We start from the raw sequence: 115,343 nt of genomic DNA, 5'->3' as shown, positions 1-115,343 counted from the left end.
CCAGGACGTGAGCACCGCCACCGATGCCACCGGACAGGGCTCGTCCGGTGCCTCGGCGTCCTCGTCACTTTCGCAGCTCTGCCGGCACAGGTCCTCGTTCCAGGCCGGCCGGGGGTCGGGGCAGCCGGGGAAGGGCCAGGTGAAGGGGGTCGCTTTCTCGTGCCGCACTGCATCTCCAGGAGTTCGGGAAGCCGGGGCGCAGCGAGTCAGTGCCGCGCCAGCCGACGGAAGCCGTCGGTCGAGGACTGCAAGTGAAAGGCCAACGAGCGACACGGGTAACCCTCTTGAGGATGAGGCGGTGAAAACCACCCGCTGGAGATACCGCGGCAGGGACCCGAATCCGACACCGAAATTTTTGGGGTCTACGGCCTGCTCAGGCCGTTCTTGTGCGGTGTAGAGAGCGGGGAGTGGCTAACGTCTTGTCATCCGGTGCCTGCATTGACACCCCTTCCCGGCCCGCCGTCCTCACCGCGTGGGCCGGTGTCGTGCGTCCACCCGTCCTCACGGAAGCAGTTTCCTTTCATGCACACTCTTACCGCCGCGCTGAGCCTCGCTCTCCCTGGACTTTCCGCATGCCGACCGGGTGAGGAGGAGGCCTCCTCCGCCCGGGAACTGCCCACGGCGCTCACCGAGCCGAAGCCCCTGGGTTTGGCGGACGCCTCCCTGCCGAGCGGTCTGGTGTCCGCAGTGAGGACGCGGTGCCCATGACTCACCACCCGCACCTCCCGGCGGCCCATGTCGTCGTGGTCGGAGGCAGCGTCGCCGGCCTGTTGACGGCACACGTACTGACCGGGTGGGCAGACCGTGTCACCGTCGTGGAACGCGACCTGCTGCCCGTGCGGCCGACGTCCCGTCCGGGTGTGCCCCAGGACCGCCATCCGCACGTCCTGCTTGAGGGCGGCCGACAGGCGCTGGAACGCCTCCTGCCGGGTATGGAAGCCCTTTTGTGGGCTGCGGACTCCCCCCGTGTGGGGGTCCCCTCGGATGTGCTCCAGTGGCAGGAGGGGTCTTGGTCACGCCGCTTCCCCTCCACCACCTACCTGTACACGGGACCACGGCCCGTCCTTGAGGCAATCATTCGCGAACGGGTCCTCAAAAACCCGAAGATCGCAGTTGTCCGAGCGAAAGCCACGGGCTTGCTGGGTGACCACCAGCGGCTCCGCGGCATCAGCGTCCACCGGACGGACGGGAGCGACACACCCACCGTCCTCAACGCCGACATCATCGTCGACGCCTCCGGCAGGCACTCCAAGTTCCCCGTGTGGCTGGAGGCCCTGGGCGCCGAACCGCCGCACGAGGAATGGATTGACACCGGCCTCGGCTACGCCTCCCAGCTGTATCGCGGCGACATGACGGGCCTCGGCGACGCCAGGGGCTGTTACATCATGCCCGACGCATCCCAGCCCCGGGGAGCCGTCATCCTGCCGCAGGGGCGCGGCACCCACCTGGTGTGTCTACTCGGACTACGGGGCAGCGAACCTCCGGTGGACCAGGTGGAGTTTCAGGAGTTCCTACGTCTGCTACCACATCCCTTCCTGCACGACTGGCTCGCGACGGCCGAAACGGCATCACCGGTGTTCGGGTTTCGGCACACAGCGAATGTCCGCCGCCGCTACGAGTGGGCCAGTGTCCCCGCCGGACTCCTCACTGTGGGAGACGCGCTGTGCTCCTTCAACCCCGTGTACGGACAGGGGATCTCGGCCGCGGCCCTGAGCGCGCTCGCCTTACGAGCTGTGCTGGAAGACGGACCGACCTGCTCGACTCACCGCCTCCAGCAGACCGTGGCCACCGCCTACGAGCAACCATGGCGGCTCTCGTCGGCAGGGGACGCCGGGTTGCCAGGTGCCACCGGCGACATCCCGGCTCCAGGCCTCCTGGACAGGTGTCTCGGCAGGTACATGCGCCGGATACGGCGCCTCGCCCCGCACGACCCTCACGTGGGCAGCGCGTTCCGTGCCGTGCTCACTCTGAGCAAACCGCTCACCTCACTGCTCAGCCCCCGGGTCGCCTTGAGGACCTTTCTGAGGTCCGTTCCTCCTGCGCTCGTCGAGCCGCCGACGGCGAAGTCCCCGATGGCAACGTTGCCGAGGAAGCCGAAACGAATGAGAGAGGAACGCCCAGTGAAATCCACCGCGTCCCGTGGCGACCGCATCACCGCTCACTGCGGACTTGTCTGCGTGCTGATCGTCAGCACGATGTTCGCCGTGATCGCGGGACCCCCGTTCGGGACCGTCATCGCCGGGTTGTTCGCCGTACTCTACCTGTGTGCCCTGACCTTCTACTCCCTGCGGCACAGGAGCATCGCCGACGGGGCGCACCGGGCGTACCTGTTCACCTTCACGTGGACCAATTGGTTCTGAATTGCTCCCGGCAAGCGCCGGACGTCGTCGACGCATCTGCGATGGCGCAGTTCGTCGGTGTCACGCCACGGTCCCGTACCTCCACAGGCCCGCACGCCCACGTTCAGGTTCCGGCTCCGCGGCGGGAGCAATGACTTGTACCGGCTGCCGGATGACCTCGGTGTGCGACGACGATCCGGCGGCTGAGTCAACTGGCCACTGAGTCAACCACTTTAGTCAACCCTTGACGTTCCTGTCAGCTCGCCCATAGATTCTCAATCACTGCTTCCCACGAGGGACCGACGGTGAGCGTGAGTGGGGGCTGAGTACCGCTCAGGTCGATGCCTGGGTGCTTGACGTCATTTCAAAGGCCGGCCATCTCGATGTCGGACAGGTCGTTTCGGGCCCACAGAACCCACCTCCCCGGCTGTGAGCCACCCATGCCCGCGGCTTCAGGACCCTTTTCCAGAGGTCAACATCGGGGTGCTGCTCAATGCGGCCGGCTGTCGGCCGGTACGCCCCCGTGCAGTCGGCAGTGACACAGACAGAAAGGACAACCGTGGTCAAGGAACCCTCGGCGACGAGTGGTGCTACGAACGGGGTGGGGCACCGACGCCCGAAGGCTTCCACCTTGTCCGTGCAGCCGAGTAGACGCCTGCCCTGTTACCGCTGGCTCAAGCCGCTGACGGACGCCCTGACCGGGCGGACGGCCGCGGACGACCGCATGCTGCAGGAGTTGGCTCAGCGGGCCACCTGGCCATTGCCGGAACGCTTGCGGGCCGTCGCTGTCGTCCAGAAGCCGGCGCACGCCGTCCCTTCGGCCGGGCCGGGTTGGCTGGCCGACTGGAGCGGTGAGCATCCCTATGTACTGATCGCGCATCCGGGCCCGGATCCAGCGACGCTGCTCAACCGGCTGGTAGGTGACCTGCCCGTCGTGGTGGGCCCGGACCTGCCGGTGCACGGTGCTTCGCTCTCACTGCGCTGGGCGCGCTCACTGCTGCCGATCGCAGCCCGTGAGAGCGCTGGCCGACGCGTCGTGTTCCAAGTCGAGGACCATCTGCCCGCGCTGCTGCTGCTCCAGGACGAGGCGTTGACCCAGTTGCTCATCAAGCGGCGGCTGGCGCCCCTGGCGTCACTGACCCGGCTGCAACGCGAACGGCTCACCGAGACACTGACGGTCTGGCTGGAGGCACCCAGCGCCACGGAGGCCGCCCGTCGGTTGCACGTCCATCCACAGACCGTCCGGTACCGCATGCGCCAGGCCCATCGGCTGTTCGGGCCCGAACTGAACGATCCCGCCACCCGGCTGGAGCTGGTGCTGGCGCTGCATGGCCTACGGCTGACTGAAGCACCCCGCTGGGGGGTCCTTGGCAGCCCTCCAGCATCTCAGCGGTGCTCCTGACAGTGTCATCGCTGGGCGGTCAGCGCCCACATTCAGGCGGGTACGACTGCAGATGGTGTGGCACGACGTGGTTGAGCGCGAGGCCCCGGCCACGGTGGCCGTCTGCGTCCAGCCCCGCCTCCTGCCGGCACCCACGCCGTACGCATCCTGCGGCGCGCCTGCTTCGAACGGTAAGTGCAGCGCTTGGAGCCGGGGCAGCAGGGTGTGGGTATGAGTGCCCCAGTGCCCATTAATGGCGCGTACGCAGTCATGCGATCGGGCGCACACAGCCGTCTTCGCCCCGGGTCGCCGACCCTGAGATGCAGCGTGGTCAAGGTATGGGCGGCCAGTTCCTCGGCGGACCAGTTCGCACAGGTGCGAGGTAGGACCACGCCGCCCGATGCCCGCTTGCAACGTGCGAGAGGCCTTCAGGTGCCCCGCCAACCTCGCGTTGCAGCGCCCGTCGGGCAGTTCCGACAGGTGGGTCCGGTGAGTTCGAGAGCATGACACCGTCCCGCTCGGTTCCGGCCTACGGGGCGACCTCCCGCCCGCTGTGTCATCATCAGCGGCTCAACGTGTAACCCGCAGGCGATTCGGCGTAATACGACGAAAGATGCCGTAACCCGGACCGAGCATCCGGTGGTGAACCCAGGCGTTGCGCCGACAAGGGGCCCGGGGCTTGGCAATCGCCAGGGTGGTGTGGAAAGTTGAGCCACGTCAGCAGCAGGCAGCGACAACGCCGGGCACGGATCGCCCTCGATCTCACATCGTGCCGGCGTGCGAGCGCGGGCGAGGCGCTCACCAATCGCGTGCGGCTGATCGGTCCGGCCGGTCGGAGGCGGATGCTTCCGTCCGCGTGCCTGCTTCGTCCAACCCAGTGCTGCGGCTCTGATGTGACGCCCGCGACCGACGGTGTCGCCACTGCTGACCGCAGGGTAGGTGATCGGTTCCTCATCGACGGGTCACCGCTGGAGAACGTTGGCTCTCGCTGAAGGGTTCGGCCATGAAACACGGGGCACACCTCACCCTCCTGCGCACCTTCCTGTGGGTGTACAGGTGCCGGGGCGTCGCGAGAGCCGCAGGCCTGCTCGGGCTGTCTCAGCCGGCCGTCTCGCGTCATCTGCAGAGTCTGGAGAGCCTCATGGGGCGAACGCTCTTCGAACGCATGGGGCGGGGAGTGGCTCCCACCCAGACCGCGCACCTGCTGGCGGCACGGATTGCGACGCATCTCGACGCCCTGGAGAAGGCGGCCGAGGCATTGACTCCGGCTGCCACGGACGCTCCCGTGCTTCTGGGGGCGCCGAGTGACCTGCTGTCCATCCATCTGGTGCCCCGGTTGTCCCCACTGCTGGACAGCGGGATGGAGGTGCACTGCAGGATCGGTCAGGCCTCAGAGCTCACCCGGGCATTACTCCATGGCGATCTGGACCTCGTCGTCATGACGGAGGTCGAGCAGGACCTTCTCGGGCAGCTAGCCCTGCGGCGCCTGTGCGAGGAGGAGTTCGTCCTGGTGGGTCGTGTCGGTGAGGCCCCTTATCAGGTCGGTGACGACCCACGGCGCTTTGTCGGTTACTCTCCTGCCATGCCCATGGCGCGCCACTACTTCCGGACGTGCTGGCGTGCTCAACCGCCCGTGCCCGCTCTGACCGTCGCCGACCTGCGCGCCGTGGTGTCGGCCGTCGAAGCCGGGTGCGGGCTCGGCGTCGTGCCCCGGTACGTTGCGCAGGAGGCGCTCGACGCCGGCCGGTTGAGTGTGCTGCACACGCCGTCCGCCCCCGTACTCAACTCTGTTTTCGTAGCCGCGCGTCTGGGTCGGGAGGACATTGCCCGTCTCCGAGCCGTCCTCGACCTGCTCTGCCCGGCTGATTGAGCATAGGCAGCCTCACCGCACGCGCGCCGCCTGTGCTCGGTCTGGTGCGCCGCCTGTCCGTGCGGCACACCGCACACGCGCAACGGACTCGTCGGCGGCGGCCCCGCGGTGCACTGACGGACGCGTCGCCGAAGACATCGCACGTCTTCAGCACAAGCGTTCCCACCCCGACTCCCCCTGGCCCCTTGGACGCGCCAGAGGCGCCGGTGGCATGCCTGGCTGCAAGCCCTTACTGGAGCCGGGCAGGGGGTGTGAGGTATTCATAATCATTGCGAGAACCATCCAGTAACGTAAGCCACACCATCGAGGAAGGGTCACTGTGGCCGAGATGCACGACGACACCACTGATCTCAAGCCGTTGTACGCCGCCCGGCTGGCGGAAGACCTGGAACGCAACGTTCAAGAGCAGGAGCGCGTCGCACGCGAGGTAGCGCAGATGCACGAGAGGCTGGAGGCGTTGCGGCACAATCATGCGCTTCTGGTCAGCATGCAGCAGGCTCTCGGTGACATGGAGATGACGGCGACAGGTTCTTCGCCCGGCGCTCAGGCGCCGGTCCCGCACCAGGCTTCGGGGCAGCCTGCGGCGCCGGCCGGCAAGTCACCCACCGCGACCCGGACGTCGTCGGCGACCGGCTCCGGCAAGTCAGTCGGCGGGGCGGTTCCTACTCTCCGCGACCTCGTGGTCCGTCATCTCCAGGAGGCGGGCGAACCCCGCTCGGCCTTGGACGTCACCGCCGCCCTGACTCAGCAGCACCCCGACCGCCACCTGAAGATCACTGTGGTGCGGAGCACCCTAGAGGCCATGGTGGCCAAGGGGCACGTACGCCGGAACAAGCAGGGCAAGTCCGTCTTCTACTCGGCGGACGTCCACGCGAACACCCGTAACCGGACGGCCCCGGTCTGACGAGTGAATTGGACGTCTCAACGGCGGTGTTCCTGGTCGTCAGGCAGGAGCCGCTCGCGTAGTGCTGTCAACTGGTGCGAGGTCTCCACGGCACGGGTCTCGTCGATCGTGGCGAGCGCGAGCAGCAGTGCGTCCGCAACGACGAGACCGGTCAGCCCCTCGTTGGTGATACCCGTGGCGGTGTGCGGTGCGATGAGGACGCCCTCCACACGGTCCTGGAAGGCATCCCCCAGTTCGTCAGTCACGAACACCACCTTGGCACCGACGGAGCGAGCGCTTTCGACGATGACATCCAGTTCGCGCAGCAGTCTCCCGGGTTGGAAGACGACGACAGCGTCCCCGTGGCGCAGGGCGAGCAAGGGGTCGGCGAGGGCGAACCCGGTCTCTCCGCTGAACCTGGCCGGCCGCCCCATCCGGTTGAGTGCCCGCGCGAGATGGCGTGCGGCGATCTCGCACGCGGCCGCGCCGTAGCAGAGCACCTCGCCCGCGGAGGCGAGCACGGTCACCACGGCTTGCAGATTCTCAACGGAGTTGAGTTCCCGGCACCGGTCGATGCGTTCGCGCGTCTCCTCGAAGACGTCGTTCCAGATGCCGTTGAGGTCCTTGCCGACGTGGGCGATGCGCTGTTGGAGGCGCACCTCGGGGGCGACAGACGAAGTGAAGTCGGCGGCGAGTTCGTGCTTGAGCGCTGGGAGGCCGGCGTACCCGAGCCGTTGCAGCGTGCGTACGACAGTGGCATTACTGGTGCCGCTGACCCCCGCAAGCTGTTGTGCACTGGCGAAGACGAGTTGCTCCGGCGGCGCGGTGGCAAGGTGACGGGCCACGGTGCGTTCGGCGGAGGACAACTGTTCCCAGTGACCGCGCACAGCCGCGCGCAGCCGCGTGAGCCCTCCGGGGGCCCCGCCGCTGACCGGGTTCCTGACGGCGTCTTTCGACGCATCCGAGTCCATCACCACCACCTTCGGAATGCCATTTCCAGCGCCTCGCCTGATTGAAACGCATGGTACAGCATGCGGACAGCAGTGAAACCCGACTCCAGGCTGCCACTTGGGAACGACCAGGACATACATGCCGATGTCTCCCGTAGTAGCAGGGTCAGCCGGATCCTCGCCGGGCCCGCCGCGGTGCGCATTGCCTCATTTCGGAGTCTGAGCAGATTCGGTCATCCTTGATCGGACTCATGCCGACCTCCTTGCTGCACCACCAGGGGCGAGCAGGCCGGCTGCGGGCACGGCTCGTGCGGCGAACCGCAGCCGCGTCCCCCCGGATGCGGAGCCATGAACATCTTCAGCACCGCCCAACGCCCCTTCTGCAACACCGGCATGGGTACGCAGGGAAGGGGTGCTGCGGGACCCGCATGGCCATCGACCCACCCGTATCTGCAACCGGGAGGCCACCGGCTCAATCAAATGCCCTTAGGCTGATCCATTGGTATAAATGCAGCGGCCGGGAGAGGCCGCGACAGGGCCGACGGACGAGGAGAACGCGCCATGCCCGTGGACGAGCTCGACACCCGCATCCTGCGACTGCTGCTGGAGCAGCCGCGCACGAGCGTGCGCGAGTACGCCCGGATCCTGGGCGTCGCCCGCGGCACGCTCCAGGCCCGGCTCGACCGGCTGGAGCGCGACGGCGTGATCACCGGTACGGCACCGGCCCTCTCCCCCGCCGCGCTCGGGCACCCGGTGCTGGCGTTCGTGCACATCGAGGTCACCCAGGGCCATCTCGACGACGTGGGTGACGCACTGGCGGCGGTGCCGGAGATCGTGGAGGCGTTCTCGATCACGGGCGGCGGGGATCTGCTGGCCCGGGTGGTGGCGCGGGACAACGCACATCTGGAGGACGTCGTCCAGAAGCTCATCAGCATGCCCGGCGTTGTACGCACCCGTACCGAGGTCGCCCTGCGCGAGCGCGTCTCCCACCGGCTGCTGCCGCTGGTGGAGTCGATCGGGCGCTCGGCCCGCGGATGATCTTTGAGATCATGGCCGCATGAGCGAGCTCCGCGGCATGTCGGTCATCTTCGACCTCGACGGAACACTCGTGGACAGCGAGCCGAACTACTACGAGGCGGGCCGCCGGACGCTCGCCCAGTACGGAGTCGCGGACTTCACCTGGGCGGATCACGAGCGGTACGTCGGCATCAGCACCCAGGAGACGGTCGCGGAGTGGAGGGACCGCTACGGTCTGCGCGCCCCGGTCGAGGAGCTGCTCGCCGTGAAGAACCGCCACTACCTGGGGCTGGTCCGCAGCGCCACTCGCGCCTACCCGCAGATGCGCACGTTCGTCGAATTGCTGGCGACCGAGGGCGTATCCATGGCCGTGGCCTCGGGCTCGTCGCCGGAAGCCATCACGGCTGTGCTGAGCGGCACCGGGCTGGACGCGCACCTGCACACCGTGGTCTCCGCCGACGAGGTCGCACACGGCAAGCCGGCTCCGGACGTCTTCCTGGAGGCGGCCCGCAGGCTCGGCGCCGCCCCGTCCGACTGCGTCGTACTGGAGGACGCGGCTCCGGGTGCCGCCGCCGCCCACGCCGCCGGGATGCGCTGCATCGCGATCCCGTACGTCCCGGACCAGGCGGGGGCGCCGGAGTTCGCGACTGCGGGGCTGCTCCTGCCGGGCGGTCAGGCGCAGTTCACGGCACGGTCCGCGTACGAGTGGCTGGTGAATTCGGCCGATCCGTCCTGATCTTGTCGGGCACGGCACGTCCGTGGACTCCTTCGGACGGGGTGTGCGAACTTTTTTGCGGCAGGGATGATTGTTTCGCCTCCGGCGTCCGTACCTCTGGGTGTTGGGCCGTTCATATCCCAGGAGGCACGATGCGCATCTCGCGCAGCACGGCAGGAACCGCGTTCGTGGGCGGTGCGTTGATCCTTACGCTCACCGCGCTCGCCTACCCCAGCATGCTGGGCGTGCAGAACTCGGCTTCCGGCCAGGACCGCATCATCGCCAACACGCAGTGGGGTCCGCTGACCGAGGCGGACCGCGACTTCGTGGTGCGCGTGCGCGCGGCCGGACTGTGGGAGTACCCGCTGGGTCAGCTGATCAAGGAGCGGAGCACCTCGCCGGAGATGAAGGAAGTCTCCAAGCACCTGCTCGTGGGGCACGGCCGGCTCGACGCGGGCTGCCGCAAGATCTCCACCGACCTGGGCATCACCCTGCCGAACGAGCCGTCGCCGCAGCAGCAGCAGTTCGTGGCGACGGCCGAGGGCAGCACCGGCAGGGAGTTCGAGTCCACGGCCGTCACCATCATGCGCGTCGCGCACGGGGGCATCTTCCCGACGATCGCCAAGATCCGGGCGACCACCCGGAACAGCCTCGTGCGGGAGCTCGCCGACACCACCAACGACACCGTGCTCGACCACATCACGGTCCTGGAGAAGACCGGCCTGATCAACCAGGAGCAGGTCAGCTTCCAGATCACCGCCCCGCCCAAGCTGCCCCAGGACCAGACGACCCCGCCGCCTCCGCAGCAGGGCGCGCCGGTCCGGGTCCTGCCGATCCCCGAGGACCTGAAGGACTTCCAGACGGTCGCCCCGAATCCGTCCTACGGAGCGCCGGCACCGTCTCCGTCGGCCGGCGGCTGAGCGGGTACGGGTCCGCATCAGGGTCTTGGGTACGGGTACGGGTCTGCGGTCCGTCCGCCGACCCGTACCCCTCACGCACCTTGGCCGCCCTGACCAGGCCGCCACGCACGACAGCCGGCGCAGGCGTCCGGAACAGCGGCCGTCGCGGATACGACGCACACCGCCCGGCCCCCGGCGCTACGAGCGGCGGCCGGGCCTGCCGCGCCGTTCGCCCTTGGGGCCGCCGCGGCCGCTCTTGCCGGTGCGCTTCCCCCCGGCCGACTTCCCGGACGCCGACTTCCCGGCCGCCGACTTGCCGGGCACCTGCTTGCGCCGGGTGCCGCCCCGGCCCGCGTCCGTGGACCTGCCCTCGGCCGGGGGCTGCTGACGGCCCCGGGTGCTGTTGACCGTACGGCCGCGGACGATGCCGATGAAGTCCTCCACCTGATCCGTCTTCGCGTCCTCGGGCCAGGCGAGGGCGACGCTCGACTCGGGGGCGTCCGTGAGGGGCCGGTGGGTGAGGTCCTTGCGGTGGTACAGGCGGGCCAGTGACAGCGGGACGGCGAGGACGCCGATGCCCGCCGCGACCAGTTCCACGGCGTCGGCGGTGGTGGCCGGCCGTTCGAGGGCGGGGCGGCCGGGGAGGCTCTCCCAGTCGACGACGTCGTCGAGGGGGTGCAGCACGATGTCGTCGGCCAGGTCGTCCGGCGTCACCTCGTCGACGGCCGTGACCAGGTGGTCCTTCGGCACCACGACGACCGTCTGCTCGGTGTAGAGGGGGATCGCGCTGAAGACCTCGCGGTCCACGGGCGTACGGACGAGACCCGCGTCGGCCTCGCCGTCCAGCAGCCGCCCGGCCGCCGCCCCGGCGGGAACCTGCGTGAGGATCAGCGGGACGTCGGGCTGCCGCTCGTTCCAGATGCGTACCCACTTGTCGGGCATCACCCCGGGGACGTAGGCGAGCCGGAACGAGGGGGTTTCATCCGAGCCTGTCACCTCGCCAGGTTACCGGGCGTGGTCAGGGGTCGTGCACACGCTCGATACCCTGGGAGTCATGACGTCGCACCAGAGCACCCAGACGATGAAGCCCGCGACCGCGGCGAAGAAACTGGGTGTGTACCTCGAGGCCACACCCGCCGAGTTCCGGGAGGGTGTCGTCTCGCGTGCCGAGCTGAACGAACTCCAGACGAACCCGCCGCAGTGGCTGCGGGAGTTGCGGCAGAACGGCCCGCACCCCCGCCCGGTGGTCGCCGCGAAGCTCGGCGTCTCCATCGCCGGTCTCGCCCGCGCCGGTGTCACCGAGCCCCTCACCACCGAGCAGATCGAGGCACTGAAGCAGGAGGGCCCCGACTGGCTTGAGCGGGAACGCGCCACTCAGGCGGAGGTCCGCAAGGAAACGGCCCGGATCAAGAAGAAGAACGCCGAACGTCAGGCCTGACCGCCGCACCCCCTCGTTTTCGGACGGCCCTCACCGGATGAACCGGTGGGGGCCGTCGCTGTTTCCTCGGTGTTCCCGGGCGTCGTGTGGCATCGGTGAAATCCTTCGGCCATGTCTTGACATGGCGAGGAGGCGATCCTCAGCTTGGCCGATCATTTGGATTCGTGAAGCACGTTCATGAATATGAACGAAACCACCCTCGGGGCTCCTGTTCGGAACGGCCGCCTGCGGCTCCGGTTCCGGCAGCGCCCGGGCCGGTGACCCGAACAGCCTGGAGGTGTGGACCCGAAGCGATCCGGAGTCCGCCAAGACCTACGACCGCGTGTTCGCGGCCTTCACCAAGAAGACCGGCACCAAGATCGACTTCCAGCCGGTCATGAACTTCGACCAGCAGCTCCAGAGCCGCGCCTCCGTCAAGGACCTGCCGGACGTCATGATCAACGACACGGCCCTGATGGGCAGTTACCAGGCCCAGGGGCTGCTCGAGCCCGTCACCCCGGCCTCGATATCCGGTCATGACGAGATCACCGCCAAGTCCTGGTCGTCCACGGTCGACCTCGACGTACGTCGACTCGGGGATGCGTGCCCGGGACGACACCGGCTACATGCGGCGGGTCCAGCCGGAGTACGAGCTGAAGCTCCCCCGCTGGTGACAGTCGTACGGGACGTATACGAAGTCGATCGCGATTGTCCGGGACGTGCCACCGGTTGCCTTCTTTTCGACCGGGACCGGGACGCCCCAAACGCCACACCGCGCCACCCCTTCCGGCCCGTAGAAATATCTACCAGCATGGCTACGGCCGGGCGGCACGCGGACCCCGCGGGCCACCGGCCGTGTCCAGCGCGCGCCCGACCGCGGCGCCACCGACTGTGCCTGGGGTGGCCATGCAGAGCGTCATGTGGAAGCAAGCCGTCGAGTGGCTGGCAGCGGCCGCCACGGACCCCCAGGAGTGCAAGCGGGAGTGGGACTACGGCGCGGGGACGATGCTCGTGGAGGCCGGGCGCTACTGGGACGTGCTCAGCGTCCCCGACCGGCTCGGCCTGCTCGCGCTGGACATACTGTGGCGTGATCCGCTGAAGGTGCCCGGCCCCACCCTGGTGGACTGTGCCGCCCGCAGAGTGGGGTTCTTCCTGCCGCCCGATCCGGTCAGCGAGTGGGTCGGTTTCGGTGTACGGCACGTGGGCCGGGGCTCCTGGATCGCCGTGCCGCCGCCGTACCGGCCCGCCGGACGGCTGGAGTGGCTCGTCCCGCCGGACGGTACCGGTGCCCTGCACACTGCCGTCACGCTCGAGTCGGCCCTGAGAGAGGCCAGCGGAACCCTCGCGGTGCTCGCGCCGGTCAGCGCGGAGCCGGTGGTGACGGACGGCTGGTGAGACGGGGGCCGGACGGCGACCCCGCCACCCCGGAGAGCCGGCCGGACGCGGGTCGGGCGCCGGACGAGGGCGCTGCCGTCCCCGGGTGGCGGCCGGAGCCCGGGCGGGCGCCGGCCGCAGCGGCCGGACCCGGATGCCGGCCGGCGGGCGGGCGCATGTGACGGCCGGCGGTCCACGTGGTGGCCGCGGCCCAGGTCTCGCTCTCGGCCGGCGCGGCGAAGGACACCCACTGGCCGTCGCGGTGATCCGGGACCGTGTGGCCCTGTGCCTCCCACTCCGCGACCAGAGCCGCATAGATCGGCGGATGTCCCGCGTATCCGCTGGTGAGTTCGGCGTACGAGCGGGGTGCGGCGTCGTTCCCCGGAAGGCGCCGCGCCGTCTCCGTGCTGTCCATGCCAGGGGAACGCGGAGCCACGCGGCGCCGGTACGCGGGCCGAGCCCCGTCCGTCGGGTCGAGTGAACCCGTCACCCGGACGGCGGAACCCGGGCACCGGACAAACATCCAATCGGGATTCGCCCGTTCAGACAGTCTCACCCGGGTCCGACGGAATTCTCGACCGGGACCGGCACCTCCGGTAACACTGACCTGACGCCGAGAATCCGGTACGACGGCAGGGAGAGGCCATGTCACAGCGCCCTGAGCTCACGCGGCGCAGGGCCGTGCTGGAGCACGAGTGGTCCCGCTGGGTACCGCGGCTGAGCGTGCCGGGCACGCGGCCCGGCGGCACCGCGACGCTGCGCCACGAGGTGACCGAGTCCTGGGCCCGTTCACTGGGCAGCGTGGACCCCGCCCGGGACAGCGCCCCCGTCACCGACGGCGGCCGGGTGCATCAGCGCTGGACGTCCTCACCGCTGTACAAGCCGGTCTCCGCGCTCGCCGGGGAGCTGCACAGCATCGCCGAGGACGCCGGGTTCGTCACGGCGGTCACCGACGAGTCGGGCACCATCCTGTGGACCTGCGGCGGCGCGACCATGCGCCGCAGGGCCGAGCGGGTCAACTTCGCCCCGGGCGGCCGCTGGGACGAGCAGGCCATGGGCACCAACGCCCTGTCCCTCGCCCTGCGGACCGGCCGCCCCAGCTCCGTCTTCTCGGCCGAGCACCTGGTGTCGGCCCTGCACGGCTGGGTCTGCTACTGCGCACCCGTGCGCGGCGGCGACGGACGGGTCCTCGGCGTGCTGGACCTGTCGACGACCTGGGACCGCTCGCACCCCCTGGCCATGGCCACCGTCCGCACCCTCGTGTCGACGATCGAGGCCCGTCTGACCGCCGAGGTGTCCCCTCCGGCCCGGCTGCGGATCACGTGCCTGGGCTCCGAGCAGGTCCTGCACGAGACACGGCCACTCCCCCTGCGCCCCCGGCAGTTGGAGATCCTCACCCTCCTCGCCCTCGAACCCGGGGGCTTCTCACCGCAACGGCTGCGCGCGGCACTGTACGGCGACCGGCCGGTGACCGCGTCCACCTTCAAGGCGGAGATCTCCCACCTGCGCCGGGCTCTGGGCGGGGCGATATCGGCCCGCCACTACGCCCTCACCACACCCGTGTCCTGCGACGCCGCCGACGTCCTGCGCGCGCTGGAGCGGGGCGACACGGACACCGCTCTGGGCCACTACGGCGGCCCGCTCCTGCCGCGCTCCGAGGCCCCCGGCATCGAGGAGTGGCGCACCCGTCTCGACGTGGCGGTACGCGAGGCCGTGCTGGCGAGCACCCGCCCGGACCACGCCCTGCGCTACGGCGAACGGGCCCCGTACGACGCGGAGGTCCACGAGCACGCACTGCGGCTGCTCGGCCCGGACGACATGCGCCGCGCGATCGCGAGAGGCCGGCTGACGGCGTCCCTGCGCGACTGACGTCCGCGTCCGGCGGCGCCAACCTTGCGCCAACCTCCCGGGAGCACAGTGAGGGACGTCGCAACCCGCCCCGTCCTTCACCGAGGAGAGCCGCCATGGTGTACGCGCAGCCAGGAACCGAGGGAAGCATCGTCTCCTTCGCCCGTCGCTACGACAACTTCATCGACGGCGGCTGGACGGCGCCGGTCGAGGGCCGCTACTTCGAGAACCCGACGCCGGTGACCGGCAAGGCCTTCTGCGAGGTCGCCCGTTCGACCGCGGCCGATGTCGAGCTCGCCCTGGACGCCGCGCACCGGGCCGCCGACCGGTGGGGCCGCACGTCCACGGCGGAACGCGCGAACGTCCTGAACCGGATCGCGGACCGCATCGAGGAGAACCTGGAGAAGATCGCGGTCGCCGAGACCTGGGAGAACGGCAAGCCGGTCCGCGAGACCCTGGCCGCCGACATCCCGCTGGCCGTGGACCACTTCCGGTACTTCGCCGGAGTCGTCCGCGCCCAGGAGGGCAGCATCGCGGAGATCGACGCCGACACCGTCGCGTACCACTTCCACGAGCCGCTGGGTGTGGTCGGGCAGATCATCCCGTGGAACTTCCCCGTCCTCATGGCCACGTGGAAGCTCGCACCCGCGCTGGCCGCGGGCAACTGTGTCGTCATCAAACCGGCCGAGCAGACTCCGGTCAGCCTGCTCTACGTCATCGACCTGATCGCCGACCTGCTCCCGCCGGGCGTGGTCAACGTCGTCAACGGCTTCGGGGTGGAGGCCGGCAAGCCGCTGGCGTCCAGCCCGCGGGTGGCGAAGGTGGCTTTCACCGGGGAGACGTCCACGGGCCGGCTGATCATGCAGTACGCGAGCGAGAACATCATCCCGGTCACCCTGGAGCTGGGCGGCAAGAGCCCGAACATCTTCCTGCCCGACGTCATGGCCGCGGACGACGACTTCCTGGACAAGGCGATCGAAGGCTTCGTGATGTTCGCCCTCAACCAGGGCGAGGTCTGCACCTGTCCCTCCCGCGCGCTGATCCCCTCCTCCATCTATGACGAATTCATGGCCCGTTGCGTCGAACGCACCCGGGCGATCGTCGGCGGCGACCCTCTGGACCCGGCGACCATGATCGGCGCGCAGGCGAGCAACGACCAGTACGAGAAGATCCTCTCCTACCTCGACATCGGCAGGAAGGAGGGCGCCGAGGTCGTCACGGGCGGCAGCCCGCGCGCGGTGCCGGGCCTGGAGGGCGGCTACTACATCGAGCCGACCATCTTCCGCGGCACCAACGACATGCGGATCTTCCAGGAGGAGATCTTCGGTCCGGTCGTCTCGGTCACGACGTACGACTCGGTCGACGAGGCCCTGAAGATCGCCAACGACACGCTGTACGGCCTCGGAGCCGGCGTCTGGACCCGCGACGGCAACGCGGCCTACCGCCTGGGCCGCGAGATCAAGGCGGGCCGCGTCTGGACCAACTGCTACCACGCGTACCCGGCCCACGCGGCGTTCGGCGGCTACAAGAAGTCGGGGATTGGGCGCGAGACGCACAAGATGATGCTCGACCACTATCAGCAGACGAAGAACCTTCTGGTGTCGTACTCGGCGAAGCGATTGGGCTTCTTCTAGGCGCGCAGCAAGGGAGTCTGACGGGACAGACACCCGCGGGCGCCCTTCTCGTGCACACCGTGCGCGGTCGCGGCCCGCGTCGCGGCGACCGTCACGGGGCCTCGAACAACACGGCCTGGTTCTTGCCCGCGGTCTTGGCCCGGTACAGGGCGATGTCGGCGTCCCGCAGCGCTTCGGCCGGGGTGGTCGGCCTGGTGATGCTCCGCGCTCCGATGCTCGTCGTCACGCGGACCGAGTGGCCGCGGTCGAGGATGAAGGAGTCCATGAAGGAGTCGAGGATCCGCATGGTGTAGTCGTACAGCGTGCCGGCGTCCACGCCTTCGGCGAGGAGGGCGAATTCGTCCCCGCCGATCCTGGCGACCGTGTCCTGCTCACGGACCCTGGTGGTCAGCCGCCGGGCGACGTCGACGAGCAGTTCGTCGCCGGACGGGTGGCCCAGGGTGTCGTTGACCTCCTTGAAGCCGTCGAGGTCGAGCATCAGCAGCGCGGCGGGGCACGATGCGGTGCACCGGCTGAGAGCGGACTCGAGACGCTGGTTCAGCAGCGCCCTGTTGGCCAGCCCCGTCAGCGGGTCGTGGGTCGCCTGGTGGCTCAGCTGCTTCTGGAGCTCTTCCTGTTCCCGCAGTGATGCTGCGAGGTACTCGGCCTGTGTCCGGGCTTCGGTGGCCCTGCTCTGGGCGTACTGGGCCAGGAACGCGATGCGCAGCACCAGCAGCAGTGAAAGGGTCGCCAGCATGCCGACGATCACCGTGATGTTCGCGGGCTGGCCCCGGATGCCCCCGACGTTGGCCAGCACGATCAACGGCCCCACCAGGATGAGCGCGATCAGGATCGACAGTCGCTTCCGGGGCATCCTTTCCTTGCCGTCCGACAGGTTCGCCGGCCAGCCGGCGGACGGGTGCAGCGCCGCAATCCCCAGCAGGAGGGACGACACCATCCAGCCCACTTCGGACACGTCCTCCGCGATCGCGGTCCCGGTCGTGGCCATCGTTCCGTAGTAGAGACCGTCGGCGGCGAGGAGGACCAGCAGCCATCCGCTGCACAGGAGAATCGAGGGGGTGCGTTTGCCGGTGGTGAGCATCAACCGTGCGGCCACGCACAACAGCACCAGGTCGGCGACGGGATAGGCCACCGACACCACGAGCTGCCACGCCGACAGCTCGCTGCGCAGGTAGGGGGCGATGATGAACGCCCACGCCAGGATTGCGAACCCCAGCGTGACGATTCCCGCGTCGAGCCACCCCGCCCAGTGCAGACGGCCGGTGTGCTGCCGGGCCAACGTCACCAGCCCCGCGGCGAACAACAGGTAGCTGCCCAGGTAGAGGAGGTCGGCCACACCCGGGAACGGAACCTCCGCGTCGCGGACCTGGTAGAGGCCCCAGATCGCGTCCGCGGCCGCGAACGGTGCCATGGCCGCGGCGAAGAGGAGCCAGGGAAGGATGGATGGCGGCCTGTTCCTGATCACTCCCCATGCGATCGCGAAGACGACCGAGGCGGCGATCAGTACGGGCAGCATGTAGCGCGCCGTGGAGGAGGTGACCAGATAGACGGTGATCAGCACGGCCCCTGCTGCCGCATACATCCAGGCCGTCGCGTCACGGCGGACGGGCAACAGGACTTGAAGCTTGCCCACAGGCTCTCCTTCCCTCCGGCACGTACGCCCGCCAGGGGGGCGATATCCGAGCGGCTCGTCAGCCGGGTTCGTGGCCTGGAGGGTGGTGGGAGCGCACTGTGTCGAGGGCGCGACAAGTCCGGTCGAGTTCGTCCTGGAGTCGGGGAGCGGTCTCGGCCAGTGAGGCAGGCTCTCCGGACCGCGCGTGCTCTTCCAGCTCCTGGCAGCAGGCGGCGAGGCCCACGGCGCCGATGTTCCCCGCGGCGCCTCTGAGGCTGTGGGCCTGGTCCGCGATCTCCTGCGCGTCGTGGCGGCCGAGCGCGTGGAAGAGCGCGCTGGTCATCTCGGGGGCCCGGACGAGGAAGTGGTCCACCAGCCTGTCGACCAGTTGGTGCTCGGCCGGGGTGCCGGCACCGCGCAGTTCGTCCAGTCGCTGCTCGATGGAGGTCCGCAGGTCGTCGCTGCCCGCCCGTGGGGGGGTGGGGTGGACCCAGCGCGCGAGTGCCTGTTCCAGCTCGTCGGCGTTGACGGGTTTGGAGACGTAGTCGTCCATGCCCGCGGCCAGGCACCGGTCCCGGTCCTCGGCGAGGGCACCGGCGGTCATGGCGATCACCGGCAGGTGCCCGTGGTCCCCTTCCCGGCGGCGCAGTTCACGGGTGGCGGTGTAGCCGTCCATCCGAGGCATCTGACAGTCCATCAGCACGGCCTGATAGCTGTGCTCTTGAGTCATGAGCAGGGCTTGGGCGCCGTCGGCGGCGATGTCCGTGCTGTAACCGAGCCGGGTGAGCAGTCCCTGGGCCACCATCTGGTTGATCTCGTTGTCCTCGACCAGCAGGAGATGGCCCCGGTGAGTGTGCTGGGGCGCGGTGGCGGTGGGAGTCTGCACTGCCGGAGCCGTCGTGGCCACCGGCGATGTCCGGGTGGCGAGTTCGACCAGGGCGTCCAGGAGTTGGGATTGATGGACGGGCTTGGACAGGCTGCGGGCGATGCCGGCCGCATGCAGCTCGGCGGCGGGCGGCTGGGGGCCGGAGGTGAGGAGCAGCAGATGGACGCGGGCGAAGTTCTGGTCGGTGGTGATGCGCCGGGCGAGTTCCAGCCCGTCCATGTCGGGCATATACATGTCGATGATGGCAAGGGTGAAGGGACGGCCCGCGGCCTCCGCCTCGTGCAGGGCCACCAGGGCCTGGGGGCCACCGGCGACCATGGTCGGCCCGATGTGCCATCTGCGCAGCTGCGCGTCGAGGATCAGCCGGTTGGTGTCGTTGTCGTCGACGACGAGGACCCGCATCCCGCGAAGGATGTCGGGGTGCGGCGGGACCGGTGGCGGTTCGGGGGCGTCGGGGGCGCGAACCGGCACGCAGAAGGAGAAGGTGCTGCCGTGGCCGGGCCGGCTGGTGACGCCGATGGATCCCCCCATGGCCTCGGTGATCCTGCGGCAGATGGCCAGCCCCAGACCGGTGCCGCCGTAGCGGCGGGTGGTGGAGGCGTCGGCCTGGGAGAAGGCGTCGAACATCCGCTCCTGATCGGCCGCGGCGATGCCGATGCCGGTGTCGGCCACCTCGAACCGCAGCCATGGCGCCTGCTCTGCGGGTGGCCTGGCCGGTGCCGGGCTGACACGGAGCACGACCTCGCCGGACTCGGTGAACTTCACCGCGTTGGACGCCAGATTGAGCAGGATCTGCCGCAGCCGGCCGGAGTCCGCGAGAACCATCGCGGGCAGGTCGGGGTGGCAGTCGCTGAGCAGTTCCAGACCCTCGGCCTGCGCGGTCTGCGCCACCAGCGAGACGACCTCCTCCACCAGCACCTGCGGGCTGAAGGGGACCTCGTCCAGCTCGAGCTTGCCGGCTTCCAGCTTGGAGAAGTCGAGGATGTCGTTGATCAGTGTCAGCAGCGCCGTGCCGGCGGCATGGATGCCCTCGGTGTAGCGCCGCTGCTCGGCATTCTGTTCGGTGCCCAGCAGCAGCTCGCTCAGCCCGATGACGCCGTTCATGGGGGTGCGGATCTCGTGGCTCATGGAGGCCACGAACTGCGACTTCGCCTGGGACGCGGCGATCGCCTGGTCGCGGGCCTCCGCCAGAGCGGCTTCCGCGTGCTTGCGCTCGCTGATGTCCCGGATGAAGGCGTTGAAGCAGCGCGCCTTCGCCGACTTCAGCCTCCACACGGCCAGTTCGATCGGGATCTCGTGACCGTCGTGGTGACGGGCGGTGAGCTCGACCTGCCCACCCAGCACATGGGACTCTCCGCCGGCCAGCACCCGTTGCAGTCCGGCCCGGTGCGCGGCGTGGTACCGCTCGGGGATGATCGTGTCCGTCAGCGGACGCCCCATCGCCTCGTGGTGGCTGAATCCGAACAGCTTCTCAGCGCTGTGGTTCCAGTCGATGACCAGGCCGTCCTCGTCGATGGAGACGAAGGCGTCCCGGGCGGTCTCGATGACCGAGCGTGCCTGGTCCTGCAACAGCCGCAGCGCTTCCTCCCTGCGCCGCTGCCCTTCCGCCTCACGGATGAACCCGCGCACTTCGAGTGGCTCGCCCGAGGGGTCCCGCACCACCCAGCACGTCGTCTCCGTCCACATCGAGTGCCGGTCGGCATGCCTCAGACGCAGGCACACCGCCACCCGGCCGTCGCGGAGCAGATCGCGCTCGGCCCACTCGAATTCCTCCGCATCGGCCGGGTGGACCCAGGACTTGACCGAGGTCCCCACGATCTCCTCGGCCGGACGGCCCAGCAGTTCCTGCCCCGCGGCGGACACCTCCTGGTAGACGCCATCCAACGTCCGGCGGAAGACCATGTCCGGGGAGTTCTTGAGAAGCAGCCGAAACCGCTCCTCGTCGTCCGCCGCGTACTGTCTCGGCGTGGGTGTCGACTCCGGTTCCATCGTCCGCCTCCACGTGTCAGGCGCGACTACGAAGCGTGGCCGGGACCTTCGAACAGACCGGTCGCGACGGTTTCGGTGCGGCGCGTGCGATGACGGCGATCAAGCGATCCGCTCGTCGGACCTTTCCAGCAAAGAATGAAGCACAGAAGATCGCAAATCGGGCATTCAGAGGTTGAACGGGCTACGATCGGCCTGCTGTACCCAGGGTGAGCGGTCACCGGGGCCCGCCTGTCTTCGCCTCCCGGGACAGTGTTCTGACGCCCCCTCAATCCTCGGGCCGGCCCCGAAGTCCGTTTGGAGCGGCTCACGTTCCCCCATGCATACGCCGCCCGCGGCCGGCAGCGCCGTTCAGGAGGAGCCCGCCGCACCGTCCGTACGACCGGCGAGCGGCAGCCACGTGGTGATCGTGGTACCCCGGCCCTCTTCGGAGCGCACCTGCGTTCGGCCGCCGTGGTTCGCCACGATCGTGTGCACGATGGTCAGGCCCAGACCGGTTCCCGGGATGGCCTGCTCGGTGGCGTTCGAGGCGCGGAAGAACCGCTTGAAGAGCTTCTCCTGCTCGGCCGCGGGGATGCCGATGCCCGTGTCGCTCACGCTCAGGACCGCCTCCCCGTCCTGCGCGTCCGCTCGTACGCTGACCTTCCCGCCGCCCTGGGTGAACTTCACCGCGTTGGACAGCAGGTTCATCAGGACCCGGTCGAGTTGTTCCCCGTCCGCATCGAGCACCAGCGGCTGCTCGGGGCAGCACGTCTCCAGTCTGACCGAGGCGGCCTCGGCGGCCGGTTTGATCGCGTCGGCCGCCGAGACGACCAGCTGCCGCAGGTCGATCGGTGCCTTCCGGGAGGTGAACGCCCCCGACTCGATCCTGGAGAGCGTGAGCAGGTCCTCGATCAGCGCCCGCAGCCGGTTGGCGTTGCGGTCCACGACGTCCAGCATGCGCAACTGGGACGGGGAGAGCGGATCGCCGTCCTCGTCCTTCAGCAGCTCGATGTATCCCACGATGCTGGTCAGCGGGGTGCGCAGCTCATGGGAGACGGTGGACAGGAAGTCACTCTTGGCCTTGTCCAGGGCGCGCAGTTTGTCCACCAGTCCCGACTCCTTCTCGTAAAGAAGGGCGGTGTGCAGCGCCCGGCCGATGCCGCCTGCCATGGACTCGGCGAACTCGACGTCCACCGGACGCCAGGGGCGGTCTGTGCTGGTGCGGGCCACGGACACGGCGCCGATCGGCTCCTCCCCCACCCCGATGGGGATGATCACTGCCGAGTCCAGCCCCAGCGCCGCCGCGGCGGTGCGGTTGCCCGCCGGCATACCGGTCTTCCCGAAGGAGCCGGGGGCACCCGGGATGGGTGTGGTGTCCGACACGTACTGGGACAGGTCGGTGACCAGCCAGGGCGTTCCCCGCCGGTAGTGGTCGCGGACCACGTCGGCCGGGATCGTCGGGATGCCCCCTCGCTCGCCGTCGGACAGCAGGCCCCGCTCCGCGGACCACACCCGGGCCAGGGGAAATCCGGAGCCACCGTCCTCGGCGAGCAGGATGAAGACGTAGTCTGCGGCGAGGACCTCGCCGATGCCGGTGCACGCCTCGTCCAGGACGTAGCCGACGTCGAGGCGGTCCCGGATCCGGATGCCGGTCTCCTTCGCGGCCGTCGACAGTCGCTGCCGTTCCTGTTCGACCGTGCGCAGCCGGTCCCTTTCGTCCGCGAGCAGGTTGACGGACCGCGCCACCGCCCGGATCTCCTCCGGCCCCGTCACCTCGGCGCGTGCCGCGTGGTCGCCGGCGGTGAGCCGGCCGAGCGTCCGCTCGGTTCTCCGCAGCGGCCCGGTCAGGGCCCGCGTGGTACGCACCGACGTGTACACGGCCAGCGCGAGGGCCGCGACCAGGGCGGTGCCGAACGCGGCGATGCCCGCCCTGATCGCGGTGTTGGCGCGGTCCTCCAGACGCTGCTCTTCTTCGCTCATCTGGTCGTCCAGGCGAGCGTTGGTCACCTCGAACGCGTTGAAACGCCGGGAGGCCTCACGGGTGAGCGTGACGGCCCGCGCGCTTCCCGGGGTGCTCTTCGCCTGGTCGTCCGCTATGCGCAGATACGCCTCGATCTGCCGCTGCTGCGTCGTGAGATCGTCGTCGTCCAGGACCTCGTGCGCACGGACGGCGGCGCTGATCGACGCAATGCTCTCCCGGGCCGCACGGAAGTCGGCGAGCTCACTCCGGTCGCCCGTGACCAGGTAGCCCCGCATCGAACGCTGCGCGCTGACACCCGCGTTGAGCAGGCGCACGTTGTCGTCCTGGGCGGGGAGCACCCGGTCGATGATCCGGTCGCGCTGGCGTTCCAGCACCAGTGCGCCGATCAGCGTGCTGGCCCCGCACAGGGTGATCAGCAGGATCAGCAGTCCGAATGCGAGGGCGAGCCGGTGCGCCACCCGGCCGGCGCCCCGTCCGGAGGGACGGCTCATGCGCGATCACCTCCTTTCTCCCTCACCGGGGCGGGAGAGTCGAACCCGGCCCGGGTCATGGCGCCCCACACCTGGGGAGACTTGCGGAACCCGTCCCACATGCCGCGCAGCCGCCACCACGCTGTCATCTGGCGGTATCCGATGTTCTCGGCCACCACCCCGACGATGCCTCCCCAGACGTCCCGCCAGCGCGTGAACCGGTGGAAGGCGTACTCCTCCACCGCGACCGACACCATGCCGACGACGATGGCGTAGACGTAGGCGACGACCAGGAAGCGCCACAGGAAGTCCGCGTTCACCGCGCCCATCAGTACGCCCAGGGGCACGAGGACGAGCCCCGCGAGCTCCACCAGCGGGGCCAGCAGTTCGAAGACCACGTAGAAGGGCAGCGCCAGCAGACCGATCCGGCCGTAGCGGGGGTTACCGATCATGCGGCGGTGCTTGAGAAGAATCTCCGTCAGGCCGCGGTGCCAGCGCCGCCGCTGGTGGGCGAGGACCTTGCGCTGCGAGGGCGCCTCGCTCCAGGAGATCGGCTCGGCGACGAAGACGATGCGGTAGTCACGGCCCTGCTCGCGCATGTGCTTGTGGAGGCGGATGACCAGTTCCGCGTCCTCGCCGATGCAGTCCGGGTCCATTCCGCCGACCGCCACGACCGCGTCCTTGCGGAAGAGACCGAAGGCCCCGGCGATGATCAGCAGGCTGCCGAGCTTGGACCACCCGGTGCGGCCGAGCAGGAACGCGCGAAGGTATTCGACGACCTGAACGCGTCCGAGCAGGTCCGGCGGCACTCGCGCCTCGACCACACGTCCCGCCACGACGGTGCAGCCGTTGGCGAGCCCGACCACGCCGCCGGAGGCGACCACCCGCTGCGGATCGTCGCAGAACGGTTTGGCCACCGCGAGCAGCGCCTGGGAGTCGAGGATCGAGTCGGCGTCCACCATGCACACCAGCGGGTAGCGCGCCAGGTTGATGCCGACGTTGAGCGCGTCGGCCTTGCCGCCGTTTTCCTTGCGGGCCACCACGAGGCGCACCGGGCCGCCCCTGGGCAGATGGACGGAGGTGACCCTGCCGCGTACGGGGATGTCGTCGTGCACCACGTACTCCACCTCGGCGAGGTCGAAGGCTTCCCGCAGGGCCTCCAGCGTGCCGTCGGTGGAGCCGTCGTCGACGACGACCACCTCGAATTCCGGGTAGCGCAGCAACAGCATGGCCCGTACCGCTTCGGCGATGCCGGCCGCTTCGTTGTGCGCGGGCATGATCACGGAAACGGGTGGGGTGAGGGGGCTGGTGGCGGCCTCGTCGTGGCCTGCGAAGGGAGCCCGGCGCAGTGTTCTGACGAACTCCCCGAGGGCGATGAGGATCAGCACCAGATAACTGGTGTTGATGGCCAGGAAGTACACGATCACCACGCTGTCGCACACGGTGATCAGGGTGTGCACCGCGCCCAGCAGCGACGCCCACGGTTCTCCGGCCGCCACGCTCACAGCGCCACCTCCGCGCGGACGTCCTGGCGGGCGGCCCCGACCGCCGATTCGGCGAGCACGGCTCTGGCCTGGGCGGCGGCCGGTTCGCTGGAGCGGTCGTCGGCCGCCGCGTGCAGCTCGGCCCGTCCTTCCGGGCCGAGCTGCAACAGCGCACGAGCCGCGGTGGCGGCCACATGCCGGTCGGGGTCGCCCAGCAGCTCCGCGAGCGGACCCGTCGCGGCGACGGCTCCCAGCGTGCCGAGGGCCCCGGCGCCCACCATGCGCAGGGCGACCGGCTGACCGGGCCGGACGGCCGCCAGCAGCGGCTCCAGGCCCTCGGGCATGCCCAGTCTGCCCAGCGCACGTGCCGCTTTGACGCGGACCTCGATCTGGGGGTCCTCGCGCAGGGCACGGGCGATGTCGGACGTACGGGAGACCACGCCGGTCGCGCCGAGGACCTCGATGGCCACGGCCCTGGCGAGGGGTTGCGGGTGTTCCAGTCCCGCGGCCACACTCCGCTGTGCCTCCGGCCCCAGGGCGACCAGCGCCCTGGTGACCGCGGCGGGCGGCACGGCCCGCGGTCCGTGGAGGGATTCCAGCAGGTACGACACGGCCTCCGGCCCTCCGCACCGGCCCAGCGCCCGGGTGGCGGCCAGGCGTACCTCGGGATCGTGGTCGGCCAGCAGACGGCACAGCGACGGGGCGGCGGGGCGGTGGCCGAGCTGACCGAGCACCTGCGCGGCGCGCCCTCTCCGGACCGCGCTGCGGCTCGACAGCTCGGCGACGGCGTCCACGGCGGCCCCGCGCAGCTCGTACAGGCGGACCAGCGCCGTGCGGGCACCACCGGCGACCTTGCCGAGCAGCGCGGTGAGGGTCGGCTCCAGGGCGGCCCAGGTCCGCCGGTCGGTCTGTGCGAGCCGGTTCAGCAGTTCGGCCTGCTCGTCCTCCTCCGCGCACAGGAGCTGCAGCAGGGAGCCGCGCACCGGTGCCGCGATCCGCTCGCGTCTGCGCTCCCGGTGACGGCGGACGAAACGGTTGCCGATGATCAGCAGGCCCAGCGCCAGGACGACGGCCAGCAGGATCAGCAGCGCGCCGCGGACGATGCCGGCGGAAATCACCGTTCCACCCGATTGAGCACCGCGGTGACCCTGCTGGAGAGCTCTCGCGGGCTGAACGGCTTGATGATGTAGTCGTCCGCTCCCGCCGCGAAGCCGACCTCGACGTCCGCTTCCTGGGACCGGGCGGTGATCATGATGACGGGGAGTGTCGCGGTCTGGGCCGTGGCGCGCAGCTCCCGGCATACGTCCAGCCCCGACATGCCCGGCATCCGGATGTCGAGCAGTGCCAGGTCCACCGTGTTCTCACGCGCTGCCCGGAGCGCCGCCATGCCGTCCTCCACGGCCGTGACCTGGTGACCGCTCTGGGTCAGCTTGAACGCCACCAGATCCCGGATGTCCGCGTCGTCGTCAGCGATCAGGACATGAGCCATTACTCCTCCTGGGACTCCTGGGACTCCTGGGCCACAGAGCTCCGGTAGGAGTCAACGAGCCGCACCACGGCCGACTGCCGGAACGGCTTGGGCAGCACCTCGTCCGCGAGGCCGATCAGATCGTCCGGGTCGAGCACCGAGGTGACGACGAGACGGCATCTCCTCGTCCGGTCGTCCGCCCGCAGTCTGCGGACGACCTCCCGTCCGTCGATGCCGGGCAGGATCACGTCCACGACCGCGATGTCCGGCGGGTCGGCGAAGGCGAGGTCGAGCCCCTCTTCGCCCGAGTGCGCGACGGCCACGGGGCATCCCCGCTCGCGGAAGTGCCGCTCCAGCAGAGCGCTCACATCCTGGTCGTCGTCGATGACGAGTACGCGAGGTGAGAACATCACCGTCCTGTCCACGAAGTGGAACTGTCAGTCACACATTAGAACCCTTAGTTAACCTTCACCACATATGCCTCATTGGCCCCACTCGGGCACGCGGCCCGTCGAAGGCGGGGCAGACCGGTCCGAGGCGTGCGCCGCACCCGAGGACCCGGCGCCCGTCACGCGGAGCCGCCGGCCCCCGGCGCCCCCTCGCTCGGAGCCGCTGGGACGGGGCGTCTGCATCCGGGCGAGGGGGCGGCGCGACGAACGAGGTCAGCGGGCTCCCGCGGTCCTGACGAGGCGGCGGGCGGGCAATGTGGCGGTGGGCATCGGGAGACTTTCGCTCGCGCTGCTGCGAAGGCGTCGCACGTACTGATCTCGCGGCATGAGGACGCCGCCGAGATCATGGACGTGCGGGCTGTCCCGCTGCGCGTCCAGGAGCTCGCCGCCGGCTTGCGCGAAACGCGCGGCGAGGTCGCTCACCGCGACCTTCGACGCACCGGGCCGCTGGAAGAACATCGAGTCCATGCTGAAGACCGGTCCGATCCTGAGGCCGAAGACCCCGCCGACCAGATCGCCGTCCTCCCACACCTCGACGCTGTGGGCATGACCCAGCTCGTGCAGGCGGACCAGACTTGCGATCAGCTCGTCGGTGAGCCACAGCGGGACACGGTCGCCACGGCATGCGCGGACGACCCGCTCGAACCCCTGATCCAGGCTGGTCGACCACGACAGCCCGTTGCGCAGCCGCCGGGCGAGGCTGCGGCTGAGGTGCGCGGCCGAGACGGGCAGCACCGGCCTGGGGTCGGGTGACCACCAGGAAACGGCGAAGGGATCGGCCGGCTCCTCCTCCCCCACCAGCGGGATGCGGCCCTCCTGCACCTGATCGGCGAAGACCACCTCGTTGAGGGCACGGGTGTACTCGTCGGACGCCGGGAACGGATAGACCCCGGCCCGGTACGCCGCCAGGAGGCCGGTGGGGCTGAGGTCGGCGGAGAACGCCACCGGACCGTCGGGCGCCGCTTCCAGCACGTTCAGCGCCTCCCAGCCGGGGCATCGGCTCACCAACGCGCCGCTCCCTGCCCCCGGTGGGCCACCGGCCCCACCTGCTCGGCCTGTTGCAGGAAGTCGATGAAGTGGTCCATCATCTGCGCGTCCACGGGCGGAATGCCGATCCCGGCGTCCGCCAGTGCCCGCTCGGCGTTGTCGCGGGTGAACTCCGGGAAGATCCCCTGGAAGTACATCTCGCTCACCGTGATGTCGGCGCCGTGGCACAGGTCGACGAAGAGCGGGACGAACGGCGTTATCGCGTCGGTGGGGTGCCCGGCCGCATACTTCACCAAAGCGGCGATCCACTCGGCGTACGGGATCTCCCGGACCGGGTATCCCCGTTGCCGCATGCGCTCGGCCAGCGAACCGAGCAGTGCGGGACGGGGGTTGGTGAGGTGATACACCTCGCCGCGCGGCGGACGGCGGGTGGAGATGTGCCCGATCGCGCGGACGAGGCAGTCGGCCGGCAGGAAGTCCAGCGGCAGCGGGACGTCAGGGCACAGACCGGTCCGCGCGATGAAGCCGAAGAGGGCGGCCATCTCGCTGTTGGTGTTCATCACGCCGGTTCCGCTGCTGCCCGCGATGTCCATCAGACGGTAGACGGCGACCGGCAGTCCCGCGTCGGATGCCTTCTTCAGCAGCGCCTCGGCGACCCACTTGCTCTCCACGTATCCCACCGACAGGTGTTCCGGGAAGCCCAGCGGCGTGCTCTCCGTGACCTCGCGCACGCCGGCCGGCCCGAGTCCGGCGAGCACCGCCATGCTGGAGGCGAAGTGGACGGGGACGCCCCGGCCGGCGGCGAGGCGGATGATCTCGTAGGTTCCGTCGACGTTGACCGCGCGCAACTCGTGGTACGGGTAGATGAAGTTGACCTGGGCGCCGAAGTGGTAGACGGCGTCGAGGGTCGATCCCAGCTCCTCGAACCTGCCGGGAGGCAGCCCGAGTCCGGGCTTGCCCAGGTCGCCGACGACCGGCTGGACGCGCGTGCTGGACAGATCCCTGCGGACGTACCGCTGGTGGCTCGCGCGGATCATCTCCATGCCGTGCTGCTCGTCCGAGGCCCTGACCAGGCAGAGGATCCGGCCCGTCGTGCTGCGCAGCAGCTCGTCGATCATGTGGGCGCCGCAGAACCCCGTCGCCCCGGTGAGCAGGACGTCGCCGGAGCGTCGGTGATCCGGAGCCGGCTTGTGGCGGCCCACCTCCGGAATGCGCCGACCGGTCTCCGAGGCGAAGTCGACGCTCAAACCGCCCGGGCGGGTCAGCGTGCCGGCGCGTGCCTGGCGCACGGACTCGGCGAACGCGGCGAGCATCGGCTGCCGCAGCAGTGAACGGGTCAGGTCGCGGATCTGGGTGACGCCGATGCCGAAGATGACGCGGGTCCGGGCGAGCATCTCCATGGCCAGCAGCGAGTTGCCGCCCAGTTCGAAGAAGTCGTCGTGCGGACGGACGTAGTCCACACCGAGGATCTGGCACCACAGCTGTGCCATCCCCTGCACCACCGGACGGTCGTCGGCGTCGGCCGTCGGCGGCACGGCCCCGGATTCCGGTACGGCCTTGCGGTCGAGCTTTCCGCTGGGCGCGACGGGCAGCCGTTCCACCGCGTGGAAGGCGGCCGGGATCATGTAGCCCGGCAGGACCTCGCTGAGTGCCGACCGCAGCCGTCCGGGCTGCGCCGCATCTCCGCCGGCCGGCGGCGGGGCGGGCGTGTAGTAGGCGACCAGGTCCCGGTCGCCGTTGTCCCGCGTCCGGGCCACCACCATCGCCTGGCCGATCTCCGGGCGGGAGACGAGCGCGGCCTCGATCTCCGCCGGGTCGACCCGGAACCCGCGGATCTTCATCTGGTCGTCGACCCGGCCCAGCACCTCCAGGTTGCCGTCCGGGCGCCGACGGCCCAGGTCCCCGGTGCGGTACATGCGGTCTCCGGGCGCGGAGCCGTGCGGATCGGGCAGGAACTGCCGTGCGGTCAGGGCGGGTTGCCGCCAGACGCCGCGCGCCAGCCCCTGCCCACCGATGTAGATCTCGCCCCGCTCGCCCGGCTGCACCGGGCGCAGGTCGGCGTCGAGCACATGGATGTGACTGCCCTCCAGGGGCCGGCCGACCGGGGCGACGGCGGTGTCCGGCGCGGCGAGCACTTCCTGGTTCAGTTCGCAGAGCGTGGAGGTGATGGTGGTCTCGGTGAGCCCGTAGGCGTTGACGAGCCGTACGCCGGGGATCTTGCGCAGAACGGCGCGGCAGTCCTTCGCGGTGACGATCTCGCCGCCGACGATGGTGAGTCTCAGCGACGCGAGCATCTCGCCGCGGTCCGCGACGGAGACCACCCGGTGCCAGTACGCGGGGGGCAGGTCGGCGACGGTGATGCCGAACTCGGGCAGGCGGCGCAGCAGATCGGTGGGCGCCCACGTCGGGGTTCCCGCGAGGATGAGCGTCGCGCCGCTGATCAGCGTGGCGAAGATCTGCTCCAGTGAGGTGTCGAAGCCGAGCGCCGCGGCGTGCAGCACCCGGTCGGAGGGCGTCAGTTCGTAGGCCCGGACCACCGCCGTGAGGGAGTGGGCCAGCGACCGGTGGCTGATCATCACTCCCTTGGGCGGGCCGGTGGAACCGGAGGTGTAGATCACGTAGGCGAGGTCGTCCGGGCGGGGGCCGGGTGCCGGCCGCGGCGCCTCCGGCGGCGCCTGTGCAGCCGGTTCCCCGGCCGCCTCGGCGTGGACGACCCGTGCCTCGCACCCGTCGAAGACCGGGGCGTGCTCGCGACTCGTGACGACGAGGCGTGAACCGGTCTCACCGATCAGTGTGACCATCCGTTGCGGCGGGGTCGCCGGGTCGAGGGGCAGAAACGCGCCTCCGGATCCCAGTACCGCCAGCAGGGTGACGATCAGCTCGGGCACGCGGTCCAGGCACACGGTGACGACGCACTCCGGGCCGACGCCCCACTCCCGCAACCGGTCGGCGAGCCGGTCGGCGCGGTCGCTCAGCTCGGCGTAGCTGAGCCGGCCGTCGTCCGAGAGCACCGCGAGAGCGGACGGCTCACGCCGCGCTCGCTCCCGCACCAGCTCGGGCACGCTGCCCGGCCAGGACTCCGCCGGCCGCTCGGCGCGGGCGCTCGCGGGCCGCATGTCGGTCCACAGGCGCTCGACCAGAGCCCCGCACCCCGTGTCGGACTCCGGTCCGCCGATCCGGTGCCACCCGGCCGGTATCCGGCGGTCTGCGGGCCAGATCGCGTACTGCTCCTCGTCGTTGCGCAGCACGACGCACGGTGCAACCGACTCTGCCGTCCGAGGATCACGTTCCGTCACCTCGAGCCTCCTGCCTCGCGCGGCGTCATACGGAGCACGATCTGCGCTCCTGGCGGGAAAGGACCGCCGCCCTCACTGCTTCCTTTCGGCGGGCCTCACGGGCAATTCGGCCAGGCGGCCGAGCGGCGGTGCGAGGACCAGTTGCCCCGCCTCCTCGGCACTGACCGGTTCCGCGAAGAGATAGCCCTGCGCCAACCGGCAGCCCATGGAGATCAGCAACTCCTGCTGCCTCACGTTCTCCACCCCTTCGGCGATGACCGTGAGGCCGAGCGTGTCCGCGAGGTGTGCGATGCCCTCGACGAGCGCGTACTGCTCCGGCGATCGCCCGAGTTCGTCGACGAACGACTTGTCGATCTTGAGTATGGAGATGGGGAACTCACGCAGATAGCTCAACGACGAGTAGCCCGTTCCGAAATCGTCGATCGCAATACGAATGCCGAGCTCGGTGAGGGCATTCATCTCGCCCAGAATACGCTCGTCGTTGTACATCAGCACACTCTCGGTCAGTTCCAGTACGAGAGACGACGGTTCGATGCCCGAGAGATCCAGGGCACGCCGGACCACGTTGTAGAAGTCGTCGTCCCGGAACTGCCGCGGCGACACATTCACGCTGATGTACGGCGGTTTGCGGCCGGTCGTCCCGTCGCGTCGGACGGAGCCCTCCCAGCGGACCGCCTCGGCCGCGGCCTGGTCGAGCACCCAGGCGCCGAGGGGGACGATCTGCCCGCTCTCCTCGGCCAGCGTGATGAACTGCTCCGGCAGCACCATGCCACGCGTGGAGTGGGGCCAGCGAACGAGCGCCTCGAAGCCGGCGATCTGACCAGTGGTCAGCTCCACGATGGGCTGGTAGAGCACCAGGAACGACGTCTCGATCGACGAATTGTCCAGGGCCTCCTGCAAATTGGCGCGCTCGGCCATGCCGCTCTGCAGCTCCGGGTGGTAGCGGCGCCACTGACGCTTGCCCGCCGTCTTCGCCGAGTACAGCGCGAGATCGGCGTGTGCCAGCAGTTCGACCGAGTCGATGCTGTCCTCCGTCGTCGCCACGCCGATGCTGGCGTATGTGCTCATCGGCCCCACACTGAGCCGGAAGGGTTCGTCGAACACGGTCATCACGTGTTCGGTGAAACGCTCCACGCCCTCTATCCCGACGGAGCCTTCCACGAGCAGGGCGAATTCGTCGCCGCCGATGCGCGCGGCGGTGTCTGACGCACGCACGGTGGTCTGCAACCGGAGTGACAGCGCGACCAGGAGTTCGTCGCCCACCCCGTGACCGTGGATGTCGTTGACGACCTTGAACTCGTCCACGTCGATGAAGAGCACGCCGACCACCGTGCCGTCGCGCTGAGCCTGCGCCAGGGCGTGGTTGACCCGGTCCTGGAAGAGCACGCGGTTGGCCAGATTGGTCAGGGAGTCGTGGAACGCCTGGTGGGTGAGTTCGCGTTCGAGTTTGCGCTGTTCGGTCACATCCCGCAACGTGAGCACCACTCCACCGACGGTCGCCTCCTCCCGCAGGTCGCTCCACTTCAGCTCGACCTCGATGGACGAGCGGTCGGCGCGGACCACGCGCCAGTGCTCGCGCCCGGTCTGCGGCTCGCCCCTGCGTATCCGGCCGAGCGTCTCGACCACCGCGCGGCTGTCCTGCGGTGGCACCAGGTCGACGAGGAGGGTGCCCTCCAGGTCCGGCAGTCCGAGCACCTGGTCGGCGGACGGGCTGGCGTAGCGGACCCGGTCGTCCTCGTCGAGGATCAGGATGACGTCGGAGGCGTTCTGCACCAGCGTGCGGAAGTACATCTCGCTGTTGCGCCGGTTGACCTCATGGGCCAGGGTGACCCGTTCCGCGGCGAGCGCGGCCTGCGCGGCGAGCGTCACCAGCGTGTCCCGGAGCACCAGCAGGTCGTGCTCTTCCCCGGCCACGACCAGCACGCCGATCAGCGGATCGTCCGAGGGATGGCCCTGCGCGGCGAGACGGCAGACCAGCGCGTGGTCCTTGCGGGCAGCCTCCACCGCGAGGTGGTCGACGAGGACGGGTCCCACACCGTCGAGGGCCACCAGGCGGTTCTCGCCGGACGCGATCAGCTCCCGTACGGCTGTGGTCGCCCGCGTGGCCAGGGGCCCGCGCAGGACGCTGTGGGCCCCGTTCACCCAGAGTGTGGTGTCCGGCAGGGTGAGCAGCGCGGAGCGGGGCGAGCCGACCGGCATCAGCTGCGTCACCGCGGAGTGGACTGCTGCGGCCACGTCCCGCAGCTCGCCGGCCCCGCCCAGCGACGACACCGCGTCGCGCAGGGCCTTCTCCCGGCCGACCGCCCGCCGGTGGGTCGCCACCACCCCCGCCAGGCGGTAGAGCACGAGGAGGAAGAGCACCGCGGAGAAGACGCCGATGACCCCGACGTTGGACCTCACGCCGCGCACCGCCTCCGTCAGGAGGATGGCGGGCGCGATGAGCGACGCCAGGGTGAGCAGGGCCAGCCGGCCCGTGCCGGTCTCGGCCCGCCATGGCAGCGGCTGCGTCAGCAGGCGCATGGACGGGTGGAGCGCAGCAAGGGCCCAGGCGCCGTACAGGACGGCCCAGCCGAGTTCGACCGCGCTCCCGGTGCGCCACGTCCCGTTCAGCTGGATCAGGCCGTACAGCACGTCGGCTGTGAGCAGGCCGACGGTGCCCAGGGTGAGCAGCATGAGCGAGCGGCTCTTGCCGCCACGGCCGACGAGCAGCCGCAGCAGCATCGCCAGGACGAGGATGTCGCCGAGCGGATAGGCGATGGCGAACGCCTTCTGCACCCAGGTGAGACCCTCCGCGCGGGCGTACGGATCGATGAGAAAGAGCCACGACAGCAACGCCAGGCCGACGGTCAGTGTCAGCGCGTCGACGAGGTTCGCCCGGTCGCGCCAACTCGTGCGCCAGTGCGCGAAGCCCAGCAGTCCCGCCGCATAGAGCGGATATGCCGCGAGATAGAAGCCGTCGGCGATGGACGGGAAGGGGATGTCTTCATTGAGTATCTCGATGAGAATGATCTGGGTCGCCTGGCCCGCGGCGAAGGCGAAGTTTCCTGCGGCAAGCAACAGCCAGGGGAGTCGATGCGCCGGATGGTTGAGAAAGACACCAAGGAGGATACCGATGACGCCGGTCACTCCTATGGCGACGAAGAGCAGCCGCTTTTCCGGGAATGCGTAGTACAACGCCGTCAGCACGACGATACATGCGCTGACGGCGACCATCGCAGCCTGGCTTCGCAGTCGTCCGTTCATCCCGACTAACCTCCTGAGAGGACCACTTGGCGGGCGGGTCGAGCTGGGCGAACGACACCGGACGGCGACGGAGAGGCCTCTCGGCCGAGCTCATGAAGGAGAATTCTCCGGGCCCCGGGCCGAAACTCGACCCTGATCGCCTGTGAACGCGATTTCCGGTGGACATGGTCTCCGGTATACACGGTCACCGTTATGCGGGCTCCTTCTGTTCCGAGACATCGCCGTGCCCTCATCCAGCTTACCTGGATTGCTCTTTCTCGCACGCGAGCAGCGAGATGACCGCTTCACCTCGCGTACTACCACGACTTGCGTGAAAATGCAGGTCGCGGAGACCGGGTCCGCTCTCCGCGACTATCGGCTCTTCAGGGAAGCGTGAAGGCCTGTGCTCTGCCTTTGTCGCAGGTCCTGCTCTCCTTCTGGTAGTTGGCCTTCCCCGCCGCTCGACGCACGTTCTTATCGGCGGTGTCCGATGGTGACGGCGCCCTTCGTCCCGGCGCCGGTCCTGTTGTCGTAGAGGACATCGCCGGTGGACTTCTTCCAGATCTTGATGCGGAAGGTGTCCGGGTCGTCGGTGGCCGTGACTCTGAAGGCGTAGCCGCTCTTGCCGCCGACCGTTCCGGAGCCCTGGTGGACGGCCCTGGAGCCGTTCACCACGAGCCAGTCGGAGCCGGTCGAGCGGAAGGTGAGCCCGGCCGGTCCGAAGACGAACGTGGCCTTGCCGGTCGGGACGGTCGCTCCCTTCCGGTACTCGGCGCCCAGGGTGAACGCCGCCTTGCCGGTCAGCCTCGGCGAGGCCGGGTAGGCACCGGCCGGCGAGGTGATCGTGCCGGCGCCGGCCACGGGTCCGGCGGCCCGGTCGTAGACGATCAGTTCCGGGAGGGTGGCGCTGTCCGCGCCGCCGTCGTCGTCGGTGACGGTGACGACCGGGCGGTGGATGCCCGCCTCGTCGTAGACGTGTGCGGCGCGGCAGCGGGAGGCGGTGACCGTGCCGGTCGCGGGCTTGCCGCCGTCCTTCCAGTCGACCTCGCAGGTGTGGCGGTCCGCGGTGCCCACGTCGTCGAAGGAAACCGTGACGACGGCGGTCCTGCCCGCCGCGACGGGCGAGCCGGGGCCTGTCGCGGACGTGATCGACGGGGTGGCGTTGGAGACCTCGACGGTCGCCGTGTCGGTGCCGCGTCCGCCGGTCAGGGTGACCCGGAAGGTGCCGTCGTCCGTGCAGGTGAGGGTCGTCCGGGCCGCCGTCGGCTCCTGGACGGTGCACGGGGCGCCGTCCTGGACGGTCCACTCGGGGGTGCCCGCCCCGGAGACGGTGCCGGCGAGGGTGATCGCCTCGCCCTCTGTGCCGGTGGCGTCCGGCCCGGCGTCGACGACGGTGACCGGGTCGATGCCGCCGAGGGTCGGGACGACCTTCTCGATCAGGCCGTCGGAGCCGAACTCCAGCTTGTCGATGGTGGTTTCGCGATGCGTGCCGTCACCGCCGGGGATGGCGAAGCGGTGGTAGGCGATGTACCAGTCGTCGGTGTGGGGGACGTGGACGACGGAGTGGTGGCCCGGGCCCTTGACGCCCAGGGAGAGGTCCTTCTCCAGGATCACGCCCCGCTCGGTCCACGGGCCGGTGGGCGAGGGGCCGGTCGCGTAGGCGACGCGGTAGTTCTCGTCCCGGGTGTCGTTCTCCGACCACATGAAGTAGTAGGTGCCCTTGCGCTTGATGACGAAGGTGCCCTCGTTGTAGCCGCTCGGGGTGATGTCCTCGACCCGCGCGGTGTCGACGGAGGTCATGTCGTCGCCGAGCGGGGCGACATAGGCGCGGCCGTTGCCCCAGTAGAGGTACTGCTTGCCGTCGTCGTCCGTGAAGACCGCCGGGTCGATCATCTGACCGCGGAAGTCACCGGCCTTCAGCAGGGGCTTGCCCAAGGCGTCCTTGAAGGGGCCGGTCGGCGAGTCGGAGACGGCCACGCCGATGTTGGCGTCGGCGCAGAAGTAGAAGTAGTACGTGCCGTCCTTCTCCGTGATCGCCGGGGCCCAGGCCCTGCTGTCCGCCCAGCTGACGTCCGGCCCCAGGTCGAGGATGACGCCGTGGTCCTTCCAGTGGACCAGGTCCGTGGAGGACCAGGCCTTGAACTGTGTGCCGCTCCAGCCCTCGAAGCCGTCGGTCGTCGGGTAGAGGTAGAAGGTGTCGCCGAAGCGCACGATGTTCGGGTCGGCGTTCAGACCCGGCAGGGCCGGAGTTTTCATGATCAGCGCCGAGACCCTCCAAGTGCGCTTCTTGCCGTCGGATCCGGTGACCTCGTACGTCACCGGTTCGGTGAAGTCGTGCGTGCTGCCGGAGGCGGGGCTGATCGTCGCGCCCTCGGCGAGCGTGAACTGCGGTGCCAGCGCGGTGAGATCGGTGCCCGTCTTCATCGGCAGGGTGATCGAACCGCTCGCGTTGTCGACCAGCGCGTCGACCTTGAGCGCGGGGTGCGTCACCTTGGCGATGCCCGCCGTGTTGCCGCTGAGCTTCATGACCTCGGTGCCGGTGAGGGCCCGGTCGTAGATGCGGAAGTCGTCGACCTCGCCGCCGAAGTAGGGGTCGGCCGCGTACAGGGAGCGTCCGATGTAGCCGCTGTGGTCCTTGGCCGCGCTGTACAGCTCGGACGGCTTGACGGTGGTGGTCGTGCGGGCCGCCTCGACGCCGTCGGCATAGAGGACCATCGTGCCGGTGGCGCCGTCCAGCGTGACCGTGACGTGCCGCCACCGGCCGGGGGTGAGCTGCGAGCCGGCCGTCAGCTTCGACTCCGCCGACCAACTGGCCTTGGTGATGGCCGAGTAGAGACTGGAGCCGCCGTTGGAGGGGGTGGCGAACAGGTACTTGTCGCTGTCGGGGCCGAGCCCGAACAGCCACTGGAAGCTGCTGCCGCCCTGCCACTTGACGTACGTCGACACCGTCACGCTGACGGCGTCCTTCAGGACACCGTTGGGGATCCTCACGTACGGAGAGTTCGACGAGTCGCCGGACATCCTGAACGAGCCGCCGTCGACCCCGGCGCCGAAGTCGGGCGTGCGTACATAGGTGCCGTGGTAGCCGTGGCCGCTGGAGTCGCGGGCGATGCTGCCGCCGGTCTCGTCGAAGGCGTAGTGCAGGAGCAGGCCGGCCGGGACGTCCGGTCCCTCGTCGGACACGGTGACCTCGGCCCGGACCGGGATCGCCGCGCCGTCGGGCAGACTGCCGTTGACGGTGAAGGTGCCGGGACGGTCGTATGCCGACGCCGGGACGTCCTCCCAGTCGACGGAGACGGGCCGCTTGACGCCGTCGGCGTACTCGGCGATCACCGTGGCCGGCAGGACCGGGGCGTCGCCGACCCGGGTCTTCACCGACACGTCCTCGACGCTCTTCACGATCCGGTCGGGCTGGTAGGCGCGCAGCAACCGGTCGTACTCGGCCTGGGTGACCGGCAGCACGGTGCCGTGGCGGGGTTCGGCGGGCAGGTCGTAGCCGGTGGAGGGGGTCCAGGTGCCGGAGTCGAGGTCGGTCGTCTCGAACGGGATGTAGCCGCGGCCGCCGAACTCGTCGAGGAACGCGTACCACTTCTCCTCGGTGTTGGACTTGAACACCAGCGGTCCCTCGGCGGCGTTCATCGCGCCCTTGCCGATGCCCTCGGCGACGGCGGTCCAGGACGGGTTCAGGATCGAGTCGCTCTTCTCCTCGAAGATGAACTTGCTGTTGGGGGTGGAAGAGGTGTTGTTCCGCTCGTCCTTGGACAGCCGGTAGTACGTGCCATCGTGCCGGATCATCGTGGAGTCGATGACCGAGTAGCCCCGGTCGATCCACACCTTGGGCTCGCTGAAGGTGTGGAAGTCGCGGGTGGTGGCGTACATCATGCGGTTGTACGTGTCGCCGGAGTGGTCGGCGTTGTCGTACAGCTTCGACGCCCAGAAGACCACGTACTCGCCGCGCTCGGCGTCGTAGAACGCCTCCGGCGCCCAGGTGTTGCCGGCGCTGTCGGGTGAGACCTCGACCAGGCGCTGGTTCGTCCAGTGCACCAGGTCGGTGGACTCCCAGACCATGATGGACTTGCTGCCGGTGCGCTGGGAGGCGTCCCAGTCGCCGTTGCCGTAGATCCTGAGGTCGGTGGCGATCTGGTAGAACTTGTCGCCCTCCGGGGAGCGGATGATGAACGGGTCGCGCAGGCCCTTCTCACCGAGGGTCGAGGTGAGGACCGGCTTGCCGTCGTTCAGCTCGCGCCAGTGCAGCGGGTCGTTGCCCTTGCTGAGGGCGGCGTAGAGCTGTTCACCGTCCGAGGTGCCCTCGCCGGTGAAGTAGCTGAACATGTAGCCCTTGAGGGCTGCTTCGGCGGGCAGTTCGGGCACCTTGGCCGTCAGGACGCGCGTCGCCTTCGCCCCGCCCTTGGTGACGGTGGCGGTCAGCTCGACGGTGGTGGCGCCGTCGCCGTGCGCGGGACGGTGGACCTCGCCGCCCGCGGTGACGACGTCCGGATTCGCGGAGGACCAGGTGACGGTCGTGGCGTACTTGCCGCTCCCGGGCAGGGTGAGGTTGCCGCGGGCGTCGTCGAGGTTGTGGACGGTGAGCGCCTCGGCGGCCTCGCGGGTGGCGGCGACGTCGTCCAGCGCGGGCCGGACCGTGACGTCGAAGGTCTTGGTGCCGGTCACGGTGCCCTTCCTCAGGGTCGCCGTGAGCGTGGCGCGGCCCTCGGGTGAGCCGGCCGCGGGGCGGGTCACCTTGCCGGTGTCCGAGACGACCGACGGGTTGTCGCTGTCCCAGGTGATGGCGGAACCGCCCGCCGGTCCGGTCTTCGTCAGGTCCAGGTCAGCGGTGACGCCGCTGGTGTCACCGAGGCTGAGGACCTCCTTGTCGTCGGCGACGCCCTGCGTGGCGACGGGGAGGGAGAGCTGCTCGACCTCCGGGCCGTCCAGTGCGCGGTCGTACACGCGGAAGTCGCGGATCCGGCCCTTGAAGAGCTTGTCGCCGTCGTAGACGGACCTGCCGATGTAGTTGGCCTTGGTGGTGCCGGAGCCGACGGCGCCGGGCGTCGTCGTGACCGAGGTGTTGCGGCCGACCTCGACGCCGTCCTCATAGAGCACGCCGGTGGAGCCGCTCTGGGCGTAGGTGATGTGCTTCCACACGCCGCGGGTCAGGTTGTGGGAGTCGGAGGGCTTGGTGGTCTGCTCGGTCGACCAGTTGCCCGTCGCGACGGAGGTGCGGAAGGAGTTGCCCGTGGTGAAGAGGTAGCCGTTGCCGCTGCCCGCGCTGGTGTTGCCAAATCCGTAGAGGAAGTAGGGCGTGCTCTGGGCGGGGTCGATCAGCACGTCCATGGAGACGGTGATCGCGTTCATGCCCTTCATGACGTCGTCCGGCACCTTGATGTAGGTGTCCGAGCCGTTGAAGGCGAGACCCTGGCCGGAGGCCGACCAGTCGGCGGTTCCGCTGACCGTGCCGTCGCGGCCGTTGCCGGAGGCGTCGGTCACGGTGGCGCCGGAGCCGGCGTCGAGCTCGTACCACAGGGCGAGGCCGTCGGTGAGGTCCGCTGCTTCGGCCACCGGTGCCTGCGGGGCCGCCTGCGCGGGGACGGCGGGGCCGGCGAGAGTGAGCAGCACCGACGCGGCGGTCAGTCCGGCGAGAGGGCCCGCCAGGCGTCTCGCGCGGCTGCGAAGTCGTGCGACGTGCGTCATGTCGTGTGAGGTCCTCTGTTGAGGCATGGCTGATGACGGGCAGGGCTGATGACGGACAAGGCGGAGCGGAACGCGGAGACGACGAGGCGACGGCAAGTCCGTGCCGTGGGCCCGCTGTTACACGCAGGTGACGCGTGTTGCGAGAGTTTCAGCCGACGCCCGGGGCAGCGTCAAGAGGTTCCGAACAATGTCCGACTGGTCGAACGCGAGCGAGGATGTCTTTCGTCGGGCGCGGCGGGACGAGGGCGTTGTCAGCGGCGGCCGGCGGCATCGACCCCATGACGGCGTCCCGCGGGGCTGCCCAGCGTGCTCAGACGTCGCCCCTGGTGGCCACAACGGCCCAGGTGCGATGCGGGACTTGGAGCACCTCGCCGGGGAAACGCTCGCGCAGCACGCGGCCGAGGGCGTCGTCGAAGCGTGCCACCTCGTCCGGCGGCAGAGCGGCGCCGACCCCGGCGCTGGCCCGGATCCGGCCCCGCCACGCCTCGAGCGGGTACGGCACGGTCAGGTCGAACGAGAAGGTCTCGATGCCGGTGAAGCCGGCGGTGGCCAGGTCCGTCAGCCAGCGCGGGTACAGCCCCGTACCGCCGCCCAGCGTCCAGGCCGGGTTGACGGAAGCTGCTGGCCATGGCGGGGCTCCTGGAGGCTGTGCGTCGGCAGGCGGCGTCCACCCTGCCACCCGTCACCACTGATCAACAAGGGTGACCGGCCGTCGCGTGACTTCGGCCCCTGAGCTGCCCGGAGCGGGACGTCGTGGCAGGCAGCGAGCGGGTGAAGGGGCCAACGCGGTGTCCCCCCGGCTGTGTCGGGCGGCCGGGGCGCAAGGGTTCGGCCATGCTGGGGCAGGTCACGCCCCTTCCCCCCACGACGAGGAGCCTCGTATGCCCACGGACCCGCTCGGACGATTCCTGGCAGCGCTGGACCCGGAGCACCGTGAAGCGGTCGGTGCCAGGCCCCGCGAGGAGCAGGAACGCCTCGCGGCGGCCTGGGAACGGGAACTGGAGGCGGACGACGAACTCGACACCCTCGACGAGCTGTCCCCGCCCGCGGCCGAGGCCGAGGCCGCACGCCGCGTCCTGGCACGCGGCGACGACTAGAACGAACCGGTCCGGAGCGTCCCCGAAGCGAATGCGGACGATGCGCCCCGTACGCGTCGCCGCCGGAACGTGTCGGTGTCCGTGTCCTCGCCGAAACGGCTTTGTCCGTGATCCGTAACAGACGGATCCAGCGGACGCCTTCCGCCCTCTTGCCGTATGCACGGGCTCCACGGCGACGGCGAAGGAACGGAAGACATGGTGCGAAGCGGCGGACGGGGATGGTACGCCAAAGTGGCGGCGGCGGCGCTCGGGGTGACCGCGGTGGCGGGCCTGACCTCGTTCTGGAACGCGCAACTCGGTTCCACCGAAGGGCGACCCGCCCAGGGCGTCGCCGCACCGCCCGCCGCGTCGCAGGGCCGCAAGGCGACGCCTGTGTCGGCGGACATCGCGCACGCCTCGGACGCGGGTGCCCGCGGCGTCAACATCACCATCGACGACGGGCCGGACCCCGTGTGGACGCCCGAGGTGCTGCGGGTGCTGCGGGACAACGGCGTGAAGGCCACGTTCTGCATGGTGGGCGGGCAGGCCAAGGCCCACCCGGACCTGGTCAAGGCGGTCGTGGCGGCCGGGCACCGGCTTTGCGACCACACCGTCGCGCACGACGTCACCATGGACCGCAAGCCCACGTCGTACCAGTCGCGGCAGATTCTGGACGCCGAGCGCATGATCACCGAGGCGTCCGGAGGTGTCCGCCCGCAGTACTACCGGGCGCCCGGAGGTGCCTTCACGCCCTACAGCCGTCGTCTCGCCGCGTCGCACGGCATGCGCCCCCTCGGCTGGAACATCGACTCCAAGGACTTCGAGCGCCCCGGCGCGAACGCCATCGTCGCCACCGTGAAGGACGAGATCGCCAACGGCCCGACCCTCCTCTTCCACGACGCGGGAGGCGACCGCTCGCAGACCGTGGCCGCCCTGCGCGAGGTTCTGCCGTGGCTGAAGGAACAGGGCTACTCCTTCGGCTTCCCCGAGCGCCAGGCACGGGCGGAGTAGGACGGACCCGGGCACGACGGCCCCGCGGCACCGCGCTCCCGGGGACCGGCCGGGCCGGTACCGGCCTTCGGGGGAATTGCGCGCCTGCTCCGCGCTTCGGCGGCCGGTGGGTGGTACGGGCATGAGATGTCGACGCCCTCCGATCCCTCCGCCTCGGCGCTGCCGCGCCCGGACGACGCCGAGTCCCGCGTACCGGGCGTGCTGCGCACCGCGGCCGCGTACGCGTGGCGGCTCATCGCCGTCGGCATCGTCGTCCGGGTCGCGTTCTCCGTGCTCGGGCAGTTCCACCGGATCGCCGTCGCCGTCTTCCTCGGTCTCGTCATCACGGCGGTGCTCCGGCCCGTGGCGGGGCGGCTGGCCCGGGTCATGCCCCGGCCGCTCGCGGTGGCCACTGCCCTCATCGGCGGCATCGTCCTCGTCCTCGGGGCGCTCGCCCTGGTGGGTGAGACCGTGGCGGACCAGCGGACCGGGCTGGAGAAGGAGTTCGTGGCGGGGATCGACCGGATCGAACGGCGTCTGGAGGAGCCGCCCTTCCATCTTCCCGCAAACGCGTTCGACGACCTCCAGTCCCGCATCGGCAAGCTCCTGTCGGACCACCGTTCCGCCCTGATCAGTACGGCGCTGAGCGGCGCGACCCGGCTGGTGGAGGTGCTGACCGTGCTGGCACTGGCCCTGTTCTGTGCGGTCTTCTTCACGCACTCCGGTGAGAAGCAGTGGCAGTGGGTGTGCGACCAGCTTCCCCTCCGGGCCCGGCAGCGGTTCACGGTCGGAGCGGGGGCCGCCTGGCGGACCTTCACCGGGTACACGCACGGCATTCTGCTGGTGGCTGCGACCAACGCCGTCCTCGTGGGCATCGCGCTGTTCGCCCTCGGTGTGCCACTCGCCGTGCCGTTGGCCCTGCTGGAATTCATGGCCGCCTTCATCCCCCTGATCGGATCGCCCATCGCACTGGCGATCGCGGCGGTCGTCGCCCTGGCGTCGAAGGGGCCGCTCATCGCGCTGGTGGTCGTCGCTCTGATCGTGGTCATCGGCCAGATCGAGGGGCACGTGCTGCACCCCGTGGTGATGAGCTGGGCCGTTCGGCTCCACCCGGTGGTGGTCGCCCTGGCGGTGGTCGGCGGTGCGGTCGCGGCGGGGGTGATCGGTGCGGTCGTGGCCGTACCCCTGGTGGCCGTGGTGTGGTCCGTGTACCAGGCGCTGCGGAGCCCTGCGGGCGAAACCGCCTGAGGGCCCCGGGGGCGCCCGTGCCGGCTCCCCCGTTCGCCCATCTCGCCGCGTTCCTCGGCGAGAACCCGCTGGAGGGCGCCCGGGGCTCAGGCGGCGTCCGACAGCTGCCGCATCAGGCGTTGCTCCTCCTGCGCGAGTTCGTGCACCAGCTTCGACGCGTGCTCGAGGGGAGCCCGGTCCCCGGCGGTTCCCGCCTCGTGGAGGAGCTCCGCCACTCTGGTCCAGTTCCCCGACACCAGGCGGTAGGCGTCCGACAGGTCGCGGAACTCCGCCGCACCCGTGAGTTCGGCGGTCTCGGCGAGGAAGTCCGCCCACATGGTGCGGAAGAGGCCGCCCCCGGTTCCGCCCTCCTCCATGAGGGTGGCCATCTCGACGAGCGCCTCCCGTGGCGATGCGAGGTCGTCGATCCAGCCGGGCATCAGATCGGCGGCCTTGTGCATGCCTTTGAAGCCCAGGTTGGCGATCGGAGGGTTCAGGAAGCTCTCCGCCGTCGTCCTGACGGCTCGGCGGGCGGCCTCGCCCAGGTCGGGCAGCGGGCCGTCCGGAGGGGCGATGGTGAAGGAGAGGTTGCGTGAGCTCATCGGGCCCCGGGCGCTGCGGGCCCGTGCCAGGGACTCACCGGAGGCCCACCGCAGCCCCAGCGGCCTGGTCTCGACGAGGGCGAATCTGTCGCCGTCGTAGCCGACGCACGCGACGTAGTGGGCGGCGAACCGGTAGTCGTCCGTGGAGTAGTCCAGCTCGTAGCGGTCGAGCTTGAGACCGACCACGGTCCCCGAGTCGAGGTCGTGGAGCAGTTGTTCGCGGGCCCGCTTCCCGGAGGAGGTCTCCCTGACCGTCAGGCGCAGGCCGAGCACCTCGGCGACCTGGGCGGTCAGCCGGTCCGGCCTGATACGGCCGCCGAGGAACGGTGCCGGCATCCGCTTGGTGCGCCAGTAGGTGAAGGACAAGCCGCTGCCGAGGCCGAAGACGAGCGGCTCGGACAGGTCGACACCGCGTTGCCCGAGGAGGTTGACCAGGGAGGTCGATTCGCAGTGGTGACCGACATACGGTTGCCCGTCGACGAGTAACACGAGCTGCTTCTCCTTTGGTTGACGGTACATCCGGTGACGGTCCATCACATATCGCTCATCTAAGGCTCTTTGGATGTCATCCGGAGCGCTCCCTGCCCAGCGCCATCAGGGACGTCCGCGTCTGCGGGTCCATCTTCTCGACGGCGTACCGGAAGGTGGTGCGGGCCATTCGGCCGTGCCATGTGCGCAGGAACGCGGCCACTTCGTCCTGATGGGCCTCGGCGGTGACCTTGAGCAGCCACCCGCAGCCCTTCTGCACGTACACGTCCTGATCGTCCATGAGGCGGGTGCAGTTGTCGAAGACGTGGGACAGGGGCAGTTCGAACACCGTGCGCCCCACGGTGCGCCGGACGAACTTCACGACGGCCACGTTCGCCGCGCGTCTCGCCCAGGGCGACCGGGACGCGACCCAGCGCTGCGTCCGCGGGATCCGGTCGAGGTGGCCGAGGAAGAACGGGTACAGCAGCTTCAGGCAGAGGTCGTCGCACTGCGCCCAGTTGGACACATACGTTTCGAGCCAGTGCTCGCAGCGGTCGAGGAGTTCGTCACCCAGTCCGGTCCTCGCGACCTTGTGCAGGAGCGCGAAACCCAGCAGGACCTCTTCGTGGTGCGAGGCACGGGACAGCACCTCTTCCGTCAGGGCCAGGCGGGTCGCCGGGGGGATGTCCGGCCGGGCACGGAAGTAGCCGTTCGCGAGCTCGACGACGGAGGCATTGCTGACACCCAGGGCCCGAATGCCCCGGGGGAAGTACCGCTGCGTCGCGGCGGCGACATCCGCGTCGGCCCGTGCCGCCAGGTACGCCATGAGGTCCCCGGCCGCGGCTGGCACGTCCATGGCCCCGGCCCCTCCCCACCTCGATCCCGGAACGGCGGAGACCGACGTGATCACGATCGGTCTCGGCGCCTCGTCCGACAGCGGTCAGATTCGCCCAGATCCGCCCCGGGTTCAAGTACCGGCCGGTGCCTCGGCACGGCCGCCGGCAGCCGGCGGGCCCTCGGTCCGCGGACCGTGCCGTGCTCGCGCCGGACGCGCGCGTACCCGCGGACGTGCGGGACGAAGCGCGTGCGGGTCTCGCCGCACTGTCCGCGGGCCGGCCGGCACCGCTCACCCGGTTCGTGCAGGACGCCTCAGCCTCGGCGGCCCGTCGCGGAGGCGAAGCCCAGCCAGGTGTGGCGGTTGTTCCACCAGCACCAGCCGACCTTGGGGGCGTTGCGGCGCTCGCGGCCGTCCCTGCCGGTGCCGTTGCTGATCCAGAGGGCCGGGGTGCGGGCGTCCAGGGTGCCGTCGGGCTTGCGCAGCCGGGAGCCGATGGTCATGAAGCAGCGGTTGCGCTCCAGGGCCTCGGGCTGCTGGAGCACCCAGTGGATGCCCTCGGTGAGCACCAGAGGCGTGCGGTCCTCCTTGGTGAGGGCGGGCAGGGCTTCGTCCGGGGACCAGTTGGCCATGTGGTCCCCGCGGTCGATCCCGGTGACGAGATAGAGCGGCGCGTCGGGCAGGTCGACCGCGCTCGGGGCGAACTGGTCGACGTCGGGCATGTCGACGACGACGAAACCCGGCTTGCCGTCCCGGCGGAGCAGCGGCGCGAGGGCGGAGGCGGGGGCACGGCCCGGATGTACGGCCAGCAGGGCACCGTCGCCGACGGCGCCGGCCTCCGCGGCGAACGTGCGGATCTCCTCGGCGGACAGCTCGTCGATCTCATGCACCCCCAGCTCGATCAGCCGCTCGGCCTGCGCGCTCAGGGGCGGGAGTGCGGGGAGTGCGGTGGACGGGTCGGGCATGGTGTCGGGCACGGTACTCCTCGGGTCGCTGGTACGGGCGAACTCGGCCGCGGGCGCGGATGGATGGAGCCGGACTCGGCCGCGGCATGTGCTGCTTCCTCGTTTCCGGGCGGCTGGTGCAAGGGGGACGGCACCACCCTAGGACCGGCGCGAGCGGGTCGATTGCCCTGGAGCGCACGGGTGTTTGCCCGGGGGCGCACGCTCGGGTCGTGCACCGGTCGGGTGCCCGTGCGCACCCGGCGCGACGGCGTCGCCCGCGGAGGGCCTCTCAGCCGGGCAGCGGGCGGTCGTCGACCACGTGCTTCATGACGAGGGTGGAGTTGAGGCGCTGGACGCCGGGGAGCCGGGCGAGCTGCTGGTCGTAGAGCTGCTGGAAGGCGGTCAGGTCGGTGGCGGCGACGCGCAGGAGGTAGTCGGGGTCGCCGAACAGCCGCTGGGCCTGGAGCACGTGCGGGACGGCGGCCACGGCCTCTTCGAACGCGGAGACCGTGTCGGCGTCCTCCAGGCGCATGGTGACGAAGACGAGGGCCTCGAAGTTCAGGCCCACGGCGGCCGGGTCCACCACCGCGCGGTAGCCGCGGATCGCACCTCCGCGTTCGAGGTCGCGCAGCCTGCGGTGACAGGGCGAGACGCTCAGCTTCACGCGCGCGGCCAGCTCGGTGACCGTGAGACGGCCGTCCAGCTGCAGCTCGGTAAGAATTTTGTGGTCCAGGGCATCCATGGAGAAGATTCTGCCTCAGAACGCGCGATCAATGAGTAAAGAAGGGAACACCTTCGACAGGATCCGGCCTAACCTTCCTCTCATACCAAGGCATGTGAGAGGGAACGATCGATGGACACGACCACGCTGGCGGCCTTCCTGGCAGTGGATCTGCTGCTGATATTCACCCCCGGCGCGGACTGGGCCTACGCGATCACGTCCGGCCTGCGGGACCGCTCGGTCGTGCCGGCGGTCGCCGGGCTGGTCGCGGGATACGCGGGCTACACCCTGCTCGCCGTGGCGGGGCTGGTGGTGATCGTGGCGAGTTCGGCGACACTGCTCACCGCGCTGACCGTGGCCGGGGCCGGATACCTGGTGTGGCTCGGCTGGGGTGTGCTCCGGCAGCCGGCCGCCTTGACGGCCGCCGGGGAGGAGGCGGGCTTCGAGGGCGCCTCCCGTCTGCGGGTCATGCTCCGGGGCATCGGGACCAGCGGGCTGAACCCCAAGGCACTGCTCCTCTACTTCTCCCTGTTCCCGCAGTTCATCGACCCCGCCGGCGCCTGGCCGGTCGCCGGCCAGACCGGCCTGCTCGGCTCGCTGCACATGATCGCCTGCGCCGTCGTGTACCTCACCGTCGGAGTCCTGGCCCGCACGATGCTGCGGACCAGGCCCTCCGCGGCCCGGGCGGTGACCCGCGTCTCCGGGGCGATGATGATCGTCATCGGCGGCTTCCTGCTGGTGGAGCGCCTGGCCGGCTGACGGAGCCGGTACCTCACCCGAAGACCCGGGGACGATGAGCCCGGCGCGGGATCAAGTACGTCGGCCCTCGACTACCACCCGGCCCTCGCAGGGCCTGCGCACCGCTCGCGCCGGCCCGCGATCCGCCCGGCCACCGAGCGTTCCCGCTGGTCAGCGCGGCGCCTGTCGGCAGACGAGCCTCGGCGGGCCGGTAGCGGGACAATCGGGTGCAGGGAATGGAGAGCAGACGGGGCGGCACATCCGGAGGCACCGTGCAGGGACGCGTACCGGAGGACTTGGCGGTCGTCGTCGACGCCGGCGGGGCGATCATGGTGTGGAGCGACGGGGCGCGCCGCCTGCTCGGCTACGAACCCGCCGAACTCGCGGGCACGGCCGTCGCCGACCTGCTCGCCGCCCGACTCCCGGAGTCGACACTGCGGAACATGCAGGAGGGCCGGCGGTGGGCCGGTGAGGTCGCGCTGCGGCACCGGGTCGGCAACCGGATCGTGGTCCGGCTGCAGGGAACGCCGCTGCTGGACGCGGAGGGCCGCCGGCTCTGGCTCGTGACCGGCACCGCACCGGCGTACCCGCCCGGGCGGGCCGAGCGCGGGCGCGTGCCCCTGTGGGACCTCACGCTCGGCCAGCTCCCCGTACCGGTCGCGGTCTACGACCGGGACGCCCGGCTGGTGGGCGCCAACGACATCATGAGCGAGTTGATGGGCCGCTCCGAGGAGGAGATGAAGGGCCTGACCCTGTGGGAGATGGAACCGAACCCGCCCTTCGACACCTACGACCACCTCCAGCGTGAAGTGCTGCGAACCGGCGAGATGATCTTCCACGAACAGTACGGCAAGGCCCCGGGCGAGGTCCGGCCGCACGCCTGGTCCATGTTCCTCTCGCCCCTGAAGGACGGGACGGGCACGGTCCAGGGCATGTCGGCGACCGTGTTCGACACGACGGAACAGTCCTGGGCCCGACGCCGGCTGGCGGTGATCAACGAGGCCAGCCTGCGGATCGGGAGCACCCTGGACGTGAACCGGACGGCCGAGGAGATGGCGGAGGTGGCCGTCACCGCGGGGTTCGCGGACTTCGTCACGGTGGATCTGCTGGAATCCGTGGCCCGGGGCGACGAGCCGGGGCCGCTGCCGCCGGACACGCCGGTCACCCTGCGGCGCGCCGCACAACGGTCGGTGCTGGAGGGCAGCCCCGAGTCGGTGGTGGGCGTGGGCGGCACGGTCCACTACCCGGTGGGGACGCTTCCGCTGCGGACCCTGACCGCCGCGCGGGGCGCCCGGCACCGGCCGGGGGACCCCGAACTCATGGAGTGGCTCAAGGCATCCCCGGCCCGCGCCGAGACCGTGACCACGCACATGATCCACTCGGTGATGATGGTGCCGCTGCGCGCCCGGGGCGTCACCCTGGGCCTGGTGCACTTCCTGCGCCACCGCACCCCGGACTCGTTCAGCGAGGACGACCTGCTGCTCGCGGAGGACATCGTCGCCCGGGCCGCGGTGAGCGTGGACAACGCCCGCCGCTTCACCCGGGAACGCCGCACGGCCCTGGCACTGCAACGCAGCCTGCTGCCCGAACGGCTGCCGGAGCTGGCGGCGATGGACATCGCCTACCGCTACCTGCCGACCGGGGCCGGTGCGGACATCGGGGGCGACTGGTTCGACGTGATCCCGCTGTCCGGCACCCGGGTGGCGCTGGTCGTGGGCGACGTGGTGGGCCACGGCATCCACGCGTCGGCGACGATGGGCCGTCTGCGAACCGCCGTACGGACGCTCGCGGACGTCGACCTCGCCCCCGACGAACTGCTCACCCAGCTCGACGACCTCGTCATCCGGCTCGACCGGGAGGAGGGACCGGAGGTGCGCGGGGCGGAGGAGACATCGGGGCAGGTCGGCGCCACCTGCCTGTACGCCGTGTACGACCCGGTGTCCCGGCGCTGCACCATGGCCCGCGCCGGGCATCCGCCGCCCGCGCTGGTCACGCCCGACGGCGGCGTACGGTTCCTGGACCTGCCGGCCGGGCCGCCGCTGGGTCTGGGGGGACTGCCGTTCGAGGCCTCCGAGGTCCGGCTGGAGGAGAACAGCCTGCTCGCCCTCTATACCGACGGTCTGATCGAGGCTCCCGGCCACGACGTCGAAGTCGGGATCACCCTGCTGCGCCAGGCCCTGAGCACCCCCGCGGACGCGCTGGAGGAAACCTGCGAGCAGGTGCTGCGCACGCTGCTGACCGGCCGGCCCGCCGACGACGACGTCGTGCTGATGCTGGCGCGGACGGCCGTGCTCGACGCCGCGAAGGTCCGCACCTGGCAGCTGCCGCCGGACCCCGCGGCCGTGGCCCGGGCCCGCAAGATGGCCGGCGAGCAACTGGCCGAATGGGGGCTGACGGAAGCGGAGTTCGCCACCGAACTGATCGTCAGTGAGCTGGTCACCAACGCGCTGCGGTACGGCGGCGCGCCCATCGAGTTGCGGCTGATCCGCGACGCGACCCTCATCTGCGAGGTGTCCGACGGCAGCAGCACCGCACCGCATCTGCGGCGTGCCCGGGTCTTCGACGAGGGAGGGCGGGGGCTGCTGCTCGTCGCCCAGCTCGCCGAGCGGTGGGGCAGCCGCCAGACGGCCACGGGCAAGACCATCTGGGCGGAACAGCCCCTGCCCGCCGGGGTGTGAGACGGACTACCGCGTGTCGACGATGCCGCCGGTCACCGCGATGACCTCGCCGACGGTGTAGCTGGAGTCGGCGTCGGAGGCGAGGTAGACGTACGTCGGTGCGATCTCCTCGGGCTGGGCCGCGCGACCCAGCGGCGCCTCGCTGCCGATGTGGGCGAGCCCGTCCGGCGGCATGTGCGGGTCGGCCTCGTTGAGGGGCGTCCAGGTCGGGCCGGGCGCGACCACATTGGCGCGCACCCCGCGCTTGGCCAGGTGCGGGGCGACGGACTTGGTCAGCGTGATCAGCGCGGCCTTGGACGCCGCGTAGTCGATCATCGTGGTGCTGCCTTTGAGGGCCTCCTCGGTCGCGGTGGCGATGACCGCGTCCCCGGCCCCCAGATGCGGCAGGGCCGCCATGAGCAGGTGGAAGTACGCGTAGACGTTCGTCTTGAACGTCAGGTCGAAGTCCTCCGCGGTCAACTGCTCCAGTTCCAGCTTGCTGTTGAGGTAGGCGGCGTTGCTCACCAGGATGTTCAGGCCCCCGAGTTCCGTCGCCGTCCGCTCAACCGCGGCGCGGCAGAACTCCGGATCGGTGAGGTCGCCGGGCAGCAGCAGACAGCGCCTGCCCTGTTCCTCCACCTCGCGGCGCACGCGCTCGGCATCCACCTGCTCCTCGGGCAGGTGCACGACGGCGACGTCGGCGCCCTCGCGCGCGTACAGCAGCGCGACGGCCCTGCCGATGCCGGAGTCGCCGCCGGTGATCAGCGCGGTCTTCCCCTCCAGCTTCCCGCCGGCCCGGTATCGGCTCGCCCGGTAGCGCGGCTCGGTGCGCATGTCGGCCTCCAGGCCGGGCCGCCGCTGTTTGTCGGAGTCGTAGGGCGGGTCCGGCTCGGACACGACCTGGGGTGCGGACTGTTCCTGCTCGGGCTGCACATCTTCCCCTTTGCCGGTGTCGTCCACGGCGTCGCCCGGTTGACCGGCCACGCCGTCCTTGCCCGCCCCGCGTTCCCACCTCGGCGGCAGGCATGTCCCTTCTCGCCCGGAACGCGGCGCGGTGCCCGGAGCGGAATGCCGGCGGGCCCGACGGGTACTCCGACGATCTTGCAAGCCGGCCTTCGGGCCGTACACCGTCGGAAGGAGAGCCGTGTCTGACGAGACGGTGAAGAACGTCTTCGTGATCGGGCTCGACGAGGCCAACCTGCCCACGCTCCAGCAGGTCCCGGGAGCCGACCAGCTGCGTTTTCACCAGCTGCTGACGATCGAGGAGCTGCAGGTCGGCGAAGTGGACCTGCCCGCGCTGCTCGACAAGGCCCAGGGCGTGCTCGACACGTTCGACGGCAGCATCGACGCGATCGTCGGCTACTGGGACTTCCCGGTCAGCACTCTCGTCCCGATGCTGAGTGAACGCTACGGCACCCGCAGCACCGGCCTGGAGTCGGTGGTCAAGTGCGAGCACAAGTACTGGAGCCGGCTGGAGCAGCGGAAGGCCACCGACCGGCACCCGCGGTTCGGACAGGTCGACCTGTCGGCCGAGCCGCCGCACCCGCCGGAGGGCGTGAGCTACCCGATGTGGCTCAAACCCGCCCTCTCGTACTCCTCCGAACTCGCCTTCGGAGTCGATGACCAGGAGGAGTTCCGCAAGGCGGTCTCCGAGATCCGCGACGGGATATCCCGCATCGGCCGCCCCTTCGAGCACATCCTCGAACGCATCGACCTGCCACCGGAGATGAACGGCGTGGGCGGCCGGGTCTGCCTCGCGGAGGAGGCGATGTCCGGCGTCCAGGTCGCCGTCGAGGGCTACGTCCATCAGGGCGAGGTGACCGTCTACGGGGTCCTGGACTCCATCCAGTACCCGGACTCCCCCTGCTTCCTGCGCCACCAGTACCCCTCGATGCTGCCTGCCCCGGCCATCGCGCAACTGCACGACGTCAGCGAGCGGGTGATGCGGCAGATCGGGATGGACTCGGCCACCTTCAGCATCGAGTACTTCTACGACCCGCGGACCCGGGAGATCAACCTGCTGGAGATCAACCCCCGGCACTCCCAGTCGCACGCGGAGCTGTTCCAGTACGTCGACGGTGTGCCCAACCATCACTGCATGGTCCGCCTCGCCCTCGGCGAGGACCCGCGCATGCCGCACCGCGAGGGCGAGTACGCGATGGCCGCGAAGTGGTACCACCGCTGGTTCACCGACGGTGTGGTGCGCCGGGTGCCGGGCCCCGATGAGATCGCCCGCATCGAGCGGGAGACCCCGGGTGTGCGCATCGAGGTCGTCCCCGCGGAGGGCGACAGGCTCTCGGACCTCCCCGGGCAGGACAGCTACAGCTACGAGCTGGCGCACATCTACACCGGCGGGGCCGACGAGGCGGAGCTGCGCGAGAAGTTCGACCACTGCGTGGCCGCCCTGGGCCTGGCCTTCGAGGACGCTCCGGCCGAGGCCGACGCCACGCGAAAGTGAGGAGCACGTCACTTCCATGCGTTACGTGACCAACCTGCCGTACGAGACGAAGGAAGAAGAGCACGTCACGATCCCGATGTCCGACGGGGTCCGGCTCTCCGCACACATCTGGCGACCGACCTCCTCCGACCAGGAGCCGGTGCCGGCTGTGCTGGAGTACATCCCGTACCGCAAGCGCGACCTGACGGCGGTACGGGACTCGATCCACCACCCCTATCTGGCCGGGCACGGTTACGCCTGTGTCCGCGTGGACCTGCGCGGCACCGGCGACTCGGAGGGCGTGCTGCGCGACGAGTACCTGGAGCGGGAGCAGGCGGACGCCGAGGAGGTCCTGGCCTGGCTGGCGGAGCAGCCCTGGTGCGACGGCGGCACGGGCATGATGGGCATCTCCTGGGGCGCGTTCGCGGCACTGCAGGTGGCAGCCCGCAGGCCGCCTTCCCTGAAGGCCATCGCCATCGCTTCCTTCACCGACGACCGGCACGCCGACGACATGCACTACATGGGCGGCGCCCTGCTGTCGGACAACCTGGCCGAGGCGGGCACCATGTTCGCCTACGGCACCTGCCCGCCCGACCCGGCCGTGGTGGGCGAGCGCTGGCGCGAGATGTGGCACGAGCGGCTGGAGAACACCGAGCCGTGGGTGCTGGAGTGGCTGCGCCACCAGCGCCGCGACGACTACTGGCGGCACGCCTCGGTGTGCGAGGACTACACGAGCGTGCAGTGTCCGGTCCTGGCCTCCAGCGGCTGGGCCGACGGCTACTCCAACGCCGTGACCCGGCTGCTGGGGAACCTGGACGTGCCCCGCAAGGGACTGATCGGACCCTGGTCGCACAAGTTCCCGCACCTCGGGGAGCCCGGGCCCGCGATCGGCTATCTCCAGGAACTCGTGCGCTGGTGGGACCACTGGCTCAAGGGCGTCGACAACGGCGTGATGGACGGCCCCATGCTGCTGGCGTGGATGCAGGACAGCGTGCCGCCGTCCACCTCCTACGAGGAGCGGCCGGGCCGCTGGGTGGGCGAGCCGGACTGGCCGTCCCCGCACATCCGGCCCGTCACGCACCCGCTCGGCCGGCACACGATCGGACCCGCGCGGGACGACACGGCGACGGTGCCGGAGGCCGGTGCCGCGATGACCGTGCGCTCACCGCTGTCCGTCGGCCAGTTCGCGGGCAAGTGGGCCTCCTACAACGCGCCGCCGGACCTGCCCTACGACCAGCGCGAGGAGGACGGCGGTTCCCTCGTCTTCGACACCGAGCCGCTGACCGAGCAGGTGGAGATTCTCGGCTCGCCGAGCGTGGAGCTCGACCTGTCGGTCAGCGAGCCGGTCGCCCTGGTGGCCGCGCGGCTGTCCGACGTGAGCCCCGACGGCGCGGCGACACGTGTCTCGTACGGCATCCTCAATCTGACCCGCCGTGACAGCACGGAGTCGCCCGAGCCGTTGGAGCCGGGTCGGCGCTACCGGGCGACCATCCCGCTCAACGGGGTGGCGCAGGCGTTCCCGCCCGGTCACCGCATCCGGCTGTCCCTGTCGACTTCCTACTGGCCGCTCGCCTGGCCCGCGCCGAAACCGGCCCTGCTCAGCGTCCACGAACACTCCAGCACGCTCACCCTGCCGGTGCGGCCGGTGGACGAGCCCGACGAGGCGTCGTCCTCGCCCTTCGGTGAGCCCGAGGGCACTGCACCGCTCGCCATGACCCAGGTGACGCCCCCGGAGGAACGCTGGGACGTGAAGCGGGATCTGATCGACTACCACTCCGAGCTGGACATCGTGAAGGACCGGGGCACGGTCCGCTTCGAGGACATCGGCCTGGAGTCCGGCCGGCGCGCCCATGAGCGCTACACGGCGGTCGCCGACGACTTCACGTCGGTCGGCGGCGAGACCACCTGGACCATGCGGTTCCGGCGGGACGACTGGGACGTGCGGGTGGTCACCCATACCCGGCTCACCTGCGACGAGTCGGAATTCTTCGTCGACGCGACCCTCGACGCGTACGAGTCCGACCGCCGGGTCTTCTCCCGCACCTGGAACGAGAAGGTCCCTCGCGACCTGCTGTAGCCCGCGTTCGCCGGCCGGGAGGTGCGGCAGCGCTTCCCGGCCGCGCGCGGCGGCGGCCACCCCTGGAGCCCGGCTCGTGGAGACCGGCGGGACCTCCTGAACCGCATTTCCGACTGAATTCACATATTCCACGCATATCATTCATTCCGCGTATTCCGGTTATTCTGCATACTCCGCGCATTCCGGTATATGCGAAAAAGGCGGCCGAGTCACCGGAGACATGGGAGTGGCGGAAGTGGACGGCTTTTCGCATGGCGCGCTTCGGAAGTGATTCACCCAGCGCTTCCCCGTGCACCCGTGCGCCCCCCTGGAGAAAGGGTTCGCCAAGTCGACGGCCCGTGTGCACTGGGCAGGACATGGGGCAAGCCACGCATCGGTGAAACTCACCGTATTCCCAGGTCGACTGAAGCAGGTGGTATGCGATGAACGGCTGCGTTCCCGAATCGGAACAGGCATGGACGGTCGGTACTGCTCCAGGCATATTCCCATCCCTCGGCCACGGTATCGCCTTGTTCCGTCGGCCGCTGCAGTTTTTGAATTCCCTTCCCGCGCAGGGCGATCTGGTGGAGATACGCCTGGGACCCCAGCGGGCGTGGATGGTGTGCCACCCACAACTCGTCCACCGGATGCTCGTGGACACCCGCACGTTCGACAAGGGCGGCCCCCAGTACGAGAGGCTTCGGGTACTGATGGGCGACGGCGTGGTCACCTGCCCGCACGCGGAGCACCGGCGTCAGCGCCGGTTGCTGCAACCCACGTTCCGCCCCGCCGGCGTCGCCGCGCAGACGGAGCCGATGGCCGAGGAGGCCGCGGCGCTGTGCCGGGACTGGCGCACCGGACAGCGGGTCGATGTCAGTGCCGCCACCCTGAGTCTGACCACCCGGCTGATCAGCAGGTTGCTGCTGTCCGACTCGCTCGGTCCGGACGCGGCCGACGAGGTGCGGCACTGCCTCGCCGCCATCGTCCGCGGCCTGTTCGTCCGCACGGTCGTGCCGGTCGACGTCCTGTTCCGGCTGCCCACACCCGCCAACCGCCGTTACCGGCGCGCGGTGGAGCGGGTGCGTGAACTCATCGACACGGCCGTCGACGAGCGCCGCCGGGGCACGCCCCGCGACGATCTGCTGGGGCTCCTGCTCGCCGCCGCCGAGACCGGCGACGGCGACGCCCCGGTCACCGACGCCGAGGTCCACGACCAGTTGGTCTCCCTGCTGCTCACCGGTTCCGAGAGTCCTTCCATGTGTCTGGCCTCCGCCTTCAGCCTCCTTGCCCAGCACCCGGAGGCGGAACGGCGGCTGCACGCCGAGGTCGACACCGTCCTCGCCGGCCGGTTACCGGACGTCGACGACCTGCCGCGGCTGGTCTACACCCGGTCCGTCCTCACCGAGACGCTGCGCCACTCCCCGCCCGGCTGGCTCTTCACTCGAGTCACCACCCGGGAGACGGAGTTCGCCGGTCACCGGCTGGCGCAGGGCACCACGGTCCTGTACAGCCCCTACCTCCTGCACCACGACCCCGCGTCGTTCCCCGAGCCCGACCGGTTCCGGCCCGAACGCTGGCTGGAGGGCGAGGCCGCCGGTCCGCGCGGGGCCCTGATCCCGTTCGCGGCGGGCAGCCGCAAGTGCATCGGCGACCTGTTCTCCATGGCCGAGATGACGGTGGCGCTGGCGACCGTCGCCGGCCGCTGGCGACTACGGCACCCGGCCGGACGCGTCGCGCCACCGCGCCCCGGGGCGACTCTGGGGCCGAGATCCCTGACCATGATCTGCACGTCACGGGCGGACGCACCGCGCGGCACCGCCCCGCAGGCCGTCGCCCTCGCACCCGGAGCCATGACCGCGGCGTCCAAAGCGGAGAACACCCGGAGGGACGGTGACAACGGTGTCGGCCACGCCTGAGGAAGGGGCGGTGGTCACGCAGGACGCGCTTCCCCCGTCCACCCTGGTGGAGTTGATCGACGCGCACCTCTACATGCCCTATCCGTTCCGGCGCAGTCCGCACGAGCCGGCGGCCGCGGCCGGTGTCGACGAATGGCTGCGCACGACCGGACTGAGCGACGAGCCGGGCGTCGCGGCCATGATCTCCCACACCCGCCCGGCCGAACTCGCCTCCTACAACAGCCCGGATGCCGATCCCGGCATCCTGCAGCTCGTGGCCCGCCAGATCGCCTACCAGTTCGTCTTCGACGACCGGGCCGAGGAGGTCGGGCGGCACCGGCCCGGCCAGTTGCTGCCCATGCTGGGCGAGAGCATCGCCGTCCTGCGGGACGGCTCGCCCCCCGGCACTCCGCTGGGAGCGGCGCTGTGCGACCTCTACCAGCAGGTCCGCGTACGGTGCACCCCCGCACAGGCCGCACGCTGGGCGTGGAAGAGCCGCGAGTACGTGCACGGGCTGCTGTACGAGTCGGTGGCGCAGACCCACCCCTCACCCCTGCGGTCCGGGCTGTGCACCTCGATACGGTCCCTCACCGCGGGCGTCGAGCCGTTCCACCCGCTGTGCGAGGCCGCGCAGCCGTGCGAGCTGGCCCCCGAGGAGCTCCACCACCCACTCATGCGGCAGTTGAGCCGGCTGTCGGCCGACGCCGCGGTGTGGATCCCCGACCTGTTCTCCGCGGTCAAGGAGCAGCGCGCCGGCGAAATGATCAACCTGGCGCTCGCCTACCAGCGGGCCCACCAGTGCCCTCTGCCAGTGGCCGTCACCCTGGCCATCCAGCGGATCAACCGCACGATCCGCGAATTCGAGAGGCTCCGAGCCGAGATCGCACCGGAGTTGAGCCCCTCGGGCATCGGCTACGTGGACGGCATGGCAGGCTGGATCCGCGGCTGCTACTACTGGTCCCGCACCGTCCCGCGCTACGCGGACGCGGCGGCTCCGGTGCTGCGGTGAGGGGCCCGCCGTCCGGGTGCGCGGCACGTGCCCATTCGGCTCCCTCTACCCGCCAGGCCCGCGTCTCACGCGGCTGCGGCAGGTGGTTCACCCTTCTTCGTCGTGCTCGTTCCGGAATGCGGAACGGGGCCCGTCGGGCGACGTACGCTCGCGCTGCCTCCCGATGGCCGACGACAGGAAGCGGTACGGCACATGGCGAACGAGCTGCGGCAACCCACTCCCGAGAGCCGGCCGTTGCTCGAGCGCCGCAAGGAGCTGCGGGCTCTCGACTCGGCGTTGGCGGGCCTGCGGGACACCGTCGACGGTGTGCCGCAGGCACCGCGCGGTGGGCTTCTCGCCTTCACCGGTCCGGCCGGGATGGGCAAGACCTCCCTGCTGAACGAGGCCCGCGCCCGTGCCCGGGAGCAGGGGTTCACCGTGCTGTCGGGCCGGGGCGGCGAGAAGGAACAGGAGCCGGCGTTCCGTCTGGTGCGCCAGGTCGTCCAGCCCGCGCTGGCGTCGATGGACGAGGACGGGCTCCGCGCCTTCCTGAGCGGCTGGTACGACATCGTCGCCGCCGCCCTCGGGCTGGTCGCCACGCCGAGCGGCCATGTCCCGGACCCGACCGGGGTCCGGGACGGTCTCGACTGGGTGATGACGCGTCTCGCGGTGACGCGGACGCCCGTGGTGCTGCTCCTGGACGACCTGCACTGGGCCGACGTCGAGTCACTGACCTGGCTGGCCTCGTTCGCGCCGCGGGCCGTGGATCTGTCGCTGCTGATCGTCGTGGCCTTCCGGCCGGACGAACTACCCCTGGAGGCAGCGGCGTTCGGATCACCCTCCGCCGATCTGGGGAACCGTCCGTTCGCACTGGCGCCGCTCAGCTCCACGGCCGTGGCCCGGATCGTCCGGGACGAGGTCGGCGAAGGAGCCGAGGACGCGTTCTGCGAGGAATGCTGGGAGATCACCGGCGGGAGCCCGTTCGAGGCCGTGGAGCTCGCCATCCGGCTCGGCGAGCGCAAGCTGCGGGGCACCAGCGAGGACCTGCCCGCGATGCGCGACCTGGCTGCCGCCGTGAAGGGGCCCGGGCTGCTCGAGCGGCTCCAGCAACTGGGCACCACCACCGTCCGTTTCGCCTACGCCGCAGCCGTCCTCGGGCAGGCCGTCCGGCCGGAACTGGCCGCCCGCATCGCGGCGATCGGCGGCACCGCGGCGGCAGAGGCCACGGAGAAACTGCGCACCGCCCGCGTCCTGGCCGACGGTGAGGCGGCCGGCGAGACGCTGGAGTTCCTTCACCCGCTGATCGCCACCACGATCTACCGTTCCATCGGGCCGAGCCTGCGGGAGGGCCTGCACAACTCGGCAGCCGAAGCCGTCCGGGCGGCCGGTCTCGGTTGCGCCGCCGCGGCCCGGCACCTGCTGGAAGTCCCCTGCGAAGGCAACGCCGAGGCCGTGGCCTGTCTGCGGGAGGCCGCCCGTGAGGCGCTGCACTCCGGTGCCCCGGAGGCGGCCCGACGGCTGCTGAACCGGGCTCTGCAGGAACCACCGCTGCCGGAGGAACGCGCCGTGCTGCTGCACGAACTGGCCTGCGCGACCTTCCTCATCGAGCCGACGGCGACCGTGACGCATCTGCGGGAGGCGCTCGCGGAACCGGGCATCGACCCCGAGCTTCGGGCCTCGATGGTGTACCGGCTGACCCAGGCGCTGGCCCACACCGACCGGATGGCGGAGGCCGCGACAGTGGCCGCGGACGAGGCGCGTCGGGCCGCCGCCCATCCCCGCATCCGTCTGCGGATGCGGGCCGACCACTTCGTGTGGAGCGCGTTCCGCACCGACGAGATCGACTCGCCGGGCCGTTCGCGCAGGCTGGCCCGGCTCGCCGACCGGCTGACCGGGCGCGGTCCGGAGGAGCGCTACATCCTCGGGTCGCGCGCCTGGGACGCGATGATGTGCGGCGAGCCACGGCAGAAGGTCCTCGCCTACGCCGAGAAGGCCCTGCGCGGCGGACTGAGCTGGACCCATGAGAACCGCGGGTTCGAGGTACCCGTCTCGGTCGCGCTGGTGTTCATGTACTGCGACCAGCCGCGACGGGCCGAGGAACTGTTCGCCAGGGGCATGGCCGAGTGCGAGTCGAAGGGCTGGCGCGGCTCCCACCTGGCCCTCGGCCAGACGCTCTCCGGGTACATCCGCTACCGTCGCGGCTGCCTGGCCGAGGCCGAGAACCTGGTGCGGGAGGGCCTGAGCATCGCCGACCGGGTGGAAGGCGCGGTGCCCGCCCAGTGGTTCGCCATCGGCATCCTGATCCAGACCCTGCTGGCCAGGGGCCGCGTCGTCGCGGCACGGCGGCTGGCCGACAGATACCACTACGGCGACGTCATCCCGAACGCCGTCATCTACCCCGACCCGCGCACGGTCTACGCCGAACTGCTCCTGGCGGAGGGGCGTGCCGAGGAGGCCGCGGACCTCCTGACCGATGTCGGGGAGTGGCTGGAGGGGCGGGAATGGCGCAACCCCGCGTGGTGCCCTTGGCAGCTGGGACTGGCCTCGGCCCTGTCGCGCACCGCTCCCGACCGGGCGGTGCGGCACGCCCAGGACGCGGTGAAGCGGGCCCGGGACTTCGGCGCGGCCTCCGCGATCGGCCAGGCTCTGCACGCGCAGGCGGAGGTGACGGGCGGTGAGGCGGGGCTCGACCTGCACGCGCAGGCCGTCGATCAGCTGCAGCAGTCGCCCGCCGCGTACGAACTGGCCCGTGCCCTGGTCGGCCACGGCGCCGCACTGGCCCGCGACGGCCGACTGCACCAGGCCGCCGACCGCCTGTACCAGGGTCTGGAAGGCGCCGTGCACTGCGGCGCGGAGGGCCTGGCCACCCGGGCCAGAAGGGAACTGTCCGCCGCCGGGCTGCGGCCGCTGCCGCTGCGCTACGCCCAGACCGACACGCTCACGGCACAGGAGCGCAAGGCCGCCGAGATGACGGTGGACGGCCACAGCGCGGCGGTCGTGGCCGAGGAACTGCGCCTCACCGAGAAGGGTGTGCGCCAGCTGCTCTCGTCCGTCTACCGCAAGATCGGCACGGACGCGGCGGGGCTGGTCACGGCACTGGAGACGTTCCCGCGACCGTGACCCGGACGGCCCTCCGCACCCCGGGCCGCCGGACGACTCCCGGCGCGACGTCGGTTCGTACCGCAGACCGAGGCCGCGGTGAAGGCCGCCGTGGCAGGTGGGGACGCCCGGGTGTCCTTCGTCGAAACGACCGGCTGGCTGGGGCCGGGCGACCTGACGGGCTCGGTGCACCCCGACGACCGGGGACACCGGGTCATGGCCGACCGGCTGACGCCGGTCATCGCGGCGCGGATCGGTTCGTAGCGGGGTTTCGAGGCGGCCGGGGCGGGCCTCACATCGGGCCGGGGCCCGCTCCTCCGCCCTTGAGGCGTTCCAGGTCGGAAGGGCGGACCTGGATGACGACCAGGGCGATCAGTGCGGCCACGGCGGTGAAGATCGCGGCCATGATGAAGGCGGCCGAGACACCGGCGGTGAGGATCTCGTCGGACCAGGGTTTGGGCAGCTGCCCGGTGCGTTCGAAGCGGATGCGTTCGGCCGGGGTGGCCTGCCCGAGGAAGTCCGGGACCTGCTTCTCCGCCTCGTTGGTGCTGGCCGTGCCGTACATCGTGACCAGGATCGACAGGCCGAGGGAGCCGCCCACCTGCTGGGTGGCGTTGAGGAGCCCGGAGGCCGCCCCGGTCTCGGGGGTGGGGACGTTGGACAGCGCCATGAGGGTCAGCGACACGAACTCCATGCCCATGCCCAGACTGAAGACGAGCATCGGACCGAGGACGCTGCCCGCGTAGGTGGAGTGAACATCGGTCAGGGTGAGCCAACCCAGGCCTGCCGCCGCCAGGATCGCGCCCACCACCATGAACGGCTTGGGCCCGTAGACGGGCAGGAAGCGCGAGGCCAGTCCGGCTCCGACGGCGATGACCGCGCTGACCGGCAGGAAGGCCAGTCCGGCCGAGAGCGGGCTGAACCCGAGCACGTTCTGCACGAAGAGCGTGAGGAAGAAGAACATGCCGAAGATGGCCGCGGCCAGGCACAGCATGATGCCGTACGTGCCGGCACGGTTGCGGTCGGCGAACATGTGCAGCGGCGTGATGGGCTGTCTCGAACGCCGCTCGATCATGATGAAGGCCGCGAGCACCACGACCGCCCCGGCGAACGAGGCGAGCGTCAGGGCGTCGCGCCAGCCGTCCTGCGCGGCTCTGATGAAGCCGTAGACGAGCAGCACCATGCCCGCGGTGGACGTGAGTGCGCCGGCGATGTCGAAGCGCCCGGGATGCCGCTCGGACTCCCTGATGTAACGCGGTGTGGCGAGCACGATGAGCAGGCCGATGGGCACGTTGACGAACAGCACCCACCGCCAGTTCAGCCACTCCACCAGCATGCCTCCGGCGAGCAGGCCGATCGCACCGCCGCCCGCCGAGACCGCGGCGAACACCCCGAAGGCGCGGTTGCGTTCCGGGCCCTCGCGGAAGGTGGTGCTGATCAGGGCGAGGGAGGTCGGGGAGGCGATGGCGCCGCCGACGCCCTGGAGAGCGCGGGCACCGAGGAGTTGGCCTGCGTTCTGGGCGAATCCGCCGAGCAGGGAGGCGAGCACGAAGAGCAGTACGCCGAAGACGAAGACGCGCCGCCGGCCGAGGATGTCCCCGGCACGGCCGCCGAGCAGCAGCAGACCGCCGAAGGTGAGGGTGTAGGCGTTGACCACCCAGGACAGGCTCGTGGTGGAGAACTCCAGCGAACTCTGGATGTGCGGCAGCGCGATGTTCACGATGGTGATGTCGAGGACCACCATCAACTGGCACGAGGCGATGACGAGCAGGGCCATCGCGTTTCCGCCACCACCGGATTCCCCGGTGGTGGCCGCCTGTGGTGAAGCCGGCTGCGGGCTGCTGCCTGCGGTATCCACCGTTCGACGGTACGCCCCGCCCCCACACCCCACCACTCGATCACCGAACGGTCCCGGGCGGCGGCTCGCGCGGGACCGTTCGGGGCCGAAACGGCCCGAACTGAAATGTCGGCGGGGTGCGGCGATAATCCGATCAAGGCGGCCCGCTGGGCCGCGTACGGCGGAGAGGAGCGACCGTGATCCGCGTTCTTCTCGTCGAGCGGACTCGTCTCCTGCGGGGAGCGTTCGCCGCTCTGCTGTCGCGGGAGGACGACATCGAGGTCGTCGCCGAGGCCGAGGGCAACGGCGACGTGCTGGCGCGTGCCCTGGTGTGCCGGCCGGACGTGGCGGTGATCGGCGTGGACTCCAGGGAGGGTGAGGAGGTCGCCGTCCGCGGCGAGCTGCGGACCCGGCTGCCGGAGTGCCGGATGCTGCTGATGATGGCCTCGACGACCCCTGAGCGGCTGCGCCGCATGCTCGACCTGCGCGCGGCCGGCGTCATCAGCACCAACGCCCCGCCGGACCGGCTGGTCCACGGTGTCCGCAAACTGGTGCGGGGGCAGCGGTTCGTCGACCCGGAGTTCGCGCTGGCCGCGCTGGACGCAGGAGCCAACCCGCTGACCCCGCGCGAGGTGGAGGTGCTGCGGCTGACCGCCGGCGGGACGCCCACTCAGGAGATCGCCGAGCGGCTGTTCCTGTCCGCGGCGACGGTCCGCAACCATCTGTCGGCGATCACGCGGAAGACCGGCGGACGCAATCGGATCGACGCCATCCGGATCGCCACGGAGTCGGGCTGGGTCTGAGCCTCACTCCCCCGGCCAGCCCCCGCCCAGGTCCGCCCGTGACGGAGAAGGAGACGGGGAAAAGGCCCCTGACACGGAAACGGCCGGGCAGGTCATCGAGGTGTACCTGCCCGGCCCCCGTGGGCCCTCGCGCCCTTTCCCGGGTCTGATACGAGCATGGCAGCACGGGAGCGCCGCCGACCAGTACCGTTTGTCACGTGTGCGGTGTGAAGGCGTCACCCGGCACCCGTGAGGAACGCCTACGGGAAAGGCATTCGGCCCGGTCCCCGCATGTCAGCGGGGACCGCGGATGAGGCCCGTCAGATAGCGCCACAGCGAGGAGCGCTGCCGGGCGGAGGGGTCGGGCAGGACCTCTTCGGCCACCCCGGGAGCGGGGTCGTCCGTCCACGGCCGCGGGGGCGGCGCGGAGGCGAGTTCGTAGCGCACGGGCAGGGAGCGCAGGCCGCGCATGAACGGTGAGGAGCGCCAGGGCAGTTGGTCGGCCGGCAGGGCGAGGTCGAGGTGGTCGAACCGCTCGAAGAGGCGTCCCACTCCGGCCGCCGCGACCGTCGAGGCGAGCTCCCGGGCCGGGCACTGGCGCGGTCCCGCTCCCCAGGAGAGGTGGGCACGGGTGCTGATGGTGGTGCCCGAGGCGACGTGGCCGGCGAAGAGCGGGTCGGCGTGGGCGGCGCCCGGGGAGACCCACACCGGGTCCCCGGCCCGGATGGTGTAGTTGCCGAGGGGGGTGTCCCGGGCCGCGAAGCGCGGGACGAAGTTGACCAGCGGCGGCTTGCGCATGACCACCCTGTTCATGCTCTCCCTGACCATCCCGGCGGACAGGCTGGCGCGCACGCTGCCTTCGCCCGAGATGACCTCCACGACGGTGTTGGAGATGAGGATGCCGACGTGGTCGGACGTCATGCCGAGCAGCATGAACAGCTCGCGGGCGAGTTGGTCCAGCGAGAGGTCCGGGTGGGCGGCCAGCAGGTACGAGGGGAAGTCGTCGCCCGGCTTCTCCAGCTTGAGCGCGGCCAGTTCGGCGAGGGTCGCCAGCAGGCGCTCCAGCGCGGCCTCGGCGTCCGGGCCGGCGTCGAGCACACGCCACATGTCCATCAGCGCGTCGTCGCCCTGCGAGCCGGGGAAGCCCAGCAGATGGCTGGCCACCATCAGCGGCAGCGGCCGGGAGAACTGCGCGGACAGATCCGCGACCCCGGTCCTGCCGCCCTGCCCGACGAGGGTGATCAGTTCGTCGGCGTAGGCCGTGACGGCGGACTTCAGGCGCTTGGCCTGGGGGTGGCGGGGGTCTTGGAAGGGTTTGAGGGCGACGTCCCAGGCGGTGCGCAGCGGCCGGTAGCCGGGGCCGCCCTGGATCAGGATGTGGTTGACCTCCAGGGAGGGTCCGAGCGGCCAGTCGGCGGGGACCCTGCCCTCGGTGCGGGCACGCCAGTTCTCCAGGCCCTTGGGCCAGCCGTCGTCGTCCTGGAGCACCTGGAGCGACTCGCGGTAGCCGAGGACCAGCCAGGCCGGCACCCCCAGCAGGTCGACCGGCGCGACGGGTCCGTGCTGCTGCCGGAGCCGCTCGTAGACGAGCGCGGGACGCGTCTCGTAGTCCCTGGTCAGCAGCGGTTCGGGCCGGAGGTCCTCCAGACTCGTGCCGTCCAGGTCCACGGATCCGCCGCCACCCCGCTGGGATTCCATCCTCTTGCCACCCTCCGACACGCCCTGCACCGGCACACCATCAGCCGGTAGCCGAAACGGTGGGGACCCTACCCCAGCGTGAACTCGCCGGTAACGACGGGGGTGGTGGCGGGGGCGGCCGGGCGCCGGTCAGGCGGCGGTGTAACCGAGTTGACGGCGCATATAGGGGGTCAGAAGGCTCTTCGCCTTGGCCAGGGTGGTGGTGCGGCTGCCGAGCACGGCGGACTCGCCACCGGGCACGGGCAGGACGGTCAGTCCGTCGGCGGGTCCGAAGGGCACGATGAGCGGAGTGCGCCGGGTCGGGCGGTAGAGGCGTGGTTCCCTGCGGTGCTTGCCCGAACCGAGCAGATGGGCACGGATGTTGTGGGCGGCCGTGTCGGCCTGGGCGAGAGCGGCCGGGGTGACCTTGAGTTCGCTGACGTCGTTCACGTCCCCTACGGCGAACACGTCCGTTCGGCCTGCCACCCGCAGCGTCCGGTCGACCTTCACGCGGCCGGCTCCGTTGAGCCAGTCGCCGTGTCCGGCCAGGCGCAGCCAGAGGGTGTTCGGGGTGGTGCCCGTGGCCCAGAAGGACAGGTCGGCCTCGACGATCGTGCCGCGGGCGTCGCGGTAGGTGCCGAATTCGGTGCCGGGCGACATGAAGGAGTCGAGGCGCACCTCGACGTCGTGGGACTCCAGCCAGGCCAGCGCCTTGCGTCCCGGGCGGGCCAGGCCCGCGGAGTCGAGCAGCGCGGACCCGGAGTGGGCGAGGGTGACCCGGGCGTCGGGGCGGGCGAGGCGGATCTCGGCGCTGAGTTCGACTCCGCCGGGACCGCCGCCGACAACCAGGACGTGCTCGGCCGTGGCGATGGTGCGCTGGTGCTCGGCGAACGTCTTGGCCGCTTCCTCGGTGGTGGTGCCGGTGAAGCGGGCGGGCTCGGGGTAGTCGGCCCCGGTGGCGATCACGACCACGTCGTACGGCAGGCGTTCACCGGTGGCGAGGACGACCTGCCGCTCCGCGGTGTCGATGCGGACCGCCTTGCCGGTGACCACCCGGCCGTGGCGCAGCAGCCGGTCGTAGGGGATGAAGGGCGTGTGGGTCCACTCGGGGCGCACCCCGGCGCGCAGGGAGGCGACGCGGTGGAAGAAGACCTCCTTGCGGTCGACCAGCGTGACCCGGGCCGTTCCGTCGAGCCGCCTGGCCAGCCGGACACCGGCGTAGCCACCGCCGATCACCACTACGTCGCCGTCGTACACACCGAGTCTCCTGTACCTGGTGGGGGGAGCGAGGGCCGCCGGACGGCCCCGCTCGGTCGGCCCCCGGCGGCCACTCGACTGACGCGACAGTAGCGCTTGAAAGTTAAAGGGATCCCGAGGTTCCGTGCATGTTCCGTGAAGGGATTCCGTGCGGGGACCAGCGCCTGGCCGCCCGTCACTTCCCCCAGATCTTCCGGTAGGCCTCCCGGTAACCCGAGGGATCCCAGGCGGTGGCGCCTTGGCTGTTGCGGGCGGTGGCGATGTGCACGGGAGCCACGTACCCGCTGTCGGGACGGCCCGAGAAAGCGCGGTTGAACTCGTCGACGATCTGCCAGCCCTGGAGGGACAGCGGCTCGGGCACGGTCGCGGCCTGGTACTGCCTGCTGTTGACGCGCTGGAAGGCCGACGGATCGCCGTCGCCGGCCCCGATGTTGAACGGCGGTCCGGAGCCCTTCTCGCCGGCGGCGCGGAAGGCGGGGGCGGCATCGGCGAAGTACAGGTCGTTGATGGCCACGGAGTGCGTCCAGCGGTCCTGGAAGCGGGAGAGCAGGGAGGAGATCTCCCGCGGGGTACGGCTGCTCGCGTCGGGGATCGGGATGTTCTCCACCGAGAGCAGCCGGACCCCCCGGCAGGCGGCCAGTTCCTTGCGGATGAGGTCGGACTTGTTCCGCGCGAAGGGGATCGAGGCATCGGTGATGAGCACGACGCCGGCACGGCCGTCGGAGTCCGAGATGATCCACTGTGCGCTGATGCGGGCCACGTCCCGGACGCGGGTGGTGACGTTGGTGAAGAGGTCGGGCCGGCGGCTGGGACCGGGGTCGGGGACCGCGTGCCAGCCGATGAGCGGGATGCCCTGTGCGGCGGCCCGGGCGGTCTGCTGGGCCGTCGAGTCGGGGTCGAACCCGCCGATGACGATGCCCGAGGGTCGCAGGGAGACGGCTTCGCTCATGGCCGCCTGGATGCCGGCCGGGGTGCCGCCGCCGTCGATCACCCGGACGTCCCACCCGATGGCTCGGGCTGCGTCCCGTACTCCGTTCGCCGCGCCCGCGACACCGGGGTTCGTCATGGTCTGGGCGACGTAGACGAGGTTCTTGCCGGGCACCGCGGTCGGGCCGCCGGTGGGCCCTCCCCAGGGGATGTCGTTCCGCTCCGCCCGGATGACGGCTTCGCGGGCCCGGGCGTGGACGGCGGGGCAGCCGCTCGGGCCCGTGGTGGTCTCGTCCGCGTCGTCGGAGGAGCCGCGTTCGCAGCCGGTGAGGACGGCGACGGTGGCCAGCAGGGCGCACGAGGCGAGCCGCGCGGTGCGCACGGCGGGGGTGGCCTTGCGGGTGTGGTGCACGGGAGCTCCAGTGAGGGATCGACGCGGCGGGACCTGCCGTGGGGGTCAGGGCGGGTCGGTGCCGCCCTGGCGTGCGGGAGAGGACGGGGGCGACGCGGCGGGTGTGTCGCGCGCGGCGCCCCCGCTCAGCCGGCGGCGGGCGGCGTAACCGGCCAGTCCCACGGCGATGAGCAGGGTCCCGCCGTTGAACAGCGGGACCGTCCAGAACTCCGCGCCCAACTGGGCGATGCCGGTGAGGCCGACGGCCAGGACGGCGACGGCGACGACGGTGCCGAGGGCGTTGGGCCGCCCGGGTTTGATCGCCGTGGAGCCGAGGAGGGCGCCCACGAAGGCGGGCAGCAAGTAGTCGAGGCCGACGCTCGGGTTGCCGATCTGCTGCTGGGCGGCGAGCAGCACACCGGCGAAGCCGACGATCAGGCCCGAGGCTGCGAACGCGTAGACGGTGTACCGGCGGGTCGGGATGCCCACGAGGTCGGCGGCCCGCGGGTTCGACCCGACGACGTAGAGGTACCGGCCGAGCGGCAGCCGTTCCAGGACCAGCCAGAGGACGGCCGCGAGGGCGAGCACGTAGAAGGCGGGGACCGGGAGGCCGAGGAAGGAGGAGTCGTAGAGGTCGGTGAACGCGGGTGGCAGACCTTGCGGGCCGGGGACGATCCGGCCGCCGTCGGTGATCCAGCCGGTCACGGCGTACATCATGCTGCCGGTACCGAGGGTGGCGATGAAGGAGTCGATCCGGCCGAACTCGACGACGACGCCGTTGAGGACTCCCACGACCAGCCCACCGGCGAGCACGGTGAGGCAGGCGAGCGGCCAGGGCCAGGCCTCGTTGACGACGAGTTGCAGCACCATCACATGGGCCAGGCCGAGGCCGTAGCCGATGGAGAGGTCGAACGCGCCGGTGACGACGGGCACCGTCGCGGCGAGTGCCAGCACCGCCGGGATCGACTGGTTGGAGAGGATCGAGTCGAGGGTGTCGAGCGTGGGAAAGGTGTCCGGCAGGGCGAGGGAGAAGGCCAGGTAGAGCAGTGCGGTGAGGGCGAGCAGGCCGTAGGCGCCGATGTGGTGGCCGCCGGGCCGGCGCCGCGGCCGGGACGGGGGTGTCACGGGTACCCGGCCGGGGACGGGGGCAGGGCCGAGGCCGCCCGGGTCAGTCCGGCGACGGTGAGGGCGGGGCCGCTCAACTCGGCCGTCACGGTTCCGCGCACGAAGACGAGCGTGCGCCGGCACACGCTCGCCACCTCCTCGAAGTCGGTGGACAGCAGCAGCACCGCGAGGCCCGCGTCCAGCGCCTCGTAGAGCAGGCGGTGGATCGCGGCCTTCGCGCCGACGTCGACGCTCGCGGTCGGCTCCTCCAGGATCAGCAGCCGCAGGTCCGTCCGCAGCCAGCGGCCGAGCACCACCTTCTGCTGGTTGCCGCCGGACAGGGTGGCGATGGGCGTCTCGGTGTCGCGGGGGCGCACCGAGAAGCGGTCGAGCAGGGCGGCGGCCCGGGCGCGTTCGCCGCGGGGCCCGATCCAGCGGGGCGCGGATCCGCCTCCCGCGCGCGGGTTGGCCAGGAGGTTCTCCCGTACGGTCAGCTCGGCGAGGCAGCCCTCACGCAGCCGGTCACCCGGCACCAGACCGACTCCGCGGCCGACGGCCTCCGCGACGGTGCGGGGCCGGTACGGCCGCCCGTGCAGCACGGCCCGTCCCTCGAGGAGGGGGCGGGCTCCGGCGAGGGCGCGGCCGAGGTCCATGTGTCCGGCGTCGGACAGGCCGACCAGCCCGAGGACCTCCCCGGCGACGAGTTCGAGGCTCACGGGCCCGGCCCTGGTGGTGCGCACGCCGTCGAGGGTCAGGACGGGGGCAGCGCGGTCCGCCGTCGAAGGGGGCCGGTGGGCGGCCGGTTCGCACGTCTCGCCGACGATGTCGCGGACCAGTCGCTCGGGGCTGTGACCGGCGAGCCGGCCGTGGCTGACGAGCCGGCCGTCGCGCAGGACGGCGAAGGCGTCGGCGACGCGGTAGACCTCGTCGAGGCGGTGACTGACGTAGAGGATCGCGTGTCCGCCGTCGCGCAGGTCGTGCAGGACGCGGAAGAGCCGGGCGCAGTCCGCGGCGGGCAGGCGGGCGGTCGGCTCGTCGAGGACGATGAGCCGTGCGCGTGCCGCCAGGGCCCGGGCGATCGCCACCAGGGAGTGGTCGGCGGGTGAGAGGTCGGAGACCGGCGTGTCGGGGTCGAGCTGCGCGGCGACGACACGCAGGGCCGCTGCGCAGCGCGCGCGGGTGCGCCGCCAGGAGATCAGCCCCGACCTGCGACCGTACCCGGTGGTCAGGGCGATGTTCTCCGCGACCGTCATCCACTCCACGAGACCGAGGTCCTGGTGGATGAACGACATGGCCCGGGTGGCGGCGGGGCTGCCCAGGGGCTCCCCGGCGACGGTGACCTGCCCCGCTTCGGCGTGGTGGACTCCGGCGAGGATCTTGATGAGTGTGGACTTCCCGGCCCCGTTGGGCCCGAGGAGGGCCAGGACGCTGCCGGGGTGGACGTCGAGGTCGGCTCCGGCCAGCGCGACGGTACCGCCGAACCGTTTACTCAGTCCGCGGATCCGGACCAGGGGTTCCGGCCCGAAGGGTGAAGCCGTCTCCGGGGGCGTGTCGGGAGCGTCGCGCACGCGATCAAATTACAGCATTTCCGGCATTTCTCGGCCTGTGGCGGCACCAGCCTGTTGCGGCACCGGCCTCCTGCGGCACCGCCGGGGAAGGGCCTTCCCGGCCACCGGGCCGGGACTCGCCTCACGCCGCGTCGAGCCCGCACTCGGCCCAGATCACCTTGCCCTCGGGCAGGTAGCGGGTGCCCCAGCTCTGCGACAGCTGGGCGACCAGGAACAGACCGCGCCCGCCCTCGTCCGTGCTGGCCGCACGGCGCAGGTGCGGTGCGGTGTTGCTGGCGTCGGAGACCTCGCAGATCAGGGTCCGGCCGTAGAGGAGCCGCACGCGGATGGGCTCGGCGCCGTGCCGGACCGCGTTGGTGATCAACTCGCTGAGGATCAGCTCCGCCGCGAACGCGGTCTCGTCGAGCCCCCAGCCGGACAGCCACCGCACGGCGGACGCCCGGACCTCGCCGACCAGGGCGGGGTCGGCGGACAGCTCCCAGGTGGCGATGCGGCCGGGGTCCACGGCGTGGACGCGGGCGACGAGCAGGGCGATGTCGTCGTGCGGATGCGCGGGCGCCACGGTGTCCAGGACGGCCCGGCAGGTCTCCTCCGGGGCGCGCTCGGGATGGGCCAGGGCCGCGCGCAGCTGCTCCAGGACCGCGTCGACGTCACGGTGCCGGTCCTCGATGAGCCCGTCGGTGTACAGCACGAGCTGGCTGCCCTCGGGAAGGTCGACCTCGACTGCGTCGAAGGGCAGGCCCCCGAGCCCGAGCGGCGGCCCGGCCGGCAGGTCGGGATAGGTGACGGTGCCGTCGGGGTGGACGAGAGCGGGCGGCGGATGACCGGCGCGGGCCATCAGGCACCGCTGCTCCGCCGGGTCGTAGACGGCGTAGAGGCAGGTCGCACCGATGACGCCGGCGCCCTTGCCGTCGGGGTCCTCCCGGTCGAGGCGGCCCACGAGGTTGTCCAGGTGGGTGAGGACCTCGTCCGGCGGGAAGTCCAGCTCGGCGAAGCTGCGGGCCGCGGTGCGCAGCCGGCCCATGGTGGCCGCGGAGAGCATGCCGTGGCCGACGACGTCACCGACGAGGAGACCGACGCGCGCGCCGGACAGGGGGATGACGTCGTACCAGTCGCCGCCCACGTCCGACTCGGCGGGCAGGTAGCGGTGGGCGACCTCGACGGCGTCCTGGTCGGGCAGGCCGTGCGGGAGGAGCCGGCGCTGCAGGGCCAGGACCATCGTGCGTTCGTGGGTGTAGCGCCGGGCGTTGTCGATGGAAAGGGCCGCGCGGAAGGCGAGTTCCTGGGCCAGGGAGCGGTCGTCGTCGCCGAAGGTGCCGTCCGAGCGGTAGAAGGTGGCGACGCCCAGGACGACACCACGGGCGAGCAGGGGCACCGCGATGAGGGAGTGGACATGGGCCAGCAGACGGGCGGTCGGCTCGGGGTCCTGGGCGAGCCAGCCCGCGGCGGCCTTCAGGTCCGGTTCCAGCACGGCTTCGCGGCTGCCGAGGCAGCGCAGATGGGGCGTGGCGGGGCCGAAGTCGATGCGCTTGCCGGGCGGAGTGAAGGGCAGGTCCTCTCGGATGCCGTGGACCACCGTGCGACGCAGGTCGGCGAGCGGGTCGGCGGGCTCCTCGCCGCGCAGCACGGCGTCGGGCAGGTCGATGGTGACGAAGTCGGCCAGTCCGGGGACCGCGGTCTCCGCCAGTTCCTCGGCGGTGCGGCGCACGTCCAGGGTGGTACCGATGCGGGTGCTGGCCTCGGACAGCAGCTCCAGACGCCGACGGGCCGCGACGGCGTAGGCCCCGACCTGCGGCTCTCCGAGCATCACCAGCCCCCGGTCGGCACCGGCCTCCTCGGACCGCCCGCCCGCGGCGCGCCCGCCTCCACCGGCCGCCAGGGCTCCGCCGCGCTCGGGACCGCTCGGGACCTCGACGCCCGCGACGGCGGTACCGGGCTCGGTGAGGCCCTGCCCGTCTGCTGCGCCGGGTCCCGCCGCTGGGCCCTCTCCCCCGGTCGTCACGGCCGGGGCGGGGGCAGTCTCGAGGTGCCGGGACGGCAGGGTGAGCGCCGGGCGCGCGGCGGACAGCGGGACCGCGGCGGCGGTGAGGCCGGACAGGTCGTCCGTCTGGTGCGGTATGGCGAGCGGCTCCCCCGGGGGCAAGCCGGGCAGCACGGCCTCGATGGCGATGCCCCGCACACCGGAGCCGCTCGTCACCGGGCGGCTCACCAGCGTCACCCGCCGGCCGTCGGGCAGGGTCACCTCGATGGCGCCGCGCTGCGCGCCGGCGATCAGCTCGGCGGCCCGCTCCTGGAGGATCGCCTGGTCACGGGGATGGAATGCGTGCGCCAGGGCGTCCAACGCCACGCCCCGGCACCGACCGGCGTTCCCGGCCCCGGCGGCCAGGTACGTCCGCAGCAGGGCCCGTTCGCGCGCGGAGCTCTGCCCGAGGAGCCGCCGTTCGATGCCCTCGGCGGCCCGGCGGATGGCGACCCCCAGCGCGGGCCGGTCGAAGGTGCGTGGATATCCGAGGCACAGGACACCTTCGATGCGGCCGCTGAGCGGGTCCCTCACGGGCATCGCGACGCAGGCGTTCTGCTGGGAGCGCTCGGCGAAGTGCTCGGCACCGTGGACACGGATGAGCTGCCGCTCCGCCAGGGCGAGCCCGATGCCGTTGGTGCCCGCGACCTGCTCGGCGAACACGAACCCCGGGACGACCTGGAGGTCCGGGAGGCTCCGGGTCATCGCCGGGTCCCCGAAGCGGCGCAGCAGGACCGTCCCGTTGGCATCGGCGACCGAGATGTTGACCTGACTGCCGGCGAACGTGGCCTGCAGCCGGTCGAGCACCGGCACGGCGGCCCGGACGATACGTCCGTCCGGGTCGAAGTCCTCCCGGTAGGGCAGGCCGAAGGTGTCCGGTGACAACCCCAGGGACCGGCAGCGCTGCCACGAGTTCAGGATGGAGGTCCGCACGCCCGTCCCGACGGGCTCGCCCTGGAGGAAGAGCTCGCGCAGACTGGCGGGTCCCGTGCCATCCGTCGCACGCCCCGTCGGCCTGGGTTCCTCGCCGGACCGAACCACGCTTCGCCTCACCTTCGCCCGCGGAAATCCGCAGCTCGGGAAGAGAATCTGGCATTGATGAGGATACGGGCATTACGGTCGGGCGTCACGGCACGCCGGGGCATACGGGCCGGCGCCGGAGGGCCGGGCGGGACATGCGGGGCCGGCACCGGAGGGCCGGGCGGTGCGTCCAGGGTCCTCGGCCGAAGGCCGGGCGGGGCGCGGCCGCGCTCACCCCAGGAAACTCAGGCGCACCTTGCGTTCCGGGTTGTCCTTGTTGGTGTCCACCAGGCACACCGACTGCCAGGTGCCGAGCTCCAGCCGGCCGCCCAGCACGGGCAGGGTGGCGTGCGGCGGGACGATGGCGGGCAGCACGTGGTCGCGGCCGTGACCCGGGCTGCCGTGGCGGTGCTGCCAGCGGTCGTCAGCGGGCAGCAGGGTGTGCAGCGCGGCCAGAAGGTCGTCGTCGCTGCCCGCGCCGGTCTCCAGGACCGCGATGCCGGCCGTCGCGTGCGGAACGAAGACGTTGAGGAGGCCGTCACGGCCGGCGGCCGCCTCACGCAGGAAGGACTCGCAGTCGCCGGTGATGTCGAGGACCCGCTCCGCGGCACCGGTGCTGACGTTCAGGACTCGGGTGGTGAAGACATCTGACATGCCCCCATCCTGACGCACGCGCGGGGCCACCCCGCGCCGGACTCCGGGTCGGCGCGCCTCCTGCCGTCGTCCACGTGTCCAGCAGCGTGGCGTTCATGAAAGGCCACGCCACCACCCCGACGGGAAGATCCGCCGTGGGAAGATCCGCCGTGGGAAGATCCACGGCTCCGCAGCGGTTAGTAGAAATGTGAACAACACACGCGAGGTCGAAGTGGTCGTCACAGGCGCGGGTCAGGCAGGTCTGGCCGCCGCATATCACCTGCGGCGATCGGGTTTCGAGCCGGACCGCGACTTCGTCGTGCTGGACCACTCCCCCGGTCCGGGCGGCGCCTGGCAGTTCCGCTGGCCGTCGCTGACGTACGGCAAGGTGCACGGGATGCACGCGCTGCCGGGCATGGAACTCACGGACGCGGACCCGGGGCGGCCGTCCGCCGAGGTGATCGGCGAGTACTTCGACCGCTACGAGCGCACCTTCGACCTGCGGGTCAGGCGCCCGGTGGACGTGCGGTCCGTGCGGGAGGGGGCCGGCGGGCGCCTGCTCGTCCGGACCACGGACGGTGTGTGGTCGACACGGGCGCTGATCAACGCGACCGGCACCTGGGACCGGCCGTTCTGGCCGCGCTATCCGGGCCAGGAGACCTTCAGGGGGCGGCAGTTGCACACCGCGCAGTACCCGGGGCCCGAGGAGTTCGCCGGGCAGCGGGTCGTGGTGGTGGGCGGCGGCGCCTCGGGGACCCAGCATCTGCTGGAGATCGCTTCGTACGCGGCGGCCACGACCTGGGTGACGCGGCGCCCGCCCGTCTTCCGCGAGGGCCCCTTCGACGAGGAGGCGGGCCGCGCGGCGGTCGCGCTCGTCGAGGAACGGGTACGGCAGGGCCTGCCGCCCCGCAGCGTCGTCTCGGTCACCGGGCTGCCGCTCAACGACGCGATCCGGCAGGGCATCGAGGACGGGGTGCTCGATCGGCAGCCGATGTTCGACCGCGTCACGCCCACCGGGGTGGAGTGGGCCGACGGGCGTCACATCGACGCCGACGTCATCCTCTGGGCCACCGGCTTCCGCGCCGCCCTCGACCACCTCGCCCCGCTCCGGCTGCGCGCCCACGGCGGCGGCATCCGCATGGAAGGCACGCACGCGGCGGCCGACCCCCGCGTCCACCTCCTCGGCTACGGCCCTTCGGCCAGCACTATCGGAGCCAACCGGGCCGGACGCGCGGCCGTACGGGACATCAGGCGACTGCTGGAGCGGGAGCCGGCCGCGGCGTGACCCGGGCGCGGACACCGGGCGGTCACCCGGCGGCCGGCGCCCCGCTCTTCTTGCTGTGGGCGTTGAACTCGGCGACGTTGCGCTGGTGTTCCCGGTAGTCCGCCGTGAAGCGGGTGTCGCCCGGCCGGACCGTGACGAAGTACAGCCAGTCGCCCGCGGGCGGGTTGACGGCCGCGCGCATGGCCTCCTCGCCCGGGCTGTCGATCGGCGTGGGCGGCAGACCCATGCGCTGGTACGAGTTGTAGGGGCTGTCGATCCTGGTGTCGCTCTCCGTCGTGCGGAGCGTGGAGCGGTTGAGGGCGTAGTTGATGGTGGAGTCCATCTGCAGGGGCATGCCGCGTTCGAGGCGGTTGAAGATGACCCGGGCCACCTTGCCCATGTCGGCCCTGGTGGCCGCCTCCGCCTGGACGATGCTCGCGATGGTGACGGCCTGGTACACGTTCATGGCGTTGCGCTGCGCCCCGGCGGCGATGGGCGCGCCGTTGAACTTCTGGTTCGCGGTGTCGACCATCAGCGCCAGGAGCTTCTCCGGCGTGGCCTTCTCCTGGAGCGGATACGTGGCCGGGAAGAGGTAGCCCTCCGGATTCCCCTCGGCGTCGTTCGGCAGTTTCAGCGCTGCCTTGTCCAGGGACTTCTTGGTACTGCCGGCGGGCAGGGCGAGGGCCTTGTCGACGGCCGCGTAGACCTGGCTCGCGCGCCACCCCTCGGGAATGGCCAGGGTCGTGGGCCGGCTCTCTTCCTCGGTGCCCAGGGTCAGCAGCGGCACCGCCACGGCGGTACCGACCACGACGGCTCCGGTCGCGACGAGGACGATGCGGCCCCGGCGCGTCAGTCGAATCGCGCTCCGTGGCGGAGTGTTCTTCTGCATGCGGGCACGGTAACCCGCATATCGCCACAAACCCGGCATATTTTCATCTTGTCGGTTCCAGTTGGGCGTCCCGGCGTACCAGCGCCGCGTACCGGCCGCCCTCCTCCAGGAGCTCTTCGTGCGTGCCGCGTTCGACCGCGCGGCCCGAGTCGAGGACCACGATCTGGTCGGCCGCCCGCACGGTGGACAGCCGGTGGGCGATGGTCAGGGTGGTGCGGTTGGCCGACAGGGCGTCGATGGCTTCCTGGACGGCGGCCTCGGTCCGGGTGTCCAGCGCACTGGTGGCCTCGTCGAGGATGAGGACCGGCGGGTCGCGCAGGATGGTGCGGGCGATCGCCAGTCGCTGCTTCTCACCCCCGGAGAAGCGGTGCCCCCGCTCTCCGACGACGGTGTCGTAGCCGTCGGGCAGGGCCGCGATGTGGTCGTGGATCTGCGCCGCCTTCGCCGCCTGGTGGAGCTCCTCCTCGGTGGCGTCCGGCTTGGCGAAGCGCAGGTTGTCGGCGACCGAGGCATGGAAGAGGTAGGTCTCCTGCGAGACGACGCCGACCGCGCGCGCCAGGGTGTCGAAGTCCAGGTCGCGGACGTCGGTCCCGTCGAGGGTGACGCGGCCGCCGGTGACGTCGTAGAGCCGGGGCACCAGATAGCCGAGCGTGGACTTGCCGGCGCCGGTGGAGCCGACGAGGGCGAGGCTGCTGCCCGCCGGGACGGTGAGGTCGATGCCGTCGAGGACCGGGCCGTCCTTGCCGTCGTAGCCGAAGGAGACGTTCTCGAAGCGGACCTCGCCCTTGATGCCGTCGAGGCGGACCGGGTCGGGGCGTTCGGTGATGTCGATCGGCAGGTCGAGGTACTCGAAGATGCGCTGGAAGAGGGCGAGCGAGGTCTGGATCTGCACCCCCGTCGAGAGCAGGCTCACGGCCGGGCGGAACAGGCCCTGCTGGAGCGAGACGAAGGCGACGATCGTGCCGATGGAGACCGCGGGACCGCCCAGTTGGAGGGCCATGCCGGCGGTCCAGTAGATGACCGCGGGCAGGGCGGCCATGACGATGGTGATGACGGCCATGCGCCACCGCCCGGCCATGTTCGACCGGACCTCCAGGTCGACGAGCTCCTCGGACTCCTCGGCGAAGGACTTGGTCAGCGAGTCCGAGCGGCCCATCGTGCGGCCGAGCAGGATGCCGCTGACGGAGAGCGACTCGGTGACGGTGGCGGCCATGGCGGCCATCTGCTTCTGGCGCTGGGTGGTGATCTTGCGGCGTTCGTTGCCGACGCGGCGGCTGATCCACACGAACACCGGCAGCAACAGCAGCGAGACGACCGTCAGGCGCCAGTCGAGGGCGATCATCGCGACGATCGTGGCGACCACGCTGGTGACGTTGGAGACCAGCGAGGTCGCGGTGGAGGTGACGGTGGCCTGCATGCCGCCGATGTCGTTGGCGATGCGGGACTGCACCTCGCCCGTGCGGGTGCGCGTGAAGAAGGCGAGGGACATGCGCTGGAGCCGGCCGTAGACGGCGGTGCGCAGATCGTGCATGACGCGCTGGCCGACCGTCGTCGAGATCAGGGTCTGCAGGACCCCGAAGACGCTGGTGAGCACCGCGCTGAGGATCATGCCCAGGGCGAGCAGGCTCAGCAGCCCCGTGCGTCCTTCGGGGATCGCGACGTCGAGGATCTCCTTCAGCAGGAAGGGCGTGGCGACCGAGACCAGGGACGCGGCGCCGACCAGCAGGCCGACGATCGCGAGACGGCCCCGGTAGGGGCGGAAGAGGCCGAGGATGCGGCGGACCTGCCGGGGCTGCTCCTTCGAGTCGGCCGGCGGGGTCCAGGGGGCTTCACGGTCGGGATGCATGGGCTCCTACGAGGGATGCGGCGGATCGGATCACAGCTCATTGTTACCTATACTCACAATGAACGGCATCCTGATATTGTTCCCGCATGACCACGCCCGACCCCGACGGTCTGCTCGCCGAGCAGTTGCTGCGGCTCACCCGCAGGGTGCACCGCATCCAGAAGCGGCATCTGGAGCACCGTGAGCTGGGCATCACCCCGGCCCAGTCCCGGCTGCTGCGCACGCTCGCGCACTGGGGTTCGCCACCGCGCATGGCCGATCTGGCGGAGCGCCTCGAGGTGGTGCCACGCGCCGTGACGACACTGGTCGACGGCCTGGAGGCGAGCGGCAAGGTCCGCCGGGTCCCGGACCCGGCCAACCGGCGGGTGATCCGCATCGAGCTGACGGACGACGGCCGGGGCGCCCTGCGCGAGCTGCGGGCGGCACGCAGGTCGGCCGCTGAGGAGATCCTCGCTCCACTGACGGGAGAGCAGCGCGAGGCGCTCGGCGGCCTGTTGAACACGCTGATCGACGGGACACCTGCGCAGCCCTGCTGACGGGCCGGAACCCGAAGCGGGCCGTGGCCGTCGCCCCTTGCTCGGGAGCGAGGGCCACGGCCCACTTTCGCCGACACCTCAACCGGACTCGGGCGCGGGCTCCTTGAGCTCTTCGAGTCCTTTGCGCTTCTGCGCCGGGACGGCCGGCGCGAGAGCCTCGGTGTCGAACTCGTCGTTCGGGCGTTTCAGTTCACCGTCACTCTTCTCTTCATCGTCGTCCGGAGGCGCGACGTCCTCCCCGTCGAGTGTCCGCTTGGCCCGGTCGATGTCCAGGGCACCCTCCCAGCGGGACACGGCGAAAACGGCGACGCAGTTGCCGAGCAGGTTCGTGACCACGCGCATCGAGTCCATGATGCGGTCCACACCGAGCAGCAGCGCGACGGCGCCGGCGGGGATCGCCCCCAGGGACGAGGCGGTTGCGGACAGGGCGAGGAACGCCGAACCGGGGATGCCCGCCATGCCCTTGCTGGTCAGCATCAGCACCAGGACGACGGTGATCTGCTGGCCGAGACCGAGGTCCACGCCCACGGCCTGGGCGATGAACAGCGTGCCGATGGACAGGTAGAGGGAGGCGCCGTCGAGGTTGAAGGAGTAGCCGGTGGGGAGAACCAGACCCACGGCGTCGTCGCGGGCGCCGGCCCGGCGCAGCTTCTGCATCACACGCGGCATGACCGACTCGGTGGACGCGGTGCCGAGCGCGAGCAGCATCTCCTCGCGGATGTAGCGCAGGAACTTCCAGAGGCTGAGCCCGGTGACGGCCTTCAGGGCGACGCCGAGCAGCGCGACGAACAGCGCCGCGGCCACGTAGCAGAGCACGATGAGCTTGCCGTACGTCTTCATCACGCCCAGGCCGTAGTTGCCGACCAGGTGAGCCATCGCGCCGAACACCGCGAGCGGGGCCAGCCGCATGATGAAGCCGACCACGGCGAAGATGATCTCCTGGGCCTGCTCGATCGCGGGCAGGATCTTCGGCACCTTGGTGTGCCCGAGGTGCAGCAGGGCGGCGCCCACCAGGCAGGCCAGGATGAGGACTTGGAGCAACTCGTTCTCGGCGAAGGCGCCGACGAAGCTCTGCGGGAGGGCGCTCAGGACGAACTCGGTCGTCGTGGGCAGATGGCCGCCACCCGTGGTCTCGTCGACCGCCGCGGCGTCGAGCGAGGCGGGGTCGACGTTCATGCCCCTGCCCGGGCCGACGGCGTTCGCGGCGACGAGGCCGATGACCAGGGCGGCCGTGGAGGCGATCTCGAACCAGACGAGGGCCTTGACCCCGATCCGGCCGAAGGCCTTCAGGTCACCGGCCTTGGCTATGCCGACGACGACCACACAGAACACCAGCGGCGAGATCACGGTCTTGATGAGCCGGGTGAAACCGTCGCCGAGCGGCTGGAAAGCCGTGGCCGTGTCGGGCCACAGCTTTCCGACGACGATTCCGAGGACGAGCGCGCAGGAAACCTGCGCGAAAAGCGAGGTGCGTAGAGTGCGTGCGACGCGTCGCGGGAGGGACGGTACGGACGGCGGCACGAAGCCTCCTAGGGGGACGGGGCGCACAGAGGCCGGAGGGGGCTTCTGTGATGCGGAATATCAATTCCGCTACCGACACCCTGAAGGCTGTCTTGATCGCGCACAAGACCGCAACGTTTCGGCCAAGTAAAAGCGCCGCGAGTGGCGCACGTCACACGCACCCCACTGGTCACTTCAGCACCGGTTGCGGTCCTCCGTGAGCACGCCCTGAGCCGTCGTCAGGGTGCGGTCGTAGCAGCCGCGCGGGCCGTACAGGCGATAGCGCTCGCTGGTGCTGCCGACCGCGTGGCGCTGGTCGCGCGGCACGTTCGTCGTGTAGGTCGCGTCCCCGGTGTACGAGTGGTCGAGCCGCGACCAGGTGGTGGGCCGCCCTCCGTGAGTTCCGACGACCGTGGCGCGGTCGCCGAGGGTCAGCACGGTGCGCAGCCGGTCGCCCGCTCCGAGGCTGGTCGTGCCGTCCATCGTGTAGGCCCGGCGGGTGCGTGTTTTACGGCCGTCGACGGTCACCGTCTCGTCGTCCGTCCAGGTGGCTTCGAGGGCGTCACGCGTCTCACCGTCGGTCCAGCGGTGTGTGGAGGTGCCGGCCAGTGAGCGGGTGACGGTGGTCCGCACGCGGCCGCGGGAGGTGTCGACGTAACCGCCGACGGTCAGCCGGTGCGCGCCCTCGGTGGCCACCACGTGCTCCGAACCGGGCGTGTACACCGACGAGTCGGTGAGGTCACCCGCCTTGTGCACGGTGAGCTTGCCGGTGACCCGCTCGCGCTGCTCGTCCTGCCAGACCAGGACATTCACGGGTGTGCTCCAGCCACTCTGCCCCTCTGGCACACCGGCCACCGTGACCTCGACGCGGTGCCGGCGGCCGTCGTTGAGGATCCCGGCGAAGGGGGTGAGGTCGTAGGTGACGGGCCTGACGTCGAAGGCGCGCGGACCCGGGATCACGTACCAGAGGAAGGGGTTGGACCAGCCGCCCGTCCATACCGTGGGGAACGGGGTGGCGATGCCGGCCAGCCGGCCGTCGACGCTGATCTGCACCTCACGGTAGGGGCCTCGACCGGTCTTGCAGGAGTACGGCGCCGGTTCGGGCACCGTGAGGTACCAGTACTCCTCACAACCGCCGCCGGACCCGGTCGCGTACACCTCGGCGAGGATCCGCTCGCTGTTGCGCGGGGTGGTGAGGGCCGAGTCGGCGTCGAGGGTGAGGACCCGATCGGGTTGCGCACCGTCGGGGCGGCCCGGGTGGAACGTCAGCGTGACCTCGACGTCGAGGACGCCCGTGTAGGTGTCGTCGACGACGTTGCCGATGAGCATCTCGACGTCCCGGCTCGTGCGGAAGGTGTCGGCGTAACGCGTGACGTCCTTCTCCACGGACCACTCGATGCCGTCCGGTGACGGCTGCGGCGTCGACGTCCGGAGGATCTCGACGCCGCCGACGCGGAGGTAGCCGAGCCGGTCGTACTGACGGCCCTTGACCTTGCCGTCGAGCCGCAGCACCACCTTGCTCCATCGGCTGCCGCAACCGCCGGGCGGGGTGTACATGCCGCGGTAGGGGGTGAAGTCGCGGAACTGCGCCCGGGCGAGGGTGACTTCGCAGGACTTTCCGGCGGGCTTTTCCACCGGCGGGGCGGCCGTGACCGGGTCGTGCCAGTCGGTGCCGAACTCGGCGGGGACGCCGGCCGCCCGGGCCGGGCCGTCCGCCGCACCGGCCGGGCCGGTCCCGAGGAGGGTGCCCGCCAGGAGGGTCGCCCCGGCGAGCATGGACATGACGATCCGTCTCTTCATGGGCGGAGTTCTACGGGGAGCCGGCCACCCGCGCAACGGCGCCTAGGCCGCCAGGTCCGCCCTGTCCCCCATCACCACCACGGGACGCTGCCGCGGGTCGAGCGTGCGCAGCAGGTACCTCATCGCCGGTTCGGGCACGCTGACACAGGCCGACGTGCCGCTGCCGTGGTCCATGTGCAGCCAGATCCCGCCGCCCTTCTTCTGGCCCTCGGGGCGGGTCTGGTCGTTCGGCGGGGTGCCTTTGACGCGGTTGTAGTCGATGGCGATGACGTAGTCGAAGTCGTGCCAGTGCGACTTGGCCCACCAGCGCGGGGCGGCGAAAGCGGCGGAGCGGGTGTACGGGAGCCCGGAGCCCGGGTCGGGCAGCACACCGCCGGCGTCACTGAGGGTGAACACGCCCACGGGGCTGCGGTCGTCATCCTCGTGGTGATCGGTGGTCCAGCCCTTCTTGCCGTTGTGCCCGGCCCAGCCGCGCTCCCGCTGCCAGGCCGATCCGTGCTTGGTGTACAGGACGACGGTGGAGTCGGCGGAGTCCTTTCCCTCGCCGTAGACCGCGACGACCTGGCGGGAGCCGGACGGGATCCGCCGCTGGAGCCGGTCGCCGACGCCGGGGATGCGGGTCGGATCGGCCGTGGCCGCCTGGGTGCGGGGCGCCGGGCGGGCGGCGTCCGCCCCGCCGCTGCCCTCCGCGCCGCCGCAGGCCGACAGAGCCGTCAGAAAAGAGGCGAGGACCGCCGCCGCGGCCACCGCTCGTCGTACGCCACCACTGTGCATCGCTCCATGGTCGCACCGCGCCCAGGGTGACGACGGGCGCGGGACGGCGTGCTGCGCGGGCAGGACGGTCGGTTCCCGCCTGGCTGTAGTCCGGTTGCGCACGCGGGACGCCTGCCTGCGTCCGGTTGTCGGCCGTCTGCGCACGCCGAACGGCCGGTCTGGGCCCACGTGTCGGCCGTCTGCGCACGCGGAACGGCCGGTCTGGGCCCGGTGCCGGCCGGTTGCGGGCGGCGGGCGGCCGGTTCCTTGCTGCGGAGGGAAAACCGTTTGCCTCCGGCCGCGTCGCAACGCGAACCTGTCACGGTTTGCTGCCGTCGCCGGCGGCCGCCCCACTCCCCTGCCGACCCACCTCCCCGCCCCCTTCGCCCCCTGACACGAGCCACTGGGACGTCATGCAGATTCAAGACCTTCCGTATCCCGACCCGGGCGTGCCGGACGCGCGTTCGGGCCCTCGATTCCTGTGGTGGCTCTTCCGGAACCAGCTGGGCGGTCAGCTCAAGTCGCTGAGCTGGGGGCTGCTGCACTTCGCCTCCGTCGCCGCCCTCCCCTTCTGTGTGGGGGTCGCCGTGCAGGCCGTCGTCGACCGCTCCGGCTCCGGCCTCGCCCTGGCGGCCGGCCTGCTGGCACTGGCCTGCGTCGGCAACGCGGTCGGTGACACCTTCCTGCACCGCACCGCGATCACCAACTGGATCACCGCGGCCGCCCGCGTCCAGCAACTGCTGGCCCGCAAGGCCGCCCATCTGGGCTCGGCGCTGACCCGGCGGGTCGCGGCCGGTGAAGTGGTGGCGGTGTCGACGGGCGACGTCGAGAAGATCGGCTGGTTCGTGGAGGCCCTGTCCCGCTTCACCGCAGCCCTGGTCACCGTCGTGCTGGTCTGCGTCGGCCTGCTCGTCTACCAGCCGGCGCTCGGCGTCGTCGTCGCCGTCGGGCTGCCCGCGCTGGCGCTCGCCGTACTTCCGCTCCTGCCTCGCGCCACCCGACGCGCCGACACCCAGCGCGAGAAGGCCGGACGCGCCACCGAACTGGCCTCGGACACCGTCGCCGGTCTGCGCGTGCTGCGCGGCATCGGCGGCGAGGAGTTGTTCCTCGACCGCTACCGCAGCGCCTCCCAGGAGGTACGTCACGCGGCCGTGCGCAGTGCCCGGATGTGGTCCCTGATCTCCGCGATCCAGGTCCTGCTGCCCGGGCTGCTGCTCATCGCCGTCGTCTGGCACGGGGTGGGGCTGGCGCGCGAGGGCCGGATCACCGTCGGCGAACTGGTCACCGTCTACAGCTCGGTCATGGTCCTCACATACCCGCTGCGCCACTTCGAGGAGATCGCCATGGCGTACTCCTTCTCCCGGCCCTCCGCCAAGCGGGCCGCGGGAGTGCTGTCGCTCGAGCGGCCCACCGACACCGCGGGATCGCGTGCGGGTGCGGTCCCCACGGGTGACCTGTACGACCCTCAGACCGGGCTCCTCGCACCGGCCGGCCGGCTCACGGCCGTGGTGTGCGGTGACCCGGACACGGCGGGTCTGCTGGCCGAGCGGCTGGGCGGGCACCCGTCCCGGCAGGGCACCTCGGTGCTGCTGGGCGGGGTGCCCCTCGACGAACTCCCGCTGGACAGCGCCCGTACGGCCGTCCTCGTCCAGGACAAGGACCCGGTGCTGCTGTCCGGTACGCTGCGCGAGCTGCTCGACGTCCCCGCGTCGGGCGCCGTCCGGCCCCGGGAGGCGCTGGCCGCCGCGCAGTGCGAGGACGTGCTGGCGGCGCTGGTGCAGGGCTCGCTGGACGCGGCCGACCCGATGGACGCCCGGATCACCGAACGCGGCCGGTCGCTGTCCGGCGGTCAGCGCCAGCGGCTCGCACTCGCCCGGTCGTTGATCACGGACCCGGAGGCGCTCGTCCTGGACGAGCCGACCTCGGCCGTCGACTCGCACACCGAGGCACGGATCGCGCAGGGCGTACGGGAGTTGCGTGCGGGGCGCACGACCGTGGTGTTCACCTCCTCCCCGCTGCTGCTGGACCGCGCCGACCGCGTGGTGTTCCTGCACGACGGTGAGGCCGTGGCGGTCGGCGCCCACCGCGAACTGGTGCGCACCGAGCCCCGCTACCGGGCGGTGGTCACGCGCGAGACGGACGGAGAGGCCGCACTGGGCGGCTCCGTCGCCCTGAACGACGTACTGCAGGAACTGGAAGAGATCGAGGAGAAGGCATGATCGGCGTCGCGCCACCGGCGTACGACCCGGCGGCCCCGACGGCGGCGAACACTCTGCCGGTCGGCGCCCCCGAGACCGTGCGCGCCTACGTGGCCGAACTGCTGCGCCGCCACCGGCGGGCGTTCCTGCTGCTGGTCGCCGTCAACACGGTCGCCGTGATCGCCTCGATGGCCGGTCCCTGGCTCCTGGGCGGGCTGGTGGAGCGGGTCTCGGCCGGGGCCGGGGACCTGCGGCTGGAGATGACCGCCGGGCTCTTCGTGGCCGCGCTGGCCGTGCAGGCCGGGTTCGTCCGGCAGGTGCGGCTGCGCGGCGCGATGCTCGGCGAGCGGATGCTGGCCGACCTGCGCGAGGACTTCCTCGTCCGGTCGGTCGGGCTGCCGCCCGGGGTGCTGGAGCGGGCCGGGACCGGCGACCTGCTGTCGCGCATCACCACGGACATCGACCGCCTCGGCAACGCCATGCGGGAGGCCGTGCCGCAGCTGTCGATCGGCGTGGTGTGGGTGGTCCTGCTGATGGGCGGCCTGGTGATCACCGCTCCCCCGCTGGCGCTGGCCGTGCTGCTCGCCCTGCCGCTGCTGATCGCCGGCTGCCGCTGGTACTTCCGGCGGGCGCCCTCGGCCTACCGTTCCGAGGCCGCCGGGTACGCCGCCGTGGCCGCCGCGCTCGCGGAGACCGTGGACGCCGGACGCACCGTCGAGGCCCACCGCCTGGGCGAGCGCCGCGTCGGGCTGTCCGAACAGCGCATCCGGGAGTGGACGGCCTGGGAGCGGTACACCCTCTGGCTGCGGTCGGTGCTCTTCCCGGTCATCAACGTCACCCACGTGACCGTGCTCGCCTCGGTCCTGCTGGTCGGCGGTGTGTTCGCCCTCCACGGCTGGATCGACGTCGGCCAGCTGACCACCGGCGCGCTGATCGCCCAGATGCTGGTCGACCCGGTGGGCATGATCCTGCGCTGGTACGACGAGCTCCAGGTGGCCCAGGTGTCGCTGGCCCGGCTCGTGGGGGTCCGGGACATCGAGCCGGACGCCGGGGATCCGTCGGTGGCCCCCGAGGGACGCCATGTGCGGGCCGACCGGGTGCACTTCGGCTACCTGGAGGGCGTGGACGTCCTGCGCAAGGTGTCCCTGGAGGTCGCCCCTGGCACCCGGCTGGCCCTGGTCGGCCCGTCGGGCGCGGGCAAGTCCACGCTGGGCCGGCTGCTCGCCGGGATCTACGCGCCCCGGGACGGCCGGATCAGCCTGGGCGGAGCGGAGCTGTCCCGGATGCCGGCCGAACACGTCCGCTCGCACGTGGCCCTGGTCAACCAGGAGCACCACGTCTTCGTGGGCTCCCTGCGCGACAACCTCCGGCTCGCTCGGACCGGCGCCGTCGACGCCGAGCTGTGGGCTGCGCTGGGCGCGGTCGACGCCGACGGCTGGGCCCGCGCTCTGGAGGACGGCCTGGACACCGAGGTCGGCTCGGGCGGTCTGACGCTCACCCCGGCTCAGGCCCAGCAGATCGCGCTGGCCCGCCTGGTGCTGGCCGACCCGCACACGCTGGTCCTGGACGAGGCGACGTCCCTGCTCGACCCCCGCGCCGCCCGCAACCTGGAACGGTCCCTGGCCCGGGTTCTCGACGGCCGCACCGTGGTCGCCATCGCCCACCGGCTCCACACGGCCCATGACGCGGACGTCATCGCCGTCGTCGAGAACGGCCGGATCAGCGAGCTGGGCAGCCATGACGAGCTGGTCGTGGCGGACGGCGCGTATGCGGCGCTGTGGAGGTCGTGGCACGGCTGAGCCGAGCCACGGGTGCGCGTGCCACACGTGCGTCGTGCCACGGGTGACGGGAGAAGCGGGGAGCCCGCCGCGGAGGGCCACCGGGTCCTTGGCGTTGCGCGGTCCCGAGCCGGGGTGGAAGGCTGGAATCAGGCACCGGCTCGGGGAACGTCCGGGAACCAGTGGTTCGGGCGGCGCCAGTGCTCCGTGCGGCGGCGGCCCGGCGCGGGCCCCGTGAGAGCGGGCCCGTCCCACCCCTTGGAGGTACCCGTGAACAGCTCCGACGGCTGGGGAGACGACGTCTACCAGCCGGACCAGGACGAGCAGAGGGAGGACACGGGGCTTCTCGACGCCGAGGACACCCTGGAGAACGACGGCGTCGACGATCCCCTGGACCGGGGCTGGTCCCCTCCCGAACGCCCCTGGGCCGTCGAGCACCTCGGTGTCACGGCCGCCGAGCGGCAGCGGGGCGAGACGCTGGACCAGCGGCTCTCCGAGGAACTGCCGGACGCGGCCGTCCCGGACGGTGACGGCCTCGGGGACTGCGCGGGCTCCGACGGGGAACTCCTGGACAACGAGGTCGGCGCCGCGCGCTCCGGCCGGCTCGTGGCACCCGACGAGGGCGCCCACGAGGACGAGGAGGAGGCGCTGGTCGCCATGGACGTGGGCATCGACGGCGCCGCCGCGTCCGCTGAGGAGGCCGCCGTGCACATCGTCGACGAGGACACTCTGTCCGGCTGATCGCGGGACCGGCCCGAGCCGTTCGAGGAGCATCCATGCAGCAGGACAAGCACCCCGACTACCGCCCCGTCGTCTTCCGCGACCGTGCCGCCGGGTACGCGTTCCTCACCCGGTCCACCGCGACCAGCGACCAGACCATCGAGTGGGACGACGGCGAGACCTACCCGGTCGTGGACGTGGAGATCTCCTCGGAGAGTCACCCCTTCTACACCGGCAAGGCCCGCACGGTGGACTCGGAGGGCCGGGTCGCCGCGTTCGAGCGGCGCTACGGCGGCGGCTGAGGCTCCTGCGGACCGGGCCTCCTGAGTGGCGGGGCTCCTGGGTGACGGGGCTCCTGGGTGACGGGGCTCAGATGAAGTTGAGCGCCGCCGCGCACCCCACCCCGCCGAGCAGCATGAACACCGGCATCAGCACCTTGAGCTCGACCCAGCTGCCCGCCCGGAACCGCATGACCTTCGGCGGCCCCACCGGGTACCAGCGCTTACGGCCGACCGGGATGGGCCACAGGATCGGGCAGCCGGACACGGTGAGCGCGTCCCCGATGTCGTGCACGATCGCGCCCAGCACGACCGGCAGGCCGAGCCACAGGTACTCCTGGCCCGGCGCCGTGAACAGCCAGTCGGCTCCGTTGCCCGGCTTGTCCAGGACACCGGCGAGGATCCACGCGGTGGTCGCGGCCAGCAGCCACACCAGGACGTCGCTGCTGGAGCCGCGCGCGGCCCGCCACAGCAGGCCCTCGATGGCCAGGACCAGGTGCACGAAGAGAACCGCGAGCACGCCCCAGCGGTCACTGGTTACCGCCACCACCGAGGTGCCCGCACCGATCAGGACCGCCCACAGCCAGGTGTGCGTCAGCGTGCGGTGCCCGCCGGAGCGGCGCGGGTCGCCCTGCTTCTTGGTGGCCTTGTAGACGGCGTACGACAGCTTGTCGACGATCTCGCACAGCCAGCGCGACAGCGGTCCGAAGGACCGGGAGATGGTGGCGGCCTTGTGGTCGAGGTCCGGGGCCAGGGCGGCTCCGGCGCAGATCAGGGCGCCGACGAGGAGGACCGGCCAGGGCATCGGGTGCCCGGCCGCCGCGGCGGCCGCGCCGACGCCGAGCCAGGCGGCGGCTCCCGACAGTGAGTGTGCTGGTCCCATCATGGCGCTGCCCGCCCCATTCATCGTGTGCCGCTGTCCGGTTGACCGGGCGTGCTGACGTCCCGTCGGCGGCCCAGCGTAGCGTTCGTGATCTTCGGGTCCGCAGCCGATTCCCGCATCGGGCACCGGGCCAGGCAAGATGGGGGCGTGACCCTCATCGATCAGCTGCCGCGGACCCCCGACCCCGACGCCCTGTACGAAGCCTTCGAGTCATGGGCCGGCGAGCGGGGTCTCACGCTCTACCCCCACCAGGAGGAGGCGCTGATCGAGGTGGTCTCCGGCGCGAACGTGATCGTGTCGACGCCCACCGGTTCCGGCAAGAGCATGATCGCGGCGGGCGCGCACTTCGCGGCCCTCGCCCGTGACGAGGTCACCTTCTACACCGCGCCGATCAAGGCCCTGGTGTCGGAGAAGTTCTTCGAACTGTGCAAGATCTTCGGCACCGAGAACGTCGGCATGCTCACCGGCGACGCGTCGGTCAACGCCGACGCGCCCGTCATCTGCTGCACCGCCGAGGTCCTCGCGTCGATCGCGCTGCGCGACGGCAAGGACGCGGACGTCGGCCAGGTCGTGATGGACGAGTTCCACTTCTACGCGGAGGGCGACCGCGGCTGGGCCTGGCAGATCCCGATCCTGGAGCTGCCGCAGGCGCAGTTCGTGCTGATGTCGGCGACGCTCGGGGACGTCTCCTTCTTCGAGAAGGACCTCACCCGCCGCACCGGCCGACCCACCGCGGTGGTCCGCTCGGCGACCCGCCCCGTGCCGCTGTCCTACGAGTACCGCTACACCCCGCTCACCGAGACCCTCACCGATCTGCTGTCCGCCCGGCAGGCCCCCGTCTACATCGTGCACTTCACACAGGCGCAGGCCGTGGAGCGGGCGCAGGCGCTGATGAGCATCAACATGTGCTCGAAGGAGGAGAAGGAGCAGATCGCCGAGCTGATCGGCAACTTCCGCTTCACCACCAAGTTCGGCCGCAACCTCTCCCGCTACGTCCGGCACGGCATCGGGGTGCACCACGCCGGCATGCTGCCCAAGTACCGGCGCCTGGTGGAGAAGCTCGCTCAGGCCGGTCTGCTGAAGGTCATCTGCGGCACGGACACGCTCGGTGTCGGCGTCAACGTCCCCATCCGCACGGTGCTGTTCACCGCCCTGACCAAGTACGACGGCACTCGTGTGCGCACCCTGCGGGCCCGGGAGTTCCACCAGATCGCGGGCCGGGCCGGGCGCGCCGGTTACGACACCGAGGGCTTCGTCGTCGCGCAGGCGCCCGAGCACGTCGTCGAGAACGAGAAGGCCCTCGCCAAGGCGGGCGACGACCCCAAGAAGCGCCGCAAGGTCGTCCGCAAGAAGGCACCCGAGGGTTTCGTCGCCTGGTCGGAGCAGACCTTCGAGAAGCTCATCGGCTCCGAGCCGGAGCCGCTGACGTCCCGGTTCCGCGTGACGCACACGATGCTGCTGTCGGTGATCGCCCGCCCCGGCAACGCCTTCGAGGCGATGCGCCGGCTGCTGGAGGACAACCACGAGCCGCGCAAGCAGCAGTTGCGGCACATCCGCCGTGCCATCGCCATCTACCGCTCGCTGCTGGACGGCGGCATCGTCGAGAAGCTCGACCAGCCGGACGCGGAGGGCCGCATCGTCCGGCTCACGGTCGACCTCCAGCAGGACTTCGCCCTCAACCAGCCGCTGTCCACGTTCGCCCTCGCCGCATTCGAGCTGCTCGACCCCGAGTCGCCGTCGTACGCGCTCGACATGGTGTCCGTCGTGGAGTCCACGCTCGACGACCCGCGGCAGATCCTCGCCGCCCAGCAGAACAAGGCGCGCGGCGAGGCCGTGGCCCAGATGAAGGCGGACGGGGTCGAGTACGAGGAGCGCATGGAGCGCCTCCAGGACATCACGTACCCCAAGCCCCTGGAGGAACTGCTCTTCCACGCGTACAACACGTACCGCAAGAGCCACCCCTGGGTCGGCGACCATCCGCTGTCGCCGAAGTCGGTCATCCGTGACATGTACGAACGGGCGCTTTCCTTCACCGAGTTGGTGTCCCACTACGAGCTGGCCCGCACCGAGGGCATCGTGCTGCGCTACCTCGCCAGCGCCTACAAGGCCCTCGACCACACCGTCCCCGACGACCTCAAGTCCGAGGACCTCCAGGACCTGATCGCCTGGCTGGGCGAGATGGTGCGCCAGGTCGACTCCAGCCTGCTGGACGAGTGGGAGCAGCTCGCCAACCCTGCGGAGATGACCGCCGAGGAGGCCCAGGAGAAGGCGGACGAGGTCAAACCGGTCACGGCCAACGCCCGTGCCTTCCGCGTGCTGGTCCGCAACGCCATGTTCCGCCGCGTGGAGCTCGCCGCCCTCGACCAGGTCGGCGAACTGGGCGAGATGGACGCCGAGTCGGGCTGGGACGCCGACGCCTGGGGCGAGGCGATGGACAAGTACTGGGACGAGTACGAGGATCTCGGCACCGGCCCCGACGCCCGCGGCCCCAAGCTGCTGCTCATCGAGGAGGAGCCGGACAACGCACTGTGGCGGGTCCGGCAGATCTTCCACGACCCGAACGGCGACCACGACTGGGGCATCAGCGCGGAGGTCGACCTCACCGCCTCGGACGCCGAGGGCCGCGCGGTGGTCCGCGTGACCGACGTCGGCCAGCTGTGACGGGCCGGGCAGCAGCGACCACAGGAGAATCACACCCATGACGACGAACCCGGCCGAAAGGCTCGTCGACCTGCTCGACCTGGAGCAGATCGAGGTCAACATCTTCCGCGGCCGCAGCCCGCAGGAGTCCCTGCAGCGGGTCTTCGGCGGGCAGGTGGCGGGGCAGGCCCTGGTCGCCGCCGGCCGCACCACGGAGGGCGACCGTCCCGTGCACTCACTGCACGCGTACTTCCTGCGGCCCGGCATCCCGGGCGTGCCGATCGTCTACCAGGTCGAGCATGTGCGGGACGGCCGGTCGTTCACCACCCGCCGGGTCACGGCCGTGCAGCAGGGCCGCACGATCTTCAACCTGACCGCCTCCTTCCACAAGCCCGAGGCGGGCAGCTTCGAGCACCAGCTGCCACCGGCCCGCACGGTCCCGGACCCGGAGTCCCTGCCCACGGTCACGGACGAGATCCGGGAACACCTGGGCGCACTGCCCGAGCAGCTGGAGCGGATGGCCCGCCGCCAGCCCTTCGACATCCGCTACGTGGACCGGCTGCGCTGGACCATCGAGGAGGCCCGGGACGCCGATCCGCGCAGCGCCGTGTGGATGCGCGCGGTCGGGCCGCTCGGCGACGATCCGCTCGTGCACACCTGCGCCCTCACCTACGCCAGCGACATGACCCTCCTGGACGCCGTCCGCATCCCCGTCGAGCCGCTGTGGGGCCCGCGCGGCTTCGACATGGCGTCCCTGGACCACGCGATGTGGTTCCACCGCCCCTTCCGCGCGGACGACTGGCTCCTCTACGACCAGGAGTCGCCGATCGCGGTCGGCGGCCGTGGCCTGGCCCGGGGCCGGATCTATGACCGTGAGGGCCGTCTCGTCGTGTCCGTCGTGCAGGAGGGGCTCTTCCGCAAGCTGGGCTGATCCGGTCCTTCACCGGCCGGGCCCTCCTCGCCGGGCTCCGATCGCGCCCCCGGCCGGATCCGGCGACCATGGCAGGGACAGGCACCGCCGACGTCGCACGCCCGCCGATACGGGAGGTGGCCACGCTGCACACCGTGCTTCCTGTCGTGTTCGCGATCTGCGCGGCTTTCAGCAACGCCGTCGCGACCGTGCTGCAACGCAAGGCCGCGCTCACCGTGCCCGCCTCCCAAGGGTTGCGGGCCGGGCTGATCGCCGATCTGCTGCGCCGGCCGGTGTGGCTGGCCGGCATCCTCGCGGTGATCGGCGCCGCCGTCTGCCAGGCGCTGGCGCTGGCCACCGGGCCCTTGACGATCGTGCAGCCGCTGTTCGTGCTGGAGCTGCCGCTCACCCTCATCGTCGCCTCCCTGCTGATGCACCGGCGGCTGCCGGGCAAGGGCTGGCTGGCCGTCACGGTGGTCGTGGTCGGGCTGGCGGTCGCGCTCGCCGCCGCCTCCCCCGCCGGCAACCGCACCCATGTGGCGCTGGACCGCTGGATCCCCGCGCTCGCCGTGTGCGCGGGGGCCGTCGTCGCCCTCGCTGTCGCCGGGCTGCGGCGCCCGGAGGGCCGGGCCCGAGCGGCGTGTCTGGGCGCCGCGACGGCGATCAGCTACGCGGTGACCGCCGCGCTGATGAAGGCCGCCACCCACATCCTCGACGAGCAGGGCCTGGTGGGCTTCCTCACCGCCTGGCAGACGTACGCCTTCGCCGCCACCGGCGTCTGCGCGCTGTTCCTGCTGGAGAACGCCATGCAGGCCGGTCCGCTGGTCGCCTCGCAGCCCGCGCTCACCCTCGGCGACGCCCTGGTGAGTCTCGCGCTCGGCATCACGCTGTACGAGGAGACCGTCCGCTCCGGCTGGTGGCTGCTGCCCCAGTTGCTCGGTGTCACGCTGATCGCCGCGGGGGTGTTCGCGCTGGCGCGGATCCCATTCACCCAGTCGCTGGTGGCTCCCGACGAGGAGCGCGAGACCGCGGCGGCACCCTGAGCGGAGCCCCCCGGAGACGGGTTGCCCGAGGTCTGAGCCGCCGCCGCGACGGTCGGCTGCTGTCCGGGGCCAGACCGGCAGGCCGCGCTCCGGTCGGCCGCGCTCCGTCCGGTTCGTGCCGCCGGCGTCGGGTGCCGACCCCCTACCCGTCCGGCTGGCACCGCGGACACCACACCGTTCCCCGCCCCGCCATACGGGACCTGCGCAGCCCCGTGCCGCATCGCGGGCACCTCGGGTCACGGTCGTCGCGGTGTCCGGTGAGCCAGGAGTCACGCGGTGGCACGCAGCCGGCCGTGACGGACGAGCGCAGGGTGCGGCGCATCTCGCCGTACAAGCGTCGGCGGTCCTCCTCCGACAGGTCACGAGCTCCCCGGTCGGGGCGCAGCCGGGCCCGCCACAGGATCTCGTCGGCGAGCAGGTTGCCGAGGCCGGCCAGCACCGACTGGTCGGTGAGGGCCGTCTTGAGACGCCCGCGGCGCGCCGAGAGCACCTGATCGAACTCCGCACGGTCCACGGCCAGCGCGTCGGGCCCCTGCCCCTTGAGAAGCCGGTCGATGTCCGACTCGTCGTGGGCCAGCCAGAGCCCCTGCAGTTTGCGCTGGTCACGGAAGCGCAGTTGACGGCCGCCGCCCAGCGTGAACAGGACGCGGTCATGGGGCTCGACCGGATCGTCGGCGTGCGCGCAGACCAGCCGCCCCGTCATGCCGAAGTGCAGGACGAGGGTGGGGCCCCCGGTGCGGGCGAGCAGCCACTTACCGCGCCGCTCCGGCGCGCCGAACCGCCGCCCTTCGAGGGCGTCCCGCAGGCGCCGGACGTCGACACCGTGCAGGACGCCCGGGTCGCGCACCTCGACGCGGCGGATGACCCGTCCCTTGGCACACGACTCCAGGATCTGCCGGAAGCCCTCGACGTCGGGAAGCTCGGGCACGACGCGCGCGTCAGGTCTGCTGGAGCACGGAGAGCACGTTCCCCGCCGGGTCGGTGAACCAGGCGATCAGCGGGCCGCCGCCGCGGAAAATGCCTTTTTCATCCGTCTTGAGGTGGTCGTAGCGCTCGAAACGCACTCCTCTTCTGCCGAGCTCGTCGACCGCGGCCTCGATGTCGTCGACCGGGAAGTTGAGGATCGTGAACGTCGCCGGCGTGTGGTCCGGCTTGGGGTAGACCAGGGTGTCGCGGTCACCCGCGAGGTGCAGGATCAGCAGCCCGTTCTCCTCCGAGACCCGGAGCCCGAGCGTGTCGGCGTAGAACGCCCTGGCCGCGTCGATGTCGTTCACCGAGAACCCGCTGAACGCCTTCGCCTTACCGAACATGGTCACCTCCCGGACATCAGTCTCGTCAGAGTTGGACCCCCGCGCATCCGGAGCGTCCTCGGCCAGGCCGGTCCACCTGTGGTGACGCGGTGTTCACCGAGGCCGGGGGGCCGGCCCGCCGGCCTCTGCGGCGGAACCAGCTCAGCAGGCCGTGCGGAGGGCTGGAGACGGAGGACGGGTGCCGCTTCACCGCCGGAGCCGGTGCTGAAGACGGAGCCGGAGCCGGAGCCGGGGGTGACTTGAGGAGTCGTGAAGCCGAGGGTGGTGCCGGGGAAGGCGTCCGTGCCTCTGGGTGATGCCGTCGGGCCGCTTCCATCGTGTGGGTCAGGTCCGCCCTGAACCAGGCCACCTCGTCCCGGTCGCTCGCCGTCATGAGCTTTTCGGCCAGCTCGGCGGTGGGTGAACCGGGGGCGCCGTGCGCAGGGAGCCGGGGGCGGCAGCGGGCCAGGCGTGCCCGCTCGTGCGGATCCTGGACGACGTCCTCCACGTCGACAGGGTCCAGGAGGGAGGCGACCGCTGCCGCGCGCGCCCAGGGGTCGTCTCCCGCCTGCCGGGCGAGGAACCCGGCGTGACGCCCGCGCCAGTTGCGTGGCCGTCGGTCCAATCCGGCCTTCAGCCGTTCCCGGATCTCCGCCGGAGTGTGGCGGGCGGTCAGCAGCCGCGTGTTGCTCCTTTCGGCCGCGAACTGCCGCAGTTCTTCGGCCAGATACAGCCAGACGACGGTCCGGTAGCGGTTCAGGTAGAACGTCACCGGAACCAGCAGGCCGTAGCGCGCGAGGCTCGTGAACCGGGTGGGCGCCACCTCCATCAGCCTGGCGCCCTCCGTGGTGCCGACCGTCGCGACGCGCTCCCGCAGGGCGTCCGGGAAACCCTCTCCGGAGCGCAGCCGGTCGATCTCGGCCCGCGCCACGCGGCTGCCCCCGCCGCCTTCGTCGGGAACGGTCCGGATGAGCCCCAGGTTCACGGCGAGGTCGAACTCGCGCCGTTTGAGATCCAGTTCACGAGCAGCCCGGCTCGGGACGCAGGCGAGGCGGTCGAATGAGGATGCGGAAGTGCATGCGGATACGGATGTCGATGCGGATGTGGTGCCGATGTGTGCCATGGTCGGTCTCCCCTGTGGAGTCGACGGCTGCCGGCGTCGGCGATCGTGGTGTGCGAGCGCCCTGCGCGACAGCCGTGTGCGATCACCGTGTGCGATCGCCTGAAAAAACCGTAGCCGCTTCGGCAGATCGCGTGGCGAGCCTGTGGATAACTCCACGGGGGATGATGAACGTACAGGTCAGAGCTCTGTGATCGGTTTCTGTTCGGGCTGGCGCGCGTCGACGTCGAGACGCTCGCCGACCCGGTTGACCAGCAGTGTCATCTCGTAGGCGATCTGGCCGATGTCGGCCTCCGCGCCGCTGAGGACGCACAGGCAGCTGCCCGTCCCGGCCGCGGTCACGAAGAGCACCGCGTCATCGAATTCGATCATCGTCTGGCGTACGCTGCCCGCGCCGAAGTGCCGCCCGGAGCCCTTTGCCAGACTGTTCAACCCGGACGACACGGCCGCGAGGTGCTCGGCGTCCTCGCGGCGCAGTCCGGTGCTCGCGCCGGTCACCAGGCCGTCGTTGGACAGGACCAATGCGTGCCGCACTTCGTGGACGCGTTCGGTCAGGTCGTCCAGCAGCCAGTCGAGTCCCTGGTTCTGCGCCATCTTCCGATCTCCCCGTTTTCTCCCCGTGCGATTCCCGTCCTGGCCGGAGAATCTCCATCTCAGCCTTCACCACGACCGCGGCATGGGCAAGGAGGATGGGAGCCATGGCAGAGAAGATGACCGACACGCAATGGCGGGAGTTCGTTTCCCACGGCACCCGCACCGCAAAGCTCTCCACGGTCCGGGCCGACGGCAGTCCGCACGTGGCTCCGATCTGGTTCCTGCTGGACGGGGACGAGGTGGTGTTCAACACCGGCAAGAACACGGTGAAGGGACGCAACCTGCTCCGGGACGGCAGGATCGCCCTGTGCGTGGACGACGACCGGCCGCCGTACTCCTTCGTGGTGCTGCGCGGCCGTGCCCGGGTCTCCGAGGACCTTGAGGAGATACGGCACTGGGCGACCCGGATCGGCGCCCGGTACATGGGCGAGGAGCGCGCCGAGGAGTTCGGCGCGCGCAACGGCGTACCGGGTGAACTCCTCGTCCGTGTCACCGTCGAGAAGGTTCTGGCGGAGCGGGACGTCGCGAACTGACCGCACGGAGTGCTCTGCGCGGTCAGCCGACCGAGTCGAGCAGCCGGGCGGTGTGCATCCGCCCGGCGTACTCGACGAGCCGGATCAGCACCTCCTTCCCGGAGTCGCGGTCACGGGCGTCGCACAGCACCACGGGCGTGCCCCTGTCGAGGTCGAGTGCGCGTGAGACGTCCGTGGCGCCGTGCCGCCGCGTGCCCGCGAAGCAGTTGACGGCCACGACGAACGGGATGTGCCGGTGCTCGAAGTAGTCGACTGCGGGGAAGCAGTCCTCCAGGCGGCGGGTGTCGGCGAGGACCACCGCGCCGAGTGCCCCTTGTGACAACTCGTCCCACAGGAACCAGAAGCGGTCCTGTCCCGGCGTGCCGAAAAGGTACAGGGAGAGGCCCGACCGGATGGTGATGCGCCCGAAGTCCATGGCGACGGTCGTGGTGGTCTTGTGGTCCACGCCGTCGGTGTCGTCCACCGTCTGCCCGGCTTCGCTGAGGAGTTCCTCGGTGCGCAGCGGCCGGATCTCACTGACGGCTCCCACCAGCGTGGTCTTGCCCACGCCGAATCCGCCGGCGACCAGAATCTTCAACGCCAGTGCGGCGGACTCTCCGCCCGGGGCGTCGGAGTGCTCGGAGACCATTGATCACTTCTCTCAGGAGTGCCGGGTGTCTGGGGTGCGTGGGTGTCGGACCGTCTGGTGTCGGTAGTGCGCAGGGGTGTGTGCAGTGCGTCGGGGCGTGCGTGTGCAGTGCGTCGGTGCGCGGTTGCCGGGATGGCCGGAATGGTGTGGGTTTCCGTCGGTGCCTGGGGCGGCTACAGCGCTCTCAAGCCCTCGATCACCTCGCGCAGGATGCGTTCGTCGGGCAACTGTGCCGGTGGTACAGGTCGGCTGACGGTGACGCAGCCGAGTTCCAGGAGATCTCCGAGGAGGACCCTGACCACACCGACGGGCAGGTCCGCACCCGCGGCGAGTTCGGCCACCGACTGGGTCTCCGGGCGGCAGAGGTCGAGGAGCTTGCGGTGTTCCGGGCCCAGCGGGGCCTCCTCCACGCCGGATGCCCCGGGGTCAAGCGTGACCAGGGCGATCAGGTCGAACCGTACGCCGGTGGGACCGGGCCGGGTGCGTCCGCCCGTCATGGCGTAGGGGCGGACGAGCGGGCCGGCGTCGTTGTCGTACCAGTGGCTGCCCTCTTCGGGGCTGCCCTCATCGGACGGGGCGCTCGTCATGTCCTCGGTCATCTGCACGGACCGTTCTCCCGGTTCATCCGGCGGCGGGTGGCCGCGCGGCCGCGCGGGGAGCCGTACCGAGGTGCTCACCGACCCGTCTGACCAGGCGTGCCATCTCGTAGGCCACGAGGCCGATGTCGGCCGTGACCGCGGTGAGCAGGGCGAGGCAGGAACCGTCACCCGCGGCGGCGACGAACAGGAAGCCCGCGTCCATCTCCACCATCGTCTGGCGGACTCCCCCGACACCGAAGTGCCGCCCCGCGCCCTTGGCGAGGCTGTGGAAGCCCGAGGCGACCGCGGCGAGGTGCTCGGCGTCCTCACGGCGCAGGCCGGTCGAGGCGCCGACGGCGAGGCCGTCGTTGGACAGCACCACGGCGTGCCGGATGTCTTTCGCGCGGAGCACCAGATCGTCCAGCAGCCAGTCGAGTTCGCCGGAGGGTGTGGCGGACTGGGGGCTCGGGTCCTGGATCATGCGGGGTCTCCTTCGCTGCTGTCCCTGCCCGTAACGGGGCCGGAAGTGGTGCCACGGCCGGGTCGCCTGCCGCCGCCGCGTGCCCAGCCGTCGCGGTAGGCGGCCATGCGGTCCCTGGCCAGTTCGGGCGTCCGTTCGTGGTCCCGGGGGGCGGACGCCGGTGGCTGGTCCTCGGGTCGCTCGGCGCGCAGTTGCGGAGCGAGGCTGGCCTGACGCACGCGGCGCGGGAGGTCGTCGGAGTCTTCGGGCTGCTGCGGTGGGCGGTGCAGTCGCAAGGTGGCGACTCCTGGAGGTGGGGTCTGACTCGGGGTCTCCGGATGACGCGGGCTGTCCGCGTGACCTGGGCTGTCCGCGTGGGCCGGGGCGTCAGCGTTGGCCGGGGCGCCGGCGTGAGCCGGGACGCCGGCATGAGCCGGGGTGTCGGCATGAGCCGGGGTGTCGGCGTGTCGCGAGGTCTGCGCGCGGCACGCGGCCTCGGTCTCCCCGACGGCCGGCACGGGGGCCACGAGGGCACGCCGGTCCCCCCGGGCGGGGACGGCGTCCCGGGCCGGGGCGTCGTCGGGAACGGACGCGCAGGCCCGTTCCTCGGGCTGCCGAGCGGGTTCCGCCGCTTCGGAGGACCGTTGTGCCGTGCCCGTGTGGAGCAGGGCGGTGGGCAGCAGGACCACCGCGGTGGTGCCGCCGTACGGGGAGGTCCTCAGGTGGACCTTGACGTCGTGCCGGGCGGCGAGCCGGCTGACCACGAACAGGCCGAGCCGGTCGCTGTCGAACAGGTCGAGCGCCTCCGACTGGGCGATGCGGCGGTTGGCCTCCGCGAGGGTCTCCTTGCCCATGCCGAGGCCGCGGTCCTCGACCTCCACGGCGTACCCGTTTCCGACGGGTTCACCGGTGACGCGCACACGCGTGTGGGGCGGGGAGAACTGGGCTGCGTTCTCGATGATCTCGGCCAGCAGGTGGGTGAGGTCGGCGACGGCGGCGCCGACGACAGCCGCCTCGGGGAGCTGCCGCACCTCCACACGCGCGTAGTCCTCCACCTCGGAGACCGCGGCGCGGACCACGTTCGTCAAGGAGACCGGCATGCGCCAGGCCCTGCCGGGGGCGGCGCCGGAGAGGATGATGAGGCTCTCCGCGTGGCGTCGCATGCGGGTGGTGAGGTGATCGAGGCGGAAGAGGTCGCTCAGCTCGTTGGGATCGTCGGAACGGCGTTCCATGCTGTCGAGGAGGGCCAGCTGCCGGTGGACGAGGATCTGGCTGCGGCGGGCGAGGTTGACGAAGACGCCGGAAATGCCGCTGGCGAGTTCGGCGCGTTCCACCGCGGCCCGCAGTGCCGCGCGGTGCACGGTGGTGAGGGCCTCGGCGACCTGTCCGGTCTCGTCGTCCGCGGGCGCTCCCGGCGGGGCCTCGGCGTGGATGTCGATCTCGTCGCCCGCACGCAGTCTGCGCATGGCGTCGGGAAGTTTGCGCCGAGCGATCTCCAGGGCGCTGTTGCGCAGGCCTTCCAGTTCCACCACCAGGCCGCGTCCGATGCGCACGGAGATGACGAGCGAGGCCGCGACGGCGGCCAGGCCGAGCAGGAGGGCGGCTCCGGCCGGGGTGAGCAGTCCGCGGGTGAAGGGGTCGGCCCGCTCCGCGACCCCGCGTGCCGCGTCGTCCTCGATGGTGCGCATGCCGTTCTGCACGCGCGCGTGGGCCGTGCTCCAGGTGCTTTCGGGCGCTGCTTCGACCGCCTTCGCGCCCGGCCCGCGATTGAGGACGCTTTTCTCGGCGTCGCCCAGAGAGGCGTATGCGCTGCTGCCCGCGAGGCTCTGCCACGCTGAGCGTTCGGTGCCGCTCAGATCCGCGACGGCCGATGCGGTGAGGGTGCGGCGCAGGTCGACGGCGCCGGTGAAGAGCCGGAGCCGCTCGCCGGTCAGGGCGCCGTCCAGCCGGGCACTGGCCAGCACCGCGTCCTCCTGGGCCAGCGCCTCGCCCGCACGGGACAGTTCGAGCAGCACGCGGGCGTCGGAGCCGAGGTCGGCGTCGCGGATGCCGGTGAGGGCCCCTCCCACACCGAACGCGGCCGAGATGGTCCGGGTGTAGCGGTCGTACGTCTCGGCCCAGCCCGCGCGCCGGTCCTTCACCGCGGTGCGCAGCGGCCGCAGCTGCTCGGTACGGGAGACGAACGTCTTCAGCCGTTGGGCGACCGCGCTGGGCAGTTCCCCGCCGTCGGCGACGGTGGTGCCGTTTCCGAGCCGGAGTTTCGCGACGGCCCGGTCGGTGCGCCGGGCGAGCTCGTCCAGTTCGTCGGTGCGGACGGCTGTGGGGTCGGTGGCGTGCCGTACGGCGGCCGCGCGTTCCGTCTGGAGTGCGGCGACGGCGGCGGAGACGGGGGCCCGGACCGTGGCGTCGACGCGCTGGACCTGTCGCAGCCGGGAGATGTCCTGGGCGGTGGTGACGGTGGCGTACCCCCACAGGGCCAGCAAGGAGACGACCGGCACCATCAGCAGGCAGACGATCTTGGCTCTTACGGTGCGGGGGCGTATGTGCCAGCGCTCCGCCCGCGCGGGCGGAACGTCCGGTGCGGCGTCCGACGGTGTGTCGGGGCCCTCGTCGGCCGGTGGCCCGGCGTGCGCACGGCGTCCGCGCACGGGCGGGGACGGCGCGTCGGCGCCGGCTGTGGGGGTCCTACGGGATGTGCGCATGGACTCCTCGCTCGGGAGTGGTTCGGAGGGCTGAGGGCCGGCGTCCCGGCCGACCGTCCCTGCTGGGATCGCGTGGGGCTCGACCGCATGACCCGGCGGGGTGCCGTGGCTAGGACGCGGCGCTGCGCACCGGTCGCTGCGCCGACGCGGACGCCGCCCGCTCGCCCGCCGTCGGCGACAGCGCGACGAAGGCCGAGGTCAGGAAGAGGTAGGAGCCGAGGCCGACGGCGAGGGGGAAGATGAACTGCATCGCCGTCGCCCCGGGCAGGACCTCCCCGGAGGGGGTCACGCGCACGCCCACCGCGAACATCCCGGTGTAGTGCATGCTGCTGACGGCAGCGCCCATGATCAGGGAGGCGATGGTGACCGCCACCGGTGACTTGATGTTGAGGGCCGCCCACAGGGCCGCTGTGGCGGCGACGACGGCGATCAGCACGGAGAGCGCGACGAGCAGCGGGTCGTAGGTCACGTCCCCGTGCAGCCGGACGGCCGCCATGCCCAGGTAGTGCATGCTCGCCACTCCGAGGCCGGTGGTGAGCCCGCCGGCGAGCAGGGCACGGCCACGGTCCTTGCTGTAGCCGACGGCGAAGACGCCGGCGCAGACGACGACCATGGCGACGAGCAGGCTCAGGAGGGTGAGCGGCACGTCGTAGCGGATGTCGGTGCCGGTGACGCCGAAGCCGAGCATGGCCACGAAGTGCATGGTCCAGATGCCGGAGCCGATCGCCGACGCGGCGGTGACGAGCCAGTTGCGGCGTGAGCGTCCGGTGGTGGCGAGCGCGCGGACGGTGCAGCGCAGACCGAGCGCGGCGCCTATGCAGGCCATCACGTACGACAGTGCGGGGGTCAGCCACCCCAGGGCTGCGTGGTCCAGGTGTCCCATGGCCCCGGGACGGTAGACCCGGCGGGCGCGCGCGAAGGGCGCGCAGTTCGAAAGCTTCTGAAATATGCCCCAAGGAGACACCGGAACGATCGGATCACGCTCGAACATGTGCACCGAGATGTCCTCCGTGCCGGTGAAGCGTCCTCCGTGCCGGTGGGGAATCATGCGGTACATGAGCGACGAGCAGACGCGTGTCCAGGAGTTCTTCACCGCCCGCGCGGCCGGCTGGGACAGCCGTTTTCCCGACGACGGCCCGGCCTACGCGGCCGCGGTCGCCGAGCTCGGACTGCGTGCGGGCGACCGAGTGCTCGACGCGGGGTGCGGCACCGGACGCGCGTTGCCGTCGCTGCGAGCCGCCGTCGGGACCTCGGGGGTGGTCCTCGGCGCCGACCTGACGCCGGCCATGCTGCGGGAGGCGGTACGCGCCGGTCGCGACCGTGACGGGCAGTTGCTGCTCACGGATGTCGCCGCGCTGCCCTTGCGCGCGCGGTCGCTGGACGCCGTGTTCGGCGCGGGTCTGATCTCGCACCTGGGGAGCCCGGCAGACGACCTCAGGGAGCTGGCGCGCGTGGTGCGCCCCGGCGGGGTGCTGGCGCTGTTCCACCCGATCGGCAGGGCGGCGCTCGCGGCCCGTCACGGCCGGGCGCTCACCCCCGACGATCTGCGCGCCGAGCCCAACCTCCGCCCGCTGCTGTCCGGTTCGGGGTGGCGGCTGACGTCGTACGTCGACGAGGACTCCCGCTTCCTGGCGCTCGCCGTGCGTGAGGCCTGAGCCGGGCGGCAGCACGATGCCGGCCTCGGTTCGGCGTCAGCCCGCCTCGCCCTCCGGTGCGGCGTGCCGTACGGGACACCCGCGGATGCCCGGAACCGGACGGGTGCCCAGGTCGGCGATCCGGTAGCCGTACGGGTAGCTCTTGATCTCCCGGTTCTGGCGGGCGAAGTGCGGAGCGCGCCGGGGCGGCAGCAGGCGGACGACGCGGCCCCGGAGCCGGACGGCGCGGCGCACCCACGCGCGCGTGGCGGCGCCGGGCGGGGTGTAGCGGAAGGCGTGCAGCAGCGAGTCGTCGAGCAGGGCGAGGGTCGTGGTGCGCAGGAGGGGGGCGAGGGCGGCGGGGTACCAGGAGGCCATCAGAGCGAGCGTGGCGTCCGAGACGCGGCGGGCTTCGGCGTCCCAGGCGAAGTGGGCGGCCTCGTAGGAGTCGAGGCAGCTCTCGAACTCCTCGTAGGTCTCGGGGATGTCCGTGATACCCATGTGCCGGCCCAGCGTTCGGTAGTGGACGACGGAGGCGATGGTCTCGTGGCGGGACATCCTGCGCCAGCCATAGGCGTCGATCCACCGCTTGGGCATCACGACGAACGTGCACAGCACATAGCGCATGTCGTCGTCGCTGATGTCGTAGCTGCGGTGCATCCGGTTGATGCGGCGGATCGCGGTCCTGCCCGCATCGCTGCCGAAGCCGTGCTCGACGACCGTGTCCAGGAGCAGTGCGGTGTCGTCGTAGCGCTTCTGGGACCGGTCCGTGAGCTCCGCCGTGCGGGCGAGCAGTCGGCCGATGGCCGGTACCGCGTAGGTGCGGTACAGAGCCAGCTCCAGGGCGCGTGTGAAGTCCCAGGGGAACTCGTACGCCACGCTGAGCCGGTAGATCTCCGTGGCCTCCTCGTACGGGTCCATCCGCCGGATCTGTTCGAGCCGTGAGAAACGCCTCACCGTGCCGTCCCCCTTCTGTCACAGGTTCTTCAACTTTACGTTGGTGACCACGAGATGAACGTCCGGGCACGGCCGGCACAGGGGGAAGGTGGTCAGCATGTGGGGCAGGTTCCGCAAAGCGGGGGGAAGGGTCGCCGATGCCTTGCGCACGGAGCCGAAGGCGGGTGAGGACAGGCGTCCGCACAATCTCTTCGAGGCGGCGGCCACCTACGTCACGGCCCGCACGGAGGACGACCAGGAGCGGGCCGAGGAGGCGGCCGGCTGGGTGTCGCCGGAAGCCCTGTCGTTCGGCGTGAACGAGTTGGCCTGCCGGGCCGTGATCGCGCTGGCCCGTGAGCACGGCCGGCCGCCGGAGACCGTGGCGCGCGAGTTGCTGGGGCTGCCGGCGGCGTGAGGGCGGGCCCCGGACGGCCGATTCGCCCCGTCCGCCGGAAAACTGCAGCTCCGAGTGCGCGGGCGAGGCCGTGACAAGGGGCTTGCGCGCGCAATAGGGTGCGCGCCGGTGGACGAACCGATGGGGAGGCTGGGATGGCCGGGACGGACGAGGAAGCCGTCGCCGCCGCGGACGATGCGCTCTATGTGCTCACGGCGGTGCTGCTGACGCCGGCGAAGTTCCCGAGTGTGCTGGGCGACGACTACCCCGAGGCCTGCGCGGCGCTCGGTCTCGCGCCGCTCGCCGACGGGTACGGGCTGGTGCTCGGCCAGGACGGCGAGGGCGCGCGGTGGACGGTGGCCATCGACGACGTCTCGCTGGTGGCCGTCGCGATCGCTTCCTGGGACTGCGGCATGGAGTACGAGCTGTCGCCCGACGAGCGCACCGTCGTCGCGGCCCTGCCCGGGTGGCCTCTGGCGGTCGCCGTCGCGGCCCCCGGGGTCCCCGCGCCGCACGATCCGGGTCCGGAGGCGGACGATCGGCCCCCGCTGGCACCGCCGGACACCAGCGTCTGGGGCCCGGCCCAGCGGCGTCTGGGCGCGGACGAGATCGCGCTCCAGTGGGCGACGTGGCGGGAACAGGTCGACGACTCGGAGTTCCCGGCGCCGGCATCTTCGGAAGCCCCCGCATCCCCGGAGGACGCAGGCACGACGGCCGACGCCTCGGACGAAGGCAGCGGGGCCGGCACCCCGGGCGGACGCGACACGACCGAAGGTCCGGACGGACGCAGCACGGCCGACGGCCCGGACGGGCGCGGCGCGACCGAGAGCCCGCAGGGTCGCGGCGCGGTCGACGGTTCCGACGGTCCCGGTGCGACAGCGCCCCAGGGCGGCCACAGCGGCATCCGGCGCGTCCTCGCCGAGGTCCGCACGTACATCGACTCGCCGCCACCGCTGGGCCGGGTCCGGTCGTCCTTCGCGCCGGGTGACGCCCGGACCCTGCGGGCCGACGGTCCGGGCTGGTCACTCGTCGCACGGACCGACGACATCGCGTTCGTCCTGCTGGACGAGGAACCCGGCGAGGTCCTGCCGGTGGGCAGGGGGCCGGAACTGCCGGGCCTCCTCGAGGCTCTGGACAAGATGGCCGTACGGCCGAACTGAGCCGGTCCGGCCGGGCCCGTCGTGGTGCCCGGCCGGGCCGTGACAGACCGGCGGCTGCTCAGCGGCCGAGCTCCTTGCGGGTGGCGCGGCGCAGCCGGCGCCGCTGTGAGGGGTCCAGCGTGAGGTACGCGGCGGCCGGGACGCCCAGGATGATCAGGAGTGATGCCCACCAGGGCAGCCAGATCAGCAGGATGAGCCCGACCGCCACACCGCCCGCGGCGATCTTGGCGTTGTTCGACATGACTGTCGCCTCCTTCGCGGCCATTGCCGCTCTCTGTCTCGAAAACGGACCCGCGTGCGCGGCGGTTCCGGACCGCGACCCCGAGACATCCCTGAGGTGTGCCCCCGAGGCACCCCTGAGACCTCCATGGTGACCCAGCTCACAGGCCAGCCATACCCATGTGCGCCGGAAGTGCTGTATCATCGGCGACTCCGCGCACACTAGTCAAATTTGAGGACTCAGTCATAGCCGAGCATCCGAATTCCCCGGCTCCTTCCTCCGACGACTCCGAACTGGCCCGGTGCCACACCGTTTTCCTGCCCGGCGACCCCGCACGCACCGGCAGCGTCGCCTTCTGGCGACCCGACGGCGCCGCGCCCCCGACGGTGGCGTCCGCCTCCCTGACGGACCTGAGCGTCGTGGTGCCCCACGACGGCGGGGTCGAGGAGACACGTCTGCCCGCTGTCCTGATTCCGGTGCGCAACGCCCTGCCGGTCCTCACCCGTGCGCGCGCCGACGGACGCGGGCACCGGTCCGCCGTCTTCTGGGGCGCGGCGGCTCTGCACGCCCTGCAGCTCACCGCACGCGGACTCCTGCTGCCGGGGCTGTCACCGGCCGACCACGACGCCTGGCGCACGGGTCCCCTGCGCGCCCGGGACATCGAGGCCGTGCGCAACCTCGCCGCCGCGATGCCGCCCGAGGCGCACGCCGTGCCCCTGAAGGACACGCGGCCGCTGCGGCTGCCCGACCCGGAGCAGTTCCTGCGCGCCTTCCTCGACGCGGTCGCCGATTCCCTGCCCCGCTCCCCCGCCGCGCCACTGGTGACGGGCGGCCCCGCCTACGCCTCGCCCGAACCGGTGCGGCTGCCCGAGCAGCGCGCCTGGGCCGCCGATGTCGCCGCCGGCCACGACGCGGGCGTGCGGCTGTCGCTGCGGATCGAGGCGGACGGCCTCACGGACGAGGCCGACGACGAGACGGGCGTGACGTTCCGAGCCGTGCTGCAGGTGCACGGCGTCAGCGATCCGGCGCTGGTCGCGGACGCCGCGGACGTCTGGGCGGGAACCCTCGGCGAGGCCTTCGGCCCCCGCGCGCGGATGGACGCGCTGCTCGCCCTGCGCCGTGCGGCCCGGGCCTGGGCCCCGCTCACGCCGCTGCTGTCGGCGGCCGTTCCGGACGCGGCCGAACTGGCCGACGAGGAGGTCACGGACCTGCTCGGAGCCGGCGCACGCGCGCTGAGCGCGGCCGGGGTCGACGTGCACTGGCCGAAGGGCCTGTCCCGTGAGCTCAGCACGCACGCGGACGTGGGGCCCTACGACGTGGGGCCGCACGACGGCGCGCCCGACGGCGAGGCTTCCTCCGGCGCGGCCCCCGCGGCCGTGCCGTCGTTCCTGTCCGCCGACGCACTGCTCGCCTTCACGTGGTCGTTCGCCCTGGGCGACAGGCGACTGGACCGTGCGGAACTGGACCGGCTCGCCGAGGCGAAGCGCCCGATCGTACGGCTGCGCGACCAGTGGGTCCTGATCGACCCTCAAGAGGCGCGCCTGGCCGGCTCACGCCAGGACGGCAAGGTGACCCCGGTGGACGCCCTGGGTGCCGCCCTGACGGGGTGCGTGGAGGTGGAGGGCCGCCGCGTCGAGGTACGGCCCACCGGATGGCTGGCGGATCTGCGGGAGCGGCTCGCACACCCCGAGGGGCAGCAGCCCGTCGGGCAGCCCGCCGCCCTGGCCGCCACCCTGCGGGACTACCAGCGGCGCGGCCTCAACTGGCTCGCGAGCATGACGTCGATGGGCCTGGGCTGCTGTCTCGCCGACGACATGGGACTCGGCAAGACGATCACGCTGATCGCCCTCCACCTGCACCGGCAGTCCGACGCACGGTCCGCAGGGCCCACCCTGGTGGTCTGCCCGACGTCCTTGATGGGCAACTGGCAGCGAGAGGTCGAACGGTTCGCGCCCGGCACCCCGGTGCGGCGCTTCCACGGGGCCCGGCGCAATCTGGAGAACCTGGCGGACGGGGAGTTCGTGCTCACCACCTACGGCACGATGCGCCTGGACGCGTCCCGGCTCGCCGGTGTGCCATGGGGCCTGCTCGTCGCGGACGAGGCCCAGCACGTGAAGAACCCGTACTCCTCGACCGCGCGGGAGCTGCGCTCCATCGGCGCCCGCGCGCGCGTGGCACTCACCGGCACCCCCGTGGAGAACAACCTGTCGGAGCTGTGGGCGATCCTCGACTGGGCGACTCCGGGCCTGCTGGGCCGGCTCGGCGCATTCCGCCGACGGTACGCGGAGGCCGTGGAGGGGCGTCAGGACCCGACCGCGGCCGACCGGCTGGCCCAGCTCGTACGGCCGTTCCTGCTGCGTCGCCGCAAGTCGGACCCGGGGATCGCGCCCGAGCTGCCGCCGAAGACCGAGACCGATCACGCGGTGTCCCTCACCCAGGAGCAGGCGGCGCTGTACGAAGCGGTGGTGCGCGAGGCGCTCGCGGAGATCTCCGGTGCCGGTCCCATGGCCCGGCGGGGCCTGATCGTGAAACTGCTGACCGGACTCAAGCAGATCTGCAACCACCCCGCGCAGTACCTCAAGGAGGAGAGGCCCCTGATCACCGGGCGCTCCGGGAAACTCGAACTGCTGGACGAACTGCTCGACACGATCCTCGCCGAGGACGCGGGCGTACTGATCTTCACCCAGTACGTGCAGCTGGCCCGGCTCCTCGAACGGCATCTGGCCGCCCGCGGCACGCCTTCGCAGTTCCTGCACGGCGGGACACCCGTCGCCGAGCGCGAGGCCATGGTGCGACGCTTCCAGGAAGGCGAGGTTCCCGTGTTCCTGCTGTCGTTGAAGGCGGCGGGCACCGGGCTGAACCTCACCCGCGCCGAGCACGTCGTGCACTACGACCGCTGGTGGAACCCGGCCGTCGAGGCGCAGGCCACCGACCGCGCATACCGCATCGGCCAGACCCGGCCCGTGCAGGTGCACCGCATCATCGCGGAGGGGACCATCGAGGACCGCATCGCCGAACTGCTGCTGCGCAAGCGGGAACTGGCCGATTCGGTGCTGGGCGCGGGCGAGGCGGCGCTCACGGAACTGACGGACGCGGAACTGGCGGATCTGGTCGAACTGCGAGGGGACCTGCGATGACTCGGCACGAGGGCGACACGGAACGCACCTTCGCCGCACTGCCGCCCGCACACGGGCGGGGCTTCGCGCAGACCTGGTGGGGGCAGGCGTGGCTGACGGCTCTGGAGAGCACGGCGCTGGACTCGGCGCAGCTCAAGACGGGCCGCCGGCTCGCCCGCGCGGGTGCGGTGGGCGCGGTGTCGGTGCGCCCGGGGCGGTTGACGGCCGTCGTCCAGGACCGCGACCGCACGGCGCACCGGGCCGATGTGCTGCTGGAGGAGCTCTCGCCCGAACAGTGGGAGCGTCTCCTGGACATGGCGGCCGAGCGGGCCGGTCATGTGGCGGCGCTGCTGGACCGGGAGATGCCGCCGCACCTGGTCGAGGACGCGGCCGAGGCGGGCGTCGACCTGCTGCCCGGCCTGGGTGATCTGGAGCCCGAGTGCGACTGCGAGGCCTGGGACCACTGCGGCCACACGGCGGCACTCTGTTACCAGGTGGCGCGGCTGCTGGACCAGGACCCGTTCCTGCTGTTGCTGATGCGGGGCCGCGCCGAGGGCACGGTGCTGGACGATCTGCACAGGCGCAGCGGTGCGTCCGTCGCGCAGGCGCCGGTGCAGGAGGGTGTGGACGCGGCCGAGGCGTATGCGGCGGGCGACATCCTCCCCCCGTTGCCGCCTCTGCCCGAACGGCCCGACGAGCCGGGAGTGCCGCCGTCCCTGGATGCCGGGACGGCGCCCGCCGGCGGGGTCGACCCGGCCGCGCTGGAGTTCCTGGCCGCACGGACGGCCGTGCTCGCCCACGGCATGCTCGGGGAGGCGCTGGACGGCGGCTTGCGTGCGGAGTTGCCGCTCGCACAGGACGCGGTACGGCTGGCTGCGGGCGATCCGGGGCGGGACGTGGCCGACCGGCTGGCCGAGGGGTCGGGGCGTGGCCGTGAGGGCCTCGCGACGGCCGTCCGTGCCTGGCGTCACGGCGGTACGGCCGCACTGTCCGTCCTCGACGAGGAGTGGCGGGTGGGAGGCGAAACGCTCGCACGCGCGCGTGCCTTGCTGGACTCGGCCTGGGACAGCGACGAACGGCCGGAACTGCGGGCGCGGGGCAACCGTTGGACAGTCGTCGACGCACCGGTCCAGCTGCGGCTCGGCCAGGACGGCCGCTGGTGGCCCTACCGCGAGGAGGGCGGCCGATGGCAGCCCGCGGGGGGAGCCGCCCACGACCCGGCCACGGCCCTGGCCTCGGTGACCGCCCCCACCTCGGCGGAAATCGCCCCGTCGGACGGGGAATCGCCGTAGGGCGGAGGGTCTGAACACGGTCGCCCGGCCGCAGGCCGCAAAGCCGCAAGGCGGCACGCGGCACGCGGCACGCGGCACGCGGCACGCGGCAGGTAACGGCCGAGGAGGCTTCAGGGCAGCAACTCGCCCGGTTCCAGGGACGGGACGAGCGATTCGAGGCCGCTCGGCAGATCACTCGGCATGCCGCTCGGCAGCCGGGTCGGGAAGCCCGACGGCAACCGGGTCGGCAGCTCGCTCGGCAGCCTGGTGGGCAGCTCCGTCGGGATGCCGAAGGACGGCGCGGCTGTGCGGTTCGTGCTCCCGCCCGACGGCTCCTCGTCCGGCGAGTCGCCCCGGCCCGAGGCCATGAGGACCACGAGCGAGACGGCTGCCGCGGCCACGAGCACGGCGAGCAGGATGAGCAGCGGGTTCCGGCGCCGGGGTGGCCCGGGCGGCTGGGGCGGTACGGGCGGCAGGGCCATACCGAACAGGGTCGCCGCGAACCGCCCGGCGAGGGAGAGGCGTACGGAAGCTGATACGGACTCAGGGCGTGGATCGCATGATTCCGCAGCACGACGGGCCCCTCGGCCGACCGGAGCGACCGGAGCCACCGGCCGAGGGGCCCGCACGCGCGTGCGTCAGCCGCGTGCCCCCAGCAGATGGTCCATGGCCAGCTGGTCCAGGCGCTCGAACGCCATGCCGCGGGCGGCAGTCGCCTCCACGTCGAACGCCTCGAACGCCGACCGGTCGGCGAGCAGCGCCTGCAGGCCGTCCGCGGCGGTGGGCTGGGCCAGCTCGTCCAGACGAGCCGCGCGCAGCGCCTCCTGCACCTCCGGATCGGCACGGAAGGAAGCGGCGCGCTCCTTGAGGATGAGGTAGTTGCGCATACAGCCGGCCGCCGAGGCCCAGACGCCGTCGAGGTCCTCGGTGCGCGGCGGCTTGAAGTCGAAGTGGCGCGGTCCGGTGTACCCGGCCGACTCCAGCAGGTCGACGAGCCAGAACGCGGCGCGCAGGTCACCGGCGCCGAAGCGCAGGTCCTGGTCGTACTTGATGCCGGACTGGCCGTTGAGGTCGATGTGGAACAGCTTGCCCGCCCACAGGGCCTGGGCGATGCCGTGCGGGAAGTTCAGCCCGGCCATCTGCTCGTGGCCCACCTCGGGATTCACGCCGTACAGCTCGGGGCGCTCCAGGCGCTCGATGAAGGCCAGGGCGTGGCCGACGGTCGGCAGCAGGATGTCGCCGCGCGGCTCGTTCGGCTTGGGCTCGATGGCGAAGCGCAGGTCGTAGCCCTGGGAGGTGACGTACTCGCCGAGCAGGTCGAAGGCCTCCTTCATCCGGTCCAGGGCCGCGCGGACGTCCTTGGCGGCGCCCGACTCGGCTCCCTCCCGGCCGCCCCAGGCCACGTACACCCGGGCGCCGAGCTCGACGGCGAGGTCGATGTTGCGGATGGTCTTGCGCAGGGCGTAGCGGCGCACGTCGCGGTCGTTGGCGGTGAACGCGCCGTCCTTGAAGACCGGGTGCGTGAAGAGGTTGGTGGTGGCCATCGGGACCTTCATGCCGGTGGCGTCCAGTGCCTGCCGGAAGCGCTTGATGTGGTTCTCGCGCTCGGTGTCGCTCGAGCCGAACGGGATCAGGTCGTCGTCGTGGAAGGTGACGCCGTGAGCGCCCAGCTCGGCCAGGCGCTGGACCGTCTCGACCGGGTCGAGGGCACGCCGCGTGGCGTCGCCGAAGGGATCCCGTCCCTGCCAGCCGACGGTCCACAGGCCGAAGGTGAACCTGTCCTCGGGGGTGGGCTGGAAGCTCATGCCGCGGCTCCTTGCTCGCTGAGGCTATTTCGTCATGCCGATTTACAAATTAGTATGCGAGCACCTCTCTGGGAAGAGACAAGGTGCCTCCGAACGGAGTCGCGCCTCCGAACGGAGTCGCCCGCCCGCGCGCAGTAGGGAGAAGCCCGATGTCAGCAGCCGAGGGTCCGCTCGTCGTCGGTGTGGATTCGTCCACCCAGTCCACCAAGGCGCTGGTCGTCGACGCGTCCACCGGCCGGGTGGTCGCGAGCGGCCAGGCGCCGCACACGGTCTCCTCGGGGGCCGGCCGGGAGAGCGATCCGCGCGAGTGGTGGGACGCGCTGTGCGAGGCCCTGCGCCAGTGCGGGGAGGCGGCGCACGAGGCCGCAGCGGTGTCGGTCGGCGGGCAGCAGCACGGCCTCGTCACCCTGGACGGCCGGGGCGATCCGGTGCGGCCCGCCCTGCTGTGGAACGACGTGCGTTCGGCACCGCAGGCCCAACGGCTGACGGAGGAACTGGGGGGAGCGAAGGTCTGGGCCGAACGCACCGGAAGCGTCCCCGCCGCCTCCTTCACGGTCACCAAGTGGGCCTGGCTGACCGAGCACGAGCCCGAGGCCGTCCGGGCCACCAGGGCCGTGCGCCTCCCCCACGACTACCTCACCGAGCGACTCACCGGGCAGGGCACGACCGACCGCGGCGACGCCTCCGGGACGGGCTGGTGGGCGTCCCGGACGGAGTCCTACGACGAGGCGATCCTGGCGCACGTGGGGCTCGACCCGGCTCTGCTGCCGCGTGTGGTGCGGCCCGGCGAGATCGCGGGCACGGTGCGCGACAGCCACGATCTGCCGTTCTCCAAGGGCACTCTGGTCGCGCCCGGCACCGGCGACAACGCCGCCGCCGCGATGGGCCTCGGGGTGCGCCCCGGTGTTCCGGTCATGAGCCTCGGCACCTCCGGCACGGTGTACGCCGTCTCACGGCGACGGCCCGCCGATCCGAGCGGGACGGTGGCGGGTTTCGCCGACGCCCACGGCGACTGGCTGCCCCTGGCCTGCACCCTGAACTGCACCCTCGCCGTCGACCGCGTCGCGGCGCTGCTGGGGCTGGACCGCGAGGCCGTGAAGCCCGGCACGGCCGTGACGCTCCTGCCCTACCTGGACGGCGAACGCACCCCGAACCTGCCGAACGCCTCGGGCCTGCTGCACGGCCTGCGGCACGACACGACCGCCGGCCAGCTGCTGCAGGCCGCCTACGACGGTGCCGTGCACTCCCTGCTCGGGGCGCTGGGCCTGGTCCTCGACGGGGACGCGGACCCCTCGGAACCGCTGCTGCTGATCGGCGGTGGCGCCCGGGGCACCGCCTGGCAGCAGACCGTGCGGCGGCTCTCGGGCCGTCCGGTCCAGGTGCCCGAGGCCAGGGAACTGGTCGCGCTCGGCGCCGCCGCACAGGCCGCGGGGCTGCTGACCGGCGAGGATCCCGCGGCGGTCGCGCGCCGCTGGGACACGGCGGCCGGGCCGGTGCTCGAGGCCGTCGAGCGGGACGAGGAGACGCTGTCCAGGATCGCCGGGGTACTCTCCGACGCGGCTCCCCTGCTGGAGCGACCCACGGACACTCACTGAGGACTGGCGTCAGGCATGACCGCACCGCTGCACGAGGCTCGTCCCGCCGGGCCGGGAGCCGCACTGCCCGACACCCAGCAGGGCATGCGCCGCCGCAACCTCGCCCGCGTCCTGCACGCCGTCCGTGCGCAGGGGCCGCTGTCGCGGGCCGCCGTCGCCTCACGGATCGGCCTGACCCGGGCGGCGGTCTCGACGCTCGTCGACGAGCTCATCCGCTCCGGGCTCCTCGAAGAGCTCGGGCCCGAACGGCCCGGCCGGGTGGGCCGGCCCGGTTCCGCACTCGCCGTCAGCGCACGCGGTCCGGCCGGCATCGGCGCGGAGGTGGGTGTCGACCATCTCGCGGTGTGCGCGGTCGACCTGCGCGGCACGACCAGGGCGCGGGCGATACGGCAGGGAGCGAACCGCGGCCGCTCCCCTCGCCCCGTGCTCGCGGAGCTCACCGAGCTGATCCGGCAGGTCGTCGTCGAGGCGGAGGGTGAGGGCCTGTACCCGGCCGGACTCGCCGTGGCCGTGCCGGGGCTGGTGGCGCGTGACGCCCGGACGGTCGTGCGCGCCCCGAACCTCGGCTGGCACGACACCGACCTCGGCCCGCTGCTGCCGGCAGACACCCCGCTGACCGTGGACAACGAGGCCAACTTCGGTGCCCTCGCCGAACTCTGGCTGGGTGACGGCACCCCCCGCGACTTCCTGCACGTCTCCGCGGAGATCGGTATCGGCGCGGCGGTCGTGGTGGACGGCGGGCTGCTGCGCGGCACCCGCGGCTTCGCGGGTGAGTTGGGGCACGTGCCGGTCCGGCCGGACGGGCCGGAGTGCGCCTGCGGCGGAAGGGGCTGCCTGGAGCAGTACGCCGGTGAGGAGGCCGTGCTGCGAGCGGCCGGTCTGGAACCGGACGAGGACCGGGTCGGACTGCTCGCGGGCCGCGCCGCTGAGGGCGACGAGGACGTACGGCGGGCCCTGCGCGACGCGGGCACGGCACTCGGCGTGGCCCTGACCGGGGCGGTCAACCTGCTCGACCCGCAGAGCGTGGTCCTGGGCGGGGAACTGGCCGCGCTCGCGCCCTGGCTGCTGCCCTCGCTGCGGGACGAACTGGCGCAGCGCACGGCGGGCCCGGCGTGCCCCGTGTCCGTGTCACGGCTGGGCCCCGAGGGGCCCCTGCTGGGGGCAGCCCACTCGGTGGTCCGGGCGGTGCTGGACGACCCGGCAGCGTTCGCCGGGCAAGGCTGAACCGGCGCGGCCCCGACGGTCGCCGCCGGGGCTGCTCCCGCCCCGGCCACCCGGCCGGGTGAGGGAGTTGTCCACATCAGCGTGCCCGTCCACCGCTTCGTGCCGCTTTCTCCCAGCCGACCGGCGGGCGCCATAACGTGATCACGCGAGCCCGGACCGCGACGGCCGCAGCTCCGCGCAATTGAGCACGAGACACCCTCCAGCCGAGCCCGGAAGGCACACAGTCATGCGTCAGAACACCCTTCTCCCCAGCAGGCGAGGCATCCTTGCGGGCGCCGCCCTCACCGCCTTCCCCTCCGCCCTGCTCGCGGGCACCCGGGCCGAAGCGCGGCCCCGGAGCGTCGATCACCCCGGGGCGGCGTGGCGACCGGCGAGCCGCAGCAACTACACGCCGTCGAACCGGCCCCGCGCCCATCCGCCGCGCTACGTGGTCATCCACGTGGCGCAGACGACGTACGCCGGCACGCTGTCCGTCTTCCGCAACCCCGGGTCGAAGGTGTCCGCGCACTATGTGGTGCGTTCCTCCGACGGGCGCGTCGCGCAGTGCGTGCGCGAGTCCGACATCGCCTGGCACGCGGGCAACTGGGACTACAACACCCGCAGCATCGGCATCGAGCACGAAGGCTGGGTGGATCGGCCCGGGTACTTCACCGACGTGATGTACGAGCGGTCGGCCCGGCTGACCGCAGCGATCTGCCGGCGGTACGGCATCCCGAGGAATCGCGCGCACATCATCGGCCATCACGAGGTGCCGGGCAGCGACCACACCGACCCGGGCCGGCACTGGGACTGGAAGCGGTACCTCAGACTCGTCAAGTCCGCCTGAGGGCCACGCTCTTCAGGTCCCCCCGCGTGCCCGGCGGTCCCCTTGATCCACCTCACGTCCCGGTTACGAATCGCTCAACCTCTGGTTGCGGACCGGTGAGCAGGCGACGATGGGGCCATGACTCTGGCCCAGCGCGCCCTGGAGCGCCTGCAGGCCTGGCCCGACCTGATGGCGGGCCCGGCGAGTTGCGGCACCGGAAGAGCGCTCCGTTCCGTCCGTGACGAGATCGTCCACTTCCACTCCCCACGGGACGTGGACCTCCACCTCACCCGCCGGGCCATACAGCGCTTCCACTACGACCTCGCCGGTTCGAGCGCGATCCATCTGGTGCCCGGATCGTGCTGGGTGACGGTCCACCTCGACTGCGACGCGGACGTCGACCTGCTGCTGAGCCTGGTGAGCATCGCCCTCAAGGCCCATCAGACACCGC

At 71.3% G+C, this 115,343-nt stretch carries 90 protein-coding genes (1 of these 90 cut by a window edge); 43 read left to right on the top strand and 47 right to left on the bottom strand.

Annotated elements, in window-relative coordinates; all coding sequences use genetic code 11:
• Positions 1–860 precede the first annotated feature (860 nt).
• The 4 genes from ACIQU3_RS25805 (at position 861) to ACIQU3_RS25790 (ending at position 6,494) form a co-directional block, all read left to right on the top strand.
• Entirely contained in the window at positions 861–2,360 is a 1,500-nt protein-coding gene (locus ACIQU3_RS25805) for a monooxygenase (protein ID WP_403927949.1), read from the top strand.
• 616 nt (positions 2,361–2,976) lie between these two features.
• Positions 2,977–3,741, top strand: coding sequence for a PucR family transcriptional regulator (locus ACIQU3_RS25800; RefSeq protein WP_403738589.1), 765 nt, complete (start codon positions 2,977–2,979; stop codon positions 3,739–3,741).
• 982 nt (positions 3,742–4,723) lie between these two features.
• Positions 4,724–5,590 carry a LysR family transcriptional regulator gene (locus tag ACIQU3_RS25795; RefSeq protein ID WP_403738586.1) on the top strand — a complete coding sequence of 289 codons (867 nt, stop codon included), beginning with the start codon at positions 4,724–4,726 and terminating at the stop codon, positions 5,588–5,590.
• A 328-nt stretch (positions 5,591–5,918) separates the two neighbouring features.
• Complete coding sequence (locus ACIQU3_RS25790; RefSeq protein ID WP_403738669.1) at positions 5,919–6,494, top strand: BlaI/MecI/CopY family transcriptional regulator; 576 nt, start codon at positions 5,919–5,921, stop codon at positions 6,492–6,494.
• 17 nt (positions 6,495–6,511) lie between these two features.
• On the opposite strand, the gene ACIQU3_RS25785 is transcribed toward ACIQU3_RS25790, so the two are convergent.
• The gene (locus ACIQU3_RS25785; RefSeq protein ID WP_403927974.1) at positions 6,512–7,444 is read right to left on the bottom strand and encodes a MurR/RpiR family transcriptional regulator; all 933 of its coding nucleotides are present in this window, start codon (positions 7,442–7,444) and stop codon (positions 6,512–6,514) included.
• Positions 7,445–7,984: 540 nt separating this feature from the next.
• On the opposite strand from ACIQU3_RS25785, the gene ACIQU3_RS25780 reads away from it, so the two are divergent.
• The 3 genes from ACIQU3_RS25780 (at position 7,985) to ACIQU3_RS25770 (ending at position 10,075) form a co-directional block, all read left to right on the top strand.
• Positions 7,985–8,461, top strand: a complete 477-nt coding sequence (locus ACIQU3_RS25780; RefSeq protein WP_403738580.1) for an Lrp/AsnC family transcriptional regulator — start codon at positions 7,985–7,987, stop codon at positions 8,459–8,461.
• Between the two features lie 19 nt (positions 8,462–8,480).
• Positions 8,481–9,176: an HAD family hydrolase gene (locus ACIQU3_RS25775; RefSeq protein ID WP_403927946.1), complete on the top strand. Its 696-nt coding sequence runs from the start codon at positions 8,481–8,483 to the stop codon at positions 9,174–9,176.
• A gap of 131 nt (positions 9,177–9,307) precedes the next feature.
• A complete protein-coding gene (locus tag ACIQU3_RS25770) occupies positions 9,308–10,075 on the top strand; it encodes a DUF4142 domain-containing protein (RefSeq protein ID WP_403738573.1) in 768 nt (255 codons plus the stop codon).
• A 177-nt stretch (positions 10,076–10,252) separates the two neighbouring features.
• Here ACIQU3_RS25770 and ACIQU3_RS25765 read toward each other — a convergent pair whose 3' ends face one another.
• Entirely contained in the window at positions 10,253–11,050 is a 798-nt protein-coding gene (locus tag ACIQU3_RS25765) for a LysR family substrate-binding domain-containing protein (protein ID WP_403927943.1), read from the bottom strand.
• A gap of 58 nt (positions 11,051–11,108) precedes the next feature.
• Here ACIQU3_RS25765 and ACIQU3_RS25760 point away from each other — a divergent pair, with 58 nt between their 5' ends.
• The 3 genes from ACIQU3_RS25760 (at position 11,109) to ACIQU3_RS25750 (ending at position 12,866) form a co-directional block, all read left to right on the top strand.
• The gene (locus ACIQU3_RS25760; protein WP_403927941.1) at positions 11,109–11,492 is read left to right on the top strand and encodes a DUF5997 family protein; all 384 of its coding nucleotides are present in this window, start codon (positions 11,109–11,111) and stop codon (positions 11,490–11,492) included.
• Positions 11,493–12,007: 515 nt separating this feature from the next.
• Positions 12,008–12,145 carry a hypothetical protein gene (locus ACIQU3_RS25755; protein WP_403927938.1) on the top strand — a complete coding sequence of 46 codons (138 nt, stop codon included), beginning with the start codon at positions 12,008–12,010 and terminating at the stop codon, positions 12,143–12,145.
• A 232-nt stretch (positions 12,146–12,377) separates the two neighbouring features.
• Positions 12,378–12,866: a hypothetical protein gene (locus ACIQU3_RS25750; RefSeq protein ID WP_366718527.1), complete on the top strand. Its 489-nt coding sequence runs from the start codon at positions 12,378–12,380 to the stop codon at positions 12,864–12,866.
• Here the strand turns inward: ACIQU3_RS25750 and ACIQU3_RS25745 are convergent.
• A complete protein-coding gene (locus ACIQU3_RS25745) occupies positions 12,832–13,260 on the bottom strand; it encodes a hypothetical protein (RefSeq protein ID WP_403927935.1) in 429 nt (142 codons plus the stop codon). The genes ACIQU3_RS25750 and ACIQU3_RS25745 overlap by 35 nt on opposite strands.
• Positions 13,261–13,490: 230 nt before the next feature.
• Between ACIQU3_RS25745 and ACIQU3_RS25740 the strand changes: the two genes are divergently transcribed.
• Together ACIQU3_RS25740 and adh are read left to right on the top strand one after the other, a co-directional pair.
• Positions 13,491–14,714 carry a GAF domain-containing protein gene (locus ACIQU3_RS25740; RefSeq protein ID WP_403927932.1) on the top strand — a complete coding sequence of 408 codons (1,224 nt, stop codon included), beginning with the start codon at positions 13,491–13,493 and terminating at the stop codon, positions 14,712–14,714.
• A gap of 95 nt (positions 14,715–14,809) precedes the next feature.
• Positions 14,810–16,327 carry an aldehyde dehydrogenase gene (gene adh / locus ACIQU3_RS25735; RefSeq protein ID WP_403738556.1) on the top strand — a complete coding sequence of 506 codons (1,518 nt, stop codon included), beginning with the start codon at positions 14,810–14,812 and terminating at the stop codon, positions 16,325–16,327.
• A gap of 91 nt (positions 16,328–16,418) precedes the next feature.
• On the opposite strand, the gene ACIQU3_RS25730 is transcribed toward adh, so the two are convergent.
• From ACIQU3_RS25730 to ACIQU3_RS25675, 12 genes are all read right to left on the bottom strand, one after another.
• Complete coding sequence (locus ACIQU3_RS25730; protein WP_403738553.1) at positions 16,419–17,960, bottom strand: diguanylate cyclase domain-containing protein; 1,542 nt, start codon at positions 17,958–17,960, stop codon at positions 16,419–16,421.
• A 58-nt stretch (positions 17,961–18,018) separates the two neighbouring features.
• Complete coding sequence (locus ACIQU3_RS25725) at positions 18,019–20,814, bottom strand: response regulator (RefSeq protein ID WP_403927929.1); 2,796 nt, start codon at positions 20,812–20,814, stop codon at positions 18,019–18,021.
• A 348-nt stretch (positions 20,815–21,162) separates the two neighbouring features.
• Positions 21,163–23,265 (bottom strand): ATP-binding protein, encoded by a 2,103-nt coding sequence (locus ACIQU3_RS25720; RefSeq protein ID WP_403927927.1) that lies wholly within the window; start codon positions 23,263–23,265, stop codon positions 21,163–21,165.
• Positions 23,262–24,743, bottom strand: coding sequence for a glycosyltransferase family 2 protein (locus ACIQU3_RS25715; RefSeq protein ID WP_403738543.1), 1,482 nt, complete (start codon positions 24,741–24,743; stop codon positions 23,262–23,264). The genes ACIQU3_RS25720 and ACIQU3_RS25715 overlap by 4 nt, the downstream gene beginning before the upstream one ends.
• 2 nt (positions 24,744–24,745) lie before the next feature.
• Positions 24,746–25,846 (bottom strand): HEAT repeat domain-containing protein, encoded by a 1,101-nt coding sequence (locus ACIQU3_RS25710; protein WP_403738538.1) that lies wholly within the window; start codon positions 25,844–25,846, stop codon positions 24,746–24,748.
• On the bottom strand, positions 25,843–26,217 hold the full coding sequence (locus ACIQU3_RS25705) for a response regulator transcription factor (RefSeq protein ID WP_102909533.1): 375 nt from the start codon (positions 26,215–26,217) through the stop codon (positions 25,843–25,845). The genes ACIQU3_RS25710 and ACIQU3_RS25705 overlap by 4 nt, the downstream gene beginning before the upstream one ends.
• Positions 26,217–26,621, bottom strand: coding sequence for a two-component system response regulator (locus tag ACIQU3_RS25700; RefSeq protein WP_403738533.1), 405 nt, complete (start codon positions 26,619–26,621; stop codon positions 26,217–26,219). Before ACIQU3_RS25700 ends, ACIQU3_RS25705 begins: the two co-directional genes overlap by 1 nt.
• A gap of 237 nt (positions 26,622–26,858) precedes the next feature.
• Positions 26,859–27,650 carry a leucyl/phenylalanyl-tRNA--protein transferase gene (locus ACIQU3_RS25695; RefSeq protein ID WP_403738530.1) on the bottom strand — a complete coding sequence of 264 codons (792 nt, stop codon included), beginning with the start codon at positions 27,648–27,650 and terminating at the stop codon, positions 26,859–26,861.
• Complete coding sequence (locus ACIQU3_RS25690; RefSeq protein ID WP_403927924.1) at positions 27,647–30,880, bottom strand: amino acid adenylation domain-containing protein; 3,234 nt, start codon at positions 30,878–30,880, stop codon at positions 27,647–27,649. Before ACIQU3_RS25690 ends, ACIQU3_RS25695 begins: the two co-directional genes overlap by 4 nt.
• A gap of 120 nt (positions 30,881–31,000) precedes the next feature.
• A complete protein-coding gene (locus ACIQU3_RS25685; RefSeq protein ID WP_403738524.1) occupies positions 31,001–34,171 on the bottom strand; it encodes a putative bifunctional diguanylate cyclase/phosphodiesterase in 3,171 nt (1,056 codons plus the stop codon).
• Between the two features lie 453 nt (positions 34,172–34,624).
• Entirely contained in the window at positions 34,625–39,841 is a 5,217-nt protein-coding gene (locus ACIQU3_RS25680) for a family 43 glycosylhydrolase (RefSeq protein WP_403927922.1), read from the bottom strand.
• Positions 39,842–40,151: 310 nt separating this feature from the next.
• Positions 40,152–40,520 (bottom strand): hypothetical protein, encoded by a 369-nt coding sequence (locus ACIQU3_RS25675; RefSeq protein WP_403927920.1) that lies wholly within the window; start codon positions 40,518–40,520, stop codon positions 40,152–40,154.
• A gap of 202 nt (positions 40,521–40,722) precedes the next feature.
• Between ACIQU3_RS25675 and ACIQU3_RS25670 the strand changes: the two genes are divergently transcribed.
• From ACIQU3_RS25670 to ACIQU3_RS25660, 3 genes are all read left to right on the top strand, one after another.
• The gene (locus ACIQU3_RS25670; protein WP_366712509.1) at positions 40,723–40,938 is read left to right on the top strand and encodes a hypothetical protein; all 216 of its coding nucleotides are present in this window, start codon (positions 40,723–40,725) and stop codon (positions 40,936–40,938) included.
• A gap of 195 nt (positions 40,939–41,133) precedes the next feature.
• A complete protein-coding gene (locus ACIQU3_RS25665; protein WP_403738510.1) occupies positions 41,134–41,928 on the top strand; it encodes a polysaccharide deacetylase family protein in 795 nt (264 codons plus the stop codon).
• Positions 41,929–42,054: 126 nt separating this feature from the next.
• On the top strand, positions 42,055–43,155 hold the full coding sequence (locus tag ACIQU3_RS25660; RefSeq protein WP_403738507.1) for an AI-2E family transporter: 1,101 nt from the start codon (positions 42,055–42,057) through the stop codon (positions 43,153–43,155).
• 86 nt (positions 43,156–43,241) lie between these two features.
• Here ACIQU3_RS25660 and ACIQU3_RS25655 read toward each other — a convergent pair whose 3' ends face one another.
• From ACIQU3_RS25655 to ACIQU3_RS25640, 4 genes are all read right to left on the bottom strand, one after another.
• Positions 43,242–44,255, bottom strand: a complete 1,014-nt coding sequence (locus ACIQU3_RS25655) for a BtrH N-terminal domain-containing protein (RefSeq protein ID WP_403738503.1) — start codon at positions 44,253–44,255, stop codon at positions 43,242–43,244.
• Positions 44,256–44,301: 46 nt separating this feature from the next.
• Positions 44,302–45,060 carry a DNA alkylation repair protein gene (locus ACIQU3_RS25650; RefSeq protein WP_403738499.1) on the bottom strand — a complete coding sequence of 253 codons (759 nt, stop codon included), beginning with the start codon at positions 45,058–45,060 and terminating at the stop codon, positions 44,302–44,304.
• 293 nt (positions 45,061–45,353) lie between these two features.
• Positions 45,354–46,004, bottom strand: a complete 651-nt coding sequence (locus ACIQU3_RS25645) for a DUF5701 family protein (protein WP_403738663.1) — start codon at positions 46,002–46,004, stop codon at positions 45,354–45,356.
• 268 nt (positions 46,005–46,272) lie between these two features.
• Entirely contained in the window at positions 46,273–46,725 is a 453-nt protein-coding gene (locus tag ACIQU3_RS25640) for an Lrp/AsnC family transcriptional regulator (protein WP_403738496.1), read from the bottom strand.
• 111 nt (positions 46,726–46,836) lie between these two features.
• Here ACIQU3_RS25640 and ACIQU3_RS25635 point away from each other — a divergent pair, with 111 nt between their 5' ends.
• Positions 46,837–47,463: a LysE family translocator gene (locus ACIQU3_RS25635; RefSeq protein WP_403738493.1), complete on the top strand. Its 627-nt coding sequence runs from the start codon at positions 46,837–46,839 to the stop codon at positions 47,461–47,463.
• 251 nt (positions 47,464–47,714) lie between these two features.
• Positions 47,715–50,120: a SpoIIE family protein phosphatase gene (locus ACIQU3_RS25630; protein WP_403738490.1), complete on the top strand. Its 2,406-nt coding sequence runs from the start codon at positions 47,715–47,717 to the stop codon at positions 50,118–50,120.
• 6 nt (positions 50,121–50,126) lie between these two features.
• Here the strand turns inward: ACIQU3_RS25630 and ACIQU3_RS25625 are convergent, their stop codons facing one another.
• Positions 50,127–51,032, bottom strand: coding sequence for an SDR family oxidoreductase (locus ACIQU3_RS25625; RefSeq protein ID WP_403738660.1), 906 nt, complete (start codon positions 51,030–51,032; stop codon positions 50,127–50,129).
• Positions 51,033–51,243: 211 nt separating this feature from the next.
• Here ACIQU3_RS25625 and ACIQU3_RS25620 point away from each other — a divergent pair, with 211 nt between their 5' ends.
• From ACIQU3_RS25620 to ACIQU3_RS25595, 6 genes are all read left to right on the top strand, one after another.
• A complete protein-coding gene (locus ACIQU3_RS25620) occupies positions 51,244–52,557 on the top strand; it encodes an acetyl-CoA carboxylase biotin carboxylase subunit family protein (RefSeq protein ID WP_403927917.1) in 1,314 nt (437 codons plus the stop codon).
• 16 nt (positions 52,558–52,573) lie between these two features.
• A complete protein-coding gene (locus tag ACIQU3_RS25615) occupies positions 52,574–54,613 on the top strand; it encodes a CocE/NonD family hydrolase (protein WP_403927915.1) in 2,040 nt (679 codons plus the stop codon).
• Positions 54,614–55,146: 533 nt separating this feature from the next.
• Positions 55,147–56,508, top strand: a complete 1,362-nt coding sequence (locus ACIQU3_RS25610) for a cytochrome P450 (protein ID WP_403927914.1) — start codon at positions 55,147–55,149, stop codon at positions 56,506–56,508.
• Entirely contained in the window at positions 56,492–57,496 is a 1,005-nt protein-coding gene (locus ACIQU3_RS25605) for a (-)-alpha-amorphene synthase (protein ID WP_403738476.1), read from the top strand. The genes ACIQU3_RS25610 and ACIQU3_RS25605 overlap by 17 nt, the downstream gene beginning before the upstream one ends.
• A 192-nt stretch (positions 57,497–57,688) precedes the next feature.
• A complete protein-coding gene (locus tag ACIQU3_RS25600) occupies positions 57,689–60,595 on the top strand; it encodes an ATP-binding protein (protein ID WP_403927912.1) in 2,907 nt (968 codons plus the stop codon).
• A 90-nt stretch (positions 60,596–60,685) separates the two neighbouring features.
• A complete protein-coding gene (locus tag ACIQU3_RS25595; protein WP_403927909.1) occupies positions 60,686–60,838 on the top strand; it encodes a hypothetical protein in 153 nt (50 codons plus the stop codon).
• A 28-nt stretch (positions 60,839–60,866) separates the two neighbouring features.
• On the opposite strand, the gene ACIQU3_RS25590 is transcribed toward ACIQU3_RS25595, so the two are convergent.
• Entirely contained in the window at positions 60,867–62,351 is a 1,485-nt protein-coding gene (locus tag ACIQU3_RS25590; protein ID WP_403738657.1) for an MFS transporter, read from the bottom strand.
• A gap of 257 nt (positions 62,352–62,608) precedes the next feature.
• Between ACIQU3_RS25590 and ACIQU3_RS25585 the strand changes: the two genes are divergently transcribed.
• The gene (locus tag ACIQU3_RS25585) at positions 62,609–63,214 is read left to right on the top strand and encodes a response regulator transcription factor (protein WP_403738467.1); all 606 of its coding nucleotides are present in this window, start codon (positions 62,609–62,611) and stop codon (positions 63,212–63,214) included.
• A 273-nt stretch (positions 63,215–63,487) separates the two neighbouring features.
• Here the strand turns inward: ACIQU3_RS25585 and ACIQU3_RS25580 are convergent, their stop codons facing one another.
• The 7 genes from ACIQU3_RS25580 to ACIQU3_RS25550 all read right to left on the bottom strand — a co-directional run bounded on the left by ACIQU3_RS25580 (position 63,488) and on the right by ACIQU3_RS25550 (position 73,811).
• A complete protein-coding gene (locus tag ACIQU3_RS25580; RefSeq protein WP_403738463.1) occupies positions 63,488–64,891 on the bottom strand; it encodes a cytochrome in 1,404 nt (467 codons plus the stop codon).
• A gap of 129 nt (positions 64,892–65,020) precedes the next feature.
• A complete protein-coding gene (locus ACIQU3_RS25575) occupies positions 65,021–66,127 on the bottom strand; it encodes an NAD(P)/FAD-dependent oxidoreductase (protein WP_403927907.1) in 1,107 nt (368 codons plus the stop codon).
• 175 nt (positions 66,128–66,302) lie between these two features.
• Complete coding sequence (locus tag ACIQU3_RS25570; RefSeq protein WP_403927904.1) at positions 66,303–67,466, bottom strand: substrate-binding domain-containing protein; 1,164 nt, start codon at positions 67,464–67,466, stop codon at positions 66,303–66,305.
• Positions 67,467–67,511: 45 nt separating this feature from the next.
• On the bottom strand, positions 67,512–68,570 hold the full coding sequence (locus tag ACIQU3_RS25565; RefSeq protein ID WP_403927901.1) for an ABC transporter permease: 1,059 nt from the start codon (positions 68,568–68,570) through the stop codon (positions 67,512–67,514).
• Positions 68,567–70,117: a sugar ABC transporter ATP-binding protein gene (locus ACIQU3_RS25560; RefSeq protein ID WP_403927899.1), complete on the bottom strand. Its 1,551-nt coding sequence runs from the start codon at positions 70,115–70,117 to the stop codon at positions 68,567–68,569. Before ACIQU3_RS25560 ends, ACIQU3_RS25565 begins: the two co-directional genes overlap by 4 nt.
• Before the next feature lie 121 nt (positions 70,118–70,238).
• Positions 70,239–73,178 carry a SpoIIE family protein phosphatase gene (locus ACIQU3_RS25555; protein ID WP_403927896.1) on the bottom strand — a complete coding sequence of 980 codons (2,940 nt, stop codon included), beginning with the start codon at positions 73,176–73,178 and terminating at the stop codon, positions 70,239–70,241.
• A gap of 210 nt (positions 73,179–73,388) precedes the next feature.
• Positions 73,389–73,811 (bottom strand): YjbQ family protein, encoded by a 423-nt coding sequence (locus ACIQU3_RS25550; RefSeq protein ID WP_361113931.1) that lies wholly within the window; start codon positions 73,809–73,811, stop codon positions 73,389–73,391.
• Between the two features lie 187 nt (positions 73,812–73,998).
• Here ACIQU3_RS25550 and ACIQU3_RS25545 point away from each other — a divergent pair, with 187 nt between their 5' ends.
• The gene (locus ACIQU3_RS25545) at positions 73,999–75,075 is read left to right on the top strand and encodes an NAD(P)-binding domain-containing protein (protein ID WP_403927894.1); all 1,077 of its coding nucleotides are present in this window, start codon (positions 73,999–74,001) and stop codon (positions 75,073–75,075) included.
• A 22-nt stretch (positions 75,076–75,097) separates the two neighbouring features.
• On the opposite strand, the gene mltG is transcribed toward ACIQU3_RS25545, so the two are convergent.
• Together mltG and ACIQU3_RS25535 are read right to left on the bottom strand one after the other, a co-directional pair.
• Complete coding sequence (gene mltG, locus ACIQU3_RS25540; protein ID WP_403738433.1) at positions 75,098–75,943, bottom strand: endolytic transglycosylase MltG; 846 nt, start codon at positions 75,941–75,943, stop codon at positions 75,098–75,100.
• A 43-nt stretch (positions 75,944–75,986) separates the two neighbouring features.
• Complete coding sequence (locus tag ACIQU3_RS25535) at positions 75,987–77,789, bottom strand: ABC transporter ATP-binding protein (protein WP_403738430.1); 1,803 nt, start codon at positions 77,787–77,789, stop codon at positions 75,987–75,989.
• A gap of 86 nt (positions 77,790–77,875) precedes the next feature.
• Here ACIQU3_RS25535 and ACIQU3_RS25530 point away from each other — a divergent pair, with 86 nt between their 5' ends.
• Positions 77,876–78,325, top strand: a complete 450-nt coding sequence (locus tag ACIQU3_RS25530; RefSeq protein WP_403738427.1) for a MarR family winged helix-turn-helix transcriptional regulator — start codon at positions 77,876–77,878, stop codon at positions 78,323–78,325.
• 78 nt (positions 78,326–78,403) lie between these two features.
• Here ACIQU3_RS25530 and ACIQU3_RS25525 read toward each other — a convergent pair whose 3' ends face one another.
• The 3 genes from ACIQU3_RS25525 to ACIQU3_RS25515 all read right to left on the bottom strand — a co-directional run bounded on the left by ACIQU3_RS25525 (position 78,404) and on the right by ACIQU3_RS25515 (position 82,399).
• Positions 78,404–79,846, bottom strand: a complete 1,443-nt coding sequence (locus ACIQU3_RS25525; RefSeq protein ID WP_403927891.1) for a cation:dicarboxylate symporter family transporter — start codon at positions 79,844–79,846, stop codon at positions 78,404–78,406.
• Between the two features lie 174 nt (positions 79,847–80,020).
• The gene (locus ACIQU3_RS25520; protein WP_403927889.1) at positions 80,021–81,625 is read right to left on the bottom strand and encodes a peptide-N4-asparagine amidase; all 1,605 of its coding nucleotides are present in this window, start codon (positions 81,623–81,625) and stop codon (positions 80,021–80,023) included.
• 42 nt (positions 81,626–81,667) lie between these two features.
• Positions 81,668–82,399, bottom strand: a complete 732-nt coding sequence (locus ACIQU3_RS25515; protein WP_403927886.1) for a hypothetical protein — start codon at positions 82,397–82,399, stop codon at positions 81,668–81,670.
• A gap of 392 nt (positions 82,400–82,791) precedes the next feature.
• Between ACIQU3_RS25515 and ACIQU3_RS25510 the strand changes: the two genes are divergently transcribed.
• From ACIQU3_RS25510 to ACIQU3_RS25495, 4 genes are all read left to right on the top strand, one after another.
• Positions 82,792–84,597 carry an ABC transporter transmembrane domain-containing protein gene (locus ACIQU3_RS25510; RefSeq protein WP_403738414.1) on the top strand — a complete coding sequence of 602 codons (1,806 nt, stop codon included), beginning with the start codon at positions 82,792–82,794 and terminating at the stop codon, positions 84,595–84,597.
• Positions 84,594–86,375 (top strand): ABC transporter ATP-binding protein, encoded by a 1,782-nt coding sequence (locus ACIQU3_RS25505; protein ID WP_403927883.1) that lies wholly within the window; start codon positions 84,594–84,596, stop codon positions 86,373–86,375. The genes ACIQU3_RS25510 and ACIQU3_RS25505 overlap by 4 nt, the downstream gene beginning before the upstream one ends.
• Before the next feature lie 249 nt (positions 86,376–86,624).
• Positions 86,625–87,095, top strand: coding sequence for a DUF5709 domain-containing protein (locus ACIQU3_RS25500; RefSeq protein WP_030835227.1), 471 nt, complete (start codon positions 86,625–86,627; stop codon positions 87,093–87,095).
• Positions 87,096–87,130: 35 nt separating this feature from the next.
• The gene (locus ACIQU3_RS25495) at positions 87,131–87,376 is read left to right on the top strand and encodes a type B 50S ribosomal protein L31 (RefSeq protein WP_161368247.1); all 246 of its coding nucleotides are present in this window, start codon (positions 87,131–87,133) and stop codon (positions 87,374–87,376) included.
• Positions 87,377–87,443: 67 nt separating this feature from the next.
• Here the strand turns inward: ACIQU3_RS25495 and ACIQU3_RS25490 are convergent, their stop codons facing one another.
• Entirely contained in the window at positions 87,444–88,238 is a 795-nt protein-coding gene (locus ACIQU3_RS25490; protein WP_403738405.1) for a metal-dependent hydrolase, read from the bottom strand.
• Between the two features lie 144 nt (positions 88,239–88,382).
• Between ACIQU3_RS25490 and ACIQU3_RS25485 the strand changes: the two genes are divergently transcribed.
• The 3 genes from ACIQU3_RS25485 to ACIQU3_RS25475 all read left to right on the top strand — a co-directional run bounded on the left by ACIQU3_RS25485 (position 88,383) and on the right by ACIQU3_RS25475 (position 92,828).
• Entirely contained in the window at positions 88,383–90,896 is a 2,514-nt protein-coding gene (locus ACIQU3_RS25485) for a DEAD/DEAH box helicase (protein WP_403927881.1), read from the top strand.
• 37 nt (positions 90,897–90,933) lie between these two features.
• Positions 90,934–91,806 (top strand): acyl-CoA thioesterase, encoded by an 873-nt coding sequence (locus tag ACIQU3_RS25480; protein WP_403927879.1) that lies wholly within the window; start codon positions 90,934–90,936, stop codon positions 91,804–91,806.
• 68 nt (positions 91,807–91,874) lie between these two features.
• A complete protein-coding gene (locus ACIQU3_RS25475) occupies positions 91,875–92,828 on the top strand; it encodes a DMT family transporter (RefSeq protein WP_403738393.1) in 954 nt (317 codons plus the stop codon).
• Between the two features lie 142 nt (positions 92,829–92,970).
• Here ACIQU3_RS25475 and ACIQU3_RS25470 read toward each other — a convergent pair whose 3' ends face one another.
• The 4 genes from ACIQU3_RS25470 to ACIQU3_RS25455 all read right to left on the bottom strand — a co-directional run bounded on the left by ACIQU3_RS25470 (position 92,971) and on the right by ACIQU3_RS25455 (position 95,831).
• The gene (locus tag ACIQU3_RS25470) at positions 92,971–93,756 is read right to left on the bottom strand and encodes an Fpg/Nei family DNA glycosylase (RefSeq protein WP_403927876.1); all 786 of its coding nucleotides are present in this window, start codon (positions 93,754–93,756) and stop codon (positions 92,971–92,973) included.
• A 10-nt stretch (positions 93,757–93,766) separates the two neighbouring features.
• On the bottom strand, positions 93,767–94,138 hold the full coding sequence (locus ACIQU3_RS25465; RefSeq protein WP_403927875.1) for a VOC family protein: 372 nt from the start codon (positions 94,136–94,138) through the stop codon (positions 93,767–93,769).
• A gap of 25 nt (positions 94,139–94,163) precedes the next feature.
• Positions 94,164–95,102, bottom strand: a complete 939-nt coding sequence (locus tag ACIQU3_RS25460) for a DUF6397 family protein (protein ID WP_403927874.1) — start codon at positions 95,100–95,102, stop codon at positions 94,164–94,166.
• Positions 95,103–95,417: 315 nt separating this feature from the next.
• Positions 95,418–95,831: a roadblock/LC7 domain-containing protein gene (locus ACIQU3_RS25455; protein ID WP_403738376.1), complete on the bottom strand. Its 414-nt coding sequence runs from the start codon at positions 95,829–95,831 to the stop codon at positions 95,418–95,420.
• Between the two features lie 104 nt (positions 95,832–95,935).
• Between ACIQU3_RS25455 and ACIQU3_RS25450 the strand changes: the two genes are divergently transcribed.
• Complete coding sequence (locus ACIQU3_RS25450; protein WP_403738370.1) at positions 95,936–96,364, top strand: PPOX class F420-dependent oxidoreductase; 429 nt, start codon at positions 95,936–95,938, stop codon at positions 96,362–96,364.
• Between the two features lie 22 nt (positions 96,365–96,386).
• On the opposite strand, the gene ACIQU3_RS25445 is transcribed toward ACIQU3_RS25450, so the two are convergent.
• The 5 genes from ACIQU3_RS25445 to ACIQU3_RS25425 form a co-directional block, all read right to left on the bottom strand.
• Positions 96,387–96,992 (bottom strand): GTP-binding protein, encoded by a 606-nt coding sequence (locus ACIQU3_RS25445; protein WP_403927872.1) that lies wholly within the window; start codon positions 96,990–96,992, stop codon positions 96,387–96,389.
• Positions 96,993–97,165: 173 nt separating this feature from the next.
• On the bottom strand, positions 97,166–97,591 hold the full coding sequence (locus ACIQU3_RS25440; RefSeq protein ID WP_403927972.1) for a DUF742 domain-containing protein: 426 nt from the start codon (positions 97,589–97,591) through the stop codon (positions 97,166–97,168).
• Positions 97,592–97,613: 22 nt separating this feature from the next.
• Positions 97,614–98,051: a roadblock/LC7 domain-containing protein gene (locus ACIQU3_RS25435; protein ID WP_403738360.1), complete on the bottom strand. Its 438-nt coding sequence runs from the start codon at positions 98,049–98,051 to the stop codon at positions 97,614–97,616.
• A complete protein-coding gene (locus ACIQU3_RS25430; RefSeq protein ID WP_403927870.1) occupies positions 98,048–100,732 on the bottom strand; it encodes a nitrate- and nitrite sensing domain-containing protein in 2,685 nt (894 codons plus the stop codon). Before ACIQU3_RS25430 ends, ACIQU3_RS25435 begins: the two co-directional genes overlap by 4 nt.
• Positions 100,733–100,841: 109 nt before the next feature.
• Positions 100,842–101,615 (bottom strand): MHYT domain-containing protein, encoded by a 774-nt coding sequence (locus ACIQU3_RS25425; RefSeq protein WP_403738354.1) that lies wholly within the window; start codon positions 101,613–101,615, stop codon positions 100,842–100,844.
• Positions 101,616–101,787: 172 nt separating this feature from the next.
• Here ACIQU3_RS25425 and ACIQU3_RS25420 point away from each other — a divergent pair, with 172 nt between their 5' ends.
• Positions 101,788–102,387, top strand: coding sequence for a class I SAM-dependent methyltransferase (locus ACIQU3_RS25420; protein ID WP_403927867.1), 600 nt, complete (start codon positions 101,788–101,790; stop codon positions 102,385–102,387).
• A 36-nt stretch (positions 102,388–102,423) separates the two neighbouring features.
• Here the strand turns inward: ACIQU3_RS25420 and ACIQU3_RS25415 are convergent, their stop codons facing one another.
• Positions 102,424–103,323, bottom strand: coding sequence for an oxygenase MpaB family protein (locus tag ACIQU3_RS25415; protein ID WP_403738348.1), 900 nt, complete (start codon positions 103,321–103,323; stop codon positions 102,424–102,426).
• Positions 103,324–103,420: 97 nt separating this feature from the next.
• Here ACIQU3_RS25415 and ACIQU3_RS25410 point away from each other — a divergent pair, with 97 nt between their 5' ends.
• Both ACIQU3_RS25410 and ACIQU3_RS25405 read left to right on the top strand, forming a co-directional pair.
• Positions 103,421–103,717 (top strand): hypothetical protein, encoded by a 297-nt coding sequence (locus tag ACIQU3_RS25410; RefSeq protein ID WP_403738345.1) that lies wholly within the window; start codon positions 103,421–103,423, stop codon positions 103,715–103,717.
• A 134-nt stretch (positions 103,718–103,851) separates the two neighbouring features.
• Positions 103,852–104,856, top strand: a complete 1,005-nt coding sequence (locus ACIQU3_RS25405; protein ID WP_403738342.1) for a hypothetical protein — start codon at positions 103,852–103,854, stop codon at positions 104,854–104,856.
• Between the two features lie 58 nt (positions 104,857–104,914).
• On the opposite strand, the gene ACIQU3_RS25400 is transcribed toward ACIQU3_RS25405, so the two are convergent.
• Positions 104,915–105,097 carry a hypothetical protein gene (locus tag ACIQU3_RS25400; RefSeq protein ID WP_234749500.1) on the bottom strand — a complete coding sequence of 61 codons (183 nt, stop codon included), beginning with the start codon at positions 105,095–105,097 and terminating at the stop codon, positions 104,915–104,917.
• Positions 105,098–105,255: 158 nt separating this feature from the next.
• Between ACIQU3_RS25400 and ACIQU3_RS25395 the strand changes: the two genes are divergently transcribed.
• Both ACIQU3_RS25395 and ACIQU3_RS25390 read left to right on the top strand, forming a co-directional pair.
• On the top strand, positions 105,256–108,213 hold the full coding sequence (locus ACIQU3_RS25395; protein WP_403738336.1) for a DEAD/DEAH box helicase: 2,958 nt from the start codon (positions 105,256–105,258) through the stop codon (positions 108,211–108,213).
• Entirely contained in the window at positions 108,210–109,484 is a 1,275-nt protein-coding gene (locus tag ACIQU3_RS25390) for an SWF or SNF family helicase (RefSeq protein WP_403927864.1), read from the top strand. The genes ACIQU3_RS25395 and ACIQU3_RS25390 overlap by 4 nt, the downstream gene beginning before the upstream one ends.
• A 110-nt stretch (positions 109,485–109,594) precedes the next feature.
• Here ACIQU3_RS25390 and ACIQU3_RS25385 read toward each other — a convergent pair whose 3' ends face one another.
• Both ACIQU3_RS25385 and xylA read right to left on the bottom strand, forming a co-directional pair.
• Complete coding sequence (locus tag ACIQU3_RS25385) at positions 109,595–109,945, bottom strand: hypothetical protein (RefSeq protein WP_403927862.1); 351 nt, start codon at positions 109,943–109,945, stop codon at positions 109,595–109,597.
• A gap of 156 nt (positions 109,946–110,101) precedes the next feature.
• Positions 110,102–111,268, bottom strand: a complete 1,167-nt coding sequence (xylA, locus tag ACIQU3_RS25380; protein WP_403738326.1) for a xylose isomerase — start codon at positions 111,266–111,268, stop codon at positions 110,102–110,104.
• A gap of 149 nt (positions 111,269–111,417) precedes the next feature.
• Here xylA and xylB point away from each other — a divergent pair, with 149 nt between their 5' ends.
• From xylB to ACIQU3_RS25360, 4 genes are all read left to right on the top strand, one after another.
• Positions 111,418–112,863, top strand: a complete 1,446-nt coding sequence (gene xylB / locus ACIQU3_RS25375) for a xylulokinase (RefSeq protein ID WP_403927860.1) — start codon at positions 111,418–111,420, stop codon at positions 112,861–112,863.
• A 15-nt stretch (positions 112,864–112,878) separates the two neighbouring features.
• Positions 112,879–114,087 (top strand): ROK family protein, encoded by a 1,209-nt coding sequence (locus tag ACIQU3_RS25370; protein ID WP_403927858.1) that lies wholly within the window; start codon positions 112,879–112,881, stop codon positions 114,085–114,087.
• 226 nt (positions 114,088–114,313) lie between these two features.
• Positions 114,314–114,913, top strand: coding sequence for an N-acetylmuramoyl-L-alanine amidase (locus ACIQU3_RS25365; protein ID WP_403738317.1), 600 nt, complete (start codon positions 114,314–114,316; stop codon positions 114,911–114,913).
• 117 nt (positions 114,914–115,030) lie between these two features.
• Positions 115,031–115,343 carry the 5' portion of a luciferase family protein gene (locus ACIQU3_RS25360; RefSeq protein WP_403738314.1) on the top strand. It continues 89 nt past the right edge of the window, so the window shows 313 of its 402 coding nt (coding positions 1–313); its start codon is at positions 115,031–115,033; its stop codon lies beyond the right edge, outside the window.

Source organism: Streptomyces sp. NPDC101110 (assembly GCF_044759525.1).
Taxonomy (GTDB): Bacteria; Actinomycetota; Actinomycetes; order Streptomycetales; family Streptomycetaceae; genus Streptomyces.
The sequence above is the reverse complement of the archived record's forward strand: the minus strand, read 5'-3'. Positions and strand labels throughout refer to the sequence as shown.

Excerpts from the sequence above, each read along its gene's own strand:
- ACIQU3_RS25795 (WP_403738586.1), top strand. The coding sequence starts at position 4,724 with ATGAAACACGGGGCACACCTCACCCTCCTGCGCACCTTCCTGTGGGTG.
- ACIQU3_RS25790 (WP_403738669.1), top strand. The coding sequence starts at position 5,919 with ATGCACGACGACACCACTGATCTCAAGCCGTTGTACGCCGCCCGGCTG.
- ACIQU3_RS25785 (WP_403927974.1), bottom strand. The coding sequence starts at position 7,444 with ATGGACTCGGATGCGTCGAAAGACGCCGTCAGGAACCCGGTCAGCGGC.
- ACIQU3_RS25780 (WP_403738580.1), top strand. The coding sequence starts at position 7,985 with ATGCCCGTGGACGAGCTCGACACCCGCATCCTGCGACTGCTGCTGGAG.
- ACIQU3_RS25775 (WP_403927946.1), top strand. The coding sequence starts at position 8,481 with ATGAGCGAGCTCCGCGGCATGTCGGTCATCTTCGACCTCGACGGAACA.
- ACIQU3_RS25770 (WP_403738573.1), top strand. The coding sequence starts at position 9,308 with ATGCGCATCTCGCGCAGCACGGCAGGAACCGCGTTCGTGGGCGGTGCG.
- ACIQU3_RS25760 (WP_403927941.1), top strand. The coding sequence starts at position 11,109 with ATGACGTCGCACCAGAGCACCCAGACGATGAAGCCCGCGACCGCGGCG.
- ACIQU3_RS25755 (WP_403927938.1), top strand. The coding sequence starts at position 12,008 with ATGACGAGATCACCGCCAAGTCCTGGTCGTCCACGGTCGACCTCGACG.
- ACIQU3_RS25750 (WP_366718527.1), top strand. The coding sequence starts at position 12,378 with ATGCAGAGCGTCATGTGGAAGCAAGCCGTCGAGTGGCTGGCAGCGGCC.
- ACIQU3_RS25745 (WP_403927935.1), bottom strand. The coding sequence starts at position 13,260 with ATGGACAGCACGGAGACGGCGCGGCGCCTTCCGGGGAACGACGCCGCA.
- ACIQU3_RS25740 (WP_403927932.1), top strand. The coding sequence starts at position 13,491 with ATGTCACAGCGCCCTGAGCTCACGCGGCGCAGGGCCGTGCTGGAGCAC.
- adh (WP_403738556.1), top strand. The coding sequence starts at position 14,810 with ATGGTGTACGCGCAGCCAGGAACCGAGGGAAGCATCGTCTCCTTCGCC.
- ACIQU3_RS25725 (WP_403927929.1), bottom strand. The coding sequence starts at position 20,814 with ATGGAACCGGAGTCGACACCCACGCCGAGACAGTACGCGGCGGACGAC.
- ACIQU3_RS25720 (WP_403927927.1), bottom strand. The coding sequence starts at position 23,265 with ATGAGCCGTCCCTCCGGACGGGGCGCCGGCCGGGTGGCGCACCGGCTC.
- ACIQU3_RS25705 (WP_102909533.1), bottom strand. The coding sequence starts at position 26,217 with ATGGCTCATGTCCTGATCGCTGACGACGACGCGGACATCCGGGATCTG.
- ACIQU3_RS25685 (WP_403738524.1), bottom strand. The coding sequence starts at position 34,171 with ATGAACGGACGACTGCGAAGCCAGGCTGCGATGGTCGCCGTCAGCGCA.
- ACIQU3_RS25680 (WP_403927922.1), bottom strand. The coding sequence starts at position 39,841 with ATGACGCACGTCGCACGACTTCGCAGCCGCGCGAGACGCCTGGCGGGC.
- ACIQU3_RS25670 (WP_366712509.1), top strand. The coding sequence starts at position 40,723 with ATGCCCACGGACCCGCTCGGACGATTCCTGGCAGCGCTGGACCCGGAG.
- ACIQU3_RS25665 (WP_403738510.1), top strand. The coding sequence starts at position 41,134 with ATGGTGCGAAGCGGCGGACGGGGATGGTACGCCAAAGTGGCGGCGGCG.
- ACIQU3_RS25660 (WP_403738507.1), top strand. The coding sequence starts at position 42,055 with ATGTCGACGCCCTCCGATCCCTCCGCCTCGGCGCTGCCGCGCCCGGAC.
- ACIQU3_RS25655 (WP_403738503.1), bottom strand. The coding sequence starts at position 44,255 with ATGTACCGTCAACCAAAGGAGAAGCAGCTCGTGTTACTCGTCGACGGG.
- ACIQU3_RS25650 (WP_403738499.1), bottom strand. The coding sequence starts at position 45,060 with ATGGACGTGCCAGCCGCGGCCGGGGACCTCATGGCGTACCTGGCGGCA.
- ACIQU3_RS25645 (WP_403738663.1), bottom strand. The coding sequence starts at position 46,004 with ATGCCCGACCCGTCCACCGCACTCCCCGCACTCCCGCCCCTGAGCGCG.
- ACIQU3_RS25640 (WP_403738496.1), bottom strand. The coding sequence starts at position 46,725 with ATGGATGCCCTGGACCACAAAATTCTTACCGAGCTGCAGCTGGACGGC.
- ACIQU3_RS25635 (WP_403738493.1), top strand. The coding sequence starts at position 46,837 with ATGGACACGACCACGCTGGCGGCCTTCCTGGCAGTGGATCTGCTGCTG.
- ACIQU3_RS25615 (WP_403927915.1), top strand. The coding sequence starts at position 52,574 with ATGCGTTACGTGACCAACCTGCCGTACGAGACGAAGGAAGAAGAGCAC.
- ACIQU3_RS25600 (WP_403927912.1), top strand. The coding sequence starts at position 57,689 with ATGGCGAACGAGCTGCGGCAACCCACTCCCGAGAGCCGGCCGTTGCTC.
- ACIQU3_RS25590 (WP_403738657.1), bottom strand. The coding sequence starts at position 62,351 with ATGGCCCTGCTCGTCATCGCCTCGTGCCAGTTGATGGTGGTCCTCGAC.
- ACIQU3_RS25580 (WP_403738463.1), bottom strand. The coding sequence starts at position 64,891 with ATGGAATCCCAGCGGGGTGGCGGCGGATCCGTGGACCTGGACGGCACG.
- ACIQU3_RS25550 (WP_361113931.1), bottom strand. The coding sequence starts at position 73,811 with ATGTCAGATGTCTTCACCACCCGAGTCCTGAACGTCAGCACCGGTGCC.
- mltG (WP_403738433.1), bottom strand. The coding sequence starts at position 75,943 with ATGCAGAAGAACACTCCGCCACGGAGCGCGATTCGACTGACGCGCCGG.
- ACIQU3_RS25535 (WP_403738430.1), bottom strand. The coding sequence starts at position 77,789 with ATGCATCCCGACCGTGAAGCCCCCTGGACCCCGCCGGCCGACTCGAAG.
- ACIQU3_RS25530 (WP_403738427.1), top strand. The coding sequence starts at position 77,876 with ATGACCACGCCCGACCCCGACGGTCTGCTCGCCGAGCAGTTGCTGCGG.
- ACIQU3_RS25520 (WP_403927889.1), bottom strand. The coding sequence starts at position 81,625 with ATGAAGAGACGGATCGTCATGTCCATGCTCGCCGGGGCGACCCTCCTG.
- ACIQU3_RS25515 (WP_403927886.1), bottom strand. The coding sequence starts at position 82,399 with ATGCACAGTGGTGGCGTACGACGAGCGGTGGCCGCGGCGGCGGTCCTC.
- ACIQU3_RS25510 (WP_403738414.1), top strand. The coding sequence starts at position 82,792 with ATGCAGATTCAAGACCTTCCGTATCCCGACCCGGGCGTGCCGGACGCG.
- ACIQU3_RS25505 (WP_403927883.1), top strand. The coding sequence starts at position 84,594 with ATGATCGGCGTCGCGCCACCGGCGTACGACCCGGCGGCCCCGACGGCG.
- ACIQU3_RS25495 (WP_161368247.1), top strand. The coding sequence starts at position 87,131 with ATGCAGCAGGACAAGCACCCCGACTACCGCCCCGTCGTCTTCCGCGAC.
- ACIQU3_RS25490 (WP_403738405.1), bottom strand. The coding sequence starts at position 88,238 with ATGATGGGACCAGCACACTCACTGTCGGGAGCCGCCGCCTGGCTCGGC.
- ACIQU3_RS25480 (WP_403927879.1), top strand. The coding sequence starts at position 90,934 with ATGACGACGAACCCGGCCGAAAGGCTCGTCGACCTGCTCGACCTGGAG.
- ACIQU3_RS25475 (WP_403738393.1), top strand. The coding sequence starts at position 91,875 with ATGGCAGGGACAGGCACCGCCGACGTCGCACGCCCGCCGATACGGGAG.
- ACIQU3_RS25465 (WP_403927875.1), bottom strand. The coding sequence starts at position 94,138 with ATGTTCGGTAAGGCGAAGGCGTTCAGCGGGTTCTCGGTGAACGACATC.
- ACIQU3_RS25455 (WP_403738376.1), bottom strand. The coding sequence starts at position 95,831 with ATGGCGCAGAACCAGGGACTCGACTGGCTGCTGGACGACCTGACCGAA.
- ACIQU3_RS25450 (WP_403738370.1), top strand. The coding sequence starts at position 95,936 with ATGGCAGAGAAGATGACCGACACGCAATGGCGGGAGTTCGTTTCCCAC.
- ACIQU3_RS25445 (WP_403927872.1), bottom strand. The coding sequence starts at position 96,992 with ATGGTCTCCGAGCACTCCGACGCCCCGGGCGGAGAGTCCGCCGCACTG.
- ACIQU3_RS25440 (WP_403927972.1), bottom strand. The coding sequence starts at position 97,591 with ATGACCGAGGACATGACGAGCGCCCCGTCCGATGAGGGCAGCCCCGAA.
- ACIQU3_RS25435 (WP_403738360.1), bottom strand. The coding sequence starts at position 98,051 with ATGATCCAGGACCCGAGCCCCCAGTCCGCCACACCCTCCGGCGAACTC.
- ACIQU3_RS25430 (WP_403927870.1), bottom strand. The coding sequence starts at position 100,732 with ATGCGCACATCCCGTAGGACCCCCACAGCCGGCGCCGACGCGCCGTCC.
- ACIQU3_RS25425 (WP_403738354.1), bottom strand. The coding sequence starts at position 101,615 with ATGGGACACCTGGACCACGCAGCCCTGGGGTGGCTGACCCCCGCACTG.
- ACIQU3_RS25420 (WP_403927867.1), top strand. The coding sequence starts at position 101,788 with ATGAGCGACGAGCAGACGCGTGTCCAGGAGTTCTTCACCGCCCGCGCG.
- ACIQU3_RS25410 (WP_403738345.1), top strand. The coding sequence starts at position 103,421 with ATGTGGGGCAGGTTCCGCAAAGCGGGGGGAAGGGTCGCCGATGCCTTG.
- ACIQU3_RS25405 (WP_403738342.1), top strand. The coding sequence starts at position 103,852 with ATGGCCGGGACGGACGAGGAAGCCGTCGCCGCCGCGGACGATGCGCTC.
- ACIQU3_RS25400 (WP_234749500.1), bottom strand. The coding sequence starts at position 105,097 with ATGTCGAACAACGCCAAGATCGCCGCGGGCGGTGTGGCGGTCGGGCTC.
- ACIQU3_RS25395 (WP_403738336.1), top strand. The coding sequence starts at position 105,256 with ATGTGCGCCGGAAGTGCTGTATCATCGGCGACTCCGCGCACACTAGTC.
- ACIQU3_RS25390 (WP_403927864.1), top strand. The coding sequence starts at position 108,210 with ATGACTCGGCACGAGGGCGACACGGAACGCACCTTCGCCGCACTGCCG.
- ACIQU3_RS25385 (WP_403927862.1), bottom strand. The coding sequence starts at position 109,945 with ATGGCCCTGCCGCCCGTACCGCCCCAGCCGCCCGGGCCACCCCGGCGC.
- xylA (WP_403738326.1), bottom strand. The coding sequence starts at position 111,268 with ATGAGCTTCCAGCCCACCCCCGAGGACAGGTTCACCTTCGGCCTGTGG.
- xylB (WP_403927860.1), top strand. The coding sequence starts at position 111,418 with ATGTCAGCAGCCGAGGGTCCGCTCGTCGTCGGTGTGGATTCGTCCACC.
- ACIQU3_RS25370 (WP_403927858.1), top strand. The coding sequence starts at position 112,879 with ATGACCGCACCGCTGCACGAGGCTCGTCCCGCCGGGCCGGGAGCCGCA.
- ACIQU3_RS25365 (WP_403738317.1), top strand. The coding sequence starts at position 114,314 with ATGCGTCAGAACACCCTTCTCCCCAGCAGGCGAGGCATCCTTGCGGGC.